This window comes from Winogradskyella helgolandensis, assembly GCF_013404085.1.
Lineage (GTDB): Bacteria > Bacteroidota > Bacteroidia > Flavobacteriales > Flavobacteriaceae > Winogradskyella > Winogradskyella helgolandensis.
The window spans coordinates 3,299,805-3,415,147 of sequence record NZ_JABFHO010000001.1 but is presented as its reverse complement, the minus strand read 5'-3'; the positions used below and the strand labels follow the sequence as shown (position 1 = coordinate 3,415,147).

Here is a 115,343-nt window from a genome sequence, read left to right as displayed (position 1 = left end):
AAAAAACTAGATATTGATTATGTTTTCGCTAATCAACTTGAAATTAAAGATGGTGCTCTAACAGGTGGTTATCTTGGTGACATTGTAGATGGTAATAAAAAAGCTGAATATCTTCAACAGTTAGCAGAAGAAATGGGAATTGATATCAGTCAAACCATTGCTGTTGGTGATGGAGCTAATGACTTACAAATGCTTAATCTTGCTGGTTTAGGTATTGCGTTTCACGCAAAACCGAAAGTAAAAGATAACGCACAAAGTTCTATTTCTAGTATTGGATTAGATGGTGTATTGTATTTGTTGGGTTATCATGATCGTCAGATTGATTTATTATCTTAAACTTAATGATGTAAAGTAGATTTCATAGTTTATAAATCTATCTTAAAGTCTTTATACTTCTTCCTAAATATGCTAATTTGGCACAATATTCGTTATGAATGATGTGTTCAACCTATAAACGAAAAATGATTGCTAATGCGTAACCTTGCCCTTATTTTTATATGTACTTGTTTTCAATTTAATTTTGGGCAAGACCTTTTCAAAAATCCATTGCTATCTAAAGATCCCATTCAACAACAGAAATGGGTAGATAGTTTGTACACGTCTATGACTATTGAAGAAAAAATAGGTCAGTTATTTATGGTTCAGGTCTTTTCAGATAAAGGAAAAGCACATGAGGATGGAATTGCTAAACTGATAAACAATCAGCATATTGGAGGCTTAATATATTCTAACGGAGGACCAGTTCGTCAAGCGAAATTAAATAACGAATTACAAGCCGCTTCTAAAATTCCATTGTTAATAGGTATGGATGCAGAATGGGGTTTGAGTATGCGATTAGATTCTACTTACGCGTTTCCATGGAATATGACTCTTGGTGCGATTACCGATAATGAATTGGTAGAACAAGCCGGACGACAAATAGGAGAGCATTGTAAACGCTTAGGTGTGCATTTTAATTTTGCACCAGCCGTAGATATTAATACCAATCCTAAAAACCCTATCATTGGAAACCGCTCTTTCGGTGAGGATAGAGACAATGTTACAGAAAAAGGTTTGGCCTTTATGAAAGGTATGCAAAGTGCTGGAACATTAGCAAACGCAAAACATTTTCCAGGTCATGGAGATACTGAAGAGGATTCTCATTTAAAATTACCTACTATCAATTTTAGTGCAAAACGTATTGATTCAATTGAACTATATCCATATAGAAAGCTCATTAAACAAGGTTTAGCGAGTGTTATGGTAGCACATTTAAACGTGCCGAGTTTAGAATCGCGACGCGATTTTCCATCGTCTTTATCTAAACACATCGTTACCGATATTTTAAAAGATAGCTTAGGGTTTAATGGTTTAATTTTTACTGATGCCTTAACCATGAAAGGTGCAGCAGATTATGTGGAAAAAGGTGTAGATGGTTCAAGAGTAAAAAGTTTAATTCAAGGAGGCGAAATTGATTTAATGGCATTTTTAGCAGGAAATGATGTGATGCTAATGTCTGAAGATCCGGAAAAAGGCATTGCTAAATTTGTTGAAGCATTTAATAATGGGACTATAACTGAAGAACGTTTAGCACATTCAGTAAAGAAAATATTGATGGCTAAATACAAAGTTGGTTTAAATAATTATTCACCAATCGGAATTTACAATTTAGTGGAGGATCTAAACAGGTTAAAAGACGATTTACTCTATGAGGAACTCATGGAAAATGCCATTACAGTAGTTAAAAACACCAATGAGATATTACCGCTTAGAGATTTAGAAACTAAGAAAATTGCTTATGTATCTTTAGGTGATGACGATGGTTCTGCATTTTTAGATGAACTAAAAAAGTACACCAAAGTCCACGAGATTAAAGGCGTTAAACTCGATGAGATAATTACAAAACTTCAAAATTATAATACGGTTGTTGTTGGTTATCATAAATCTAATGCCAATCCATGGAAAAGCTTTGAATTTTCACAAAAGGAAATGGCATGGTTGTATGAAATTGCAAGAACCAATACTATTATTTTAGATGTTTTTGCGAGACCTTATGCTTTAAATGATTTACTGTCTGTTGAAAATATTGACGGGATTGTAATGAGTTATCAAAACAGTAAAATAGCTCAAGAAAAATCGGCTCAGCTTATCTTTGGCGCCATTGCAGCAAAAGGTAAATTACCCGTTAGTACAGGTCAATTTTTTCCTGTCGGAACTGGTGAAGCGTATAATTCTTTATTGAGTTTGAGTTATGGTTTGCCAGAACGTGTTGGTATGGACTCGCATCTTTTAAGTCGAATAGATTCTGTTGCTAATCGTGCTGTAGATGGTAAAATGACACCAGGAATTCAATTAATAGTAGCTCGGAAAGGTAAAGTGATTTACAATAAGAATTTTGGCTATCATACCTATGCGAAAAAAGAAAAAGTGAATTTTGATGATTTATATGATGTCGCTTCATTGACAAAAATATTAGCAACACTTCCTGTACTTATGGAATTGGAAGAACAAGGTTCGTTATCCTTAGATGATAAATTAAGTAATCTAATCCCTGAGTATAAAAACACGAATAAGAAAAATGTGACGCTAAAAAAAATGCTGTCGCATTATGCGCAACTCAAGCCATGGATTCCATTTTATTATGCCACTCTAGATTCGGTTACTAAAAAACCAAATCCACGATATTACAGAAATATACGTTCAGAGGGTTTTACAGTAGAAGTAACTAACACACTCTTTATGCGTGATGATTACCAAGATTCTATTCAAAAAGTCATTCGTGATAGTGATTTATTATCAAGCTTAAGATACCGTTATAGCGATTTACCTTATTATATTCTTAAAGGGTATCTCGAAGATTTTTATGATAAACCACTAAGCGAAATCACCGAAGATCGTTTTTATAAATCTTTAGGTGCGAATTACACCACGTATAATCCAAGAAAGAAATTCAGCTTAAAAAAAATAATACCTACTGAAATTGATGATTACTATCGTTTTAAAGAAGTACATGGGTATGTACATGATATGGGAGCAGCTATGCAAGGTGGAGTTGGAGGCCATGCTGGTATTTTTAGTAATGCTAATGATGTTGCCAAAATAATGCAGATGTACCTTCAAAAAGGGTTTTATGGAGGTAAACGCTATCTTAAAAGTGAAACTATTGATAAGTTTAATTACTGTTATTACTGTGCAAAGAATAACAGACGAGGCATAGGCTTTGACAAACCACAATTAGGAGAAGAAGGTCCAACTTGTGGGTGTTTATCTATGACGAGTTTTGGACATTCTGGTTTTACAGGTACCTATGCTTGGGCAGATCCTGAAGAAGAAATTGTATATGTATTTTTAGCTAATAGAACGTATCCAGAAGCGGGAAAAAATCTATTGCTAAGAGAAAATATTAGAACTGATATTCAGCGCTTAATTTATGAGGCAATTATAGATTAAATTTTAAAGTTGTAAGTTTTTAAATCCATTTTAGACTATTAATTAAATTTTAATGTCTGGTTGAGTATAGTCGAAATATTAATGTCATACGGCAGCGCTCAAAGAGACATCATTGATATAATATAAACATGAAAATAGGAATAGTTTGTTACCCAACATTTGGAGGCAGTGGAGTTGTAGCTACAGAATTAGGCATAGAGCTTTCAAAACGTGGTCACGAGATTCATTTTATAACGTATAGTCAGCCTGTACGATTAGAATTGTTGAGTAATAATGTTCATTTTCATGAAGTACACGTACCAGAATATCCATTATTTCTTTACCAACCATACGAGTTAGCATTATCGAGTAAATTGGTAGATATGGTAAAGTTGTATGGTATAGAGTTATTGCACGTGCATTATGCCATTCCTCACGCTTATGCAGCGTATATGGCGCAGCAAATGTTAAAAGACGAAGGTATTTTTGTTCCTATTGTAACCACCTTGCATGGTACAGATATTACCTTAGTTGGTAGTCATCCTTTTTATAAGCCTGCAGTAACGTTTAGTATCAATAAATCTAACGCAGTAACATCTGTTTCAGAAAGCTTGAAGAGCGATACCATGCGTTTATTTAATATAAAAAGAGAAATTCATGTCGTACCAAATTTTATAGATTTAGAAAAGCACGCTCATAGTTTTACCGATTGCCAGCGTGGCATGATGGCAGAGGATGATGAACGCATTATAACACATATAAGTAATTTTAGACCTGTAAAACGTATTTCCGATGTGATTAAAGTGTTTTATAATATCCAAAAGGAATTACCAGCGAAATTAATGATGGTAGGTGAAGGACCAGAAAAGGAAGCTGCAGAAATGTTAGTTGAAGAACTAGGTATTACTGATCGTGTCATTTTCTTTGGGAATAGTAATGAAATAGATCGAATTTTATGCTTTAGTGATTTGTTTCTTTTACCGTCACAAACCGAGAGTTTTGGTTTGGCAGCGTTAGAAGCTATGGCTAGTGGAGTACCTGTTATTTCAACAAATACAGGTGGATTATCGGAAGTTAATGAAGATGGTTTCTCAGGATACTTGAGTGATGTAGCTTCTATTAATGATATGTCTGAAAATGCTATAAAAATACTATTAGATATTGATACTTTAAATCAGTTTAAAGCCAATGCAAAAATTCAATCTCAAAAATTTGACCTGCACAATATTGTACCAATGTATGAGGCTATATATGAGGAAACCCTTAAGGAATTTTTAGTGCACTAAGTTATTTTAAGACCTAGTTTTTTTATTTTCTTCAGTATTCAGTATTCAGTATTCAGTATTCAGTGTTCAGTGTTCAGTATTCAGTATTCGGTATTCGGTATTTTAGGTTGGGTTGTTAACCGTATTTTAAATATTTCTGCGTAATTTTTTAGAACTTCTAACAATCTAACAATCTAACAATCTAACAATCTAACAATCTAACAATCTAACAATCTAACAATCTAACAATCTAACAATCTAACAATCTAACAATCTAACAATCTAACTACCACATCTCACTAACTTCTTGTTTTATGAAAGCAAGGGCTGCATTACTAGGTGCTGGTTTATCCATAAGATCGGTTAAAACGACTTCGCGAAGTTTATTTGCGGTATCAGTTTGTTCTTGTAGAGTGGCTTTTCTAATCAACTGAATAGTCGCATTTTTAGCCGCTTGTGTTATGGACCAACATTGATCACTAACGTAGATTTGTTGAGATAAATTATGTTCGAATTCTTGCTCTATTGTTGCAATAAGTAAACTTTCGTAATCCTCTTTATTAGAAGATGTTGGATTCACTCTTGTAAGAAGTTTTGAAGGTGCAATTCGCTCTAAGAAAAGTGACATGCGTTCGTAGGCTTGCAAGCGTAATGGAAAACTTTCTTTTTGCAAATCCTTCTGCAATAAAAATCGCCTTCTGCTATTTTCATTCTCTACATGCTGCTTAAAAAAATAGTAGGCAACTAAACCTACAATAGCAGCAGGAGCAATGTTAAAAAGTAATTCGATAATGTTGTCAATATCCATAGCATAAATTTAGAATACAAACTTAAAACCTTTCAATCTATTGTACAAACAAAACAGGTAATTGAATGAACACTATGTTTAATGGAATGAAGTCGCGTTTACAGCTAATGGTTGGGTCTCGTTTATGTCTTTCAGGTTAATTTGCCTTAGCTATTGATTTTATTTTTTATAAAATACATACAGTGCCAAATAGTCTATAACCTGCTTAACATAATGATACTGCTAATTAGTAATTCTATACGAAATAATACTGTATTTATTGGTTATACAACTAGGGAATTAACGAAACACTAATTATATAGATGTATCCAGAACTATTCAAATTCTCGTTGTCAGATTTTATGACTGGCCTATTTAACATAGGGCAAGTAACGGTGTATAGTTATGCAACTTTAATTGTACTCGGTACTCTAATTGCCGCGTTATATACCAAATGGAGTGCGAAAAGGGAATTAGGCATAAGTAATTTACCTAATAGCTTTTTCTATATGATATTCATTGCAGGTTTTATCGGAGGAAAATTGTTTTTCTATCTACAAGATCCCTTATTGTACATTAAAAATCAGAGCCTATTGTTAAATAATTTCTCTGGTGGTTTTGTGTTTTATGGTTCATTTGTAATCATTATACCTTACGTTATTTGGTTTTTGAAAAAACAAAACTTCCCCATTCTACCAATGCTAGATATTTTAGCTATTACTACAACAATAGTGCATAGCATAGGACGCCTAGGTTGTTTTTTAGCGGGTTGCTGTTTTGGTTCTCCAACAGATAGCAGCTTTGGATTGGTGTTTCCAACAACACATACTATATCGGTTCATCCTACACAATTATATGAAGTTACGCTGTTAGTGGCCATCATGTGTATTCTTTTTATAATCAAAAATCATCAACAATTTAAAGGCCAATTATTTCTAATTTACTTAATGCTTTATGCCTTTGGAAGAGGAGTTCTAGAACTCTTTAGAGGCGATGATAGAGGCTATATTATAGAAAATACACTTTCGCATGCACAATTTATAGCGCTTTGTTTTATTGCTATTGCGGGCTATTTCTATTATAAATTTCACAACCAAATTAATATAAGATCAACTAATACTTAAGATTATGAGAACCCATGTGTTAAAAACAATTTTGCCAACGTTGTTACTACTAGTAGCTGTATTTATTATTGGTTCAGGCTGTACAGGTGAACCTCAAGACTACTCCTATCATTGGTATCCTGACTTAGACCAAGATGGTTTTGGTGATAATTCCGTAAGTCCAACTATTCAGCACGATCAACCATTAAATTATACGAAGGATAATCACTCCGATTGTGATGATACCAACGCTGATATAAATCCAGATGCCATAGAAATACCTGATAATATTATTGATGAGAACTGTAATGGGGCATTCGGAATTACTTTTTATAAGGACTCAGATAATGACGGTTTTGGTGATCCAGAATCAGGTTCTATTTTCGAAATTGAACTAGGAGCTGATGCTCCAAACGGTATGGTTTATAATAATGCAGATTGTGATGATACTAATGATATGATTAACCCCTTAGCAGATGAAATTGTAGGCAATGATATAGACGATAACTGTAATGGCGAGATTGATATTGATGATATTAGATATATTGACGCTGATGGAGATGGCTATGGCTCAAGTGAACAATCTCCTGCAGAAGGTGTGTTTAATAGCTTAGATTGTGATGATACTAATCCTCTTATTCATCCTTATGCTAAGGAAAATAAAGAGAATGGAATTGATGATGATTGCGACGGTACGGTGGATGAAATCGTCTAAAAAAATAAAATTTTAAAAATAATAAGAATTAGAGGGTAACAATTTATCGATTGACTTGATATAACCTCGAACGTCAGTTTTCAAAGCGTTAACTGAATTATAAAAAACAAAAATATAAGAATTATGAAATCAATTTTAAAAACCATTTTATTACTAGCCATTACACTTACTCTATTTAACTGTGACAACGATGATGACAATGCGCCAAACATAAGTGTTTGTAGTTATGAAGGACTTACCGCAGAATTACAAGGGGTCCTAACGTTAATACCAGCATCGGACTTGGTTACGGATTATTTTCCAAATAATTATGGACCAGGTGTTGGAGCGTATGAAGTGAATCAAATTAGCAATATGGGCGGTACGTTCGTTGTAACAAGAGCTGTTACTAATGGTGCTGTAGATTCAAATCCAGAAATTAGAATCAATGATACAAATTATTCTGGTGTGGTGACTTGTCAAAGAGCAGGAAGTGCTGTAGGGGATGAGATTCGATTAGATATTGTACTAGCCTCAGGTGAAGAGGTAGAATTATGTGTTGTAATTGATTATGTAGCCCCTTAAAAAGCTAATTATGAAATCATTAAAAAAAACCGTATTGATGTCGGTTATAATACTGACTTTTTTTAACTGCGACAATAATGATGATGCGACGTCAGCAGCTTCAACAGATGGATTTACAATAAACTCAACATTTCACGAATCTGTAAATGCATACGTCACTATAGATCAATTAGACAGCAATGCAGATGGTAATCCGGATCATTACAACTTTATGTTTACTGATGGAAGAATCACAGATTCTTTTGGAGATGTAGGTCTTGGTTATGCGTATGCCTATTCGGTTAATACAACTTCAAAATTGGCTTTAATAAAAATATCCGTAGATGATAATGCAAGTTTATCTACGAGTTTAATTTCTACTGGTAATACGTATATTGGTTCTAGCTTAAGTACTGGTGTACCTAATTACTCAGCAGATTCTTTAATAGCTTATGACGGAGTTGTTTCCTCTTCTTTCGGAACAGAAAATGGAATTAATTATGGTCACCTTCCAGAAACAAGTGGAGTTTGGTATACTGTAGGAACTATAGGACCGACGGTGATCATAAATGCAATAAACATTGATACAAATGTGCCATCAAATAGCACAATCGATGTAGACTATACTTTTTTAGCTTCAGATGGCACTTCTATTACTGGTCATTACGAGGGAACTTTAGGAATAATATTAGATTAAAACAATTACTATGAAATCATTTTTTAAATCGATGCTTTTAATGGCATTAGTGCTCTTGAGTTTTAGCTGTAGTAGTGACGACGATACAATTATACCAACCTTAAATACGAGTGAGTATTTTAAATATTCAATAAATAATGGTCCTGACCGTATTTTTGATGCTTACGCTAGAGGACGGTATGAGCCAAATCCCAATTCTACGTTTGAGAAATTTTATTTTAGAGCAGGTGCGGCAACGGCAGATGGTGCGACTGTTATTGTTGATGCCGATTTTACGTTTCAAGATTTTACATCATTCACTAATACGACTAATTTTAATTGGGGAGTATCGGATGGTCTAACGGCTAATTTTTATTTCACAGAATTAACTCCTGGTCATACGTTTTTGTCTAGTTGGACGGTCATGCCAAGTAATCCTATTGTGTGCACAATTACCGTGCACCCAGTGAATGTAGGAGACTATATAGAATTTACTTTTCAAGGTGATTTTTTACTTGCGACGGATAATTCTATTCAAGGATCGATAGTAGGAGAGGGTAGAGTTTTAAGAGAATAAGTGATTCAAATAAATAATAAAAATTATGAAACGCGCATGTTAAAATTATTAATAACAAAGATCTGATTAATAACGAACAGCATGTGACCTTCGAAAAAAATAAACACATGAAAACAAATATAAAAACGATAGTATCAACATTAGTCGTATTATTGGCTTTTAGTTGTAGTGATAATAGCTCTTCAAGCGGTTCTGGAAGCACCATAAATGCGGAGTATGCCTATATCACAGATGGTACAGATTTAAAAATTATTGATATTACGGTACCAACCGCACCAACTTTAGTAAATAGTATTGCGGTAAATACCTCTTACTTTGTAAGTGTATCTCCGGATGTGGCATATGTTGCTCAATATGATGTTACTGAACCTTATTTAAGTATCATAGATATTAGTAATGTAGCATTGCCAAGTATTCAGGCAGAGATTCAAAAAAATAATACACTTGCTTTTAGTTTATTAAGTGATATGTATACGGTTAACAATGTGGCTTATTTAACAGATGTTTATAGAGGTTTACATGTTGTAGATATCGCTAGTTTTAATTTTACTAGTCAATTAAATTCTGGTGGAGATGCTATGAGCCTCACAAAGGTTCAAAATGAATTATTTGTCATAGATCAAGCCAACGGTTTACATTCTTACGATGTTACAACACCAGGAACTCCTGCGGCAACAGGAACAACAAATACCACAGATGTTGATACGGCTTCTTATGGTGATGCTCCTTTTGGTCAATATCATTCTTGGGTTGAAACCGATGGAACTTACCTTTTTGTTGCTAATACAATAGATAAGAAAATAAAACAATTCGATGCTGCGACGCTTACGTTAGTTAACGAGGTTAATATAGAAGGATATCCTACAGCTTTCGCAATTCATAATGGTAATGCTTATGTAACCATGAAAGCTAGTGCAAATGCTCCTCTGCAAAATAGTTCTGATAGTGTTAGAATGTATGATTTGGCTACACTTTCCTTACAAGATATGAAAATATTATCGAGATCAAGTGGTGTAGCATTACATGGAAATTACGCTTATGTAACAGATGCAAATGGACTTCATATTTATGATATCAGTGGTAATGATTTTGTATTAGAATCTTCTTTAGGAACTGGTTTCGGAAATTTTATAGCATTAGGTCAATAAAAACAAACAAACGTTACATAGAGCTTGATTGCTAAGTTTATAATGTAAAACAGAAATTGTATTTCGACTAAAAAAATAATTAAAGATTAAATTTACAGTTATATTTAGCCTTCATACAACTAAGAAATAAAGACAAACAATTTTATTGAAACATAACAAACTCTATATCACAATTTATTTTCTTCTGATATGGAGTTTTTCATTCGCACAACAATATACCAATTATGCGACAAGGGACGGTTTGCCTAGTAATCACGTCTATACTATTATGCAAGATGCTAAAGGCTTTATGTGGTTTTTAACCGATAAAGGCATGGTGAGATATAATGGTAAAACATTTAAAACCTTTACTACAAAACAAGGTTTACCTAATAATGATGTTTGGGATGCTTTTCCCACGCCAGATGGTAAAATTTGGTACATGTCTAAATCAACTCATTTAGGATATATAGAGAATGATAGTGTGTTATCATTTCCTAATGAAAATGAAGAAGAAACCATAAACCCTATATACTCAATTCAGCTAAATAATGAAGTTTATCCGGCAGGACCCAAAAAGATTTATAAGTTAAAAAATAACGTATGGAGAAGTTTTGAAATTCAAATAGAAAATAAAACAAGAGAAGATTATACCACTGTTTTTAATGATAAGGTGGCTTATTTAGGCATGAGGTTAGAAGATGAAATCCTAAATGTTTATGATAACCAAAATCATATTTTAAGTAAAAGCTCTACTAAAGGTATTATTAATCAAAATAGTTCTCGAGGTCAGATAAGTGATAGCTTATTTTTTTGGGCTTCGGAAAAAACTTATAGTATTTTAAATCTAAAAACATATGCTTTAAAAAGTTTTAAATTTATAGATGAAGTTGGTATAGAAACTTTAAAATACCCTAGAATTAATTTAATTGGAAATTCAATTCAAATCTCAGGAGATCGCTTTGTAGGCACACTGAATAGGGATCTACATATCTCAAATCCTTTTTTCTTTCCGCCAGAGTTAAATGCACATTTTGGTTTTATAGACCAACAGAATACGGTATGGCTAGCTACGTTTACTAACGGAGTTTATAAATTATCTTACATAAAGCAAAACATAGTTTACCGCTTTAATAATGAAAAAGTTCAAAACTTAAATTATATAAATAACGAGTTGTTTGCAAGTGTTTATAATAAAGGATTCTTCAAATACAATCCTATAAATAAAACCTTTGATCCCTATATCGCTTCTGACGATTATAATTTTGGCGGAGTTTACATTGATAGCCTTAAGCGCACGTATTTCTTAAAACATTCAGGCATTATTTCCGAAGGAGAACAAAAAAGAGTAGACATCAACTTTAATGAAAATGCAAAATCATCACGACATATTAACTCGTTTGTAAAGAAACTGACTTTTTTTAAGTCCAATTTATATGGTATTTATTCTTTTGGAATTTTTAAAATAAATGCTGAGAGCTTTAATATAGAAAAAGATATCATTCTAAAAGGAGCTAATGATTTCTTAGTTTTTAATTCCCGATTGATCATAGCCACCAATAATGGCTTAAAGGAATTAGAAAGCGATACTATAAAAAAAATAGAGTTCGACGATGGAATTTTTAATAAACCATTACTCAGTATTAAAGCATTATCGGAATCAGATATTTTAATTAATACCGATGGTTTTGGGAGCTATATTTCGGATTTAAGAACGATGAAGCCTTTAGAATATTCTGAATTTTTAATCGTTCAAGATGCATTTATTCAAGACAACGCGATTTGGTTAGCAACTAATTCTGGAGTGTTGCATTATACCAGGATCAACAACGAATACAAATTAGTTAGAACGTATAATAGTAACGATGGTTTACCAAATAACAATGTTAATACCGTTAGTGTTGTCAAAGAAGACTTAATTGTTGGGACTAATAATGGATTGGCCATTGTGCCAATTAATCAGACAAAAAAGGATTTATTAATTGATGTCTTCATCACTGAAGCCACATATAATGAACAATCCATTACCAAAGGTCATACTGCATTTCATTATGACAATAACAATGCGGTAAATTTTAAATTTGAAACTATCGATTATTCCGAAGATAGGCTTAAAAATGAAGGGTATTTCTATAAGTTAGAACCCTTGCAAACCGATTGGGTTCATACCACAATTAATTCCGTAAATTATAATAATCTTCAGCCAGGAAATTATGTGTTTCAGGTATATAATAAGTCCATTTCAAAGGATATAAGTTTCAAAGTTAAAGCCTTGTGGTGGCAAACGTTTTGGTTTAAACTCATAGTAGTATTAATCGGTATTTTTCTTATTGTTTTAATATCGAGATTCATTGTTAAAAAATCTGAATTCAAAAAGAATCAAAAAATATTTGAAGATAAACGTCTAATAGAGCTTCAGCTAAAAGCCTTACGCTCACAGATGAATCCACATTTTGTGTTCAATTCCTTAGCGGCAATTCAATTTTATATTAACGAAAATGATTTTGAAGCATCAGAAAGGTATCTGGTGAAATTCTCTAAACTTATCAGACAGTTTTTCGAACTCTCTAAAGAAAACGAGATCTCTTTAGCTTCAGAAATAAGCTTACTTCAAAGTTATTTAGAAATAGAAAAACTGCGTTTTAAGGAGAAACTAAGTTTTAAAATTAATGTTGATGACGGTTTATTTGTGGAAGATATAAAAGTGCCGACAATGATTTTACAACCTATTATTGAAAATGCCATCAATCATGGTTTATTTAATAAGGAAGACAAGGGGACAGTTACCGTTAATTTTAAAAAAGGAGATGAGGGTAGTTTAATTGTAGAAATTATAGATGATGGAGTAGGATTTGTAAATACAGCTAAGGGACAACGACAAGGGGTGAAGTCATCGAGTGTTTTAAAAGACCGATTGCATTTTCTGAATAATTCTAAAAAATGGAATATCTCGTATTCAGAGCAAGAACTTTATCCAGATCAATACGAAAAGGGGAATAAATCCATATTTATAATGCAAAAATTATGATTGAAAATCTTACCGCGGTAATTGTCGATGATGAAATTTCGAATATTAAAGGCCTGCATAAAAAAATTAAAAATTTATTTCCAGATATTCACGTTGTAGGTAGTTACCAAAAACCAGAATTGGCTATAGCAGCCATAAAAGAGTTAAAGCCGCAATTGGTCTTTTTAGACATACAAATGCCAAGAATAAATGGTTTTGAATTGTTAGAAGCTGTTGAGGTGATTGATTTTCAGGTCATATTTGTAACAGCATACAGCGAATATGCGATACAAGCATTTAAGCAAAACGCGATTGACTATATTCTAAAGCCGATTGACGACATAGAATTAAAGTTTGCCGTTGAGAAAGCGATTAAAAGCGTGGAAGCTCAAGATAATGTAGAACTAAATTCAAAGTTGTTAAAGTTAATTTCAACTACAGTTACAGACAATAATAAGCTGATTGTTCCTACCGTTAAGGGCTTATCCTTTATTCCCCAAGATGAAGTTTTACATATTGAAGGCTATGAAGGTTATACTAAAATCCATTTAGAAGATAATTCTACTTTAATGAGTTCTTATAACTTAGGGAAGTTTGAAAAAGTGGTGTCCTCTAATTTTTTTAAATGCCATAAATCGCATATCGTAAATCTCAATAAGGTGAGACATTTTGAAAACGAAGGGTATTTGGTATTAGAAAATAAACAACGTATTCCAATTTCTAGAGCTAATAAAAAAGCGTTTCTAGAGCTATTTAATTAAGTAGACTTACGAGCAAAATAAGATAGAAGCGCAATGCAATTTCAAGCCATTAGCAATTAAAATTTCAATTTAATTTAAAAAATAGGGTAACAAATCGAAGCTTGTTTTGATATAAGGGTGATAATAAATTAACAACACTCTTAACTCAAAACAATATGAAAACAAGACAAGCAATTTCAAAAATTTCACTAGCGTTAGTTCTAGTGTTTAGCGTTCTATTTACATCCTGTGAAAAAGAGGAAGGTTTCAACGACACATCTTCTGACAGTGACCACAATGACATAGGCGTTATAGATCAAGGCGCAAGTATTCAAAGGGACTTTATGGGTAAAATAATAGATGAATCTTCTATGCCTTTAAGTGATGTAAGCGTCGTAATAGGAAGCAAGGTAGCGACAACGGATGCCAATGGTATTTTTATGATTAAAAATGCTTCTGTTAATGAAAGGCAAGCTTATGTAACGGCAGAAAAAGCAGGTTTTATTATAGGCTTAAAAACGGTAGTGCCTACAGAGGGTATAAGTAATGTGCGTATTATGCTTGTTGCTAAAAACCTAACAGGTTCTGTGTCTTCAGGAACAAATAGTGAAGTGTCTCTAGGTAACGGTGCTAAAGTAAAGTTCGATGGTGCTTTTAAAGATGAAGATGGAAATGCGTACTCTGGTAATGTTGATGTGTATATGTATCATTTAGACCCTGCGCATGCTAATGTATATGATGTAATGCCTGGAAATTTGCAAGCTATAAACAATGACGATGATGAGCAATTACTAGAAACGTATGGTATGTTAAACGTGGAGTTAAAAGGTGATTCTGGTCAGAAATTAAATATAGCAGATGGTCATTTGGCTGAAATACATATGCCATTAGATCCTGCACAAAGTGGAGTAGCACCTTCAACAATTCCATTATGGCATTTTGATGAGGTCAATGGGTATTGGGTAGAAGATGGTGAAGCCGATTTAATTGGTGGTGTATATATTGGAGACGTTTCTCATTTTTCTTGGTGGAATTGTGATGCCCCTTTTCCAACGGTATCGTTTTGTTTAAATGTTGTAGATGATGTAAACGTACCAATTTCTAATGTAAAAGTATCATTAGGAAGAGCAGGAGAGGTCTATCCTAGATATGGGTTCTCAAATGCAAATGGTGAAATTTGTGGATTAATTCCAACAAACGAAACCATAACGCTCACGGCATATGATCAGTGTGGAGCAGTCGTGTTTTCAACACTTATTGGCCCATTTTCAACGGATACTAATTATGGCGACATTGTACTTTCAGGTACTGTAACCGAAGTCATATCAGGTAACTTAGTAAACTGTAGTAATGCTAATGTTACGGACGGTTATGTGAATTTAACTTACGGAAATCAGGAGGCATTGGCTGAAGTTACTAGTGGAGCTTTTGCAATGAATATTATTAAATGTGCTTCCATAAATACGTTTTCTTTAGAAGGAGTAGATTACGATGCATTTCAATCAACAACCGTTTTACCTTTCAATTTAAGCACGCCTAATGTTGGTAGTATTATGGCTTGTAGTACGGTAACGGAGTTTATTTCTGTGCAAGTAGATAGTGATCCTGCAGAGTATCTTTTAATGGGGCTCTATGCGTATCAAGAAGGACCAGTAGGCGGCATGTTTATAGTGTCTGGTCAATCCGAAGATGGTTCAATTGGAGTAGGTGGTGATACAACCACACCAGGTACCTATACAACTCCAGACTTTTGGGTACAATCGTCTATGTTAGATATGGATTATAATGCACCAGATACGCTGCAATTTACTATATCAAATTTTGGACCGATAGGAGGTTATGTCGATATGACTATAACTGGGACCTATACGGATACGAGCGGTGCCGTAAGAAACTTAGCAATCACTATTCATGTGCTAAGAGATAGTTAATAGAAAAAGAAGAATAATACCTAAAGAGCCATTTCATAGTTTGAAATGGCTCTTTTTGAGTTAACATAAATAGGGTATTGGTTAATGGTTTTAAAAGCGTTTAGGTAGATTCATCCATAATATTTCAGGACTGAATAAAATGACAAAACCAAAACATAAAAAAGCGATCATTGTAATAGCTATTATAGTAATCGTTACTGTGCTACTATCATTCTTAGCAAATAGTTTTATTGAACAAAAAATAGGTGAGGAGCTTCAAAATGTTTCCGAATCCACTAAAATCGAGTATACAACTATTTATGCTAATATATGGACAGGTCATGTTGAGGTGAAATCCCCAACAATCCTTGTCTCAGGAGAAACAACTAACAAAACCATTTTAGACGCAAAACTTAAATCTATAGAAATCAATGATGTTGGCTATTGGGATTTACTTTTTAATGATAAAATAACGATTGAATCCCTTGTAATCGATGAGTTGGTAGCAAAATACAAACATAACTCAGTGGTGAAGAATGAGGATTACCAAAGTAGTTTTCTAGATAAGATCAAACAAATTATTCATGCCGAAAAAATCGCAATTACTAAGGCCGATGTATTAATAACGAATTATGAAAGTGATTCTATAATTTTGAGTATTCCTAACTTAAATTTCGAAGTTCTCGACTTACAAATAGATCCTAAAGCATCAACAGCAAACAAGAAAATTACATATAATAATTTTGAATTAAAGGCTGAAAATCTAAAATGGGCAACCAATACCTATGATGATATCTTGGCTGATGCCATACAAATCACCAACAATAGAGCTACATTTAAAGCCTTCAAATTAAAAACTAAATATTCTAAATCAGAATATTCAAAAATTCTCACTAAAGAACGCGACCATTTTAACTTAAACATAGAAGAGATACTGGTTTCAGATATGGATTTTGGACTCAATAGTTCTGAAGACTTTTATTTCAATTCCAAAAAAGTGAATTTAACCGCACCTAAAGCCGAAATATATAGAGATAAATTGGTAGCAGATGATTTGTCGTATAAACCATTATATGGAACATCTCTTAGAGATTTAAACTTCAATTTGGGGATTAATACGGTTGAAATAACTGATGGAAGTCTTTCATATTTAGAAAAAGTAAATGTAGATGAAGAAGCTGGTCGTTTAGATTTTAACAACCTAAATGCTACATTTACTAATTTAGGAAACACATTTGGAAATGATGATACGGCTATTGAAATACAATCAACCTTTATGGAGGATTCACCTTTAAAAGTAAATTGGAATTTTAAAGTTGCTGACACTACAGATCAATTTGTCTTCAAAGCTGATTTAGGTTTTTTCAATGCAGCTCAAATGGATCAGTTTACAAAACCTAATCTTAATGTGGATTTAAATGGTGAATTAAAACAAACCTACTTTACAATTAGTGGTAACCCACAAAATTCTCGTATAGATTTAAAAATGAAATATGATGATTTTGAAGTGTCAATCCTAAAAAAAGACGGTAGAGAAAAGAATAAATTTTTATCGGGTTTAGTCAATCTATTTGTTTCTGAAGATAGTGAGGATGATAAAAAGAATTTCCGTTATGGCCAATCCGAAAATGTAGAACGAGAAACTAACAAATCTGTATTTAACTTTACATGGTTAAATATAAAAGCGGCCTTACTTTCTGCCATGGCAGGCGATGGAGACAAGAAGAAAGATTAATAACTATTCAAATAATCTAATGTCAATTGCGTAAATGCTTTTACTCCGAGTAACATACTACTATCATCAATTTTAAAATCTGGAGTATGATGTGGAAATGATTCAGTTGTACTAGGTGTCATACCTCCTAAGAAAAAATATACGCCAGGAACTACTTCTTGGAAATAAGAAAAGTCTTCGCCGCCAGTTGTTGCCTTTATTATAGAAACATTAGAGTCGCCTGCTGCTTTTTGTAAAGAAGGTAATACCTGTGCTGTTAAGTCAGGATCATTAAATGTGATAGACGTAAAATTTTGAAATGTAATAGAAGCCTCACCACCATAAGCTTTGGCGATCGTCTGCACCATTTCCGTCATGCGTTTTTCAATGTGAACACGCATTTTTGGATCTAAAGTTCTAACAGTTCCAATCATTTCTGCTGATTCCGGAATGATATTAAAACGTGTACCAGACGTAATTTTACCAACAGTAATTACCGCAGCTTCGTTAGTTAGATCCGATTCTCTACTAATAATTGTTTGCAAACCATCTATTATTTTTGCCGAAATCAAAATCGGGTCCACTCCTGACCAAGGTTGAGAGCCATGCGTTTGTTTCCCCTTTACATCAATTACAAAGCGCTCTACAGCAGCCATAATGCCACCCGTTTTATAAGTTATAGAACCAACAGGAGTTCCAGAGTCAATATGAAGACCAAATATAGCATCTACTTTAGGGTTTTCTAAAACCCCTTCTTTGATCATTAATTTTGCTCCACCTTCTTCGCCTGGTGGAGGGCCTTCTTCTGCAGGTTGAAAAATAAATTTGATTGTCCCTTTTATTTTGTCCTTATGTTTTGATAACACTTCAGCCGTAGCCATTAAAATTGAAATGTGCGTATCATGCCCACAAGCATGCATCACTCCGGTTTCCGTATTTAAAAATGTAGTTTTCACTTCAGATTTAAACGTTAAATCGTTTCGTTCTGTAACAGGTAGTGCATCGATGTCTGCTCGCAAAGCAATAACTTTTCCCGGTTGGTCTCCTTTTAAAAGCGCCACAACTCCCGTTTTCGCAATCCCAGTTTCAACGTCTAATCCTAAAGATTTTAAATGTTCTGCTATTTTTTCAGCCGTTTTAAATTCTCTATTTGATAATTCTGGATGCTCATGGAAATGATGTCTCCAAGCTATCATTTTGTTTTCAATAGCATTGATATCGCTTTCAATGGAATTTTGAGCATTAGAAAATAGTGATAAAAACGTGAGGAGTACGGCTAATTGTTTCATGTTAAAAAGATTTCCACTAATATATTGAAATTTAATCAACTAGAATTCTTAATAGTTTGTTTATAATTTATAGTGTTTCTATGCGGAAAACTATGGTACTATCCGTAATTTTACTGATTCAAAAATTTATAGCTTGGAAAAGTATCTCAGTCAGCTTAATGAAGCACAATTAGAACCCACTGTTCAGATCAATGGCCCAATGATAATCATTGCAGGTGCAGGTTCTGGTAAAACTCGTGTACTTACTTATCGTATTGCTTATTTAATGAGTAAAGGCATTGATTCTTTCAATATTTTGGCATTAACCTTTACGAATAAGGCTGCCAAAGAAATGAAAGGAAGAATTGCAGATATTGTTGGTGATGAAGCCAAGAACCTTTGGATGGGGACATTTCACTCTGTTTTTGCTAAGATTTTACGTTTTGAAGGTCATCATTTAGGCTACCCAAGTAACTTTACGATTTACGATACTCAAGATTCGCAAAAATTAATGGGTGCCATTATTAGAGAAATGGGACTCGATAAAGATATTTATAAAACTAAGCAGGTTTATAGTCGAATTTCATCTTATAAAAACAGTCTCGTTACAGTAAAAGCCTACTTTAAAAATCCAGAATTAATGGAAGCTGATGCTATGGCAAGGCGACCAAAAATGGGTGAAATTTATAAAGAATATGTAGATCGCTGTTTTAAAGCAGGAGCTATGGATTTTGATGATTTATTGTTGAGAACCAACGAATTATTAACACGTTTTCCGAATGTGTTAGCGCAGTATCAAGATAAGTTTCGTTATATTTTGGTAGATGAGTACCAGGATACTAACCATTCGCAATATTTAATTGTTCGTGCTTTAGCAGATCGTTTTCAAAATATCTGTGTGGTAGGTGACGATGCACAAAGTATATATGCTTTCCGTGGTGCAAATATTAATAACATTTTGAATTTCCAAAAGGATTATGATGGTGTTAAAATGTTTCGATTAGAACAGAATTACCGCTCAACAAAAAATATTGTTGGTGCGGCAAACTCAGTTATCGAACATAATAAAACTAAGATTGATAAAATAGTTTGGACAGCTAATATAGAGGGAGAAAAAGTAATTGTTCATCGTGCAATGACAGATGCTGATGAAGGTCGTTATGTCGCAAGTACCATTTGGGAAACTAAAATGAATAACCAGCTTAGTAATAGTGAATTTGCTGTATTATATCGTACTAATGCACAATCTAGAGCTATTGAAGATGCCCTAAGAAAACGAGATTTACCATATAGAATTTATGGAGGTTTGTCATTTTACCAAAGAAAAGAAATTAAGGATGTTACGGCTTATTTACGTTTAATTCTGAATTCTGCGGATGAAGAGGCATTAAAACGTATTATAAATTATCCTGCTAGAGGTATTGGCCAAACCACAATAGATAGGTTAGTCGTAGCAGCAAATGCAACAGGTAAAACCATTTATGATGTCATAAAAGATATTGATTCCGTGTCTATAAACATTAATAACGGAACAAAAAATAAGCTTCGTGATTTTATAATGCTTATAGAGAGTTATAAAGTGATGAATCAGACTGCAAATGCATTTGATTTATCCGAACATGTTTCTAAAACAAGTGGATTAATTAGAGAACTCGGAAAAGACGGAACACCAGAAGGTGTAATTAAATTAGACAACGTACAAGAGTTACTTAATGGTATAAAAGATTTTGTAGAAGGGCAAATTGAGTTGGCAGATGCAGGAGATTCTTTAGCTGAATTTTTAGAAGATGTGGCTTTGGCAACAGATTTAGATGGAGATAAAGGTGATCCAGATCATGTGGCTTTAATGAGTATTCACATGGCAAAAGGCTTAGAATTTGGACATGTATTTATTGTGGGAATGGAAGAAGATTTGTTTCCAAGTGCCATGAGTATGAATACTAGAAGTGAACTTGAAGAAGAACGTCGATTATTTTACGTAGCTTTGACACGAGCAGAAAAACAAGCCTATTTAACCTATACACTATCGCGTTACCGTTGGGGAAAGCTGATAGATGCAGAGCCAAGTCGTTTTATTGAAGAAATAGATGATGAGTTTATAGATATCGTTACCCCTTTAAAAGAAAGCCATAATCCAATGTTAGATGCGTCTATATTTGGAGATATTGAACCTAATAGAGTAAGGTTCGCAAAACCGAAAACAGCAAAACTTCAGAAAAAAGAATCTATGAAGACCACGAAGAAACCTGAGAAATTTATTATCAGCACGCCAAAAAAATTGAAACGCGTAAAACATGCGAAAGTTAGTGATGCTTCTAATATTGTAGACTCTAAACTTACCGTAGGTAATACTGTAAACCACCAACGTTTTGGTCGTGGACAAGTTATTAAATTAGAAGGAACTGGAGCGGACGCTAAAGCTGAGATTAAATTTCAGAATGGTGATACTAAAAACTTACTCTTACGTTTTGCTAAGCTCGAAATCTTAAGAACAAAGCAAGACTAAAGATGCGTTTCGATAAACGTTTTTAGTTTTATAGTGGTATCCAATAAATTTAGCCCATCCCAACCATGCCCTTCGTTAGGGTATAAGGTGAATTGGTGGGTAACATTTAACTCCTCAAGTTTATCTCGCATTGCAGTACCTTGAGTTGTTGGAATTAAAGGATCTTCTCCTCCATAGAATAAAATAGTAGGAGGAGAGCTAGACGTTGCTCTATGGTAAGGACTGACCTCTTCTAGAAAATCGGTAGAAGCATTAATTCCATAACTATCTAAAATCTCTTGAAGCTCTAGATTCGTGTTATTTAAGTAAGCAGGATCCGTAAAGTTTGTTGGACCAACAATACTAGCTACCATGTCAACTTTATTTTCTGTATCAAAAGCATAACTCCATAATAAGGATAAATGTGCGCCAGCACTAGCACCTACAAAACCTAAATTATCAGAAACGGTATAGTATGATTGATTGGTCTTTAAATAATTAATTACACTTGTTATATCATTAATTTGCATCGGATAAGGTGGGTTGTTTTCATCTGCCAATCTGTAATTAATATTTATAACAGCATAATTAGGCATTTGATCTTTTATAAAATTCTTAATTTCGTTCATGTCTCCTTTATCTCCAGAAGTCCAGCCTCCTCCATGAACCAAAACAATCGTTTTTGTATCCGTAGTTCGGTTCGCAGGTAAGTACAAATCAAAAACTTGATCGTCATCATTACCATAAGAGATATTAAGTGCTTCGTAAGATTCTGTCGTGTTTAAAGGGGCTAAGCCATCATCATCAGAAGGTTCAGAAGAGCAAGACGTTACTATTGAAAATGACAACAAAAAGATGAATACAAGTTTTAAATGGTTCATATTGAAAAAAATATAGTTACTTTGTATAACGTATTTGAAAGATACATATTATGGCGGAGTTTATTAAAATATATCCTGAAAACCCAAATGCTAGGGAAATTCAAAAAGTAGTTAAAGTATTGAAAAATGGTGGATTAGTAATTTATCCAACAGATACGGTTTATGGCTTAGGTTGTGATATTACCAACATGAAAGCATTAGAGCGTATTGCTCAAATTAAAGGTGTAAAGCTAGAAAAGTCTAATTTCTCATTTGTATGTGAGGATTTAAGTAATCTAAGCGATTACGTAAAACAAATTGATACAACTACTTTTAAAATTTTGAAGCGTGCCTTACCTGGACCCTACACTTTTATTCTCCCAGGATCTAAAAACTTACCAAATCCTTTCAAAAAACGAAAAACAGTAGGTATCAGAGTACCAGATAATTCCATTGCATTGGCTATAGTGGCAGCATTGGGAAATCCTATTGTTTCAACATCTATAAGAGACGACGATGACGTTTTAGAATATACCACAGACCCAGAGTTAATTCATGAAAAATGGGATAAATTAGTGGATTTAGTAATTGATGGTGGCTATGGTGATAATGAAGCATCAACTATTATAGATTTATCTGTAGATCCACCAGAGGTTATTAGGGAAGGTAAAGGTGGTTTAGAAATTTTTTAGACCGTGTTTACTTTTTTTGCCTATAAATTTCTTCAAGGTATAGAATATAACCAACCCAATAATTAGTATTCTTTATATAAAAGGAGCATAATTAAGTTGTACAATTCCTTTTATGTTTTTCTCACTTAAAAATACATTTAAGCGTGTTTATTTGCTTTTCATAGAGTTTTTATGTATTTTTACCGACAAATTAATTTATACCCTTAAGATTTTGAATACAAAAGTAAAAATTTACACAGCTCTTTCGTTATTATTATCAACTTACAGTTTCTCTCAAACAGGACCAGGAGGAGTCACAACGGATAACGAAATATGGCTAAAGGCCGAAAATAGTACTTATACAGATGCTGGTACAACTGAAGGTGCTAATGATTCTGCGATACAACAGTGGAATGATGCATCCGGAAACGGTAACAACGCCTTACAGAGTTCATTTGCTCTTAGACCTAGATTAAAAACGAACGCTATAAATGGCTATTCAGCGTTATATTTTGATGGTAACGATGATAGAATCTTAGCAACTGGTATAGGACAAAACGGTCAAGTAAGTTTATTTGTTGTGCTGCAAGCAACATCTTTTGATAGTAACACTAGAGGTATTATTCAAGCAGGACCATCGGGAACGGCATTCTCAGATGCTATAAATGATAAATCTATTGGAATGTGGGCTACAAATGGAAATATATGGGGAAGAGGTATACAATCTAATGTAACTGTAAAATCATTTAGTAAGACAGGAGGAATAAAGTTACTTGGTAATACTCCGTATATTATTACGCAAGATTATAATGGTACCGATATAATTCAGTATGTGAATGCAACAGATTCTGAAACACTCGGATATGATGGAACTCTACAAAACTTTAGTGATTTCGGAATTGGTAGACAATCTACTACAAGTTTTAAAGGAGACATAGCTGAAGTTATTTTATACAAAAGATCACTTAATCTAGCAGAAACAACAATTGTTGAAAATTATTTATCAGCAAAATATGGTACAGCTTTAGACGGCATTAAAGATTTTTATGTACAAGATAATACTGGTAATGGAGATTTTGACCACAATGTAGCAGGTATTGGTCAAGCATCAGATGGTTCTAATCATTCAGCTTCTAGAGGAACAGGAATTGTTAGTATCAGTACTGCTTCAGATTTAAATGATAGCGAGTATTTGTTTTGGGGAGAAGATACTAAAGACCCAGCATATGATTTTGCATTTAATTCAAACAACAATTCTCAAGAGTTAACGTCAAAGTGGCGCGTTAGTAAAGTAGGTGATTTAGGTACAGTAACAGTAGAGTTTGACATTTCAACTATTACTGCAGCCACAGAAGGCTGTGAAGGCTTACAATTAGTAGTAGCTAATAATGATACTTTTGCTACATCAACAGCTTATAATTTATCAGTTTCAGGAACTACAGCAACAGCAACAGGTGTTTCTTTTGCTGACGACGATTATTTTACGTTAAGTTTCATTTCTGATATTGTTTGGGATGGTACGGATTACTTTAAAGGTTTAGCTGTTACCGACGCTCCAGATACAGGAGATGCTTGTTATCGATTTTTGGTGAAATCAGGTGAGAATGCAGTTCTTAGTGCAAATGCAACTGTGCAATCAGTATTGGTAGAAGCAGGAGGAAGCTTAACTATTGATTCTGGAGTTACTTTATCAGTTACCGATGCGGTGAATTTAACATCTGTTTCTGATAGTTATTCAAGCTTAATTTTAAATGGTAATATTTCTGGTACAATAAATTACGAACGCCATGTGAATATGTTAGGTACAGCTTCAGGTGCTGGAAATGATTTAATTGCAGCACCATTAAGTGGACTTAACTTTGATACTTTTATCGCTTTGGGTTCTCCAACAAACGCATCTAAACTAGCAACTAACGGAACACATTATGCTTTTGGTCCCTATAATAACGCTTCAGGTACTACCGCTTATGAAATTTTTGAAGTAGCTGCTACCACAGCTTTAGAATCAGGAAAAGGATATAGAGCTGCAACTACAACTAGCGACCAAGTATTAACTTTTACAGGAAATGTCGTTACAGGTAATGTTAATACTGCTATTAGTAGTCCTGTTGGTGGAAATGAATGGAATTTAGTTGGTAATCCTTACCCAAGTTATCTTAGTGCTTCTGAGTTTTTAACTGCCAATGCGGCCGCTTTAGATGATGATGCTGAAGCCATTTATGCTTATAATAGCGGGACATATACAGGAAGTGAAGCTACCACTGGTAATTTTACTATTATAAATGCAGCGACTACTGAAACATTAAATATTGCACCTGGTCAAGGATTTTTGGTTGCCTCTAAAAACGCTTCTGGTAATGTGGTTTTTAATAACGGAACATCTAGTACTACAGATATGAGAACATTGACTGGTTCTGATGATTACATTGTAGGTAGATCTCCATCTATGAGTTACAATCTTAAATTAGATCTTGTAGGTTCTGATACGTACAGAACAAGTTTCTACTTTAATGAGGATTCTAGCTTAGGATTAGATCCTGGTTATGATGCTAAAGTGTTTGGTGCAGCACCTGCATTTGCACTTTATTCTCAGTTAGTAGAAAGTAATGAAAACGTTAATTTTGCACTTCAATCTTTAAATACTTCAAATATAAGTGATGTTACTATTCCACTTGGTGTGAATGCTAACCAAGGTGAGCAAATTTCGTTTACTATTTCACAATCTACATTACCAAACACTGTAGAAGTATATTTAGAGGATACGGTTAATAACACCACAACATTGTTAAATTCAGGGGATTATGTATTAACGCCAAATGCAAACTTAAATGGTATTGGTCGTTTCTATCTACGTTTAAGTAATAGTACATTATCTACAAATGTAAATACTTTAGATGCATTAACTATTTACACAAATACAGCCGATAAAACAATTGTTGTTGCAGGTCAGTTAGCAGACGCAACAAAGGCTACGATTTATGATTTACAAGGTCGTATTGTTATTTCGAAAAACTTAATTACCTCTAGTAGATCTCAAGCTATTGATGTGAGTGGATTAAGTACAGGTGTGTATGTTGTAGAGTTGAATAATAATACTCAAAATAAAACACAAAAAGTTATATTGAAATAAGCATGGTAAACGCCATGAATTAAAAGTAACTAAAAGAGTGAAAGCGATGATTTAAATATTAAGCTTTCACTCTTATTGGTTTCTTCACACTATAGAATAAAATCAAACCAATAATTCCTGTTACAAAAAAGCCTATAAAAAGTGGCAATACTGAAGTTTTAATAAAACTACCAATAAAGTTAGCTATAGGGACAGCCATAACGGTAGAAATAAATCCGTTTAATGCGGCTCCAACACCAGCAATATGTCCCATGGGTTCCATAGCTAAGGCTCTATAGTTTCCAAATAAGAAGGCTACACTCGCAAATTGTAACATTAAAAACACCATCAAAACTTCTATTGGTGGATTGATGCCTGACCAAAACGTAATAACAAAAATCAGAGAATTAACGACAAATACAATTAAGGCTATATGGACTAAATTCCACATGCCAAATCGTATAACAATCGCACTATTTAAGAATGTTGATAGTCCAATAGTGACAGCTAAACTGGCAAAAATGTAAGGAAATAAATCTCCTAATTGATACTGCACTTGAAAGATTTGTTGTGATGTACTTAAATACACCATAAAAGAGCCTGTAACAAGTCCTGAAAGTAACGTGTAAATAACAGCAGATTTTATTCTGAAAAAAGTAATAGCGCCAGATTTAAAATTTGCGAGCCGAAACGTTTTTTTGTATTTCTCATGTAATGTTTCTGGTTGTCGTTTCCAAAACCAAAATATTATTAACGATCCAAAAGCTAAGTTTACCGTAAAAATGGAGTGCCATCCAAAGTGATTTAACAAAAACTGACCTAACATTGGAGCAATTACAGGCACTAAAATAAAGGTCATGGTGACAACGGATAAAATTTTTGCCATATGATCTCCACTGTAAGAATCTCTAACAATAGCAGTACTCATTGTTCTTGGAGATGACAAACCAATACCTTGTAAAACCCGACCAAAAAGCATCATTTCAAAACTCCGTGTTGTGATACAAATAATGGAAGCTATAATAAAGACACCAAAACCAAAATACACCATAGGCTTACGTCCAAAACTATCGGATAAGGGGCCAAAAATGAGCTGCCCAAAACCTAAACCTAAAAATATCGTTGTAATTAATTTTTGATTTTCGGTTTCGTTGACACTATTTAAGTAATCTCCAATTTTAGGTAAAGCAGGCAGAACGGCATCAATCGATAATGCTACTATAGACATTAACGCTGCCATTAATACTACAAATTCTAGTTGAGATCGTTTTTGATTTTGCATTGGGCAAAAGTAAGGCAATTATTACCTATTTTTGAATTGATGTTATTCTTATATCAGATATTAATATTCAATAATTACATAGTATGCTAACAGACGCATTAATAAAGTTATTCAAAAGAGATCTTAATCAAGTGATTGAAGAAATTAGACTGTATAAGCATGAATCTAATCTTTGGAAGATAGAAGGAGCAGTAACCAATTCTGCAGGAAGTTTATGTACTCATCTTATTGGAAACCTGAATCATTTTATAGGAGCAATTATTGGTAATTCAGGCTATGTAAGACGGCGTGATTTAGAACTTTCATTAAGAGATGTTCCAAAACAGGAATTAATTCAACAGCTGGAAGATACTTTACGTATTGTAGAAAGTACTATAAAAAGTTTAACTCTTAAGGATTTAGAAAGTGAATATAAGCTTCATGTTTTTGGAGCACCTATGACTACTGAATATTTCTTAGTTCATTTAAGCTCGCACTTAGCCTATCATTTGGGACAAATAAATTATCACAGACGATTGCTAGATAAATAGAATACTACTCTTAATTACAAAGGAATATTCCCATGCTTGCGATTAGGTTTCACAACATCCTTATTTTCAAGCATGCTAAACGCTTTAATTAATTTGCGTCGAGTGTTTTCAGGTAGAATAACATCATCTACAAAACCACGTTCGGCAGCACTATAAGGGTTGGCAAACAATCTAGCATATTCCGCTTCTTTTTCTTTCAATTTAGCATTTTTATCGTCTGCTTGAGAAATTTCACGTTTAAAGATAATTTCAGCTGCTCCTTTTGCTCCCATAACGGCAATTTCGGCATTTGGCCAAGCGAAGTTCATGTCAGCTCCAATATGTTTAGAATTCATTACATCATAAGCTCCTCCATAGGCTTTTCTTGTGATTACTGTAATTCTAGGCACTGTTGCTTCGCTAAACGCATATAGTAATTTGGCACCATTAACGATAATACCATTCCATTCTTGGTCAGTTCCTGGTAAGAATCCTGGTACATCTTCTAATACTAATAAAGGTATATTAAAGCAATCACAGAAACGTACAAAACGCGCTGCTTTCTTAGAACTATTAACGTCTAAAACTCCAGCTAAAAACATTGGTTGATTAGCAACAATACCAATACTTTTTCCACCTAAACGCGCAAAACCGACGATGATATTTTCGGCATAATCTTTATGGATTTCATAAAAGGAGTCTTCATCAATAATACCTTTTATAACATCATGCATGTCATAAGGTTTATTTGGATTCTCTGGAACAATTGAAGATAACACATCTCTAACTTCGTCTTTAAGTTCAAAAGGAATATCGTCTGCTTTTTCCTTATTGCTCTGTGGTAAATAGCTCAATAGTTGTTTAATGTCCTCTAAACATTCCACATCATTAGACGCCGTTTTATGAGCCACACCAGATTTAGATGAATGCACACTGGCTCCACCTAATTCCTCACTTGTTACTTCTTCATTAGTAACCGTTTTTACAACATTTGGACCAGTAACAAACATATAACTTGTATCTTGAACCATAAGCGTAAAGTCCGTCATAGCAGGCGAATAAACGGCTCCACCAGCACAAGGTCCCATAATAGCAGAAATCTGCGGAATTACTCCAGAAGATTGGACGTTTCTATAAAAAATATCAGCATAACCACCCAATGAACGCACGCCTTCTTGGATTCGCGCTCCACCAGAATCGTTAAGACCAATAAGTGGTGCGCCTACATTAACGGCCATGTCCATTATTTTACATATTTTTTCCGCATGGGTTTCGGATAATGAACCACCGAAAACCGTAAAATCTTGAGCAAATACATATATCAATTTGCCATTTACGGTGCCATAACCTGTCACAACACCATCACCATAAAATTGCAGATCAGCCATACCAAAATCTTTAGTTCTATGAGTCACTAAGGCACCAATTTCTTCAAAAGAACCTTCGTCGAGTAGGTACATAACGCGTTCTCTTGCGGTTAGTTTTTTATTTTCGTGTTGTTTGTATATTCTAGGTTGTCCTCCTCCTAATTTGGCTAAAGCTAATTTATCGTTAAGAATTTTGATCTTGTCTTCCATGCTTATTATTTTTTCTCGCGAAAGCGCAAAGGCGCAAAAGTTGTATATGATGTTGTTAAGTTGTTTGTCGTTTAGTGGACTTTAATAATTGAAAATTCTGTAAACTAAGATTGTGATTGAAAACTAATTTGGTACTTTTAATAGTTTCTGCTCCATTAAAAAATGTTTCAAAGCAATTTTTGCAGCAATTTCAGCTTCTAACATTTCCTGATCTTCTAAAAGACTTTGAGAAAAATGTTTTTTTACAAAATGGGTATCAAAATTTCCGCTTCTAAAGGCTTCATGCTCAAAAACAAAGCGTCCAAATGGTAAGGTAGTTTCAACTCCTTTTATATGATAATTGTCTATAGCTTTTATCATGAGTTCAATCGCTTCTTCACGTGTTTTACCATAAGTAATTAATTTCGAAAGCATTGGGTCGTAATAAATTGGGATGTCCATGCCTTGTTCAAAACCATTATCAACCCTTATGTTTTCTCCTTCGGGTAGTGTGTATACTTCAAGATTTCCAACACTTGGTAGGAAATCATTCATAGGATCTTCAGCATAAACACGAAGTTCTAATGCATGACCATTGATTTTTAAATCCTCTTGCTTTAGATCTAATTTTTCACCTCTCGCCACCTTTATTTGAAGTTCAACTAAATCGACTCCAGCAATCCATTCGGAAACAGGATGTTCAACTTGAAGTCTGGTATTCATTTCAAGGAAATAGAAATTAAGGTTTTCGTCTAAAAGGAATTCAACGGTTCCAGCTCCGATATAATCACACGACCGTGCGACATTAATAGCAGCTTGTCCCATTTTCTCTCTTAATTCTGGAGTTAAGGCAACAGAAGGTGCTTCTTCAACTACTTTTTGATGGCGACGTTGAATGGAGCACTCGCGTTCAAACAAATGAATAACATGGCCATGCATATCAGCCATAATTTGAATTTCGATATGTCTTGGTGAAGCCACATATTTTTCAATAAATACGGAACCATCACCAAAAGCATTTTTAGCTTCACTGATTGCTCTGTCCATTTGCGATTCAAATTCAGCTTCGTTTTCAACAATACGCATGCCTTTTCCACCTCCTCCAGCAGAAGCTTTTATCAGAATAGGAAAACCAATACCTTTCGCTATCTTTTTAGCTTCAGGAATGTCTGTAATGGCCTCGTCTGTACCCGGAACCATTGGAATATCATAAGCTTTTACGGTTTCTTTCGCCGCTAATTTGCTTCCCATTACTCGAATAGCTTTTGAACGTGGTCCAATGAATAGGATATTATTCGCTTCACATAATTCGGCAAAATCAGCATTCTCACTTAAGAAACCATAGCCAGGATGAATGGCATCAACATTGAGCTCTTTTGAAACTTCAATAATTTTATCACCTCGTAAATAAGATTCATTTGAAGGTGCTGGACCAATACAAACTGCTTGGTCTGCATGTTTAACATGTGGTGAATTTCGGTCTGCTTCAGAAAATACTGCAACGGTTTTAATACCCATTTTCTTTGCGGTTCGCATGACTCTTATGGCAATTTCTCCTCGGTTTGCTACTAGTAGTTTTTTCATCTTAAAGGCCTGCGAAAGCAGGTGTCTTTTTTAATTATACTTATTTATCTAAAGGTGCTCGATACATTCTAACTAAATAGTCAGAACACTCGAACTGATGATTGGTTTATTCAAACTCAATTAAAAGTGAATTCTTATCCACGGTTTGTCCTTGTTTTACCTGAATGGACTTTATCACACCATGACGTGGTGACTTAAGAACATTTTCCATTTTCATGGCTTCTAAAATCATTAAAGCATCATTATCTTGTACCTCTTGGCCTACTTTTACGTTGATTTCCAGAATTAAACCAGGCATTGGTGCTTTTATGTTATTGACTTGTTTTGACGCTCCAATTTCAAAACCTAATTCTTCAATTTGCAGATCTAAAGCATCATATATATCCACTTCATAAGTGCTATTGTTTACTTTAATAGTATATAGTTTATTATTGAAATCAGCAGATATGATTTCAGCTGTTATAGGCGTATGATTTTGAAGAATATGGTATTGATTATGGGCTGTTTCTACAGTGTCTAGTTGTTGACTATCTTCATTTGAGACATTAAAAATATAGGAAGTATTAACTTTGATTTTGTACATGAAATTGCGTTTTTTAGGTGATTTATATTAATATATCACTAAATCCACTGCAAAATATGAAATTTATCAGGTTTCTTATGTTATAATTATGAATATTATAAAGATTTAAAGTATGAATTTTCCTGATGTCGTTTTATTGCTTTTCGTGATAATACGATTCCAATAATTAAAGACACAAAAGCACCAATGGAAATTCCAGGAATAAAATTAATAAACAAGAAGAAGTCATAGGCTCCGTGAAACAAAACGGCTAATAATAATCCTGCTATGTTAAGTAGAACTCTGTTATTTGAGAATTTAGCTTTGCCCATGAAATAACCCATAAGTATTCCGAAGGTCGCATGAGCAGGAACGGCTGTAAATGCTCTAAGTATCGCCGTTTGATATCCACCATCAATCACATACATTATGTTTTCAGTACACGCAAATCCCATAGAAACCATAACAGCATAGATGATACCGTCATAAGGTTCGTTAAACGCTTTTTTGGGTTGTGCATAATATTTTACAATTACATATTTACTGAATTCTTCAGATAAGGCAACCACTATAAAGGCTTGTATAAACTGTTGACCAACACTAAATTGATCCGTAATGGGTATAAGTCGTCCTGTGAAAAAGTATAATACAAAAACAATAAAAACACTAATGATAGCTCCAAAAAGAAAGCTTTTAATCAAAAGGCCTCTTGGTTCTTTTTCGTGTTTATCTTGAACGTAAATATATAGAAGAACGGCACAGATAGGAGCGATGGCTAATACGAGTAGATTCATAAATCAAAAATAATTAAAAAAGCAATAAAAGTTGCTTTCTGCTTTTTGTGTCTAAAAAAACATACACTATGTTAGTTATAAAGTGACTTGTTAAAACAGCAATAGCAGCACCTGTAACATGCCAAATAGGAATTAGTAAGTAACATAAAATCACATTAGAAACGCAACCAATAATGAATCTGTATACGTTTTTCTGAAGATCGTTTGTATTGATTAGGTGTTTTTCGTAAATCATTCCTATAAACACAAAAAGGGGAGCCCAACAGAATATTAATAAAGGAGTTTTAGCTTCGGCAAAGCTCTCTGTAAAATAAGTGCTTAAAATAATAGTCCCGAAGAGTGTATATAGGACACCGATGATTATGGCCAAAGTGCACATAATTTTTAGTAGCCTTCTTATTTTTTTGATATAAAGTGGCCTGTTATTTTGAAAGGATTCTGCAAGAGAGGGGTATAGTGCATTGATGATAGAAAATCCGATGTTCCAACTCAAAGCGATCACTAAAAATTGAACGGTAGCAAAGATGCCATTGGCATGATCTCCTAGAAAATATTTTAAAAACAGCTCGTCAATTGTGATATAAAACATAATTAAACTGTTCGAAATTATCAAAGGAAAAGACATCTTTAGCAATGATTTTCCTAAAGGCCAAGAAAAGGTCCATTGTTGAAAAGAAAACTGCTTTTTATACTTTAAAATGAGCGTGTAAATTAAACCTTGAATAAAAAAATCGAGGATTATAAGTTTGGCAAAATAATAGACATCTAGCTGATGTTTAACACCATAATATTGCAACGACACAATAATAATTAAGCTCGTTATTTTACTCAGGAATATAATTTTTGTCTGTTTTTTTGCTAGTAAATAATATTCAAAAACATCAGTAAGCTTAAAAAGATAACTAATGGTTATGATATAATACAATCCTTTTAAAGGACTACTTTCGGAGACGTTAAAATAGATAAGTACTCCCATTATAATAATAATCCAACTTATAAGGCGAAGGTAAAACGCAGTCGCTAATATTTGCTGACTTCGTTTGGGATGAAATACAATTTCTCTGATACAAATACTAGATAGACCTAAAAAAAACAATGGAGTCAACATCCCCAAAACGGATTCCACAAATTTGAGTTTTCCTATATCCACAGTACCTAACAGGCTAAAAATTTGAGGAACAATTAAAACACCTGTAATAAGTTGTATAAGTTTTTCTAAAGTAAACCATTTGGTCGCAATAAAATCTTTTTTACTAAAAACCGATGTCATGTAGTATATTTAGGTGTTCAAAGATATAAAAACCAATTCCTTTTAGTCATTTCAAAGTTTATTATTACATTCGTTTTTCAATCCATTAGATGACTCCAGAGTTTCTTCGTCGCTATTATATATTACGCATTATTTCAAACCCTAAAGTTTATGGTATTGAAAAAAATGGGTTTATCCCTTTGGAAGATTTACAAAGGTCTTTAGATCAGTTGCGTGCCGATAATATGGACGATCCGCTTTACGATAAACTGAATCTACACAGTCAAAAAACCATTAAGCGTGATCTGGATAAAATTAAATCCTATTCCCAAGTTATTATTTTACACAAGCGGAATTACGGCTATTATATAGAAGGTTATGACATTAGCGATGCCTTAAAAGAAATTTACGAGAAAACAGAACTTTATCTCTTACATCATCATGCTCATGCATGGAAAACGTATGTAACCACAGCACGTAGTTCGTTGAGTTCGCAAGTGGATCTGGTACCTCTAATTCATGCTATAGAGCAACATTTGTTAATTGAAATAACCTATCATGGTTGGTATGATGATAGTTTTAAAACCATAAGTGGCTTTTTTCAGGCGCTGCACATTAAGGAAATTAATAAAGCTTGGTATTTAATGGCGTATAATGAGCGCTATGGCATTTATGCCTTTTGTTTAGATAATAGAATAAAGAGTTTATCTATAAGCAAGCAAAAAGTTAAAGAACCCGTAGTTTTTAGCTCTGAAGACTATTTTAAAAATGTTATTGGCATTTTAAAATCAGACATCAATGCGGAATGGATTCATATACAAGTAGCCAATCACCATTTTAAGTATTTAGAAAATAATCCATTACATCACTCTCAACAAATTGTAACACGTCCTAAAGAACTAGACACGCACAATTTAGACTACAAAAACTCTAATATTTGGGGAGAAATAAAAGTGTATGTGGAACCTAATTACGAGTTTTTAATGGAAATCTTAAAGTACAACCTTTGGGTTAAGGTGGTGAGTCCATTACATGTAAAAGCTTATGTAAAGCATCATTTGGAGTTGATGCTAAACTATTATAAATAAAATCTTATCTTCTAGAGTTGCTTGTCTTGTTGTTTTTTAGGACATACTGAATTTAATTAATTATCGAATCTTAAAGACTTGTATTGAAACGAACACATTTTGTCTATTTCATAAATAGATTTGTATATTATTAAATACAATCTAGGTATGGCAACATATAAATGTCTTAAGTGTGGCATTCATAAAAATGACACATTAAACTCTCAATTAAATACTAGTCTTACTTGTGATGTTTCGGATAATAATACTGAAACTATGTTCCATAATTGGACTAAGATTTCAGAGGAAGATTGGGACTTTAATTAACTTGTTAAAAAAAAATCAATTGCCAAACCCAACCCGCCCATACCACCGCACTGAAATATACCTGCTTTTCACCAACGTAAAAGCACAAATGCATCAACAAGCTTTAACTAGAGGTGGAGATGGTGTAGCGCTTTACACAGATTGCTATACCGGTGAAACGTTGCGTGGTGGCGATAGATATGATTACGAACACATCCGCTCATCAGAAAGTATATTTATGATGTATAGAGATCGTTTAACTAATACAGAAATTGCAGAAGTAGTTAATTGTCCAGAAAATGTCGCAGTGACATTAAGAACGATTAATCAATCGAAAGGAAAAATGAGAATGGAGGCTTGGATGGCTAATTCTACTAATATTTCAAATCACAACATAAATGCGACTATAGCTAAAAGCGCTATTTCTAATGCTGATTTAGGAATACAGAATAAGGTAGAAGAAATATTGTCTCGCAGGTAAAATTATGTTTTTAAACAAAGAGATCTTTCTAATATTGATAAAAAACTAATTCGCCTAAAATATGAAACAGACATGTTTTGACTATTTCAGGTTTACTTTTGAAAAAGCTAATATTTAGGGGGTTTTCTTTTGAAAATTGAATTCTAAGTTTATAAAATATTTACGATTTGAAGCCATTAAATACGATGTAGGGATCGCTATTTAAATATTGATTAATAGGTTTCAGCCGTAATTAGCTGAAAAAAGCCTCAACCGAATAGGTTGGGGTTTTTATTTTAATAGGATTATTAATTATTTCAGCTTAAGTAATTTGTTCTTTATGGCCTTATGTACTTTAAGGTAATAGTCATAATTACTCGCAACAAAATGCATATTAGTTTTACTGTTTTTTAATAGAGATTCAAAGTCATCAAGTGTTACTAATTTTAGTGCTTCAACTTCTGATTCTTGTTTGACTAAGGTGTTTAATGGCACTGTCAATTCAGCGCTATAAACTTGATGAAATTCATTATCTTGAATTTTACCATCGGCATAACGCGTTTCATGAAGAAATGTCCCGATTTTATCAAGATGTTGTGGTTCCAGCTTTAAACCAATTTCCTCTTCAGTTTCTCGTAAAGCCGCTTCAATAAAAGTTTCACCAGCATCAATGTGTCCAGCTACAGAAACATCCCAAAGTAAAGGGTAAATAACTTTTTTGTGAGAGCGTTGTTGTAAAAGAATTTCACCTTTAGTGGTGTACAACCATAAATGAATAGTGTTATGGTACAACCCTTTAGCATGTGCTTCTGATTTTAAAGCGGTTTTCCCTGTAGGTTGACCTTGTTTTGTAACAATATCTAGTAGTTCGTCCATAGTTGTAAGAAGACCTCAGAGGTTTTGGAAATCTTTGAGGTCTTGAAAATTATTATTTTGCTAAATCTAGCTTAGCTAGTTATTTAAAATAACTAAACGTTTCTCCGTCTTCTATTTTCAATAATGTTTCATAAATTAACTTAATCACATTTTCTACATCGTCTCTATGTACCATTTCTACTGTGGTGTGCATGTAACGTAAAGGCAATGATATCAGTGCAGAAGCGACACCACCATTGCTATAAGCAAAAGCATCAGTATCAGTTCCTGTTGCTCTAGAAAGTGCAGCACGTTGAAAAGGTATTTTATTGGCTTCAGCAGTATCTGTAATTAAATCTCTTAATTTTTGTTGAACAGCTGGAGCGTAAGCGATAACTGGACCTTTTCCGATTTCAGCATAACCTTGTGTTTTTTGCTCAATCATTGGAGTCGTTGTATCGTGCGTTACATCTGTAACAATGGCAACATTAGGCTTAATAGTTTGTGTAATCATTTCAGCACCACGTAAACCTATTTCTTCTTGTACAGAATTGGTAATATAAAGTCCGAATGGTAATGTCTTTTTATTTTCTTTCAATAAACGCGCAACTTCAGCAATCATAAAACCACCCATTCTATTATCTAAAGCTCTGCAAACAAATTTGTCTTTGTTTAGAATATGAAATTCATCTGGATACGTAATTACACACCCCACATGAACACCCATTTTTTCAACTTCTTCTTTGTCTTTTGCTCCGATATCAATGGTAATATTATCTGGTTTTGGAGCTTGTTCTTTAGCTTTACTTCTGGTATGAATTGCTGGCCAACCAAAAACACCTTTAACGATACCATTTTTGGTGTGGATATTTACAATTTTACTCGGAGCAATTTGATGATCACTTCCTCCGTTTCTAATCACGTAGATTAATCCGTTATCCGATATATAATTGACATACCAAGAGATTTCATCAGCGTGTCCTTCAATAACAACTTTGTATTTTGCCTTCGGATTGATAACTCCAACCGCAGAACCATAGGTATCCGTGATAAATTCATCTACATATGGTTTAAGGTAATCCATCCAGATTTTCTGTCCTTCCCATTCATAACCCGTAGGAGAGGCATTATTTAAATATTTTTCGAGGAAATCGATTGATTTTTTATTGAGAATGCTTTTTGAAGCCATAATAACTATTTTGAATTTCTGTAAAAATAAAAGGATTTCCTAAGCTTTTAATGTCTTTTGAAAAAATTTTGTAACAAATTCGTCTATTTTTACACTAATTCATCAACGAACCTTAAACTTAAATTCAAAATCATGAAACATTCATCCTGAAAATTTGATGATCCTTCGAATTATTAATTAGGATGTTCCATGTAACCTTAAAAAATAAATAAAAATAAACTCATGAAGCTAGTTATAACCAACCTTACTAAAACATATAAAAATGGTGTTAAAGCCATTGATAATCTTAACCTTGAAATCGGAACAGGAATGTTTGGGCTTTTAGGACCAAACGGAGCTGGTAAGTCCTCATTAATGCGAACAATCTCTACATTGCAAAGTCCGGATTCTGGGTCTATAATGTTTGGTGATATCAACGTCTTAGAAGATAAAATGGCATTACGAAAAGTATTAGGTTATTTACCACAGTCATTTGGAGTGTATCCAAAAATGTCAGCAGAAGCATTATTAGATTATTTTGCGACTTTAAAAGGTATCAGTTCAAAAACGGACCGACAGGCCATCGTAAAAGAAGTTTTGGATATTACCAATTTATATGATGTACGTAAAAAACATGTGGCTGGTTATTCTGGTGGTATGAAACAGCGTTTTGGTATTGCACAATTGTTATTAAATAATCCAAAATTAATTATCGTAGATGAACCAACCGCAGGATTAGATCCCGCAGAACGTCATCGATTTTTAAATGTTCTAAGAGAAGTAGGTACCAATTGTACAGTAATTTTTTCAACCCATATTGTTGAAGATGTAAAGGAACTTTGTAACGATATGGCAATTTTAAATGGTGGACGCATTTTAAAACAAGCCACACCATCTCAGGCAAGAGCAGAATTACAAGGTCGTATTTGGACGAAAGTTATAGATAGAGATGATTTAGAAGCGCACGAAGCACAATACAATTTATTGTCTTCTAATTATAATGAAGATAATTCACTTAATATTCGTGTTTTTAATGATTCGCAACCCAATGAGGACTTTAAATCTGTTGAAGCACAATTAGACGATGTGTACTTTATAGCACTAAAGCAAGACGAACCAGTAAGTGCCGTTTAATTTTTTAATCTAAAAAGTACATCTATGTTTTCTACAATATTTTTTTATGAATTAAAGTACTGGTTAAAACGACCTGCGACTTATATTTATATGGCGATTTTCTTTATGTTATCTTTATTTATGGCTGCAACAACAGCGGGTATATTTGATAGTATTACAGCCACAACGAGTTCTGCAAGGATTGTGAATTCTCCAATCGGAATTTCTAACCTTTTTAATGGGCTTACTATTTTAATTTTCTTTCTATTTCCGTCTATTATAGGAGCTTCTATTAATAGAGATTTTAAAAGTGAAATGCATTCTATTTTATATTCGTATCCATTTACAAAAGCCAATTATTTATTTGCTAAATTCTTTAGTGCTATAGTGGTTGTAACGCTTATTGTTTTAATGATTGGAGTCGGAATGTTCATTGGTTTTAGATTACCTGGCACTAATTCTGATTTGATAATAGCCTTTGATTTTAAGTCGTATTTTGATGCGTATTGGCTATTTATTTTGCCTAATATTTTATTGTTTGGAGCTATTGTTTTTGCCGTAGTAACCTTTACTCGAAATATTGCCGCAGGCTTCATAACAGTGATACTATTATTGTTTGTTCAAGGAGTCACAGAAAGTTTATTGTCCGATCCAGATAGTCGCTACTTAGCAGCCTTATTAGATCCTTTCGGAGCCTCAGCTTCTAGTTATTACACACAATATTGGACAGCTTATGAACAAAACGAATTACATATTCCGATTAAAGAAGTGATTCTGTATAACCGATTAATATGGTTAGGTGTAGCAAGTTTAGTGTTTGGTTTAGTCTATAAGTTTTTTACGTTCAGCCAAAATGCGATGTCATTTTCACTTTTCAAAAAAGTAAAAGGAGAGCGTTCTATAAAACGTAATTTTGGTGGTATTACTAAAATAAATTTACCAAAAGTATCCTATGATTATTCTTTTATTCAGAACTTAAAAGCAACCTGGAAAATTTCGAATGTAGAATTTAAATACATCGTTAAAAGTTGGCCATTTATAAGTATTGTTTTAGTTGGATTAATAATTGTTTTTATTGCTTTAGCAGACGTAGGTAATCCATACGGAACATCAACGTATCCTAGAACTTGGCTCATGTTACGAGGTGGTAGTGCATTTGTGTTTGCTATTAATATTTGTACATTTTTATATGCAGGTATGTTGGTGAACAGAAGCAAAATTGCTAATGTTAATGGCTTAGAAGATGTGACTCCAATACCAAATTGGTCCTTATTCTTATCTAAGTTTATTGCGATAGTTAAAATGCAAATATTGTTGCTTACTGTTATTATGGTTTCAGGTATTTTGTTTCAATTGTATAAAGGGTATTTTGATATTGAACTTGGTTTATATATAAAAGAACTATACGGTTTAAAACTAATTAATTATGTGGTTTGGGCTTTCTTAGCATTATCGATTCAAACATTAATTAGAAATCCATACTTAGGTCTGTTTGTGCTTTTAGTGATTTCTATAGCTATCCCATTTTTAAGTTTGGCAGGTGTAGAACAAGCCGTATTCAAATACAACGAAGGCCCTGGGTTTGGGTTCAATGATATGAATGGTTACGGAGATTCATTGGCCAATTATTTAACTTATAAATTTTATTGGGTACTTGGAGGCTTAGTTCTAATGCTTATTGCTGCTCTGTTTTGGGTACGTGGTTTACCGCATTCATTTAGAGAGCGTTTATCGATTGCTATAGCAAGATTTACAGCACCAATTGCCATTACGTTTGTAGTGCTTTTAGGAGGTTTTTTAACAATGGGTTACACTATTTATAACGCTACAAATATTAATAACGACCGTTATTCTTCTAAAGAAATAGAAGAAATGACTGTGGATTGGGAAAAAACCTATAAGAAATACGAAAACTATGCGCAACCTCGGATTGTTTCTGTTAAAGTAAACATGGATTTATTTATAGATGATCGTAATTTTGAATCGTCTGGTGAGTACGCCATGATTAACAAAACAGATACGGCAATCGATAGTATTTTCTTAAATCATAATGATTATCCAAGTACGTTTAAATTTAATCGTGAAAACACCTTGGTTTCAGAAGATACGCTTTACAATTTTGATATTTATAGGTTGAAACAACCATTGATGCCAGGTGACTCCATGACGTTAAACTTCACGGTAAAAAATAAACCTAATACGTTTCTCGTTTCTAATTCACCTATTATTGAAAACGGAACATTCATTAATAATATGGTATTGTTTCCAAGTTTAGGATATAACGGAGGAGAGCTTACAGATGATAAAACACGCGAAAAATATGATCTACCTCCAAACGCGTTAAAACCGTTGCCTTCAGATTCCACAGCATTAGGAAACACTTATATTTCTAAGGATAGTGATTGGATCGATTTTGAAGCGACAGTGAGTACTAGTGAAGATCAAATTGCAATTGCTCCAGGTTATCTTCAAAAGGAATGGGTAGAGGATGGAAGACGCTATTTTCATTATAAAATGGATAGTAAAATCTTGAATTTTTACGCCTTCAATTCCGCAAAGTATGAAGTGAAAAAAGATAAATGGAACGACGTTAGTCTCGAAATATATTATCATAAAGGACATGAATATAATCTGGAACGCATGATGGATGGCATGAAAGCCTCATTAGAATATAACAGCGAGAATTTTAGTCCATATCAACACAGACAATTGCGTATTGTAGAATTCCCAAGTGGTGGTTTTGCTCAGTCATTTCCAAATACCATTCCTTTTGGTGGAGATACTGGTTTTATTGCTGATATAGATGATAGTGAAGATGGCGGAATTGATTATACGTATGCCGTTACAGTTCATGAGGTAGCACATCAATGGTGGGCACACCAAGTAATTGGAGCTGATGTTTTAGGAGCTACCATGTTGTCAGAAAGCTTATCGGAATATGTGTCTTTAAAGGTTCTTGAAAAAGAATTAGGAATGTCACAAATGCGTAAATTCTTGAAAAAAGCTTTAGACGATTATTTATTGAGAAGAACGTTTGAGCGAAAACGTGAAAATGCACTAATGTATAACGATGGCCAAGGTTATATTCATTATCAGAAAGGGTCATTGGTATTATATGCACTTAGCGATTATATTGGGGAAGATGTTTTAAATGGAGCCTTAAAAACCTATATTGAAAAAGTGAAGTTTCAAGAGCCACCTTATACAACGTCTATTGATATGGTGAATCATTTTAAAGCGGTAACTCCAGATAGTTTACAGTATGTCATTAAAGATATGTTTGAAACCATTACGGTTTATGACAATAAAATTAAAAGTGCGACGTCTACCGAATTAGATAACGGTAAGTATAAAGTAGATATAGAATTTGAAGTTAGTAAATACAGAAATGACGACAAAGGAAAACAAATATTTTCGGAAGTCGGAAGAGATTCTATTTCATATTTGCCAGAAGGAAAAACAAAACCGATTATATCGCTTCAACTTAAAGATTATATTGATATCGGAATTTTTACAGAGAAAGATGTAGATGGAACAATGAAAGAAGAGCAACTCTATCTTAAGAAGCATAAAGTTACCGCTATTGATAATAAAATAACCATTATTGTTGATGAGAAACCGGCTGAAGTTGGTGTTGATCCTTACAATAAATTAATTGATAGAAATTCTGGTGACAACCGTCAGAAGTTATAATTAGTTTCACTATTTACATTTAAGACCTTTCAGATATAATTAATTTGAAAGGTCTTTTTTATTGAAATATGTTTTTCTATGTATATCAGCGAAATCTGCGCGAAATAAACATAATATTAATAAGAAATTATGGTTATAGACTTTAAATATTATTAATTTTGAATTTGGTTAAAATCACGATTTTGGAATGGTTTTAGCACTAAAGAATTTCATGAGATATATCGTTTACATAGCATTGTTATTTTCATTTGCGTTAACTGCGCAAGAAGATCCTGTAAAACAAGATTCTACAGAAGTGCATTATATGTATATTGAAGGAGATTCTATTCCTGTAACTTCTGTAGAATTAAGAGAAGTTTTAGTACTACCTAATTTAAAATTTGAAGATCGAGAAGCTAGAATTCGTTATATTATTCTAAGACGAAAAACGTTGAAAGTGTATCCGTATGCTAAGTTGGCAGCAGAACGTTTAGAGGCTTTACAAGAACGCCTGGATGGCTTAGAACGTAAACGTGATAAAAAACGTTATGCTAAGATTATTCAGAATTACATTGAAGAAGAATTTTCGGCAGAACTGAAGAAACTCACAAAAACTGAAGGTCAGATTTTAGTAAAGCTCATTCACAGGCAAACGGGAAAAACAACGTTTGAGCTCATTAAAGAATTACGCAGTGGCTGGCGCGCCTTTTGGTTTAACAGTACGGCAAGTTTATTTGATATTTCATTGAAAAAAGAATTTAGCCCAATAAATGAAGAGGAAGATTATTTAATTGAAGATATTCTACAACGAGCATTTCAAAGTGAGCGATTAAAACGACAAGAGCCAGCTTTTGAAATTGATTTTTATGACAGCCTCAATAAATGGACTAAAAAAGCTAAAGAACCTAGTAATTCTAAAAGTTAAATTATGCGCGTTCAAACAAAATTAGAGGAACAATTAAATGCTTGGACACATGGTTTCGGAGCGCTCTTAGGTATCGTAGCTTTAGTTTTACTCATTATAAATACAGATGGAGAAAAGCCTTGGAGTTTATTTAGTGTAATCGTTTATGGAGCTTCCATCATAACCTTATTTTTAGCATCAACATTTTACCATGCGGTAAAAGGGGAGAAGCGCAAACATTATTTTAGAATTGTGGATCATGTGAGCATCTATTTGCTTATTGCTGGTACATACACTCCAGTTTTATTAATTCTACTGACAGATAGTTTAGGGTGGCCATTGTTTTGGACCGTTTGGGGAATTGCTGCTTTTGGAGTGATTCTAAAACTCTTTTTTACAGGACGTTTTGAAGTGTTTTCAACTCTGTTATATTTGGTAATGGGTTGGTTAATTGTTTTCGATTTTACTAACGCCTCTGAAGCTCTTGGACCCAATGGAATTTTGTGGTTATTTGCAGGTGGTTTGTTTTATACGGTCGGTATTATTTTCTATGCCATTCATAGAATTCCTTACAATCACGTCATTTGGCATTTATTTGTATTAGCTGGTGCGATTTGTCATTTTTTTATGGTTTATCTTCATGTCATTTAAAACCATTTTAGTTATTATAATGATTCAATGACAGCATCTATTTCATTATGAATTCTATCTAACTCATCGTTGTAATTATCGGAATCATAAGTGATTAATTTTTTAAATAGCTCAAAGGCTTCTAGTCTTAATTCTGAATATTTAAGTAGTTTTTTATTCTGCTCTAAGAATTCTAGTGGTAAATCTTCAATGGCATTAGTTCTTTTAATGATGGCTATATTATCTTTCCATTTAGGAATGGCTATAGTATTAATTTCATTTAAAAGAGAGAGGTCGTCTTCGGTGCTAAAATGCTCGTAAAACACTAATGATTCTTCTTCATTTATTGTGAATTGCTCTAGTTCAGCATCATAGGCATCATATACTTTATCAGGAATTAAAAAGATAGATGAAAAAATAATTGCCATTAGAACAACTAGTGAAATTAGACCAAGGCCTGCTGCTTTCCAACCTGAGTAAAATGCGTTATTATGTGCTTCATGTGTATCTAGTATTGTACCGTGAATTTTATTTACGATAAGGTAGATAATTCCTGTGTAAACTGCTGGAATTACCATGTTAGGAACTTTATCCATTATAGCTTCTGGAATAAGAAAAAGGGTTCCAAAGAGTGCTACTGTTGCTATAATTGAAATGATTAATGCTGTTTTTCCTTTGTCATTTTCATTTAAAGCTTTGTAGTTTTCTTTAATTAAATAACCTGCTGCCATCGGACCACCAATAAACGTAGCGATTCCTATAGATTGTTGCGAATAAAATTTTAAGTCTTTGGTCGTATTGTTTGGTTCAGTCATTTTTGGGGTTTAAGGTTTTAAAAGTAACTTATTTAGAATTATTATTTGTCCAAGATGGTAATGTGTATGTTCAATGAGACCTAAAATATTACACGCATAAGTACCATATTTTTTATCTGTAAATGGAGTGTCTAAAGTAGTGTTTGGTAATTCTGATAGTAACTCAGTTAAGCGTTCAGCCTCATTCCACATGGTTTTTTGAAGTGTTTCCCATTCGTTTTGTGATGAAATATTTGGGTGCTTATAACTTTCGCTATCGTTTCCAATAAGTCGGCCGTCTTCAAAAACTCTAAGTTGCACTTTGGTGAAATAATGAATATGATAGGTGAGCGCCAAGATGGTATTAAAACCTTCTATGTTCTTAATTGCCGTTTCCCAAGTTATGTTAGAAACGGTATCTCTAACATTGACCTCCGTCCAATTGCCACCAAAATAAACTTGATGAATATGTTTGGCGAGTTGTTTTGAGGTTGGCATTTTTTTATATTAGTGATTTAGTGAATTCAAATTTATAAAAAATGTGTTGGCTGTTGTTAGTTCTTGCTTTTTCTTGAACTAGCTCCTGCTTTTATCTTTTCTTCAAGCACAAGAATAACGGTCTTTTTTAAATCGTCATAATCAAAATCCTCTTCAAATCCATATCTAAATGTAGAATGTGTTCCATTTTTGTCCATACCAAGGACGTACTTTGAGCCTCCAAGTTCTATTGAGATTGGCGAATTTTCAGTTTGAATGGTAAATTCAGTTTCACCTTTATCATTAGTAATGTAGAATATATGTTTATAATACAATTCTCCTTCTTTCTCTTCAAATCGTTCGTAAGCATATATTAATTTTCCATTCCATTCAAATTGATCAAAACAAAACATACTTTTTAAAGTGTCTGTTAATTTGCCTTTATCATAAGCTACATATAACTGTTCTTTAAGTGGTTCTGCTTTTTTGTAGTCTTTTTGACCATAGTAAACTTGAATTAATTTAGCATAAGTCCCATAATCGTTCGGAACCCTTTCAAGTAATTCTTTATAGGCAATTTCAGACTTTGTATACTCTTTTTTTAGAAACTCATATAAGCCAATGTTATAAAGTGCAATGATGTACGAATCAGATTCATTGGAAATCATGTCTTTCGATTTGTAAAAAGCGTCTAATGCTTTATCAGGCTGATTCAGTTCTGCATAGATTTGAGGAATCATTGTAAACGGTCTTTCCATAGGTTTGTGCTTTTCGGTTGCAGTGGTATAAGCTGAAAGCGCTTGGTCTAATTTATCTTGACTAATAAATGCATCACCTAAACCGCTATAATAATTAGAGTCATTAGAATTTAACGCAATAGCTTTATTAAAGGATGAGATAGCGTTATCGAACTGCCCCATATAATTATAGGTCATTCCTTTTATAAAATAAGCATCTGGATCAGTGCTGTCTTTTTGGATGGATAAATCCATTAATTTTAGCACATTATCATCATCTGCTTTCATATAATACGCCATACCAATGTAATAAATGGCTTTGGCTGAATAGTCATTTGCTTTATCAGCGTGTTCGCTAATGATATTATCGTATTGTTCTTCATTTAAAGCGACTTCTAATTCAGTTGTAATTTGATCTTGAGCATAATTGCTTAAACTGAAAAGGCAAATAAGTAAGGTGAGTATAATTTTTTTCATAATTCTACGTAATGATATGGTCTTTTTTTTAGCTGAGTTATGAATGCATTTATACATCATTCCCATAAATAAGATCAATAAAATCGGACTTTTCTAACGTACCAAAATAATCTTCAATAGAAACGTCTTTTAGGATTTTATTGATTTCATTTTTGTCATAAGGAACATTAATAAGTAAAGTTTCAAGATCAGAAACCGGTTGTCTTCCAAAGAAATCACCAAAAACTTTAAAATCTGAAATATGGCCTTTTTCAACAAAAATACGAAGGTCAATTTCACCTATAGGAAAACGTTTGCTGCGTTGGATGTTGAATTTAGGGGAACGTCCAAAATTCCACTCCCATAAATCATATTTTTTAGCTTTTAAATCATGAACAGCTTTCCATTCTGCTTCCGTTAATTTATAGGTTTCAAAAGGTTCACTGGCTTCATATAAACCAACGAGAAGTTGCTTTTTAAAGTCAGCCATTGAAATAGGTGTTTTTAAGAAATCACTGATATTTGCTACACGACTTCGTACCGATTTATGACCTTTAGATTGTATTTTACTCATTTTTACCTGAAGCGCTTTAGCTACTTCACTCATGTCTGTATCAAATAATAACGTGCCATGACTAATCATTCGTTTTCCGGTAGAAAATTGAGCAGTTCCAGAGATCTTTTTTTCTTCAACCAAAATATCATTTCGTCCTTTTAGTTCTGCAGAAACTCCCATGTCATTTAATACTCTAATAACGGGAGCTGTAAACTTTTTAAAGTTACTGATGCTTTTACCATCATGATTTGTGATAAAACTAAAATTTAAATTTCCTAAATCGTGATACACAGCGCCACCACCAGAAACGCGCCTCACCACATGGATATTATTAGCGTCAATATACTCTTGATTAATTTCTTCTAAGGTATTCTGGTTACGTCCTATAATAATAGAAGGTTCGTTGATGTAAAATAATAGGTAGTCGGTAGACGCATCAAAATGTCTTAAAATATACTCTTCTAACGCTAAGTTTAATTTTGGGTTGGTCTGTCCTTCGTTATCAATAAAAATCATAAGGTTTAACTAATTTTGTCCTAAACAAAGATAATAATTTGAAATGGCTGACTTGTGAAGGATTCGTTTTATTTAAACGTGTTGTGGTTTTGTAACTTGAAGCGCTATTGTGATAAATACTATTGCCAAATAAGGATTATTATTTGATGTCTTTAATTACGAATAGAAATCCGTTTTTATACCACAGAATTTAATTTTTCAAACCATTTAAAACTCAACATATTAAATTTATTCCTTTTTAATTAAAGTGTCTACTTTCGCGAAAATATTTATAATCCCTAAGATAAGACCAGTTATAATGCCAACAAAAAGTCCTTTTGCAAATGTTTTCAAAATAGTAGAACTGTTGTAAAGTTCTAAATCAAACAAATCACGAACAATTACAAATATGGCCATTGGAATACTAAGCATCAAAGCTCTTTTAAAATAATATAAGCTGTTTTTTTTCATTGGTTTTGTTTTTAGTTACGGTATCACATTATTTTGAAAGTAGGTGAGAACAAGATATTAATTATATAAGGTGTTTTTACCTCATTATTTTTTCTTTTCCAATTCTTTCAATTTATCTTTAGAAAGAGAATCTATATTTAAGGAAACTGATTTTTTATAATTTTCAATAGCCTTTTCTTTATTTTCAATAGCTAGATAAAAATCTCCAAGTGAATGATAAGCGTTAAAACTTTCAGGATAATTCTTCACATTAAGATTAAAAAATTGTTCCGAATTCTCAAATTCTTTTTTACTCATCAACCAATAACCTAGCATATTTGATAATTCTTCTTCTGGTTTTATCTCTCTACCAAACTCTCTTGATAATTTCTTGTAGTGATTTTCAACTTTTTTTAAAGTCACACTTTTAGGATGAACAAAATCAAGCTTTAAGAGATAGAATTCGAAAATAAACCGCAAAGCATCATATACGGCAATTAATGGGACAGAACCGTGGTGGTCGTCTTTATAATATTCTCCTTTAAACGATATATTTTTTTCAGTGTCATTCTTCAAGTAATCATTAAGTTCTAAGATAGCACGTATATGCCTTGTTCCGGCAGTGGTATCTTTTTTTACAGTTACTGTATCCATATCTTCACTCATAGTATTTGCAATTCCTAGAAAAAGATTTTTGCTACTATACTTTCCGTCGAGAGACGTTTTCTTAATTTTTCTTAACAAATTTTTATTATCCCACGACATTGATGGGTCAATTGCAACATAAGAATTAAATAAATAGGGTTTTTCTATTAATGTATTCATTACAGTAAGACCTCCAAATGAATGACCAATAAAGGTGCGATATAAATCTGTAGGATAATTAGATTCCATATAAGGAATTAGCTCTTTTTCAATAAATAGCATAAAATTCTCACCTCCACCTGAATTAGCAATCATATTACTGTCTGTAGAAGAGTCGGGTTTTCCCTTTGTAGGTGTCAAATCTCTTGTTCTATTTGTATTAAGAATTCCAACCACAATCATTTTTGGAAAAACTGAACCTCCACCTAAAGAACTTAATTGTTGAATCATTCCAACGACTGCGTGAAAATGAGTATCTCCATCTAGAAGATAAACAACAGGGTAATTTTTCTTTTCTATTAATCCATCTGAATATTCTTTCGGGATATGAACCCAAATATTTCTCTGTTCTTTTAATATTTTTGAATTTAAGCTATCCGTTTTGCCGATAATAATATCATTATTATTCTGTCCATTCGCAGTAAATAGAGTTAAACATAGAAAGTAAATTAAATGTAGTTTTTTCATTTGTTAGTTCGTTTGTTTTAATGAGGTAAACGTGTTAAATACTTATAGATATACATTTTATCTCATACTGTTTTCTCGATAGGAAGAGTTTTTGACTCTACAATCATTTTAAAACGAGTTTAATTCTAATTAAACCTAGATCCACTTAATACCACAACCCATGCTAGGCTTTTGATCTGGGTTTACAGCTTCTTTATTAACTAAAGCTGTCATGGCGGCTCTTAGGTCTTCTCCAGTTATAGGGTTTCCATTTCCTGGTCTAGAATCATCTAATTGACCTGTGTAAACTAATTTTAAATTGGAATCAAATAAGAAGAAATCTGGTGTACAAGCAGCATCATATGCTTTGGCAACCTCTTGAGTTTGGTCGTACAAATACGGAAAAATATAATCGTTATCTATGGCGTTTTTAGCCATTAGTTCTGGCCGATCTTGTGGATAATTTTCAGCATCATTGCTCGAAATGGCTATACAATTAATGCCTTTTGAAACATAATCTTTAGCCAATTGCGATAATTCTGTGCTGACATGAATTACAAAAGGGCAGTGGTTACAAATAAACATCACCAATGTGCCTGTGATACCTTTTAGTTCGCTGAGTGATTTTTTTGTATTATCTAAAGTATCTATGATATTAAAATCTGGTGCTTTGGTGCCCAAAGGCAGCATATTAGATTCGGTTCTGGCCATTATATAATGTCTATTTTATTCGTTAATTTTACTAAATGGAAAAGATAATAACATTTGAAGACTTTACAAAGGTAGATTTACGAATTGGGACAATTATAGAAGTAAACGATTTTCCAAATGCTCATAGGCCTGCGTATCAGTTGTCAATAGATTTTGGAGCATTAGGGGTAAAAAAGTCGTCTGCTCAAATAACAACACAATACCAAAAAGATGGTTTGTTGAGTCGTCAAATTGTAGCTGTGGTTAATTTTCCTAAAAAGCAAATAGCCAATTTTATGAGCGAATGTTTGGTTGTAGGTGCTGTAAAAGAAAATGACGTGTTTCTTCTGCATCCAGAAACTAAGGTTAAAAATGGTTCTCAGGTGTCTTAAGTTTTTTTAATTTCAAAGTTTTAAAGTCTTGAAATTTTAGATTTTAAAAATAAAAATATAAGAGGTCAGGAAAATATTATTTTCAACAACCAACAACCAACAACCAACTACATCTCTTCTCTAAAGAAAATAGCATTCATTAACAGCTTATTAGTACCATACCAAAAGGCTCTAAAATTAGTATTGTCTGTAAAGCCTATAATTTTTCCTCTACCGATTTTTCCGATTTTAAAAGGCACGGTTTTACTAATACTATCTAAATTTTGTCCTGAAATATAACCACTTAACAATGGGTTTTTAGAGTACTGAATAGGATTGTTATAACTGTTTTTGTCTTCATTTATGAATAAAGTCGAATTTCTAAACAACGCCAATTTATCATTTTTATAACCAAAACTAATAGGATGGGAGCGGTCTAATTCGGTTTCAAAAATAGCACCACCAATCACTTGTGCACCTCTAAAATCACTACGTTCTTCGTAGCTAATGTTTTTTGCTTTGAGTTTACTTTTCTTAAAATCAATGGTCATTATTTTTTTGGAGTTCAACCATTTTAAAGCATTTTTATAAGCGACTAAAGTGCCTCCATTTGAAATCCACGATTGCAATTTCTTAGTGCTGCTTTCGCTTAATCCAGAATTAGAATTCACCATGATAATAGTATTATACCGGCTTAAATCTGCTCTGCTAATGCTTTTCGTATCTAGTTTGGTAGCTATAATATCGTATCGTGTATCAAATAAATGCCAGATTTCTCCAGCGTCATAAGAGGTCATCCCATCACCAACTAAAAGGGCGATTTTTGGTAATTCTAGGTTGCTAAAATTTCGACTTCCCAAATCAATACCGTCGTTTAAACCTGTTGAAACTGTAGTAATTGTAATATGACTTTCTTGTGCTGTTTCATTTAAAAAATTATATATTTCAGTAGTGGTTAAATTTTGATTTTTAGCTGGAATCATAATCGTTCCATAGTCGTAAGATTTACCATTAGCTTTAAAACGTTTCATAGCAACCTTGGCTCTTAAACCTTTCTTTAAAATTGCATTTAATAATTTTGGTGAGTAATACTCGTGCCATTCAAATAAATAAGCGTATTCACTTTTTGAACTGACACCTCCTTGGTGTTGTTTTAAATCGGTGACTTCATTTCCTGCTTTGGCAGTCGTGGTTTCTGTATAATCTAAGTTGAACGCTAAGGGAAATGTCCATGCTGAAATGTCATAAAATAAGCTATCTTCAAACGTGGTTCGTTTTTCGAACATGGCATTGATTAAACGTGTATTCTTTTGATTCTTTGGAACCACATAACTATAACCTTTCTTATAGTTTTTTCCGTCCTTAGTAAAATCTGATTTTAAATGGTGAAACGAAATGCGATGACGTTTCAATATTTCTGCTAAGTGATAGGTTTTAGCGGCATCTTTTTCATCTCCAAAAACAATAGCATTTTTACCTTCTTTAGAAGCCTCAGTTCTTGCATTTTTGAAGAAGCTATGTTGATACTCTAAAATGTCTTTCCGCATGCTATTGGCAGCTTCAAGTGTAGAAAAAGCAGCTGTATATTGATTTTTAATCGTGAATGGAAAGGTTAACAACCCATTCTCACTTTCTTGTACATGGCCACGAGAACTTGCCTGTTCAAACAAAATCCCAATGCCTCCGTTAATATCTGGAAATGTTGATCCTTTTCCGTAGTAGAAGTCATCAAAACTTTCTTCAGAATAATATAAAGAGCCTATTTTGTCTAAAGCCTTCGCGTGATAGGTCGCTATACCTTTAGTTAAATCTTGATTTAATTGCGGAGTTAAAGGATGTGTACGCGACGGAATACCAGGTTGAAAAAAGAAACTGGCATTGGTTCCCATTTCATGATGATCTGTTAAAATATTTGGTAACCAATTATGATAGGTTTCTATGCGTGCTCTAGATTCTGGAAGTTGCACAGGTAGCCAATCTCTATTCATATCAAACCAATAATGATTGGTACGTCCACCAGGCCAAATTTCACTGTATTCTCTATCGTTAGGATCTGGATTTAGATGAATATTTTTGTTTGTATTTGCCCAATAGGCGAAGCGTTGTAAACCATCTGGATTTAAAGAAGGATCAAACAAAATTACCGTGTTTTTTAATAAATCATCAATTTCTGAACCTTCAGCTGCTGCCAAATAATAGGCGACTAATAAAGCAGCATTAGATCCACTTGGTTCATTACCATGGATTGAAAACCCTTGGTAAACTACAATGGGTCTGTTTTCTATGTTTGCCGAATTGGATTCGGTAGCTTCAATATGAGCAAATTGAATGGCCTCTAAATTTTTATGATTTTCTGATGATGTTATGGTAAGTAGAAGAAGTGGTCTGTCTTCAAAAGTTTTACCTCTGTCTTCTATTGTTATTCTATCTGAGGCATTTGCTAAAGCCTTCATGTATTCTACCAATTTGTCGTGTGTAACATGCCACTCACCAACGTTATGTCCGATAACACTTTGTGGTGTTGGTATGATTGGATTTAATTGTATATTTTGTGGTAAGTAATAGGATAATTCCGTTTGCGATTGTGAAAAAATTGTGGTGGTTGTAAGAATTAGGAGTAGAAGAATGCGTTGCATAGGAATAAGCTTGGTTAGTGCTTAAAAATAGAAAAACCCTGACAATTATTGCCAAGGTTTGTTATAATTTAACAGATGCAGTTTTTTAGATATCGTCGAAACTAATATCTGTAAAGCTATCAATGCTCTTCGTATCTTCTGGTGTTTTTGCTTCTTGAGCTACAAAATCATCTTCACGTTTAAAGTCTTTTTGGTGACGTTCGCTAATGACTTCCTGACCTTTTTCATTAATGATATAATCGGTCATTTCAGCTAAAATTTCTTTAAACTCAGTAAAATCTTCTTTATAAAGATAAATTTTATGTTTTTTATAATGAAAAGATCCATCATCGTTAGTGAATTTTTTACTTTCCGTAACCGTTAAATAATAATCACCAGCTTTTGTAGCTCTCACATCAAAGAAATAGGTTCTTCTTCCTGCACGCAATACTTTGGAATATATTTCTTCCTTATCCATCATTTCATAATCACTCATAACTCAATCTATTTTTTTAATTTCAATCCAAAAATCTAAAAAAAAAGTAACGTAAACAACAAATAATTACATTTCTTTTTCGGAGAGTTGTTTCTTGTATAATTCGTTGTAGTAGCTGTCTGTATTTATAAGGCTTTTGTGGTTTCCAGACTCTATGACTTTTCCGTCGTCTAAAACAATAATGTGATCTGCATTTTTAGCCGAAGACACACGATGACTCACAATAATCGTTGTTTTATCTTTAGTAAGCTTTACTAAATTCTTAAGTATTTTTTCTTCCGTTTCAGTATCTACAGCAGACAAACAATCATCAAATAATAAAATCTCTGGTTTTTTAATAATAGCTCTGGCTATCGATACACGCTGCTTTTGTCCTCCAGATAATGTTAATCCACGTTCTCCTAAAATAGTATCATAGCCTTTGCTGAAACCAATAATGTTTTTATGAACTTTAGCATTTTGTGCAGCTTCTATGACTTCATCATCTGTAGCATCTTCCTTTCCAAATTTTATGTTGTTTTTTATACTATCTGAAAACAAGAAGGCATCTTGTGGTACATATCCAATACTTTCTCTTAAGCTGAAAAGATTCAACTCAGAAATAACGGTGTTATCAATTAAAATAGAGCCTTTATCAATATCATATAAGCGACCTATTAAATCTAATATGGTCGATTTTCCTGAGCCTGTTTTTCCGAGAATCACTAAAGTTTCTCCTGATTTTAATTTGAAACTGACATCTTTCAAAGCTTCAATATTAGTGTCAGGGTATACAAAGGACACATTTTTAAATTCGATATCTCCTTTAATTGTGGAGCGTTCGGTTGCTGTATTTTTTATATCTGGTTCCGTATTTAAAAATTCGTTAATACGCTCTTGTGATGCTTCAGCTTGTTGTATCAATGAGGTTACCCAGCCTATAGTTGCCACTGGCCAAGTTAACATATTAACGTAAATAATGAACTCTGCGATGGTTCCTATTTGTTCAATTTCTCCATTCATATATTGCATACCTCCAACATAAATTACAATAAGGTTACTGACTCCAATTAGTAATACCATCATTGGAAAAAACAAGGCTTGTACTTTAGTTAGATTGATTTGTTTCTGACGGTTTTCTGCAGATAGTTTCTCAAATTCGACATTTGTTCTCGGCTCAATACCATAAGATTTTATAACCGAAATACCACTAAATGTTTCTTGCGAATAAGTAGAAAGTGTAGATAAGGATTGCTGAACAATAGTACTTCGTTTATTAATTAAACGACTTAATTTATAAATAGCAACAGACAAAAAGGGTAGTGGGAGTAAGGTATATAATGTTAATGAAGGAGATCGGTCTACCATATAAATTATAGCCACTGCAAATAAAGTGATGGTATTAATAGTGTACATAATGGCAGGACCAACATACATTCTTACTTTACCAACATCTTCACTAATACGGTTCATTAAATCACCAGTTCTATTGGCTTTATAAAATTTTAAAGAGAGAACTTGGTAATGTTGATAAATTTCATTTTTAAGATCAAATTCTACATAACGAGAAACATTAATAATGGTTTGACGCATTAAAAAAGTAAAGATTCCGGCTACTACAGCGGCTCCAACGAGATATAGAATGTTTATTATTAACTCACTTCTGAAAATTTCTTCAGAGATGTTTCCATCTAATCGGTCAGAAACAATATTAATAGAGGCACCAACTAAACGTGGTGTAAAGAGCGCAAATATCTTAGAGATGATGGTGATAAAGATGCCTATAATAATACGATACCTGTATTTATAGAAATATTTATTGAGATGTTTTAATGCTTTCATTATGTACTTTAGTAGGTCAAAGGTATTGTGACAATCGTATTTAATAGTTAATATTTTGCTAATCCTTTATTTATAATTTACTTTTGCGAGTTGTTTTTAGAAAATCTTAAAACACCCTAAAATTTAATGAACATGACTTCAGAAATTATATCTTCAAAGGAACTTAATAAAATGGATCCGGTTTTCGGACAGCAGTCTTTTGACGATCATGAGCAAATTGTTTTTTGCAACGACAAAGATACTGGTTTAAAAGCTATAATTGGTATTCACAACACAGTTTTAGGACCAGCATTAGGTGGTACAAGAATGTGGAATTACGCTAACGAATGGGAAGCACTTAATGATGTATTGCGTTTATCTCGTGGTATGACATTTAAATCTGCAATCACGGGTTTAAACCTTGGTGGAGGTAAAGCGGTAATAATTGGTGATGCTAAAACACAAAAAACACCAGAATTAATGAGACGCTTTGGTGAGTTTGTACATTCATTAAGCGGACGCTATATTACGGCAGAAGATGTTGGGATGACTACCGAAGATATGGATACCGTAAGAGAAGTAACTCCTTATGTAACCGGTATTTCAGAAAGCAAAGGTGGAGCAGGTAATCCATCACCAATCACTGCTTATGGTGTATTTATGGGAATGAAAGCTGCTGCAAAATTTAAGTATGGATCAGATATCTTAGAAGGTAAAAATGTGTATGTCCAAGGTATTGGAAATGTTGGTGAAGCCCTTGTAGAACATTTAGTTAACGAAGGTGCTAATGTTACTATTGCAGATATTAGTCAAGATCGTTTAGAAGAAGTCCGCACTAAATACGGAGTTACGATTTATGGTGGTAATGATATTTATAGTGAAGACATGGATATTTACGCACCATGTGCATTAGGAGCCACCATAAATGACAGTACTATTTATAAGTTGAAGGCCAAAATAATTGCAGGAGCTGCCAATAATCAATTAGCAGAAGAGCAAAGTCATGGTTTAATTTTACAAGAAAGAGGTATTGTTTATGCTCCTGATTTTTTAATTAATGCAGGTGGAATTATTAATGTTTACGCCGAATTAGAAAATTACGACAGACAAGAGATAATGCGTAAAACGGAGAATATCTATAACACTACACTCGAAATTTTAGATAACGCTAAAGTGAATAATTTAACAACAAATAATGCTGCTCTAAATATTGCTAGAGAGCGTATTGAAACACGTAAACGAGAAAACTCAAAATAGTCTTAATTATTTTCTGTTATAAAAATTAAATAATAGTATTTTTGCAAGGTGAATCTTAAATAGGTTCACCTTTTTTAATAATCAAATACTAAAAGTGAGTTCTTACACATGCTAAACCGAAGACACATCAGAATTAAAGCTATGCAATCTATGTATGCTTTTAAAGGGACCGAAAGTGATGACTTAATAAAAGAACAAAAGTTTTTGTTACACAGTTTGGATAGCATGTATGACTTATACTTGTCGATTTTAGCTTTGCTCACTGAACTACACAAAAAGAGCAAGAATCATAACGAAAAAATACAAAATAAACTTGTAAAGTCAGATGCTGATAATAATTTAGACTTTAAGTTTCAAGAAAATCAACTGTTACACCTTGTTAGCAGTAATAAGATGTTGCAAGAAGCGATTGCAAACCGTAAGTTGAATTATTGGGATTTAGATTTCGAATACGTAGATATTCTCTTTAAAGCCATCTTAAAAAGTGATATCTATGAAAGTTACACTGCCGATTCTGAAACGAACTTTAAAAAAGATAAAAGTTTTGTGATCGATGTGTTTACAGAGATTATAGCTCCTAACGAAAAACTTTATGACTTTTTTGAAGATAAGAAATTAACTTGGGTAGATGATTTACCAGTGGTTAATACTGCCATGTTAAAAGTACTACGAAAGTTGAAGTTAACGTCTCCAGAAACTGCTCTGTTACCAGATTTGTATAAAGATGATGACGATAAAGAATTTGCAATAGAATTATTTAAAAAGACCTTTTTAAATAGCTCTAAGTTTGCTGAAGAAATAAGCAAAAAAACGACGAATTGGGATTCTGAACGTTTAGCGAGTTTAGACGGTGTATTATTAAAAATGGCACTTTGCGAATTTCAAAAATTCCCATCTATTCCTCATAAAGTCACTATTAACGAATATCTTGAAATTGCCAAAGAATACTCTACTCCAAAAAGTAGTTTATTTATCAATGGTATATTAGATAAAATAGTAAAGGAATATCAATCTGAAAATATCCACCTTAAAACGGGAAGAGGTTTAATGTAGACTTCAATAAAAGAGCAATTCTAATTGGGTATTACGCTTAGTAGATGTTAAAATTGTTTCTTATTTAAAGTTAATTATTTAAACCAAAATTGTTTTGAAAGCTATTTCTTACAAATATTTGTTAAGAAGTACGTAAAAATTTTAATTCGTTGAAATAATTATTAACTTCGCGAATCGATTATAAATTTTAATAAAAAAAATAAGGTAATGAAAAAAGTAATTTTAGGACTTAGTGCATTATGTATGGTGGCTTTTACATCTTGTAAAGACGATGCTGCAAGTAAAATTAAAACTGAAAATATCGCAGCAGCAGCTGATAGAGATGCAAATGCTGGTGATTTTGCGGTTTTAACTTTAGATAAAACAGAGCATGATTTTGGTACCATCGCTAATGGAACTCCTGTTGAAACAATATTCAAGTATACAAATACAGGAAATTCTATGTTAGTAGTTAGTGATATCAAAAGTACTTGTGGATGTACAGTACCTACAAACTATACTAAAGAAGTTCAGCCAGGTGAAACAGGTGAATTTACGGTAAAGTTTAACGGAAAAGGTAACGGTAAAACAACGAAGTCTTTAACAATGATAACTAATACTGAAAAAGGACAATTACCAGTTAAGATTACTGCTTATATTGAGGCTGATCCAAATGCTGCTGCTAAACAAGCTGTAAAACCAGCTGGTACTGCTAACATTAATCCTTTAGCTACAGATAATGGAGCCGCTGCTGCACCAAGAAAGTATTCTACTCAACCAGGTCACGAAGGACATAACCACGATTAATAATTATTACTGATATATACTAAATGGACGCAATAGGATCATTTTTACCGTTTATCGCAATTTTCGCAGTGATGTATTTCTTTATGATTGCGCCACAGATGAAACGTGCTAAACAAGAAAAAAAGTTTGCCAGCGAGTTAACTCGTGGTACTCGTGTTATTACTAAAAGTGGTATGCACGGAAAAGTTGTAGAATTAATGGATAAAGATAATAGTTGTATTATTGAAACATTAGCAGGTAAAATTAAATTTGACCGCTCTGCAATTTCTATGGAAATGAGTAATAAATTAAATGCTCCAGCTGTTGTAAAATAAGCCGGTTAGTATTATAAATTATAAAAGACTGTTCATGTATTTGAACAGTCTTTTTTTTGTTTAAAACTATTAAAATATCAGCAAACAACCATCCACTAACAGTTTCTGTATTTATCATGTAACCCAATGCCACTGTTAATCATAGATTTAATTTTATCTAAGCGTGCTTGTTTTGTAGTTTCTCTTTTGGCATCTGCAATGTACTTACAATAGTCGCGTTGTTTAGCCACAGTAAGTGATTTAAAAGATAATTTTAGACCGTCATCAGTTTTTAAAACTTCTTTTAATTCAACAGGAATTATCACAACTTTTGTATCTCGTTGTGGCTTTAGTTCGCGTCCTAATCGTTTATTGTCTATCGCTTCTTTTACGTATAATAAAACAGCTTCTTTGTTGATATCTGCGTTAATTTCAAAACGCATTTGTCGCATGGCTTTTGTTTTTTCCTCTTGAGCATTGTGAAGCAAGTGTTGCTCATCTTTTAAAAATACACCTTGATGAAACCAAATGCAAAAATGATTTTTAAACGCTGCAATACCTAAAACATTTTTACCATTTAGGACATATGTTGGCATACTCCACTTAATGGTTTCTACTAATTCTGTGGAATTAATGATACGTCTCAAAACACTAAGTGCATCAGAGAAATGATGATTAACTTCAAGGTATTCTTCTACTGAGGTTACTTTTTTCATTTGAATTAATCAGTTTCCAAAAAGGCGTTTAAAGAATCCTTTTTTACTTTTTTTAATCCCCCAAATTAACTCTTTTGGATGGCGTTTTATATCACTATTTGGTCCAAACTTTCCCCATGCAAATCCTGTTTTATTTTTAGCATTTCTTAAATCTGCTATAACCCAATCATTATCTTCCAATTGGTTTAAAAATGAGAAATAAGATGTATTAGCCTTTTCAAAATCGATTTTATCAACGAACAGACCATTATTTTCCCAAATGTCATAGACGATGTTATCATGAATGTCATTCAGGTAATTCTGTGCTGGCGACTCGTGGAATTCTAATAAACTACTTAAAAACCCATTTAAATCATCAGCGTATCTTATAAAAACAGCAGGATCATGACAAGCATAGTAAACATGTCCAAGTGATCCATCATTTGAAATATCTAAAACCCAATGATTACCAAATCCATCATGTCCGAGAGTCACAGAATGAGGGCATAACTCAGTAAATCCAAATTGCCCTATTGATGAAAAATCAATGTCATCTAAACCATAATCTTCCCAGCCACGCGTCTCTTTTAAAATTTCAATGAGTTCATTGTCAATTGTGTTATTGGGAAATAAGAGCTTTAATTTTTCAATATCTTCTGTTGTTAATCCAGGTTTAAAATCTAAAGTGTAGTTCTCTCCATCTTCATCTGTAAAAGCTGATGACTTTAGTTTTTTAATGATTTCTATATTTTTCATGATTAGACGCTGATATTTAGTGTCAGTATTTCCTATTATTTGATGCTACGTAAAATCTTTTCCATCTTCCGTCCTTTTGCTAATTCATCAACCAATTTATCTAAATATCGTACTTCTCGTGTTAATTTAGTTTCAATATTTTCAATTCTGTAGCCACAAATTACACCTTTAATGAGATGTGCACTAGGATGTAATTTCGCTTTTTTAAAAAAGGTTTCGAAAGTAACTTTATCTGCAATGAGTAACTGAAGTTTTGCATCATCAAAACCGGTTAACCAAGTAATGACTTGGTGTAATTCTGCTTTTGTTCTACCTTTCTTTTCTACTTTAGTAATATAATGAGGATAAACAGATGCAAATGTCATTTTGATAATGCGTTCATCATGTTCTGGTGTTGTAGTCATAATGGATGTATTGTAATTAAAGCTAAAGACTTTTAATTCTTAAATTTAAGAATAAAAAAATAAGCAGTAAACTAAAATATATAGTTTACTGCTTACTAAAAAGGTTAACAGAGATAAAGACTATTTCTGTTGAGCCGTTAACTCTGCAATCTTACAAATAACCTCTACAGCTTTTTGCATACTTTCTACGGGCACATACTCATAGCGTCCATGAAAATTATGACCACCTGCAAAAATGTTTGGGCAAGGTAACCCCATATAAGAGAGTTGAGAACCATCAGTTCCACCACGTATTGCTTTAATTAATGGAGTAATTCCAACTTCTTTCATGGCTTTTTCTGCAATATCTACAATATGCATTACAGGTTCCACTTTTTCTTTCATGTTGAAGTACTGATCTTTTATTTCAATCTGAAAAACTTCACGTTGATATTTGGTGTTTAAATCTAAAACAACCTTTTCTAATAGCGCTTTTCGAGCTTCAAATTTGTCCTTGTCATGATCTCTAATAATATATTGCAATGTCGTTTCTTCAACATCACCTTCTATATTATGCAAATGGAAAAATCCTTCGTAACCTTCAGTACATTCTGGTGTTTCTAATCGTGGTAAAATATTAATAAATTCAGAAGCATAATACATTGAATTTATCATTTTTCCTTTGGCATAACCAGGATGAACAATTTTACCTTTTACTTTAATCTTAGCTCCCGCAGCATTAAAATTTTCATATTCTAACTCACCAACTTGACTACCATCCATGGTGTAAGCCCAATCGGCACCAAATTTTTCAACATCAAATTTATGTGCTCCTCTTCCAATTTCTTCATCTGGCGTGAATCCAATTCGTATTGTTCCATGCTTAATTTCAGGATGATTAATTAGGTATTCCATGGCTGTTACAATTTCTGTAATACCAGCTTTATCATCGGCTCCTAAAAGGGTCGTGCCATCAGTTGTTATTAAGGTCTGACCTTTATAAAGTAATAAATCTTCAAAATAATCTGGTGACAGAATAATATTCTCTTCAGCATTTAGAACAATGTCTTTTCCATCATAATCGTTAACAATTTGAGGTTTCACATGAGCACCGGTAAAATCTGGTGACGTATCAAAATGTGATACGAATCCTATAACAGGAACATTATGAGATACATTACTCGGTAAGGTTGCCATGATATATGCATTCTCATCTATAGTTACATCACTTAGACCTATCGCTTTAAGTTCTTCAACTAATTTATTAGCCAAGTCCCATTGTTTTTTGGTGCTCGGTGTGCTTTGCGATTCTTGATCTGATTCCGTATCAATTATAACGTAACTTATAAAACGATCTATTATATGCTGCATAAAATTATTTGTTTGAAAAATTATAGTTTAAAAGTTATAACTGGAAGTTTAGAATGGTTAACCACATCTTCAGAAATACTACCAGAGAAATAATGGTTTAAGCCTTTTCTTCCATGGGTAATCATAGATAACGCATCTGATTTATTTCTTTTTGCGAAACTTATTATACCATCTTCAACAGAATGATCTGAAATACGAGCAATATTAACATCGGTTTCATTTAATTTTGCAAGCTGTAAAAAGGTTTCAATTCTTTCATCAATTTCATCCGTACTTAAAAATGATAAGTTTGGAGAATTGATATGTAACAAGGTTGTTTTATTTCCTAATTCAGCTAAAATTTTTAAAGCCTTTTTTACAGAAGGAACACTATCGCCAGCAAAATCAGTAGCTAATACAATGTGCTCAAAATTAGAAGTTTTTGGCTTAGACTTCACTACTAAAACGGGTGTGTTACTATAACGCACTACTTTCTCAGTGTTAGAACCTGTAAAAACCCCATCGTGATCGCTATGTCCTCTAGAGCCCATAACAATTAGGTCAGCACTTACCTCAGTTGCAACTTCTGCAACTTCTTTTAATACTTTATGATATTTAACCATTGGATTTACTTCCAATCCTTCAAGGTACGGTTGATCTAAAAATGTTTCAAATTTTTTGTTGGCAACCATGAGCATAAATGCATTTTCTTGACCTCTTTCACTACTAGAAGCTGAGAAAATAGATTCAGACATCTCTAACATATGCATAACAATTAACTCAGAGTCATGTTGTTTTGCTAATGCAGCGGCTGTTTCTAAAGCATATTCAGAATGTTTAGAAAAATCGACAGGGACTATAATTTTTTTCATGATATTTTATTTTTGATTAGTGATTCAAAGTTAGTAAAATTCTTAAGCATAAATAATGATATATAACAGTTTCTACTAAAATTAATGGCTTATAGCATGGTTTAATTTAAATTAGAGTTCCTTATTTTTGCAATGTAAAACCGTTTTCATGTACAAAGCTTTAGTCAGACCCATTTTATTTCTTTTTGATCCTGAAAAAGTACATTATTTTACCTTTTCTTTAATTCGGAATTTATCTAAATTTCCCGGAGTTAAAAGCCTTTTTAAATCGCTTTATGTTATTGAAGACAAACGTTTAGAACGTGAGTTGTTTGGATTAAAGTTTAAAAATCCAGTGGGTTTAGCAGCAGGTTTTGATAAAAATGCCGTGTTATATAACGAATTGGCCAACTTTGGATTTGGCTTTATTGAAATAGGGACGGTGACACCAATAGCTCAAGAAGGAAATCCTAAAAAGCGATTATTTAGATTGAAGGATGACCAAGGCATTATTAACCGCATGGGTTTTAATAATGAAGGCTTACAAGCTGCAATTTCACAACTGAAGAAAAATAAAGGACAACTGATTATTGGCGGAAATATTGGGAAAAATACCCAAACACTTCCTGAAAATTACACCAAGGATTATCTTGAATGTTTTAATGCTTTGCATCCGTATGTGGACTATTTTGTTCTTAATGTGAGCTGTCCAAATGTGGGAAGTCATGCAAAACTAAATGACAAAGATTATTTGTTAGAATTAATCTCTACGGTACAGAAAGCGAATAAAACTTTTGAAAAACAAAGACCAATTCTTTTAAAAATTGCGCCAGATTTAAACGACGTGCAATTAGATGAAATCATAGAATTAATTGCTGAAACAAATCTCGATGGTGTTATTGCTAGTAACACCTCTATTGATAGAACAGGCTTAAAAGCAACTGATGCCAGATTAACGGAAATTGGAAATGGTGGTTTGAGCGGACAACCAATTAAAACGAAATCGACAAAAGTCATAAAATATTTAGCAGATAAAAGCAATAAAGCATTTCCGATTATTGGAGTAGGTGGTATACATTCCGCAAAAGATGCTTTAGAAAAATTAGAAGCAGGAGCAGATTTGGTTCAGGTGTATACAGGTTTTATTTATGAAGGGCCTGCATTAATCAAGCAGATTAATAAGGCCTTGTTAAATTAAATTATTCTAATTAATTATAAGCCTTTTGTTGCTTGTATTTCCTGAAGTATTTTCTAATCGTACAATGTAAACTCCTTTATTTAAATCTGAAATATCTACAGTAAGATTGTCTTTGGTATCGGAGTTATCAATTTGCTTAACTTTTTTTCCTAAGATATCATAAAAGACAACTGTATTTAGTAAACTCGAATTGGTGATATTCACTTTAGCAGTATTATTTGGATTAGGGAATAATTGAATCACTTCATTTTTATTAAAATCATCCGTACTTAATGAGATAGCGATTAGTGTTATAGTTAAAGTTCCTATTTTTTCCGAATTAAAAGGGTAGCCTTCTACACCTGCCACATTGGTAATAACACCACTAGGCTCTGTAGCTATATTGTCTCCAGAATAATTATATCCTTCCTTTGTTCCAGCATCATAAGGATATAAATCAATTGTAAATGTCTCTTTCCAATTGTTTGTATTGGTATCCCATAAATTAAGATTACTCACAGCAATCATCCAATCTGGACTTGGGGCAATCATAGACGTTAATGTTAGCAAAGGATACTCTATGGACATAACGACGTCCACTAAGCTGGCAGATGATATGGCTGCATAATCATCAAAAGATACAGAAAGCCATTGTTCTGCATCACCAGCATTTATTGCCGTTTGCACTTCTGTATTAAAAATAACATTATCTCCTAACTCAGCAACATCTTTAATACCAGGCGAAGCTGAACCACCTATATCTATAAATGTAACACTGCTGTTATGATTAGTGCCTACTAAATCAGACCAGTGTGCATTACTCGGTAAGGGACCATGATCATTAGAATTCCACGTACTCGTAAATTCAATATCGTAACTTGCAAAAGACTGAGCATTAAAACTATTTGAAAAAATAATTATAAAAAAGGAAAGAAATGCGAGTGTAGTTTTTTTCATAACAAATTTTTAAGTGTCTTGAAGTTTAGTTCGATTTTATTCATAAAACTAACATATTTTTTTGTTTTAACTTACTTTCGAAAAAATTTAGATATTGAATTACGATATTCTCATATCATTCGCATTAGCGACATCTGCATTAGCCATTTCGCCAGGACCAGATAATATTTATGTTTTAGTACAAAGTATTTCGAACGGAAAATCTTATGGTTTAGCTACAGTTTGCGGATTAATTACAGGTTGTATTATTCATACCACATTACTTGCGTTTGGTGTTTCTGCGATAATAGCAGCCAATGAAAACTTATTCTTTGGTATTAAACTTTTAGGATCAATTTACTTATTGTATTTAGCATATAAAGTTTTTAAGTCTGCTAGTCAGCTAGATTTAGATTCCAATATTGCACCCAAAAAAAGCCTGAAGCAATTATTCGTACAAGGTTTTTTTATGAATGTGCTTAATCCCAAAGTGACTATTTTCTTTTTAGCTTTTTTTCCTGGGTTTTTGTTTAGCGATTCTATGAGTACCGTGATTCAGTTTTATATTTTGGGAGGTATTTTTATGTTGGTGTCTTTTGTGATTTTTTCATCAATTGCCTTGTTAGCAGGTCAAATTAAAACCTACACATTAAAACATAAAAATTCTGGATTAGTATTAAAATGGCTTCAGATTGTGGTATTTGTTGGGATTGCGGTATTTATTTTAATTTAATAGCATGGTAAGATTCAAGTTTCTTCCTAGGTTTTCTTTCATCATTTTCTTTTGCTTTATTCTATTTACGGTAATAGGAACGCTAACACATGAGATTGGTCATATTGCTGTTGCTAAATATTTAGGTTATGAAACAACCCTAAGCTATGGAAGTATGAGTTACTCTCAAGATTTTTCACAAGATGAAGATGTACAGGAAATTAAGGAAATTTCAGAACCATATATAAATATTGATTACGAAGAATGGCCAGAAGACGTAAAACTAAAGTTAGAAGCTTTAGAAAAAATAGTGATGGAACGATATCCTCATAATGAAACCTATAAGTTACATGAGTTATTAATAACTATAGGAGGTCCTGTTCAAACGTTACTTACAAGTTTTATAGGCTTATTAATTTTATTTTTAAGACGAAAAAAATGGAAAGAACAATTTAAAGTTGTGGATTGGTTAGCTGTTGTTATGTCATTATTTTCACTTCGTGAAGTGTTCAATTTTGTTCAAGTCTCTTATTATTCATTATTTAATTCTGAATCAAATTTTCATGCAGATGAATATAGAATATCAAGATATATGGGTTATAATGAGTGGATTATTCCAACGATTACCTTGTTGATTGGACTTCTAATTTCTTGTTATGTTATTTTCAAAATCATTCCTATTAAATATCGATTTACGTTTATACTATCTGGATTAATTGGTGGAATTTTAGGTTTTGCAATGTGGTTTGGTTTTTTAGGGGAAGTACTAGTCAATTTATAAAAAAAAACGGCAGAAACTAAACCTCATATCCATATTGATAAATTCAATTTCGAATTCAATTTCAGTTTCAATTAATGTATATTTGAACCAATGAATAAAGCCGTTAAAATAATAGAGTGTCCTAGAGATGCTATGCAAGGCATCAAGGATTTTATTCCTACAGAAAAGAAGGTGCAATACATTCAGTCATTGCTACGTGTAGGTTTTGATACTATTGATTTTGGTAGTTTTGTGTCAGCTAAAGCGATTCCGCAAATGGTTGATACCGCTGAAGTTCTAGCGCAATTAGACCTAAGTAAAACTGAAAGTAAATTGCTCGCAATTATAGCAAATACACGAGGAGCAGTTGATGCTTCGGTGCATTCTGAAATTGATTATTTAGGATTTCCATTTTCAATTTCTGAAAACTTTCAGATGCGTAATACACATAAAACAATAGCTCAATCTGTGGTTACATTGTCTGAAATTTTAGAAGTCGCAGACAAAAGCAGTAAGCAAGTTGTGGTTTACATTTCTATGGGCTTTGGTAATCCGTATGGAGATCCGTGGAATGTGGATATTGTTGGTGAGTGGACAGAACGTTTATCTAAAATGGGAGTTAAAATTTTATCATTAAGTGATACTATTGGAAGTTCAGATCCAGAGAATATTAACTATTTATTTTCAAATTTAATTCCCGAATATTTAAATATAGAATTTGGTGCACATTTACATACCACACCAACATCTTGGTTCGAAAAAATTGACGCCGCTTATAAAGCCGGTTGCCGACGTTTTGATGGTGCTATTCAAGGTTTTGGAGGTTGTCCAATGGCTACGGACGACCTAACAGGTAATATGCCTACTGAAAAAATGTTCTCCTATTTCACACAAAAAAAAGCTCATGACTTAAATGCCATGAGCTTTGAGAGTGCTTATAATGAAGCGACTAAGATATTTTCAGTGTATCATTAAGGTTTAATCTTCTAGCAATTCATATTGAAATTGAGGGTAACCTCTTTCGCCTGTTTCACTTTCAACTGCCGTAAATCTTAACTTATAATAGTTATCATCAGTGTCTTTTACAACGTAGTAACGATCTTCTCTTACGGATGTTTCACCTGTCATATAATCTACACTTCTCCAACCGCTACCAACTACAGCACGATCGTTATATATGAAATTAGCTTCATTTATATCTGTTAAGGTAAAATTAGTATAGTTTGGAGTTGCATCATCTTCAATAGTTATTTGATATAAACCAACACCACTAAGTGTATTGTGTAATGTATAATCGGAGTATGTTAATCCTGCAGCTATAGTTCCTTGCAAACCGTAATAAGAAAAGACACCACCAAAATCAATATCCCAATGATCAGCTTCTGGTTCTACACTAACAATTTGCCCATCCGTTAAACTTACCGCGGTAATGTTGTAGCTGTTATCTTTTGTTACAGTGATTTCAGAATAATCAGTAGTGTTGCTTAGTTGTGCATATTGAATAGTGTAACTATTTCCAGTTGTTAAAACTCTAACTTTCATAAAACCCCTAGAGTCTCCCGTGGTGTTTATAGTACCATTATTTTCAGTAGGAATGGTGTTACCTAAATTTACAATGTATACGTTATTATCACTATCCGTAGTAGAAATTTCATCAAATGCAGTACCGGCTAATTCACCTTCTTTACTATCGGTAAAAGAAATACCAGCATCTAAATCTCCGTATTGATAATAACCCACAGGTAGTCCTTGCATTAACTCAGCAACTGTAGAAACCGTCACTGTGGTTGACGTAAAAGTTTGGTCTAGCGCGTTTAAAGTTACAGGAGATGTTAACGTTGTTGTTTCTGTAACTGTAGTGATATCTGTAATACCTTCTAGTTCTACTGCAGAAACTAATAAGGTGCTGTTAAGATATACTCTATTTTGAGAACCGTTATATACAGCTATTTCCCAAGAGTCGCGACGAGATGAAATTTGAGTACCAGTACTTAAATCGACGTACACGCGATTAGCCTGATTAAACCCTCCAACTTCAGGGTCTATAATTCCACCTGTAGAAGGAGGTGTAACTGGTGTTATAGTTCCATTATCATCACTGCTGCAACCTATAAAAAGAGCAGCACCTATAAATAATATTAATGTTAAAAATTTGTTTGTCATAATAGTTAGTGTTAAAAATTTAAGTTATATAATAGTTTTAAAAAATAGGATCGGCCGTTACCGATAAGTCGCGATGTTGATGTTGAACCCGTATGACTTCCAGCAGAAGTAGTAGAGTTTATATTTACAACATCAAATATGTTTCTAGCTCCAAGTGTGGCCTCGATATGAGGTGTGATTTTAGTTCGGATGGAAGCGTTTAACCAAGTAAAAGATTCTGTTACGCCAGTAAAAGTATTACCATCACTGTCACTAAAAAGACCTTCGGTTTCACCTGTGTATTTCAATTGGGCAGAAACAGTAGTATTCCAGTTTGGTAGTTGGTAAGCCAAAGACGTTTGAAGATTAAAACTCCACAAATAATCAGAGTCATTATATTCATATTCTTGGATGTCATTTTTAACTCCGAGATAAGTACCTCCAAGACCAACATTCCAGTTTTTGTAGATAAAACTATTATCTAAGGTAAACCCTAATCTTGAGCTATAATCTATGTTATCTTGTGTAAATAATGTTCTTCCATCATTATCTTCAGTGGTAATACTAGAAATAGCGTCTTTTAAATAGATATGAAAAAAGTTGAAGTTGGTATTTAAATACCCTTCTTTAGTAATTTTGAAGTTGTCTTTTAAATTAACAAAAACAGAAACTCCATCTTCAGGTTGTAAATCTTCGTTTCCTTGTACGTTGTGATTCGCATCTACAAAATAGAAGAAAAGTTCTTCAAAATTAGGTGCCCTATAGGCTGAGCCTACTACAGCTTTTAATTTTAATTTTTCTGAAAAGTTATAATTAGAAGATAAAGACCATATTAAATGATTATCAAATTGAGAACTATGCGTAAATCTCGCCCCTGGATTTATGGCTAGTTTTTTAGAAGGTTGAAATTCAGCTATACCAAATACTTCGTAGTTAGTGATGGTATTTTCTACCACATTATTAGAATAAGCGCCAGAAGCATTAGCATCAAAACCAGATTGATTCGTAAACTCATAACCCAATTGTAAATCAAAAAAACGGGATTGTGATACAATGTTATTTACAAAAGCTTTAGAGTACCAAACCTCACTAGATTGGCTTAACGCATCCGTTTCTACAGATTGTGTTTGTTGTTCAAATATGTTGTAAACAAATTCTTTATAGTTTCGTTTTTGATTTTGATACGACAACGAAAAATTATATTTAGTTGCCCCTTTTAAAGGACCTGAAACATTTATATTATTTACCCATCTATCTGTTTTGTAATTCTCATCTAATGCTGTTGGGTTAAGGGTTCCGTTTTGATATCTTCCGTTTACATTATGATTATATATGTCTAAATCCTCATTAAAGTATTGTAATTTATAAAATACATTGTGTTTACCTAAGTCTAAATTAGCATTTGCAGATGCTGTAATTTGTTCTTTAGGATTCCATTCTGTACCACGTAAACTATCATTTACAACAATGTTATCTTGAATATTCACATAATTTTGACCTTTATATCCATTATAATAACCTGCAAAATCATTTCGAGATACACCAAAGGAGTATGATAATTTTTCATTGACTTGATTCGTAGCTCTAAAATTTTGAATATGTCTGCCTTCATCAAAAAATTCAAATTCATTTCCTACAGTTTCCTCTTGTAAGGACACTTGTAATTGCCAACCTTCTTCTTTTAAACCTCGTTTCGTTATTATATTTATTACACCAGCAACAGCATTATCTCCATATAATACTCCCATAGAACCTTCTACGATTTCTACACGTTCAATATCATCAATATTTATTTGAGAGATATCTATATTATTTCCTAGACCATTATCGCTTACTATAGGAATGCCATCGATTAGAATTTTTACATATTGTCCATCGAGACCAAATAAGCTAACTGTTGAGCGACCAGAAGAAGCATCTGGGTTTACCGTAATATTTAAGCTGTTAAATAAGATGTCTGCTAAATTAGAGCCTGCCACGTTATCAATATCAGCCCTCTTAATAGTGCTTACTGTAAATAGCTTTTTACTTACAGACATGACGTTACTTTCGCCAACGACAACGACTTCCTTTAATTTTTCAGTTGTAATACTGTCCTTTTCTTTTCCTTGAGCTCCTAAGATGGAACTTAAAAAAAGCAAAAAATAAATTAGATTTTTATTTTTAATTAGACTCATTCTATATAAATTTGTCGCAAATATAGAATCTTATTTTAATTCATTCTAAATAAGAATAGTTTTTTTCAATTTTTTTCAAACTCAATAATAAAATCTAAAAGATGAAGAAATTCGTTCCAGTATTATCTATTATTCTTGCATTCTCTTTAAGTGTTAATGCTCAAGAGAAGAAAACACAAGACAAAGAAGCCATTAAAGAAATGTGCGGTTGTTTTGAAGTCACGTTTAATTTTACAGAGACTTTTAATTACAGTAATGATTCTCTTTATAGACCTTCTGAAACTAAGGTAGATAAAGGGTTAGAATATGCATTGGCTATTGAAGATGAGGATAATAAAATTTCTATTCAACACTTACTACAAGTAGGAAGACCAGATGATCCGATGATTATTAAACATTGGAGACAAGATTGGTTGTTTCAAAACCAAGACTTCTATATGTACAATGGTGATAATAATTGGAGATATGAAAAAAAATCTAAGGATGATGTAAAAGGACAATGGACACAGAAAGTATTTCAGGTCGATGACAGTCCACGTTACGAAGGTTCTGGAACTTGGGTTCATGTAGATGGAAAAAACTATTGGGAAAATACGACAACAGCACCATTACCAAGACGTGAATACACAAAACGTAGCGATTACAACATCACTTTAAGAGGTAACCGCCATGAAATTACTAACTTTGGCTGGGTACATGACCAAGACAATGAAAAAGTAGTACGTGTAGCAGGTTCTGAAGATGTAATTTTGGCTAAAGAAAAAGGCTATAACACCTATAAAAGAGTTGATGAAAGCAGATGTCAGGCTTCAATAGATTGGTGGAAAACACAAGAAAGAAAATGGAAATTGGTGAGATCTAAATGGGATGATGTATATGGAAGAGATAAAGACCTAACATTAGAAGAAAAAGTGGATAATAAAGTGTTATTTAAATACTTATTAGATGATGAAATCACTGCAGAAAAAGAAATTAATAGTATTATTGAATCTTTTGTAAAATAAGATTAAAAACAAACATTTATATATGAAAACAATTAAGACCGTAGTAGTATTACTTCTTGTCATATTGGCATTACCTGCTTTTGCCCAGAAGAAGAATGAAAACATCTTTTTAAATCGTGATTATTGGGGAACAAAACCAAGTGTAGAAACGGTTAAAGCAAAGATAAAAGAAGGGAATAATCCTTCAGAATCAAACGGAGCTAGTTTTGATGCTGTTGTTTTTGCAACGTTACAAGACACGCCATTAGAAACCATTAAATTTCTTTTAGCTCAAAAAGGTAATGATGTAAACAAACTAACTCACGATGGTAGAACATACATTTTTTGGGCAGCATATCAAGGTAACGATGAATTAGTTAATTACCTTTTGAAAACAGGAGCTAAAACAGATATTACTGATGATAAAGGAAACTCTATCATTAATTTTGCAGCTTCAGCAGGGCAACAAAACACTAAGGTTTATGACCTTATTTTACAGAAAGGATTAAACTTAAAAACAGATTTAACACCAGATGGTGCAAATGCTTTACTATTAGCAGCACCAAGCGATAAAGATTTTAAGCTTGTATCTTATTTTCAATCTAAAGGATTAAATATTAAAAGTGTTGATAAAAATGGAGACGGAATATTTAATTATACGACGAAAACCGGTCATTTAGAAGCTTTAAAATCTCTTGTTAAAAAAGGATTAATAGGTACAGATCAGGCTTTTATTTTTGCAGCTAATGGTGCAAGAAGATCATCTAATGGAATAGAGGTTTATGAGTATTTAGAAAGTATTGGTTTAAATCCAAATACAACAAATAAAGAAGGAGTATCACCATTACATATCTTAGCGTCAAGAAGTAAGGATGTAAAAATAATTAAGTATTTACTTGAAAAAGGATTAGATGTTAACCAAAAAGATCACAAAGGAAATACACCTTTTATTAATGCCGCTTCAGGTAATAATTTAGAAGTTGTAAAGGTATTGGCTTCAGGTTTAAAAGATATAAACGATACTAATAGAAAAGGGCAAACGGCTTTAAGTTTGGCTGTGGCTGGCAACGATGTAGATGTTGTGGCATTCTTAATTGCAAATAAAGCTAAAACAAATTTGTTAGATGCAGACGGAAATAATTTAGGCTACTACCTTATTGATTCTTATTCAGAAAGAAACAAAAAGCAATTTTACAGTAAAAAAGAGTTTTTGAATAAGAGTAAAGTAGATTTAACTACTACTCAAAAAAATGGAAACACATGGTTTCATTTAGCTGCCGAAAAAAATAGTTTGGAGTTGTTAAAAATAGCATTAGAGATGAAACAAGATATCAATGCTAAAAATAATGAAGGCAATACAGCATTGCATTTAGCGGCTCTAAAAGCTAAAGATGACAGTGTTTTAAAATTTCTATTAAAAAATGGTGCTAAGAAAGATATTGTAACAGATTTCGAAGAATCTGCTTACGACTTAGCTAAAGAGAACGAGTTGTTAGCTAAGAATAACGTTTCAGTTGAATTTTTAAAGTAATATAATTTTAAATATGAAGAATATAAAACTTATAATTTTAGTCTTTACTATGGCTTTTGGCTTGGTATCTTTTAATACCTTATCTGAATCTTCAAAGTATAAATGTATGATTCAAATGACGAATTATACAGGTGAAGGCGCCTATATTGTAATTTCATTATTAAACCCAGAAGGTGAATATGTAGAAACCCTTAATGTTATTGGAGATGATGACGAATGGTATAATACCATTGAGTCTTGGTGGGATTTTTACGGTAAAAAGCGAAACGATATCGATGCTATTACAGGAGCAACGGTAAGTGGAGGTCAGCGTACAATAAATGTCATTGAAATAGATGACGACAAATTAGACAAAGGTTATAAACTTCGTTTTGAATCTGCAGTTGAAGATCAAGAATATTACGAAAGTGATGTCGAATTAGAGTTAACTTCTGAAAGTGTGAAATCTAAAGTTGAAGGCAAAGGATTTATCCGTTACATACGTATGATGCCTCAATAAAAGCAATGCAAATGACCCTTTCTATTTGGAGATTTAGTCACCTTATGTTGGCTTTGGTGTCTTCTCTTTTTATTGTTTTAGCTTCCGTAACTGGTACTATTTTGGCTTTCGAGCCTATTTCTAATCAGTTGGAATCTTATCAAATTAATGAGGACACAACTTTAGCCACAACGATAGAAAGTTTAACTAATAGTTATGACGAAATTATTACCATCTCAACGGATGAAAATGATTTTGTCATAGCGTCGGTTATTACAAAGGAAGGTGATAGTGAAACCTTTTACATCAACCCAGAAACAGGGGAGAAGTTAGGTGAGCTTATTGAAAAATCAACACTTTTTAAGTTTACCACTAATTTACACCGTTCTTTATTTCTAAAATCTACAGGACGTTTTATTGTAGGTTTGGTATCCTTCTTTTTAATCTTAATGGCTATTACAGGTTTGGTATTAATAGCCAAAAGACAAGGCGGAATTCGTCGGTTTTTCTCTAAAATAGTTAACGAGAATTTTGAACAATATTATCATGTAGAATTAGGACGTTGGTTTCTAATTCCTGTGATCATTGTAGCCTTAACAGGTGTTTATTTATCATTAGAAAAGTTTTCCCTTTTACCAGAATCAAATATTACGCATACTTACCCTAAAGATGTATCTGAGGATATTGATAAAATACCATTTTCAGATTTCGAAGTTTTTAAGTCTACACTAATTTCTGAAGTTAAAAATTTAGAATTTCCTTTTTCTGATGATGTAGAAGATTACTTTTTTATCACATTAAAAGATAGAGAACTTTTAGTCAATCAGTTTTCTGGCGAAATTGTAAGCGAACAAACGTATCCTTTGGTTCATATGTTATCGCAATGGAGTTTGTTTCTGCATACAGGCCAAGGCACTATTTTATGGTCTATTGTTTTAGCATTGGTTGGTGTTGTCTTGTTATTCTTTATTTATTCTGGTTTTGCTATGACTTTAAAACGTCAGAAATCGAAAGTGAAAATTAAGAATAAATTTAAAAAAGAAGACGCAGAATATATTGTTCTAGTAGGTTCAGAAACAGGAAGTACATTTCGTTTTGCAACCTTATTTCACAAAGCTTTATTAGCGGGAGGAAAGAAAGCTTATATCACCGAATTAAATCAATATACAACATATCATAAAGCAAAAGAACTCATCATTTTTACAGCAACTTACGGAGAAGGAGATGCACCAATTAATGCGACTAAATTTGAAAAGTTATTGGGAACAATTGAAAATTCTAAGCTAAATTATTCAGTAGTAGGTTTTGGTTCTTTATTATATCCTGAATATTGCAAATACGCAGAAGAAGTAGATAATTTACTAAATGCACATTCAAATTTTAATCGAAAATTAGAATTAATAAAAATCAATAATCAATCTTTTGAAGCCTTTAAAAATTGGATTTTAAAATGGAATACCGTTTCTAATCAAAATCTAATTATCACACAACCGACAGAAAAATTAAATTCAAAATATACACGGACGTTTAAAGTGGTAAAACGAACGGAGTTAAATATAGATGATACTTTCTTGTTGCAGTTAAGGCCATTAAAGAAGATTAAATTTCAGTCGGGTGATTTACTAGCATTTAAGCCTAATGAAGATGAAGCTGCCAGAGAATATTCAATTGCCAAAGTAGAAGGAGATATTCTTTTGAGTATTAAAAAACATGACAAAGGACTGTGTTCTACCTATTTCAGCACACTAAATACCGCTGATACTATTACAGCAACGATAAGTGAAAATAAAGAATTTCATTTACCTACTAAAACAAAAGATGTCATTTTAATAGCCAACGGAACTGGTATTGCACCATTTCTTGGGATGATTCACGACAATAAAAAACAGAAAAATATACACTTGTTTTGGGGAGGACGAACCAAGACATCTTTAGAGTTGTATGCTGGTTTATTAGAAGAAGCAAAAAAGCAAGATAAACTATACCAATTGCAAACAGCATTTTCTCAAGAACAAGCAGAGAAAATTTACGTCCAAGATCTTTTACTTCAAAATGAAGAATTTATTGCAAAACATTTTCAGCAAAATGGAGTAGTCATGATTTGTGGGGCTATAGCCATGCAGAGTCGTGTTTTAGAAGTCTTAAATAATATTACCACAGAACAACTCAACAAACCATTAAGTGCGTTTGAAAGTAACGGGCAAATTAAAATGGATTGTTATTAAAAAAGAGAACTTATGTGTCATAATATAAAAGTTTTATCAAAAGTTAGTAATGGTGAATTGTCTATATGTAAAGGCTGTAATATTTATCATTTAGAGTTTAATAATATCTACTTTGAATTCACAGAAGAACAATACCATCGATTTAAAACTTATTTATTAGCGATAGAAGAAGATTATTGGGAAGAGATGTATGCTGATGCAAAAGTGAAACGAAAAATTCCTATTCCATCTATTCAAGAGAATTTGGTTTTAATGTTTAATAAGCAAGAAATACTAGAACTTAAAGCACTTTTTTGTCTTAGAGGTAATGTTTATGAAAATGAAATAACCTTAATTGATATTGATTATACTTTTATTTTGAACTAATAAGGTGTCAATTTTCATGCTAACTACAAGAGAATTTGTGCTTAACAATAAAATAATCTTCAAAACCTCATATAAGCGTACTTGGTTGATATTAAATCCTTACCTTTGTGCGCAATTATATCTTAATTGCCATGACAGCACACGAAAATAAAATTGTTGGAGAAGGTCTTACTTACGATGACGTACTCTTAGTTCCAGCATTCTCAGAAATACTTCCTAGAGAAGTTAGTATCAAAACAAAATTCACACGAAACATTACCATTAACATTCCTGTTATTTCAGCAGCAATGGATACGGTTACGGAAAGTAAAATGGCGATTGCCATGGCGCAAGAAGGTGGAATAGGAGTGTTACATAAAAACATGACTATTGCACAGCAAGCCGATAAGGTAAGGCGTGTAAAACGTGCAGAAAGCGGAATGATTATAGATCCTGTTACCTTACCAATGACGGCAACTGTTTTTGATGCAAAATCAAATATGGCAGAACATAGCATTGGAGGAATTCCTATTGTAGATGAAGAAGGAAAATTAAAAGGAATTGTTACTAATAGAGATTTACGTTTTGAACACGAAGGAACAAAACCAATTATTGAAGTAATGACCAAAGAAAATTTGGTAACTGCTGCTGTTGGTACGTCTTTAAAAGATGCAGAACAAATCTTACAACAAAACAAGATTGAAAAATTATTGATTGTTGATGATAATTTTAATCTAAAAGGACTTATTACTTTTAGAGATATTACTAAAGTCACTCAAAAACCAAATGCGAATAAAGATTCTTTTGGTAGATTAAGAGTTGCTGCAGCTATTGGTGTTACAGCAGATGCTGTAGAACGCGCTTCAGCTTTGGTAGCTGCAGGTGTAGATGCTGTAATTATAGATACGGCTCATGGACACACTAAAGGTGTGGTGATGGTATTGAAAGACATAAAAAAGAAATTCCCAAAGCTCGATGTTATTGTTGGAAATATAGCAACAGGTGCTGCTGCTAAATATTTAGTAGAAGCTGGAGCAGATGCTGTAAAAGTAGGAATTGGACCAGGTTCAATATGTACAACTAGAGTAGTGGCAGGTGTTGGTTTTCCTCAGTTTTCGGCGGTGTTAGAAGTTGCTGCAGCGATTAAAGGTTCTGGTGTTCCTGTCATTGCAGATGGAGGTATTCGTTATACAGGTGATATTCCTAAAGCGATTGCAGCTGGTGCAGATACGGTAATGCTAGGTTCGCTTTTAGCAGGAACAAAAGAAAGTCCTGGTGATACGATTATCTACGAAGGAAGAAAATTCAAATCTTACAGAGGGATGGGTTCTGTTGAAGCCATGAAACAAGGAAGTAAGGATCGTTATTTTCAAGATGTTGAAGATGATATTAAAAAATTAGTACCTGAGGGAATTGTTGGTCGTGTGCCATATAAAGGTGAATTGGTTGAAAGTATTCATCAATTTATTGGAGGCCTTAGAGCAGGAATGGGGTATTGTGGTGCTAAAGATATCGAGACGTTGAAAGAAACGGGACGCTTTGTGAAAATCACAAGTTCAGGGATTAATGAAAGTCACCCTCATGATGTAACGATTACTAATGAGTCGCCTAATTATTCAAGATAACTAAATTCCTGCGAAAGCAGAAATCTATATAAAAAACAAAAACAGCATCTTTTAAGATGCTGTTTTTTTGTTACTATAATAATCTAGGGGTTGTTTTAAATTTCTTTTTATCAGAAATTATTCTAGTCCTTTTTTTTCAGGGTTCCAGAAAGGTTTTGTTTTTATTCGTTTGGTGTCCCAATGCAATTCTTTCCTGAAAAAATGATTTAAAGCGATACATGTTCTGCTATCGCCAGCAATATAAGCTATCATTTTGCCCTTTAAAGTAGGAATAATTTCTTTTAATTGAACAATGATTTCATGGTATGGAAATTCAGGTAATTCATAAAAGTTAAAAGGAAAGCGTCCATCAATATCAGAAAAGAAATCGCTTTTATCAGAATTATAGATGACACTAACTATTTGCTTATCCTTGCCAATATTTCGGTTAATCATGTATAAATGAGAAAGGGCAGAAAGGTCTCCTATCATAATATAGCTATCGGCTGAATCATCTGCAGTAAAATTACCTTTCTTCCATTTGTAATGAACGATATCGCCTTCTTTACAATCTTTTGTCCATTGCGAGCCTACACCATTACTATGAGTAGCAATTGCTAAATCTAATGTGCCTTTTTCTTTATCAATATCCCAAATGCTATAGCTTCTTATTTTGTCTTTCATTGACAGTTCTTCTTTGCCAATACCTACAGCCATTCTTAAGAACGCACCAGGTGTAAACGTTGCTTTACGAATGCTGTCTCCTTGAAGACGAATTCTAAAAGCGCTCTTAGAAAGTGTAACCTTTTCTATAATAGTAGCTTCCTCTAAGACTACCGTTTTTAATATATTTTCTAAAATGCTCAATGGTCTTAAATTTAGTTTTGAACGTGTTTTTGATGGTAAGTTTCTATTAGTTTTAATGCCGGTTTATGTGCTCTACCAGTAGCTTTTTCATAATCAGAAGGCACATCATTGGCACCATTTTTAATGCCTTCGTAAATTCCGGCTATGATTGTACCTAGAAAATCACCTAGTTCTGCTATTCTATCCGCTTTATAAGCTTCTACAGAAACAGCATTATAAACTAATTTTGTGTCGTAAACCTGATTAATAAAGTCTGCAAGTTGCTTTTGCGTAATCGCTTCACCTACTAAATTATAGATGTTACCATTATGTTTTTCTTCTAATAACATTTTAGCATAGGCAAATCCCAATTCTTCACGACTCGTATAAGTACATTTTCCTTGATCTGCAGAATTTCTTATCTCACCTTCTTTTATATAGGTATCTAAATATTCTAAATCGGGTTCAATATAAATACCATTTCTACCAATAACCCAATGTAAACCGGAATTACGGATGTCTTCTTCCGTTTGACGATTACTTTGCACCACAGGACTAAAAGCATTGTTTTCTTCAGCACCCACAATACTCGTATAGACTATTTTTTGAACGCCGTTTTGTTTGGCTGCTTCAATGACATTTCGGTGTTGTTGTATTCTTTTCTTTGGATCATCCATACCAGAAACTAATAATACAGTGTCTACTCCTTTTAAAGCGGCATTGAAATCTTCACGACTGTTGTAATCTCCTTTTCTGACTTCTACGCCTAAGTGTTCTGCTTTTTCTGTGGTTCTTGCTATGGCTATAACATTTTCTTTTTTAGTGGCTTTTAAAAGCGCTTTTACAATGGCAGATCCTAAATGTCCGCTTGCTGATGTTACTGCAATTTTCATAATTAATGTTTTATGAATGTTTCGATTTTAAAGCCTCTAACTCTTTTTCAAGTTGTTCTACTTTTGTTTTAAACTTTTCAAGCGCTTTCTTCATTTGGCCAACATTTTTTAAAGCCTCTTCATCTTGTACTGCTTGATAGGTGGTTTCTCCTTCTTTTTCTTTTATTTTAGAATAACTGCCACATGTAGGGCATTTTGCAATGTCGCTCATAATATTTATTTATTACAAAGTTCTGAAAAGTACTAAAGTGGCAAAAGGTAAATGATCTGTTAAAAATGGTAAATATGAAACCTAAATCTAAAGTGTAGATTTAAATTTCTTAGGCGAGAGACCTGTATGTTTTTTGAAAAACTTGGTGAAATTAGTGACTTCATCAAAACCATTTTGATAAGCGACTTCTTTAAGACTTATAGTACTACTAAAGATTACACGCTTAATTTCTAAGATGACGTAGTTGTCAATAAAATGCTTTGCTGTATTTAATGTGGTTGCTCTAACTATGGTGTTGAGATGTTTTGTAGATATATTTAGTAGTTGAGCGTAATCTTTGACGTTCCGTGTTTTTATATAATGTTCTTCTACCAAATTCTTGAAATTGATAAAAACACTTTGGTGTGTTTTATTGAACGTTTCATCTGAGACTTTATGAGCTTCACGCTCTAATTTTAATAAAAATAGCTCTAATATTTTAGCAATTATTTCCTTTTGGGCGTAAGTGTATTTGCTTTGAATTTCTTCAGTTATCCGTGCTAAAAAAAAGTCGGTTAAAGTGCTGTTTTCAACTAATGGATCTGAGATATGATAGTTGTATAAATGCGAAATAAATTCGACCGAAGATTTTGAGAAATATTTTAAAATAAAATCCTCTGTAAATACCACTAGATACCCATCGTATTGAAAATGATCTTGAAAAGCATGAACCTGACCTTTCGCAATTTTAAGTACAGAGCCTTTTTGGATGTTGTAAGTCTTTAAATCGATTTGATGTTCACCTTTGCCTTCTGTGACAATCAATAAGGCAAAAAAGGAAATTCGGTGTGGCTGATATGGATTGTGATTAGGATCTTTTTTAATTCTTGAGAATAATTCGTCTAATGAAATACATTCAATATCTGTAGCTCCTTCGCTACTTTTAAAAGCTACATTTGGGAAATGATTCAATGATGACTTGATTTATAATTTTTGAATAAAAATAACAATAAATACTGAATGTATTAGGAATTGAAAATTAGGGAATTTTGTTCTTAGTCTCAATATATTTATACCTTTAAAGCTAGTTGTAGGTAATATCGCTTAACCAACAAACTTAATTACTAATCATTAAACAACGGAAAAACTATACCTCTTTTAAAGAAGCTTATATGCAAGAGAGCCATAATATTTGCACCGATTTTTATAGATGATTTAGCCGAGGCAATTGTTGCACATTGTAGTTATACAAATATAAATGGAGTAGATTTAACTTATGCCAAAAATTTGGGTTTGGGAGGACTCAAAGGCAATGAAGTATTTACAGACGCAAATAATCTTACAGAAACAGAACAATTAGAAGCACAAACTTTATTAGCTTATGAAAAATTTAATGACACTAGTAATGCAAAAGGAAAAAAAACTTGCAATTAAAAGTATCTGTATTTTACTTTTACTTTACTTTCCGACAATATCATCACAACAAGATGATGTAAGCAGTATTATTGAGCAATCTATAGAAAAATTTAAGTATAAAAAAGACTCAATGGTATGCTCAATGAAAAGTATAGATATTACGAATATGAAATCAGAATTAAAACATTACTATGATTTTAGGACTAAAAATAGACCGTTTTATACATTTTTCGCTATTGATAGCATTACAGGCGAAGATTATATAGATAGTATTCCGAGTGAAAATTCAATTAAATATTGGAAAAAAAAGTACGGAGCTTTAGATAGTTTATTTACCGCAAAAGAAGTAAACCATATAATAGATGTAGAACTTTCAGAAAGTAAAGATTATGTTTTTAATAGTAAACAGCAAAGTATGGTATGGTGTAAAGATTGCGAATGTACAAACAGAATATCTAAACCATTTTTTAATACGAATAGAGATGTAGTGCTAGTATTGCATAGAATAAATAATAGTTATATTTCAAATCATAAGATTGCTTATATCTATCGAAAATCAGATGGAGAATGGCTTTTGTACAGCACAATAAACACTTTTGGAAGTGGATTATAAAAAATACTGACTACAGCAATATATAAGAAATAGCAGTTAAGAGCTAAACCAAAGGTTTGGTTCTTAACTGCTATCTTTGTTTACAATCTGAAAAATAATTACATTTTACCTGCTACTTTTCATATACGGAGACGTTGAAAAATAAAAACAGCATCAAAATGATGCTGTTTTTTTATAATTGTTATTTTAAGGAACCTTAAGCCTTACTAGCTTTTACAGGACATCCTATAGCTTTTGTGAAATTAGGACTTGGTTTTTCACCTTTTTCTAAAGCCTCAATAGCATCTTTAACGTAGTTTACTTTGACGTCTTCTGGTGATTTTGAATTGTCATCAATAGTACCAATGTACTGTACTTTACGATCTGCATCTAATAAGAAAACGTGAGGTGTTCTTACAGCACCATATTGTGGATATATTTTTTGCCCTTCATCAACTAAGTAAGGAAATGTAAATCCTTTGTCTTCTGAACGTTTTTGCATTGCTGCGTAACCTTCTTTTTCATTAGTTGGACTGTTAGGATTAATAGCGATAACAGGATAACCTTTAGGTGCATATTCGTTATTTAATGCAATTAAACGGTCTTCATATAACACTGAAAATGGACACTCATTACAGGTAAAGGTTACTATATAACCTTTTGCATTTTCAATACTAGCTAACGATACCATAGAACCATCAACATTTTTTAAATTAAAATCAGTTGCAACATCACCAATCGCGTAGCCACCAATTTCTTCTAATGTTCTAGTTTGTTCTGGTAGACCTCCTTTTGGTGGTCCTTTGCGGTCACCTCCATGTGGTGGTCCTTTTCTATCACCATCATGAGGAGGACGTTCACCTTTATGTTTTTGGTTTTCAGCAGTAGCATCTCCTGTTTTATTTTCTTCATTTTTACAAGATACAAGTACACTTGCAGATAAACCAATAATGGCTATTAGGACACTGATTCTTTTCATGATTTTTTAATTAAGTTTTTTTATTTGGTTTTCTAAGTCTTCTAAATTTTCAAACGAGCGTTCATAAAATAAACGTTCGTTTTTGTTAAACATAATTGTAAATGGGATTGCACCAGACCAGTTAGGATCTATTTTATCTATCCACGCGTTAGCATCTGCATCATCCAATAGTACAACTTTTTGGGTTATGTTTTTTTCCTTTAAAAAAGGCTTAAGCTTTGTTTCAATATCTTTTGGGAAATCTAAGCTTACTAAAATGACTTCGACTTGGGGATTTTGAGCAGCGAATTGCTCAATGTATGGTAGCTCTTTGACACAAGGTGCACACCACATTGCCCAAAAATTAATGAGATAGGTTTTATCAGATTCCGTGTAAATTAAGGGTTCAAATTGATTAAAATTGTAAACAGGAATGTCTTGATTCACATTCTTCTTCTCCTCAGATGTAACGGTTTTTTCTGTGCTAGTATTATTGCAACTTGTTAAAGTAATAAGCGCAAAAATGATACACAGTGTTGATTTGAGTAGATTTATTATGTTTGTGTTCAAAATAATGGTTTGTATTAGCTTTAGTTAGACTAAAGGATGTACTAAAGGTTTAATTAGATTTTGTTTTTTCTAATTAGACCAAACCGCATAACCTTCGCGTCGCAATTCTAAGGTAATTTGTGATTCTGCTTTTAATGCTTCGGCTCTTGTAAAAAAAGGATCGATATGATTAAAAAGACTTGGGCGTAAATAGGTGCCATATTTCTCAACAATATTTGAAGATATTTTATGACCCTTTTTGTTACGATGTCCTGTTTTGTGTTGGAGAAAACGTTCTTTTGGAGTTTTACTTGTCATGCCAACATACAAACATTCTAAAACACCATTAAATTGTGGATTTGCATTTCTAAACTTCGCGTTTTCGGTATAAACGCGTTTAGAAAGTTCTATGACGTATATAGTATATAAGGTTTTTGACATTTAAGCTAAGCATTCTAGAAAACCCTTATGAGTATTATTTTAAACTAGCATCTATTAAAAATAATACGAGTTAAAGCTCAATTTTATTTTTCAAAATCGCTTTGAGATAAATTATTATTAAATTTTATATTCGTCCAACTCACCTTTATCCATGGTAAATCACTCTCTTCAGCAGACCAGTTAGAACGTTTGTACTGACGCTTTGTAGGAATTAATAAATCATCAATTTTTTCGTACTGAAGTTTCATAAGAGATGGGTTGTCCATTTTTCCAAAATCGGCAACTGTAAATAAAAACTGATCGACTAAGTTGGTTTCTTTATTGATATATAATTGATAAATGTCTGTAGGTTTATCATCTTTACTTGTAAAACTTACTTTTACAACATTATAGATTTTATTATCAATGGTTTTCTCTTCAATAAATTCATAATTTAAACCTGGATCTAACATTTTTTGAAACATTGTAAACCAATAGAAGTTTGTAGGTCTATTAAAAGCGGCTCTTTTTATATAGGCTTCATTGTCTGAAAAAGTGCCTTCGTGCTTTAACCAATACGTTTTACCATCGTAACCTTGTTCAATTAATCCTGTTAAATTTGCTAATGTTCTCTCATGTTTGCTATATGCACCATAAGATAATTCACCATCAAAAATATATTTCTCTGTAGAAGTATCTGTTTTCCCATCTGGAGTTTGGTAGGTGTAGGTATAAATAACATCTTTCTTTTTACTTAATTGATCATAGTTTCCAACTTTTTGAACCATATTATATACAATCTCATGACCTTTGTTTTGAAATACTTGTGCTATTTCTGTAGTAGATTTAGACTCCTTTTCTTTTACAAGTTTCGGATTGTCATTTTTACAAGACACTACTAAACTTGTCAATAGGATACTGAATATAATAGGAAACTTCATTTTTTGTAATTTAGATTTAGTTGATAATACGATAGAATTTGGTGTTAACTTAATAAGAAACCTTTCAGTTCATTGTAAGAATTTATTTTTATAGATACACCTTCATTATCCATTACAGCTTCTATTTGAGAAGGTAAAGCCACGCTTTCTTTAATAACGTCTTCCACAACATCTAAAAACTTTGTTGGATGGGCTGTTTCCATAAATACCACATGAGCATCATTTTCTTTTAAGTAGTCTTTGGCACCTAAATACCCAACAGCTCCATGAGGATCTGCAACATAACTATAGTCATTATACAATTCTAAAAGGGCAGCTTTTGTTTCTTCGTCTGTATAACTATATGAAGATAAATTTGCTTTTAAAGCGTCAAAATCATTGTTATGTAATTCCTGAATTCTTATAAAATTACTTGGATTCCCAACATCCATAGCGTTACTAATAGTTTGTACTGACGGTTTTGGGTTGTAGGTTTGAGAAATCATATAATTCACAACGGTATCGTTGGCATTATTTGCTGCAATGAAATGCTTAATTGGTAAGCCTAATTTTTGAGCAACCATACCGGCACAAATATTACCAAAATTACCGCTAGGAACAGAAAAAGCAATGTCTTTATGTTTCGATTTTAATTGCTTGTAAGCAAACATATAATAAAAGAGTTGCGGTAGCCAACGTGCAATATTTATTGAATTTGCAGACGTTAATTGCATTTTATCCGTTAGCTCTTTATCCATAAAAGCCTGCTTTACCATATCTTGACAATCATCAAAAACGCCATCGACTTCTAAAGCGGTAATGTTTTGTCCAAGTGTCGTTAATTGCTTTTCTTGTATGTCACTCACTTTTCCACTAGGATAAAGAATAACAACATCTACTCCTTTAACACCTAAAAAACCATTAGCAACAGCTCCTCCTGTATCACCAGAAGTGGCTACTAAGACGGTAACATCATTAGTATTGGTTTTGTTAAAATAGCCTAAACATCGCGCCATAAAACGTGCTCCAACATCTTTAAATGCCATGGTTGGTCCATGAAACAATTCAAGCGTTGAAATATTTTCATTGATTTCAACTACCGGAAAATCGAAGTTTAGCGTTTCTTCAACAATAGTTTTTAAAATGTCTTCTGGAATTTCAGGAAGGATGAATTGTTTAATGGCTTCAAAAGCAATTTCTGCATTAGATTTATCTTCAATGGTTTCAAAAAATGAAGGATCTAATGGTGTTATTGATTCAGGAAAATATAAACCTTTATCTGGTGCAAGTCCTCTGACTACTGCGTCAGCGAAGGTTGTGTTTGGTGCTTTTTTATTTAGAGAATAGTAATTCATAATATTTTTATTCTAAATTAATATAAGCTTCAATTAAGTAGACTGTTTAGAGAAAATTCTTTGTGAATCTTCGTGCCTTCTCTGTAAAGCTTTGTGTTATAATTTTAGTATTAAGTCTTCTGTCATTTTATTACAAAACCCGAATCCCTTCAACATTAATTTTAGAAACATAAGTTTCAAACAGTATACTTGTAGTTGAATATACGTTTCGTATTGCTTTTTCGACATCTTTTGCTGTTGCTTCACTTTTACTCAACATAAAAATAGAAGGTCCTGAGCCAGAAATAGCACAACCCAAAGCTCCAGCTTCTAATGCTGCTTTTTTAACGTCATCAAAATGCGGAATCAACTGTTTTCGGTACGGTTCAATTACCACATCAATTAATGACTTTTTTATTAAATCGTAATCCGAAGTATGAAGTGCATGAACCAAACTGCCCACATTTGCCCATTGGGCAATAGCATTGCTTAACGGAATTTCTTTGGGTAAAATAGCTCTAGATTCAGACGTTTTAATTTCAATCTGCGGATGAATTAATGTAGCGAATACATCTGGTGGAGTAGGTAACTCTAAAATTTGCAAAGGACAGGCACTTTTAACCAATGTAAATCCACCAAAAATAGCTGGAGCTAAATTATCTGCGTGTTCACATTTACTAGCTAAGGCTTCGCCTTTCATGGCAAAATTGGTTAATTCTGTTTTGTTTAATGGATAACCCAATAAGGCATTCATCCCAAAAACACTTCCAGCTGCACTAGCAGAGCTACTCCCAATACCACTTCCTGGTTTAATCTTTTTATAGATTTCTATTTCAAAACCACAATCGGGTTTTAAAGCGTTATACATCGCTAAAGCCGAAACTCCGGCTACATTATTTTCAGCTTCAAACGGTAAGTCGTAACCTTCAATTTTTGTAATTCTAATACCTTTTTCTTCTGTTTTTCTGATGACCATTTCGTCTCCAATAGTATCTAAACAAAAGCCAAGTACATCAAATCCACAAGCTACATTAGCTACTGTTGCTGGCGAAAATATTTTGATTTCGTTACTCATATCTAATTATTAGCAATTCTTATGATATCGGCAAATAAACCTGAAGCCGTAACATCAGCACCAGCACCAGCACCTTTAATTATTAAAGGTTGTTCTGGGTAACGCTGCGTGTAAAACATGACGATATTATCTTTTCCTTTAAGGTTATAAAATGGATGACCTTCAGGTATTTCTTGAAGTCCAACTTTTGCCTTTCCATCATTAAATTCTGCAACAAATTTTAGTTGGCAGTTATTATCTTGTGCAGACTTGAATAATCCTTGATAGTAGTCTTCATCTTCAATTAAAGTTTTGAAAAAGTCATCAACCGTATCTGAATTAGAGGCATTTTCAGTTAAGAAACTGTCACTTTCTAGCTGCGATAATTCAATAGCATGACCACTTTCTCGTGCTAAGATTAAAATCTTACGAGCCACATCAATACCGCTTAAATCTATTCTAGGATCTGGTTCTGTGTAGCCTTCTTCTTGTGCTTGTTTTACAACATCGTAAAAGGTGGTTTCAGTATTAAAATTATTGAATATAAAATTAAGACTACCTGACAAAACGGCTTGGATAGTGTTTACTTTATCTCCTGAAGCTATTAAATTACTTAGCGTATCTAAGACAGGTAAACCTGCACCAACATTGGTTTCAAACAAAAATGAGGTATTGTATTGCCTTGATAATGCTTTTAATTCTGTGTAATATTCAATATTTCCTGAACAGGCAATTTTGTTACAAGCTACAACGGAAATACTTTGTTTTAAATAGTCACTATAAATATTAGAAACGGCTTCGTTAGCTGTGATATCTACAAAAACAGAGTTTCTTAAATTTAAGCTTTTTGCATGTTCAAAAAAGCCATCTAAACTTGACTTTTCTCCATTTTCAAGTTCTTGTTTCCAATTTTTTAAATTGATGCCTTCGTCATTAACAATCATGGTTCTAGAATTAGATAAACCAGCAATTCTTAAGCTTATTTTGAAGTTCTCTTTCAAATATGCTTTTTGTTGCTTTATCTGTTCTATTAGTCGCTCGCCAACATTACCAACACCAGTTATGAAGAGGTTGATTTGTTTAGTCTTGATTTCAAAAAACTGCTCATGTAAACTATTTAATGCTTTTTTTACATCGTTTTTATGAATAACAGCAGAAATATTACGTTCCGAAGCACCTTGAGCAATAGCTCTAATATTCACATTGTTTTTACCAAGGGTACTAAACATCTTCCCACTTATACCTTGATGATTTTTCATTTTATCACCAATGACTGCGATAATAGATAAGTTAGTCTCTAGAACAATCGGATCAATTTTCTGAAGTGAAATTTCATATTCAAAAACAGCATCAATCGCTATTTTTGCGCGTTGTGCATCGCTATCTGAAATTCCGAAACAAATAGTATGCTCTGAAGATGATTGTGTAATTAAAATGATATTAATTTTTTCTTGAGCTAGGGTTTCAAATAAACGCTTACTAAAACCAGGAACTCCAACCATACCGTTACCTTGTAAAGTGAGTAACGCTACTTTATCAATATTACTAATACCTTTTACAGGAGAATTTCCGTTAGGTGTTATATTTTGAGTAATGGTAGTACCAATAGCTTCAGGATCTAATGTGTTTTTAATCACAATTGGAATCTTCTTTTTAAGCACAGGCATTACTGTTGGTGGATATAAAACTTTAGCGCCAAAATGCGATAATTCAACAGCTTCTTGATATGATAACTCTACAATAGGAGAGGCTTGTTTTACTAATTTTGGGTTGGTTGTAAACATGCCACTAACATCTGTCCATATTTGTAATTCATCGGCATCCATTGCAGCTGCGATAATGGCAGCGGTATAATCTGAACCACCACGACCAAGCGTTGTAATTTCATCATTTATAGATTTTGAAACAAAACCTGGAAACAATACAATAGCACTGTCATTAGAATTAAAAAACGATTGAATATTAGTGTTTGTAATATCAAAATTTACCGTAGCATTATTAAAGTTTGAATCTGTAACAATTAAATCTTGCGAGTTCTTTAAAGCCGCATCTATTGTTCTAGATTTTAATGTGTGATAAATAAGGGTAGATGATAAGTCTTCTCCAAAACTTAATAATTTATCTTTTGTTTTAGGCGATAATTCATTAATTAGATAAATACCATCTAATAGACTTTTTAAGTCATTTAACTTTTCGGTCATTAAATCATACAAATCATCCTGTTGTTTTTGCAGTGATTTATCGTTATCAGGATTTAAAAATAAACCTTCAATAATAGAATTATGTATAGACCAAATGGTATCATATTTCTGTTTATAATCTAAATCTTTACTGCAAGCCAAGTTTCCTGCTTCTAATAGTTTATCTGTAATACCACCAACTGCAGACACTACAACAGCAATATTAGTTGTTTGAGATTGTTGGTTTAAAATAGAAATGACTTTATTTATGTTTTCGGCTGAACCTACTGATGTTCCTCCAAATTTGAGAACTTTCATATAAAATATATTTTAAGAGAATAAAAATGTCTGTGTAGACAATAAGGGACGGAGATCATATTATAAATTACCCCAAAGGGTAATACGTGTTGAAATAAAAAACATAGACATACACATAGACTGTGAAATGGAAATCGTTGATATGTTAATTTTTTTGTTCATTACATTTCAAATGTATTATTTTTATAACAATAAAAAAACAATTCGTTTCTTTTTAGGGATTTGTTAAAAATAGCGCTTCTTATTATTAAAAATGAAACAAAACTTGTCATTTACAAAATCTTTTAAAACAATATGAGAGGCATTCATAATAAAAAGTTCTAAGTTGAAGGAGCGTCAAATTATGAGTATAAAAATTCTCTTTACTAAACAATAGATAACATTACATGAAATTATTTTCAAAAGAACAAATTTACGAAGGTGATAAGTTAACTACAGAACGCCAGAATATTTCCTCTACAGACTTAATGGAACGTGCGGGAACACAAATTTTTAATTGGATGCATACTCGCATGCAAGGGGCACAAGTACCAATTCACGTGTTTTGTGGTATCGGTAATAATGGTGGTGACGGACTTGTTTTAGCAAGGCATTTAATTACGCATGGCTATAATGTGGTTACCTATATTGTGAATTGTAGTGATAAGCGTTCTAAAGATTTTTTAATCAATTACGATCGTATTAAAAATGTGACTAAAAAATGGCCAACGATGTTGAGCTGTAAGGAAGATTTTACAGAGATTGAAATTGGTGTAGATGACATTATTGTAGATGCTATTTTTGGCATTGGCTTAAATAGACCTCCAAATGATTGGGTAAAAGCTTTATTCCAAAAATTTAAAGCTTCCAAAGCGTTTACGTTGTCTATTGATATGCCTTCTGGTTTATATACAGATAAAGCTGTAGAGGATGAAGATGCTGTCATATATGCAGGTTATACTTTGAGTTTTCAATCTCCGAAGTTGGCATTCTTTTTACCCGAAACTGAAAAATATACAATACAGTGGGAAGTTTTGGATATTGGAATAGATCGTGATTATTTAATGCAAACTGAAACAGAAGTTGAATTGATTTCTAAACTTGAAGTATTACCAATTTATAAACCTCGAAAAAAGTTTGCGCATAAAGGTGATTTTGGGCATGTAATGATTTTAGGCGGAAGTTATGGAAAAATAGGTGCTGTTAATTTGGCAAGTAGAGCGGCTTTAAGTGCTGGTGCAGGATTGGTTACTGCGTATATCCCTAAATGCGGTTATCACAGTTTACAAACCGCTATACCAGAAGTTATGGTGATTACAGATGATAATGAAACTCATATTTCAAATATTAATTTCGAATTAAAACCAACTGTAATTGGAGTTGGAGTAGGACTTGGTACTTCTGAAGAAACAGCAAAAACATTTGAGGCCTTTCTAAAGAAAAATAAAGTGCCTTTAGTTATTGATGCAGATGGTTTAAATATAATATCTCAACATAAAACGCTTTTAAAATTACTACCTAAGCAAACAGTATTAACACCTCATCCTAAGGAATTAGAGCGTTTAATAGGGAAGTGGTCTAGCGATTTTGAAAAATTGGAAAAAGTAAAAGCGTTTACTAATAAATATGATTTAATCGTTTTAATAAAAGGAGCGCATTCAATCACTGTGAATAAAAATAAGCTTTACATAAATACCACCGGAAATCCAGGTATGGCAACAGGGGGAAGTGGTGATGTGTTAACAGGGGTAATTTCTGGTTTAATAGCTCAAGGTTATACACCGTTTGCAGCTACTATTTTTGGAGTTTATTTACATGGTAAATCTGCCGATATTTCTATAGAAGATTATGGTTATCAAAGTTTAATTGCGAGTCATATAATTGAAACTTTAGGAGAGGCTTATCTCGATTTATTCAAACAACCAGAGCAACCAAAAGAAGAAAAGCAACAAAATCAATAATAAAAAAAGCCTGTTTAAATTTATTAAACAGGCTTTTTAATACAATGTATTTTAAAATTAGATATTCAACTCGTTGAATAAATCTATTAAAACAGTATTTGATGGTCTTGGAGCATCTGCACTCACAATATTTCCATTAGGATCTATTAATATGAATCTTGGAATTCCACTAACTTTATAATCTTGTATAAACTGAGACATAAAACCATTATCAGCAATTAACTGGATACCACCTAATTCCTTTTCACTTACCATTTTTCTCCATCCTTTATAAGCTTCAGCAGGATCTCCTTTATAACCTCGACCTTCATCAACAGAAATACTTACAAATTCAATATTTTTTCCTTCATATTGCTTTTCAATTTTTTTAAGCGAAGGTATTTCCTTAATACAAGGACCACACCAAGTTGCCCATAAATCTATGTATACATATTTACCTTTTAAATCAGAAAGTGATATTTTTCCACCAGCATAATTTTCGTAGTTCTCAAAAATAGGAGATGGAGACCCTTTTGGGAAGGCATTAAGTCTAGCTTGCTTACTTTCCATAAATTTAGAAAGTTGTTCTACAGTCATATTGATGTTATTGTCCATAATAGCAACATGAGTAGAATCTACATCAGCATATTTAATTTTTAAATCTTCGTAGGAAGACTTATAACCTTTAATAGCCTCTTCTACTTGACTCATATCACCTGTAGCAACAAGATCTTCGGTAAAGTGATTTTTAGAAATTAAAAATGATTGAACAGTAAAATTGTTTAAATCAGAATCATCACCTTCAAAAACAACAGAATCTATAAAGGCATTATAATCAGTTTCAAAAGAAGAGACATTATCATTTTTTAAGTAAATTTGACCATATTCTTTTCCGTGTTGAAAGTTGTAATCTCCAGCTTCAACTTTTAGTGTGTCACTAAATGTACCATCATCATTTAAGGTAATTATTTTTTCGTAAGCTCCTGGCTTAAATATTTTTAGTGTTTTACTTTCATCAGGGTTTGCAATTTTTCCAGAAAGTGTAACATAATCTTTAGGTTCTCCTTTACATGCAAATAAAGTAGCTGCAACGCAAAGTAATAATAATCGTTTCATAACTCGTTTTTTTGTTTGATAGCAAAAATAAACATTATTGGTAAGGCCTATTTTAAAATTATTATAAAATTTGATTTAATTTTTTTAAAACAAAAAGCCTTCTAATGAAGGCTTTTGAATAGTTTAAACTGCTATTTTATTTAAATATTTAATGCATCAAATAATTCTATAAGTTTTGTGTCAGATGGTCTTGGTGCATCTGCACTAACAATAGCACCATCAGGATCAATTAATAAAAATCTAGGAATACTATTAATTGCATAGGCTCCAATAAATTGAGATTTTCCGTTATTATCAGCAATCAGTTGTATGCCTCCTAATTCTTTGTCATTTACCATTTTAATCCAATTTTCATGTGCACTTTCTACATCAATTGATAAGCTAACAAAAGCGATGTTTTTTCCATGGTATTTTTTCTCAATGGCCTTAAGTGCTGGAATTTCAGCAATACATGGTCCACACCAAGTTGCCCAAACATCTATGTAAACATACTGACCTTTAAGGTCATCTAAAGATGTTGTGCCACCCTTATGATTTTCATAATTCACAAACTTAGGAGATGGCATCCCTTTAGATAGCTTCTGTATTTTATTATAATCCTTGGTTAAATTTTCTTTGAATTCTTCATCTGATGATAATGCCATAATCCCATCATAGTAAGCTTTATTATCCTCGTTATTTGGAGCTATTTTGCGTTTAAGCATACTCATTAAATCAACTTTTAATTCTGGAAAAGCTTCCTTATTAATAAAGTCAAATATTTCAGTTGGACTTTCAGTTTTATCAATTTTTTGAGAGAAATGACTTTGTACTAAGTTTTTGTAATTATCTATATTTATGTAATCGTTTTGATTACTATAATCTATGTCAGCAAGTGGTTTCAAAAATTCAGGAGAAGGTTCAAAGGCTTCATTTTTTGAATAATATCTATGTCCAGCAGTATAATTTTGAATGAAACTTAAATAATCATATTTTATGTTTTTTTCTTCTTTGGTTATAAATTCAATATCTAAATCCTTTTGACTTTTTAAAAGTTCTAGTTTAGAATTTTTAATGTCGTTAATTGCAGAAAGAAATTCTGTTTCTTCACTCGAATATAATTTTGCTACATCAATATTGGCATTTTCATTCGCCATATATTTTGCGGCTAAATAATTACTGTGTTGAGAACCTGAACCAGTGTAAGCTATGGTTTCGTCAAACATTTCTGTGTCAAGTGTAACATTTATATTATCTGTTGGAGAAAGATACATTGCTGAAGTTTCACGACCATGACTAAAATTGTAAAAACCAGCATCAACTTTTAGAGTATCGGTAAAACTTCCGTCTTTATCTAAAGTTATGTCTTTGACTTTTTCACGCCCCTTTAATATGGTAACTTTTTGATCTACCGGGTTTTTTATTTTACCGGAAAATAAGGTGTAATCTACTTTTGTTTCTTCGTTGCATGCCAATAATAGTACGGCTACAAAAAAGGCTATTAATCTTTTCATAGTGTTGTTTTGTTTAGCATCAAAAATACATAATCTAAGATTACGATTAGAATTGAATGAAATATTAATTATTGTATGGTAAAACCCAAAATAATCCTCAATTTTGAAGTCTTATAAAATACTTTTCATGGATAACTATCATATCATTTCTTCTGATGCTTTAGATATTGTTACGATCTACAATATTTTTTATAAAAACAAAAAGCTAAAACTTTCGGAAGCATCTGCCAATAATATACAGAAATGTAAAACCTATTTGGATGAAAAATTAGCTAATGAAAAAAAACCAATGTATGGTATTAATACAGGATTTGGTTCACTTTATAATGTGAAAATTTCTGATACGGACTTAAGTCAATTGCAAGAAAATTTGGTAATGTCTCACGCTTGTGGTACTGGTGATCGTGTGCCAGAGTCTATCGTAAAAGTGATGTTGCTTTTAAAAATACAGTCACTTAGTTATGGTCATAGTGGAGTTCAGTTAGCTACAGTAGAACGATTAATTGAATTTTTTAACAATGATATATTTCCGTTTGTCTTTACTCAAGGTTCTTTAGGTGCTTCAGGTGATTTGGCACCTTTAGCACATTTGGCATTACCTTTATTAGGAAAAGGTAAAGTAGTACACAACAATAAGGAATATGATGCTGCTATACTTTTAGAAGAATTTAATTGGAAACCCATTACACTTGAAGCAAAAGAAGGTTTAGCCTTATTAAATGGTACTCAGTTTATGAGTGCGTATGGAGTGTATTTGTTATTAATGTCTCATAAAACATCCTATTTGGCTGATATTATCGCTAGTATTTCGTTAGATGCTTTTGATGGTCGTTTAGATCCTTTTCATGATTTGGTACATGCTGTAAGACCACATCCTGGGCAACGTAAAGTGGCAAGACGTTTTAATGAATTTCTAAAAGGAAGTGAGCTTATTACTCGCGAAAAAGAACATGTGCAAGATCCCTATTCTTTTAGATGTATTCCACAAGTACATGGAGCAACAAAGGATACTTTAGATTTTGTTGAAAAAGTGATTTTAACTGAAATTAACTCGGTTACTGATAATCCTAATATTTTTCATGAAGAAGATTTAATTATTTCAGGTGGAAATTTTCATGGTCAACCGTTGGCTTTAGCATTAGATTATTTGAAGATTGCTATGGCTGAAATTGGAAATATATCTGAACGTCGCGTATTTCAACTTGTATCTGGTTTAAGAGGATTGCCTGCATTTTTAGTGGATAATCCAGGGTTGAATTCAGGATTTATGATTCCACAATACACAGCAGCAAGTATTGTTAGTGCAAATAAACAAATGGCATCTCCGGCAAGTATAGATAGTATTGTGTCTAGTAACGGACAAGAAGATCATGTAAGTATGGGAGCCAATGCAGCAACCCAAGCCTATACTTTAGTAAAGAATGTAGAGCGTGTTATTGCAATTGAGTTGATGAATGCGTCCCAAGCTTTAGAATTTAGGAGACCTTTAAAAACGTCACCATTATTAGAATCGTTTTTAGAACAATACCGAAAAGTGGTACCATTTATTAAGGTAGATGAAGTATTACATGATTCTATAGAAGCTTCTATTCAATTTTTAAAGGATGTAGATATTGAAATTGAAGAGTTATTTTTAAATCATTATGATTTGAAGTAAATTTAATTATTAGAAATTGTAAATATTACCAAAAAAAATCAGTTCCAATGAAACAGATTAAATACGCATTAGTAATTTTTATTAGTCTATTGGTTTTGAATTCTTGCTCAAATGATGATGATGTGGTGTCTTGTCCTCAAACCGAAAATGCCACAATGAAAATTAATGGTGAACTGATGGATTTCCAAATTTTTGGTAGAGGGATCGATTTGGATAACGACGGATCTGGTCATACTTTAAGTCTGTATTTGTCTCGTGGTGTTTATTCTCCGCAACAAGATACATATGCTATTACGTTAAAACTTCCTTTTAAAAAAACAGGCACTAATATAATAGAAGAATTTAATTATTTACGTGTTCAAAATGCAAGCTCGTCGGAAGGAGATTTTGTTCAGGCTGAATTACAAAGTAGCGTAACAGTAAATAAAAATACTTGTTTTAGTGTTACATTTTCTGGGAGTGCTACAATTAATGGAAATGAGGTTGTTATAACAGATGGAGTTATCAATCATACTTACAATGATCCGTTTGATTAAAGCGTAAATAATAATTTAGATTTATTTAACTCCAATGAACTTATCAGTTCTAGCTACAGTGTCCTCGATTTTTTTAATCTCAAATGGTTTTTTAAAAACCATTTTTTTTTCTATTTGAGTCTTAGTCTTTGCTTGGTAATTACTTGTAACTACAGAAAAGCCATTTAAGGATTCAATTTGAGGAATTTTGTAATCAATTTCTGGATTTACGGAATAAGAATTTACTCTAAGTGTAATATAAGCGAAAGGCTTGTCGGAATAATAAGTGTTGATGATTTTTAAGAACATACCGATGTGCTGATGAGAAAGTATAATACCTTCTTTAACAGTGACAATAACATAATGGTCATAAATTGTAATATCACAAAAATCGAAAGTTAGGGTTTCGTTTATGATTATGTGTAGATTTAAAACTATTAGATAAAAAAAAACTCTTCCATAAAGAAAGAGTTTTTTTTATATTAAAATCATTACTAATTATGACTCCGTAGTTTTGCTAGAAGATTTAATTTTTATACTTAAAACATCATTTTCTTCATCTAAATCCATTGAGATGGTATCGCCTTCGTGAATTTTAGAATTAATGATTTCTTCAGCTAGTGCATCTTCAACATATTTCTGAATCGCTCTGTTAAGAGGTCTCGCTCCATATTGTTTATCGAAGCCTTTTTCAGCAATGTATCCTTTGGCTTTGTCTGTTAACTTAAGTTCGTAACCTAAGTCTTTGAGTCTGTCTATAAGCTTAGCCATTTCAATATCAATAATTTTACCGATATCTTCTTTTTCTAAAGCATTAAAGACTATAACATCGTCTATTCTGTTTAAAAATTCTGGTGCAAATGCTTTTTTAAGGGCATTTTCAATCACCGCTTTGGCATGGTCCGATTCTTGCGCAACTGCTGCAGCAGTGCCAAAACCAACTCCGCTTCCAAAATCTTTTAATTTACGAGCTCCAATATTAGACGTCATAATAATGATAGTATTTCTAAAATCAATTTTACGACCTAAACTGTCTGTTAAATACCCATCGTCTAAAACTTGCAATAGCATATTAAAAACATCTGGATGTGCTTTTTCAATTTCATCTAAAAGTACCACTGCATAAGGTTTGCGTCGTATTTTTTCTGTTAATTGGCCTCCTTCCTCATATCCAACATACCCTGGAGGTGCACCAACTAATCGTGAAATCGCAAATTTTTCCATGTATTCACTCATGTCAATTCGCACTAAAGAATCATCACTATCAAATAACTCACGCGCTAATACTTTTGCTAATTGTGTTTTACCAACACCAGTTTGCCCTAAAAATATAAATGAACCAATTGGTTTATTTGGATCTTTAAGTCCAGCTCTATTTCGTTGAATCGCTTTAACAACCTTTGCAACAGCTTGATCTTGACCAATAACTTTCCCTTTTATTAATTCAGGTAGCTGTGATAGCTTAGTTATTTCTTTTTGCGCAATTTTATTTACCGGGATTCCTGTCATCATAGACACAACATCTGCTACATTATCTTCTGTAACAATTTCACGATGTTGTTTGGTTTCTTCTTCCCATTTTTCTTGGGCAGTTGCTAGTTCTTTTTCTAATCGTTTTTCATCATCTCTAAGCTTTGCAGCTTCTTCATATTTCTGTTTTTTAACAACGCTATTCTTAGTTTCCTTAACTTCTTCAAGTTTCTTTTCTAATTCAAGAATTTGTTTTGGGACATCTATATTTGTAATATGAACACGAGAACCGGCTTCATCTAAAGCATCAATAGCTTTATCTGGAAGAAAACGTTCCGTCATATAACGGCTCGTTAATTTTACACACGCTTCAATCGCTTCATCTGTATAATTAACATTGTGATGTTCTTCATATTTACCTTTAATATTATTAAGAATTTCTATAGTTTCTTCAATAGAAGTTGGTTCAACAATGACCTTTTGAAAACGACGTTCTAAGGCACCATCTTTTTCAATATACTGTCTGTATTCATCTAAAGTTGTTGCACCAATACATTGTATTTCACCTCTAGCTAAAGCGGGTTTAAACATGTTAGAAGCATCTAAACTTCCGGTGGCTCCACCAGCACCAACAATGGTATGAATTTCATCTATAAAAAGAATAATGTCGTCATTCTTTTCAAGCTCGTTCATAACGGCTTTCATACGTTCTTCAAACTGACCTCTATACTTTGTGCCTGCTACTAAACTTGCTAAATCTAAAGTTACCACGCGCTTATTAAATAAGGTACGAGATACTTTACGTTTTACAATTCGCAAGGCAAGACCTTCTGCTATGGCAGATTTACCAACACCAGGTTCTCCTATTAATAAAGGATTGTTTTTCTTTCTTCGACTTAAAATTTGAGAAACACGTTGTATTTCTTTTTCTCTTCCTACAACAGGATCTAATTTATCCTCTTCTGCAAGAACTGTTAAGTCCCTTCCAAAATTATCTAATACAGGTGTTTTTGACTTTTTATTCGTTTTGCTCGCTTGTCCACCAAATGGATTTTGCTTTGCTTCCTCTTCATCATTCATGCTATCATCAGAAAACGATTCTGCTTTTGGAGTGTCTAAATAATCATCTTCGCTAGTTATCATAGATTTAAATTCTTCTTTAACGTTATCATAATCTACTTTAAGCTTATTTAAAAGCTTAGTTGTAGGGTCATTTTCATTTCTTAAAATGCACAATAATAAATGTGCTGTATTAATAGATGTACTTTGAAACAATTTAGCTTCTAAAAAAGTTGTTTTCAAAGCACGTTCTGCTTGCCTTGTTAGGTGTAAGTTCTTTTTATCGTTAGATGTGGTTGTTATATTTGGGTTAGCAGGACTCAATATCTCTACTTTGCGTCTTAAGTGATTTAGATCAACGTCTAAAGCACTTAATATATCTATAGCTTTACCATTGCCATCTCTTAATAAACCAAGCATTAAATGCTCAGTTCCAATAAAATCATGACCTAATCGCAAGGCTTCCTCTTTGCTATAAGCAATCACATCTTTAACTCTTGGGGAAAAATTATCATCCATACTATATTCCTTTCTGCTTTAAAAATAATAAAAACATATTGAGTATAAGGCAAAAACTATACCTTAATTATATGTTGTAAACGAAGAGAGTAAAAAAGTGTTTTAAATCAAAGGAAATTAGCAGATACTTATTAACGAAAAAGATATTAAATATTGTTAATAAAAATTCCCAAAAAATGCATAGTTTTTATCTGTAAACAGTAGGATTTTGGTTATCTTAGCGCGTTACGAAAACTTAGGAAAAAACTAATTAAAATTATATATGGCAGAAGGAGAAAAACTCATTCCAATTAACATTGAAGATGAAATGAAATCGGCTTACATTGATTACTCAATGTCGGTCATTGTGTCACGTGCGTTACCAGATGTAAGAGATGGTTTAAAACCAGTTCATAGACGTGTACTTTACGGTATGCATGAACTTGGAATTAGAGCGAATTCGGCACATAAGAAATCAGCGAGAATAGTTGGTGAAGTTTTAGGAAAGTATCATCCACATGGAGATACCTCAGTTTATGATGCAATGGTACGTATGGCTCAAGAATGGAGTTTACGTTACATGTTAGTTGATGGACAGGGTAACTTTGGGTCTGTAGATGGTGATAGTCCTGCAGCAATGCGTTATACAGAAGCAAGAATGCGTAAGATATCTGAAGATATGTTGGCAGATATTGACAAAGAAACTGTAGATCATAAATTAAATTTTGATGACACGCTTCAAGAACCAACGGTTCTTCCAACGCGTATTCCGGGTCTTTTAGTAAATGGAGCATCTGGTATTGCCGTTGGTATGGCAACCAATATGCCTCCACATAACTTAACCGAAGTCGTTAATGGAACAATTGCTTATATCGATAATAACGATATTGAAATTGATGAATTAATTCAACATATAAAAGCACCTGATTTTCCAACAGGTGGAACCATTTATGGTTATGATGGCGTTAAGGAAGCTTTTCATACTGGTCGTGGACGTATTGTAATGCGTGCAAAAGCGATAATTGAAGAAGTGCAAGGTAGAGAGTGTGTTATTGTTACAGAGATTCCTTATCAGGTTAACAAGGCAGACATGATTAAGAAAACTGCTGACTTAGTTAACGATAAAAAGCTAGAAGGCATTGCTACCATTAGAGATGAATCGGATAGAAATGGTATGCGAATTGTTTACGTTATAAAACGTGATGCTATTCCTAATATCGTCCTTAATAAGTTATTTAAATATACGGCTTTACAAACGTCGTTTAGTGTGAATAATATTGCACTAGTTAATGGTCGTCCGCAATTATTAAACCTAAAAGAATTAATCCACTATTTCGTTGAGCATAGACATGATGTTGTTGTAAGACGTACCACTTACGAATTACGTAAGGCTGAAGAACGTGCACATATCTTAGAAGGTTTAATTATTGCTTCGGATAATATTGATGAAGTAATTAAAATTATCCGTGCATCATCTAATGCAGATGAGGCTCGTAATAATTTAATTGAGCGTTTTAAATTATCAGAGATTCAGGCAAAAGCTATTGTTGAAATGCGTTTGCGTCAGTTAACAGGTTTAGAACAAGATAAATTACGTTCTGAATATGACGAGATCATGAAAACCATTATTGACCTTAAAGATATCTTAGACAAGAAAGAACGTCGTATGGATATTATTAAAGGAGAGCTTGAAGTTGTTAGAGATAAATATGGAGATGAGCGTCGTTCAATAATAGAGTATGCAGGTGGAGATGTAAGTATTGAAGACATGATACCAGACGCACAAGTTGTCATTACTATTTCACATGCAGGTTATATTAAGAGAACTTTACTTTCAGAATATAAAACACAACATAGAGGTGGAGTTGGACAAAAGGCATCAACAACACGTAATGAAGATTTCTTAGAACATTTATTTGTAGGGACTAACCACCAATATATGTTATTCTTTACGCAAAAAGGAAAATGTTTCTGGATGCGCGTTTACGAAATCCCAGAAGGCTCTAAAACATCTAAAGGTAGAGCTATTCAGAATTTAATAAATATTGAACAAGATGATAAAGTAATGGCTTTTATCTGTACTCAAGATTTAAAAGATGAAGAGTACATTAATAATCATTATGTCATTATGGCAACTAAACAAGGTCAGGTTAAGAAAACTTCTTTAGAACAATATTCTAGACCAAGATCTAACGGTATTAATGCTATTACTATTAAGGAGGATGATGTTTTATTAGAAGCGAAGTTAACAACAGGTGAAAGCCAAGTGATGTTAGCCTTAAAATCTGGTAAAGCTATTCGTTTTGAAGAAGCCAAAACAAGACCAATGGGTAGAAATGCTTCGGGTGTTCGTGGTATTAGACTTCAAGATGAAAAGACAGATGAAGTTATCGGAATGATTGCTGTAGATGACATGGAAAGTAACATCTTAGTGGTTTCTGAAAATGGTTATGGAAAACGTTCAAGTTTAGAGGATTATAGAATTACCAATAGAGGAGGGAAAGGTGTAAAAACCATTTCTATTACGGAAAAGACCGGTAATTTAGTCTCTATTAAAAATGTAACCGATGAAGATGATTTAATGATTATTAATAAATCTGGAATAGCTATTAGAATGGCAGTAGCTGATTTACGAGTAATGGGTAGAGCAACACAAGGTGTAAAACTTATTAACTTAAAAGGAAACGATTCTATTGCAGCTGTTGCAAAAGTAATGAAAGATGAAGAGGAGGAAGCCATAATAGATATAGATGCTGAAGTATTGGACAATGAAGACTCTATTGATGATGGCACGGCTATTGATAATAATGACACAGAAAGCGAATAATTAACAACAAAAACGATTTAATACAAGATGAAAAAATTACTGACATTAGTGCTAGTTTTAGCAATTACGTCATTGTCTTTTGCGCAAAAAAATGAGATAAAGGCAATAGAGAAAGCACTTAAAAATTCAAATTTTGCTGATGCTAAATCAGCGACCGTAGCAGCTGAAGCTTTAATGGGGAGTATGGACGACAAGTCTAAAGCTAAATTTTATTTATTAAAAGCAAAGGCATTGTATGCTAATGGTGCTGGGACAGATGCTAATATCGATGAGGCTATAACAAGTTTAGATAACTTGAAAGATTTAGAATCTAAAATGGGTAAATTAAAATATACTCAAGAAGCTAATGAAATGACTACTGGTATGGTTAATACTTTTTTAACCAAAGCAAATGAGGCTTTTACTAATAAAAATTATAAAGTTGCAGCAAAACGCTTTGAGAAAGTGTACAGAATGTCTCCAAAAGATACATTATACTTATACTATGCAGCTTCATCTGCAGTTACAGTACCTGATTATGATTCAGCCTTAGATTATTACCTTCAACTTAAAAATATGGGTTATAATGGTGCAGAGATGAATTATTACGCAACTAACGTTGAAACAGGAACTGAAGAAAACTTTTCAGATAAAGCATCAAGAGATTTTTCAGTTAAGGCTAAGTTACATAAAGATCCTAGAGACCAGAAAAGTGAGTCGAAAACGGCTGAAATTGTAAAAAACATTGCTTTAATATATGTGTCTCAAGGTGAGAATGAAAAAGCTTTAGGAGCTATGGCAGATGCTAGAGCTGAAAATCCTGATGATATAGGATTATTATTATCAGAAGCTAATGTTTATCTTAAAATGGGTAACAGAGAACGTTTTAAAGATTTAATGGAAGAAGCAACTAAAAAAGATCCTAATAATGCAGAGTTACAATATAACTTGGGCGTATTAGCGGCAGAAGGAGGAAACTCTGAAGCAGCAATTAAATATTATGAAAAAGCAGTTGCAATTAACCCAAATTATGTTGATGCTTATACAAATATAGCTGTTGTTATTTTAGATGGTGAAGCCAAAATTGTTGAAGAAATGAATGGTTTAGGAACTAGTAAAGCTGATAATCTAAAGTATGATGAATTAAAAGAAGAACGTACTCAAGTTTATCAGAAAGCGATTCCTTATTTAGAGAAAGCTCTAGAGTTGAAAAACACAAATGTTGATGCAGCGAGAACTCTAATGAACATTTATAGTGCTTTAGGAGAAACAGATAAGTTTAAAATGATGAAAGCTAAAGTTGAAGCGATGGAAGCTTCTGCTAATGGCAAATAATCTTATTATTTAATAAAAAAAAAAGCGACTCTCAAAAAGGGTCGCTTTTTTTATACTATTTTTTTAATGACTCTCAGTTTATGAGTATGTACATTCTTATCAATATTATAAATACCACTGTGGTCTAAGCGATCAATTCTTACTTTACCATGTGCATGGATAATATAGTTATCTTCCATTATAATTCCAACATGTGTAATATGACCTTCGGCATTATCAAAAAATGCTAAATCACCAGGTTCACTTTCTTCTATAAAGCTTAAGGCTTCACCTTGTGTTGCTTGCTCAGAAGCATCTCTTAATAGTTTATAACCATTAATTTTATAGACCATCTGTGTAAATCCAGAACAGTCAATTCCGAATGGTGTTTTTCCTCCCCATAAATAGGGAGCATTCAAAAATAAAAATGCAGATTTTATAATATTTCCCTTATCACTTTTTGAGGTTACTGCAGTACCATCAAAATTATGGTGCAATAAGTCTAAGCCATTCAAATCCGATCCAACAGGTATTGGATATAAATTGTTGGATGTATCGGAAACAAACTCAATCAAATCTTTAGATAAATTAATATCAGATTGATTTAAATCATTATAATTAAATTCTTCAATTTCAAGATATTGTTTATTATCAATCCAACCTTCATACTTATCAAAAGCAAAACGAATACGACTCCATTTTTTACGTTGTTCAAGCACTTTAAAGTAGTCACCATACAAGGCTTGCGTTACCATTTCACTGGTATCGCTAGGTTCTAATCGTATAGGTACAATGCCAAGATTGCAAATGCCGTATTGCATAGGGTTTCGTTAAGCGCGTTCTATTACAAAAGCTGAAGCACCACCACCACCATTACATATAGCAGCTGCACCTAATTTAGCGTTGTTTTGATGTAAGACGTTAATTAGCGTCACAAGAATTCTAGCACCAGAACAACCTAATGGATGTCCTAAAGAAACAGCACCTCCATTTACATTTACGATGTTATCTTCTAATCCTAAAATTTTCATATTAGCTAAACCAACAATAGAAAAAGCTTCATTAAACTCAAAAAAGTCAACATCTTTTATATCAATATTCGCTTTTGCTAATGCTTTTGGTAATGCTTTTGAAGGGGCAGTAGTAAACCAATTTGGTTCATGTGCAGCATCTGCATAACCTTTTACGATAGCTATTGGTTTTAACCCTAATTCCTCAGCTTTTTCTCTGCTCATTAAAACTAAAGCTGCAGCTCCATCGTTAATTGTAGAAGCATTTGCCGCGGTTACCGTTCCGTCTTTTGTAAAAGCAGGACGTAAAGCAGGAATTTTATCCATTCTCACATTCGAGTATTCTTCATCTCTGTCAACAATAACAGGTTCTCCTCGACGTTGAGGAACTTCAACAGAAATCACCTCTTCGTTAAATTTACCTGCATCCCAAGCCGCTTTAGAGCGTTCGTAAGATTGAATAGCATAAGCATCTTGATCTTCTCTAGAAAACTCATATTCAGTAGCACAGTCATCTGCACAAACTCCCATTGCGTTATTGTCATAAGCGTCAACTAATCCATCTTTCTGCATACCGTCTACAAGAGTTCCAGGTCCAAATTTTGTTCCTGTACGTGCATGAAAATAATGAGGAATTAAGCTCATGTTTTCCATTCCACCAGCGACAACAATATCTGCATCTCCTAACTGTATGGCTTGTGCAGCTTGCATTACAGCTTTCATTCCAGAAGCACAAACTTTATTAATTGTAGTACAAGGAATGGTATTAGGTAATCCAGCATAAATGGCTGCTTGCCTTGCAGGTGCTTGTCCTGATCCAGCTGGCACAACATTTCCCATAATAACTTCATCTACCAAATCTGGTTTCAGGTTAATTTTATCTAAAGCTCCTTTAATTGCTGCAGCGCCTAAACGAGGTGCTGGTACAGTAGATAAGCTTCCTAAAAAACTTCCAATAGGTGTTCTAACTGCTGAAACGATAACGACTTCCTTATTCATTGTAAATATGTTTGATGTTATTTGATGCGAAATTAAACATTTTTTAAGAGATTTGAGAATGTATTAATGATATTAGACGTCTAAAATTCTAATATTTATTACATTTGATTGTATATGAATGTATTCTATAATAAGTGGTATAAGAATCACGCATTGGTCTATAAGATTTTGTTGTTCATTGTAACAACATTATTTATAGTATATCTATTTCCCAAGACAGGAAAGTTTAGATACTCGTTTGAAAAAGGGAAACCTTGGCAATCGGAGAATTTATATGCTCCTTTTAATTTTGCTATCAAAAAATCTACGGCTGAAATTGATTCAGAGAAAAATGAAATTAAAAGCAGAAGCCTTGTTTATTTTGAAATCAATAGAGACGTAGAAGCAGAGGTGTTATCTGATTATTTAACGAGGTTTAATCAGGTTTTTAAGGACTCTACTAATTTTAGCATTGAAAATTCTGATCTCTATAAAAAAGGAAAAACTATAGTCAGTAGTCTGTACAATTCTGGCATATTAGATTCAGATTACAATTATGCTGATGATAGACCTGTAAAGCTTGCAACTGCCAATAAGGTTGAAAAAGAAATTCAATACGGTAGTTTATTTGAGTTGAGTAATTTACGCGAGCGTGTAGAGTCAGATATGGGTAATACAATGCCTGTAGATGTAAAAAAACGCATGGTATCTCTTTTTTTCGATGTCATAAAACCAAATATTAAGCTTAATGCGAGCTTAACTGAAAAAGCATTAGAAGAAGAATTATCTAGAATTTCACTTACAAGAGGCAGAGTAGAGAAGGACCAACTTATTATTTCTAAAGGACAAGTTATTGAGGAAGCTCAATACGATATTTTAAGTTCGTTAAAATCGGAATATGAGTCTCAAGTTTGGAATTCAACCAATTATAATTGGGTGCTCATTGCTTATACATTGTTAGTTGCTTTAGCACTTCTTATGTTGCTGTTATTTCTTAGTAAATACAGAAAAGAGGTCTATTTAAATAATACGAAAGTGACGTTTATATTTTTCAATATAGCGTTAATGATATTGTTGAGTACTTTGGTGATCAACTTTAATTCGCAGTATATATATGTTGTGCCATTATGTATTTTACCACTAGTTTTAAAAGCCTTTTTTGATGCTAGGTTAGGATTGTTTACGCATGTACTTACTGTATTACTTTTAGGTTTTGTAGTCCCTAATAGTTATGAATATATGTTTCTACAGATTATTGCGGGTATGGTGACGATATTAACCGTTTCAGAATTGTATAAACGTGCTAACATCTTCATTTCAGTAGGTCAAATAACGTTTATTTACATTATTGCTTACTTTGCCTTTTTTGTGATTCATGAAGGACAACTAACAGGTTTAAAAATTGAGATTTTTGGAATGTTTATCCTCTGTGGTTTAGCAACGCTTTTTGTACAACCTTTAATTTATATCTATGAAAAAATCTTTGGATTAGTATCTGACGTGTCACTTTTGGAACTGTCTGATACCAATACTAAGTTATTGAAAGAATTATCCAATAGAGCACCAGGAACATTTCATCATTCGTTAAATGTGGCCAATTTAGCAGAAGCATCGGCTAACGAAATTGGAGCAAATGCTATGCTAGTCAGGGTAGGCGCTTTATATCATGATATTGGTAAGATGAATAATCCAACGTATTTCACCGAAAATCAGAGCACAGGCATTAATCCACACGATGAATTATCTAATAAAGAAAGTGCTAAAATTATTATAGACCATGTATTAAACGGCATTGAAACTGCTAAAAAATATAACTTACCAGATCGGGTAATAGATTTTATAAGAACGCATCATGGTACAAGTCTAGTTTACTATTTCTACATGAAAGAAAAGGCAGCGAATGAAAATGTTGATATTAAAGATTTTACTTATCCTGGTCCAACACCATTTAGTAAAGAAACAGCTATACTTATGATGTGTGATAGTGTGGAAGCCGCATCTAAGAGTTTAAAAGAACCAACAAGTACTAAGATTAATGATTTTGTAGAAAACATCATTAACAAACAAATGGAAAGTGGTCAGTTTCTAAATGCTGATATTACGTTTAAAGAAATTCAATCGCTTAAAAAAGTATTGAAGTTTAAGTTGGCTAATATTTATCATTTGAGGATTGAGTATCCTGAGTAAATAGAAATAAGATCTCATTATTTTAAGTAAGAATTTGTCCGTATTTTTTAATTATTATCATTTCCTCCAATTGATACACTTTAACTTCACTTGTTATATGTTGTTACGGATTATCTATTATTTAGCGTATAAATAAACAAAGTTACCAATTGCGACGATTCCTGTAAGACAGCCTAAAATTAAATTCATCTTATTGGCTATGGTTGTTAGTTTATGTTCAATTCTACTCGCAATAATAGCATATAATGCATATAGAGAAAATGAACCCAAGGTAGAACCAATTGAAAAGTACAAACTATTTAATAAAGAGTATTCAAAATAGTTTAAACTTATCAATAAAGAAATTGAAGTAAAATAAAATGGAATTGCAATAGTATTCAACAGAGACAAACCTATACCACTGAAATATGCTTTTGATTTTTTAATTTTAAATTTCTTTTTTTTGTTTTTCGGATTGAAATGTATTCTAAAAAAATTAAGCGATAAGAGTATAAGAATTCCTGTTCCTATTTTTTGTATAAGTGTAATGTATTCTGAATTCTTCATTAAAATATCAGAAAAATATGCTCCTATATTTGCTTGAAAAAATAAAACGGTAGCAAAACCACCAATGAGATAAAAAGCAGATACTTTACCACTTTTTAAACTGTATTTAACAACTGTTAGATTTAAATAACTTGGTGTAATACTGCCTAAAGCAGCTACTAAAAATCCTAATACAAGGCATAATAAAAAGTTCATTTCATTTTTTGTAGCAATAAACAATTTAATTAGTCTTAATACTATTCCTTTTAAGCATTAGATTAGCTCAAATAGTAAATAATATCAAAGTTTATAAGAAATCAGTTTAGAGGAAAGGGAAAATTATATTGATTCATTTTTTTTGATATACTACGATTTTTAATTTAAAACAAAAGCCTTACTTTTTTTAGTAAGGCTTTCAATGATCACACCATTGTATAAACTATAGGCAGAACTTATAATTATCTTCTTAAAAAGAAATATTCAATATTATTTATAAATTAGTATTATATGTCCATTAAAAAATCAGGACAATAAACAGGTATAATAAAAAACACAAATACCAAAAACATTAATGCCCAAAAGACCCACATTAATAGGGGAAACGTAATAAGTTCTTCTTTTGATTCTGGTGGACGTACAGAATGTGCAATCAATCCCTGAACACCAAAACTAAACAGTAAAAAGATAAGACTGGCGATAATAATCAATACACTATTTGCGAATGACGTTTTTGCAATAAAGAGAAACAAACCTAATACAATTGCAATTATAATTACTATTCTAAATAATCTTCTAGACATTAGTTCTAAATTTTTAAGTTGATGTATTATTCTAAATGAAATATTCCATAATTTTTCGCATTAAAACTTAGCAAAGGAATCTTACCATAAGATTCCATTCGTTTTATTAAATCCCGATGAAACACTTTTGAAGAAAAATTATTACTGTGGCGCTCAAGCATTACCATGAGATCTGCATTAGACGCTCCGAAATATATTTTTAATTCCTTAAAGGCATTGTTTGAATATAAAATGTCCAACTCCAAATTAGAGTAATCAATATGTTTTTGGATTTTATCTTCATAACCTTTCTTTTCTTCCTTATTTATAGTGTCATCTAATGGCGAAATATGAAGAATCTTAATTTTTGCATTGAATGGTTTTACTATTTCGACTAACTTATTAATAGCTCCAAAATCCTCTTCTTCAAAGTCTGTAGCATATACTACCGTGTCAATTTCTGTTTTTACAGAGTCACTAGGAATTGTTAATACAGGACATGGTGCTTTTTCAACAAGGTGTTTGGCTGTGCTACCCATAATAATTTCGCGTAGTGCACAAAGTCCTTTAATTCCAATAACAATTAATAGAGCATCAATTTTATTGGCTTTTTCAATAATACCATTAACAACAGATTTGTTCTCAATTGCTTCTATATCTAGAGTCGTTGTATCCTCTTGTAAAATGCTTTTACAAAATGCACTAAGTTGTGAATTATGCTTTTTAAAAGCATCTTTTTCAATATTAGGAAAAGCAGGTTCAGGCTTTAAGTCTATGTGATCTAAAAGCGTTGGATAATCAAAAACATGAATCACTAATAATTTAGCTTTCAGTTTTTTGCTCATGTTGTAAGCATATTTTAACGCTAATTCAGAGTTTTTGGAATAATCGGTGGCATAAAGAATCGTTTTCATGAGATGATGGTCATTTCAATTATAACTCAAAATTACAAATGCATGGTTAGTTGGTAAATGACCTAAGTCATTTCACTAATAAAACTTCATAGATACCTTTACTGTATAAGTTTTATAGTTATGAATGATTTTAGAAATAGACCCGCAGACAATTATATTAGTAAAGCCACTTGGAAGCAATTATTTGTGTTAACCGAACATTGGAAATCTGATCTTCTTTTTTATAATGATGATTTAAAATTTTTGCATCATTTGATAGATAAATATTTTATGTGGATTTCCAAAAAAGAAAATATCGAATTGGTTCAAGAAATTGAAGTTAGTTTGATTAAAATGGATAAAAAAACGACTTTATTAATGGAAAGAATAGATAAGCACCTGCATCATCTCGCTGAGTTAATTGATGATCCTTTTGTATTTGTAGCAGACACCTTTAGAAAGGAGCACCAATTACTTGAAGACGATCTCGTTCAATTTTTGAAAGACTTTAGAAAAAACCGTAAAGACGTTTTTAAAATTACAGAACATTTGATAGAAGGGGAAGAACTAGTGCGCAAGCTTCATAGTGTTTATAAAAAATAATGCCATTTAAATCCGTAAAAAAATATTATGAAAAATCTCAATAACATTTTAAATCAGATAACGCAACTCACCACTCATATAGAAACCAATTACCCTGAGTTGTATCGTTCCTTAGAAGAAAATCCTATGACTTTACCAGTTAGCGAACATCCTCACATGGATAAATATGTAATGCAAGACTATTTGGAAAGTTTGAAACAATTATTAGAACATTATTTAGAAGAAGAAAGGATAAAACATTCACTTTAATATTATGGGAGAAATAGCTACATCACGCAGGCAAATCACATTGTTCTATAGTTCAAAGTCTATAAGAGCTAAACAAACATTAGCTTATGCTAAAGCTGAAGGATTAGTGATACAAGAAATAGATATTTTAAAAATAAAACTTACAGGGACTCAAATTGTAGAACTTGCAGATCGGTTAAAAATAGAAGTAGCAGACTTGATTAACCAAGAGCATCCAGCTTACACTTCACATTTTGAGCATCATAATTTTTCAACAGACGATTGGATAAAAATGATACAACACAATCCAGAAATAATGAAACAACCAATTGCAATGCGAGGCGATGTTACAATTTTAGTTGAAACGCCTACGGATATTATTAAGATTTAAATTGCTAGTTTTTGTTCTGTCCCTTTCTATTATATTTTTTTTAAGCTCATCTCTTTATTATTAACTTCCATAAAGTATACAAAGAATGAAAAATAATATACTTATCACGCTTTTAATATTTACGCTCCTTCTAGGATGTAAATCACAACAGATCGAAAATGATTACAGTGCGTTAAGCTTAAAAACAACAAATATTCCTATTCGGGAATATGCCATTCAATCTGTTTTATGGCAACAAAATGCAGCGGAATATCGCGCATTGGCATATCAAACTTTTAACCTGGCTCAAATGCAGTTGAATCATATAATGGCTAATAAAATAGATTCTAAAAAACCTTTAGCTATTGTAACAGATATTGACGAAGCCATTTTAGATAATAGTCCTTACAATGGCAAACAAATAGAATTAGATGAAAATTTTAACTCGTTAAGATGGACAGAATGGGTAAAGAAAGAACAAGCAAAAGCAATACCAGGAGCACTTACTTTTTTTAAGTATGCAAAAAGCAAAGGTGTTGAGGTATTTTATATTTCTAATCGTTCTGAAAATCAAAAAAAAGAAACCGTTCAAAACCTACAAATAATGGGATTTCCTTTTGCTGATGACGCACATGTTCTATTAAAAGATACAATTAATACTAAAGAGCCTAGACGTTCCCAAGTAAAACAAACGCACCAAATTGTTTTATTGCTTGGCGATAATTTATCTGATTTTTCTGAAGTATTTGACGGCCATTGTACGTTAGAAAGAAACGCAAGTGTAGACAGTCTAAAAGCTGTTTTTGGAAATAAGTTTATTGTATTACCAAATCCTATTTATGGAGATTGGGAAACTAACGGTATTTTAGAAGGTAAACAAAATTGGACCAATTTTCAGAAAGATTCTATTCGTCATCAAAAATTGAAATCTTATTAATGTAGTTCTTCTATAATGACGTGGGTCATTTTAAATATGCTATTAAAATACAACCTTTGATATATAATTTTAAAAAAACAATATCATGAAAACAGAAGTTTTATACAACGATAATATGCATTTTGAGCATGTAAGTTGGAAAAGAGAACTTGCCTTTTGGGAAGATGAATTAAAATCATTCAATAACAGATTAAGTGAGCTTGTAACACGATGGACAGATAAAGATTTACTTGCAAAATTAGAACATTATCAAAATGAATTTGTGCTACATGGAGGTGTCATAGAAGATTTACAAGAAATTATTGAAGAACATGAAACACGAATTGCAGGACAAGATATTGAAGGAGAAGATGCACTAGACACACAACTTGCTAAACAACATGTTGAGTTCAGAACTAAAATGGAAAATCAAAGACATATTTACGCCGAACTTAAAAAAGAATTTTTCAGATTTCTAGAAAAATATATGTAAACAAACAGAACGTATGTTAGGTCTTAACTTTTCAAAGAAAAAGGAAATTAAAAGATATAATAAGCTTTTAAGTGTGCTAACGAAGTATGGCTTTGAGGATATTATGGCGAGTAGTCAGCTCAAAAAAATTATACCTAACATATATATTAAAAAACATCCAGAGACACAGAAAAACCTTTCGTTTTCAAAATATGAACGTATACGTTTAGTCCTAGAGGAATTAGGGCCAACTTATATTAAACTCGGTCAGGTTTTTAGTAATAGAGAAGACCTGTTACCTCCTGATTTAATTAAGGAACTCGCAAAATTGCAAGATCATGTTGCTACGTTAAAAAATTTCAGCGTCAGTGATGTGGTTGAAAAAGAATTGGATATTCAAATAACTGAGCATTTTCAATTTATAGATTCTAATCCATTAGCGGCTGCATCCCTTGCACAAGTTCACAAGGCAAGATTAATAACAGGCGAAGATGTTGTGCTTAAAATTCAACGTCCGAATATTAAAGATACAATTGGAGCCGATATTTTAATAATGAAGCAATTGGCTAAGGGTTTGCAAAAGTATAGCAACCAAGCAAAAGCCTTGCAACCTTTACAAATTGTAGCATCTTTTGAAAAGAGTATTAAAGAAGAACTTCAATTTTTAAGAGAAGTAGAAAACATGGAGCGCTTTGCCAAAAATTTTGAAGGCAATGAGGCAATCTATGTCCCAAAGGTATATCGAAACCTATGTACAGATCAACTTATTTGCATGCAATTTATTGATGGTATTAAGGTTTCGGAAATCGAGATGCTTCAATCTTTAAATATAGATACTGTTGCTGTTGCAAAAGTTGGAGTAGATTTATACTTACAACAAATATTAGAAAACGGTTTTTTTCATGCAGATCCACATCCAGGAAATATTTTTGTAATACCAGAAACAGAACAAATTTGTTTTATTGATTTTGGTATGATGGGTAGTATTATGCCAAATGATAAAGAGGCTCTAATTGATCTTTTGCAGCAATTTTTGTATAAGGATGTTAAGAAAATAATAGTCTTAATAGAAAAGATTGCTGTAAAGGTTGAGGTTACAGATTATAAAAAGTTAGAATATGATTTATATGAACTCATAGAGAGTGTCAACAATACAACGCTAGAGCATATAAAAATAAGTGTAACTCTTAACCAATTTAAAACGGTTATATTCGAAAATAAAATAACCCTTCCACATTATTTGTACATGCTAATTAGAGCACTAATTCTAATTGAAGGTGTGGGGCTTAGGTTAGATCCTTCTTTTAATATTACAGATAATTTACAGCCTTTTATTTCTAAACTCACCCGAAAGCGTTATAATATTAAGCACTTATTTAAAAAGAACCTAAATCGTTTTCAAGATTTTAATGCACTAGTAGATACGCTTCCAGAAGATATCAACAGCATTCTAAAGAAAGTAAAAGAAGGAAAGCTGGTTATCGTCCATGAGCATCGAGGGCTCGAATCTTTTAAAAACGCAACAAGTAAAGCTGTTAACCGCTTGGTTTTTGCCGTCATAATTGCGGCTTTATCCATTGGATCTTCAATTTTGGTTATAGCAAAAATGCCACCTTTAATAAATGGAGTTCCATTATTAGGAGCTATTGGGTTTTTATTATCAGCCGTATTGGGCTTTTATATCATCTTCTCTATATTTAAAAATGATCACTTTTAAAGGTTCTACCAAATGCAAATTCATGAAGACATTAGCGAGCTTATTGGTACCTACATTTTTGGAGTACTCATAAGTATGGGTATTGGGCTTATTATAGGTCTAGAAAGAGAATACGATAAACTTAAAGAAGAAAAAGGATTTGCAGGTATACGAACTTTCCCTATAGTAGCAATCCTTGGTTTTACCTTAGCTAATCTTGTTCACCTATTCACACCTTGGTTATTAATTATAGGTTTTGGAATGTTAATTTTATTTTTGGCAATAATGCATTCTTCTCAAAATCAACAAGAATATGGTCAAGGTTTAACTACTAATTTAGCACTCATCGCAACTTTTGTTTTAGGTATTATGGTTTCTGCAGGATATAATAGAGAAGCCGTTGCCACAGCAGTCATTATAGTAACACTGTTATCACTTAAAACACGCTTTATAACAATTATAAACAATATTACTTCCGACGAGCTTTTTGCATTCATAAAATTCGCTATTATTGCTTTATTGATTCTACCTTTTCTACCAGACAAAACATATGGTGCAGATAACTTATTAAACCCTTTTGAAATAGGTTCTATTATTGTCATCGTATCTTTTCTAAATTTTATAGGCTACTTTTTAGTGAAATTTGTGGGTTCCAAAAAAGGTATCATTCTTACGGCCATCCTTGGCGGACTTATATCTAGTACTGCCGTAGCCTGGAATTATGCATCTAGAAGTAAAGAATCTCCAGAACTTTCTAAAAAATACAGTGCAGGTATCATAATTGCTTCTGCTATAATGTTTCCGAGACTGGCGATTTTAGCATATATATTTAATATCGAAATTTTAAAATACATAGCGCTACCTTTTGGACTATTAACATTGGTCTGTGTGATAGCGACCTTACTATTAATGAGAAAGGACGACAACAAACCTGCTACTAATATTAAATTAGGTAATCCTTTAAATATGCTAAACGCTATTGGATTTGGATTCTTGTATGTTCTTATTCTTTTCTCCGTTTTTTATAGTAATCGGTATTTTGGAGAGAGCGGTTTGTATTATTCAGCACTTATTGCTGGTTTGGCAGATACTGATGCCATTACCATAAGTATGTTAAAGTTTGCTTTGGATGGAGAGAAGCTTAAACTCGCATCATCAGTTATTATTGCTGCTACTATAAGTAATATGTTAGTAAAGTTTGGTATTACTTATTTAAAAGGCTCAAAAATGACTAGTAAATTTGTCGGTTATGCTTTTGGAAGTGTCATTATAATAGGTATTGTTTATATCCTTATAAGTAGAACTTAGTTGCCATCTTGTCAAAATTTGTTAATGATTACTATTGAAATTGTTAGTGGTCGTACTTAGAATTCATATTGAATATAATTAAAACGTTGTAATTTTTAGCGCTTCCTTTTAGTGAAACTTTTGGAATTTCATTTTCAAACAAACTCAAATGACTACTCACAAATAAAAATTTTATTTTTTCCTTCGTGCTGACCCAAGTCAGTGTGTTGCTTTTTAGATCTCTTTAATTTTGAACTATTAATATTGAATTATGCTCAAATAATAAGACTAAGAAACAAAGTTTAACATTATAAGATATGAAAACTAAATCAGAATTTTTAAGTGAAGCTATGGTTAAGTTACTTAACTATAGAGTAGAACAAGAAGAGTATTCTTCAAGATTATACTTGGCCATGTCAACATGGTTAAATGATAAAGGATTTGTAGGATCTGCGAAGCTATTT

The 115,343-nt window shown here is 32.6% G+C and carries 104 protein-coding genes (2 of these 104 cut by a window edge); 55 read left to right on the top strand and 49 right to left on the bottom strand.

What is annotated here, in order from left to right:
* The 3 genes from serB to bshA form a co-directional block, all read left to right on the top strand.
* Positions 1-336: the 3' end of a phosphoserine phosphatase SerB gene (gene serB, locus HM992_RS14415; protein WP_317167554.1), read on the top strand. 888 nt of this gene lie to the left of the window's left edge; 336 of the gene's 1,224 nt are visible here — the last part of the coding sequence; its start codon lies off the left edge, out of view; it ends in the stop codon at positions 334-336.
* 135 nt (positions 337-471) lie between these two features.
* Positions 472-3,429 carry a glycoside hydrolase family 3 N-terminal domain-containing protein gene (locus tag HM992_RS14410; RefSeq protein WP_179320176.1) on the top strand — a complete coding sequence of 986 codons (2,958 nt, stop codon included), beginning with the start codon at positions 472-474 and terminating at the stop codon, positions 3,427-3,429.
* A 128-nt stretch (positions 3,430-3,557) separates the two neighbouring features.
* Positions 3,558-4,694 (top strand): N-acetyl-alpha-D-glucosaminyl L-malate synthase BshA, encoded by a 1,137-nt coding sequence (bshA, locus tag HM992_RS14405; RefSeq protein ID WP_178985666.1) that lies wholly within the window; start codon positions 3,558-3,560, stop codon positions 4,692-4,694.
* Positions 4,695-4,959: 265 nt separating this feature from the next.
* Here bshA and HM992_RS14400 read toward each other — a convergent pair whose 3' ends face one another.
* Entirely contained in the window at positions 4,960-5,481 is a 522-nt protein-coding gene (locus HM992_RS14400; RefSeq protein WP_179320175.1) for a DUF7935 family protein, read from the bottom strand.
* 341 nt (positions 5,482-5,822) lie between these two features.
* Here HM992_RS14400 and HM992_RS14395 point away from each other — a divergent pair, with 341 nt between their 5' ends.
* From HM992_RS14395 to HM992_RS14350, 10 genes are all read left to right on the top strand, one after another.
* The gene (locus HM992_RS14395) at positions 5,823-6,584 is read left to right on the top strand and encodes a prolipoprotein diacylglyceryl transferase (RefSeq protein WP_229720503.1); all 762 of its coding nucleotides are present in this window, start codon (positions 5,823-5,825) and stop codon (positions 6,582-6,584) included.
* A gap of 4 nt (positions 6,585-6,588) precedes the next feature.
* Positions 6,589-7,278, top strand: a complete 690-nt coding sequence (locus HM992_RS14390) for a putative metal-binding motif-containing protein (protein ID WP_179320173.1) — start codon at positions 6,589-6,591, stop codon at positions 7,276-7,278.
* Between the two features lie 123 nt (positions 7,279-7,401).
* Complete coding sequence (locus tag HM992_RS14385; protein ID WP_179320172.1) at positions 7,402-7,842, top strand: hypothetical protein; 441 nt, start codon at positions 7,402-7,404, stop codon at positions 7,840-7,842.
* 10 nt (positions 7,843-7,852) lie between these two features.
* Entirely contained in the window at positions 7,853-8,518 is a 666-nt protein-coding gene (locus HM992_RS14380) for a hypothetical protein (RefSeq protein ID WP_179320171.1), read from the top strand.
* A gap of 10 nt (positions 8,519-8,528) precedes the next feature.
* Entirely contained in the window at positions 8,529-9,074 is a 546-nt protein-coding gene (locus HM992_RS14375; protein WP_179320170.1) for a hypothetical protein, read from the top strand.
* 107 nt (positions 9,075-9,181) lie between these two features.
* Positions 9,182-10,222 carry an LVIVD repeat-containing protein gene (locus HM992_RS14370; RefSeq protein ID WP_179320169.1) on the top strand — a complete coding sequence of 347 codons (1,041 nt, stop codon included), beginning with the start codon at positions 9,182-9,184 and terminating at the stop codon, positions 10,220-10,222.
* A gap of 145 nt (positions 10,223-10,367) precedes the next feature.
* Positions 10,368-13,229 carry a sensor histidine kinase gene (locus HM992_RS14365; protein ID WP_179320168.1) on the top strand — a complete coding sequence of 954 codons (2,862 nt, stop codon included), beginning with the start codon at positions 10,368-10,370 and terminating at the stop codon, positions 13,227-13,229.
* Positions 13,226-13,969, top strand: coding sequence for a LytR/AlgR family response regulator transcription factor (locus HM992_RS14360; RefSeq protein WP_195806628.1), 744 nt, complete (start codon positions 13,226-13,228; stop codon positions 13,967-13,969). The genes HM992_RS14365 and HM992_RS14360 overlap by 4 nt, the downstream gene beginning before the upstream one ends.
* A 155-nt stretch (positions 13,970-14,124) precedes the next feature.
* Positions 14,125-15,879 carry a hypothetical protein gene (locus tag HM992_RS14355; RefSeq protein ID WP_179320167.1) on the top strand — a complete coding sequence of 585 codons (1,755 nt, stop codon included), beginning with the start codon at positions 14,125-14,127 and terminating at the stop codon, positions 15,877-15,879.
* Positions 15,880-16,018: 139 nt separating this feature from the next.
* Complete coding sequence (locus HM992_RS14350) at positions 16,019-17,593, top strand: hypothetical protein (protein WP_179320166.1); 1,575 nt, start codon at positions 16,019-16,021, stop codon at positions 17,591-17,593.
* Here HM992_RS14350 and HM992_RS14345 read toward each other — a convergent pair.
* Complete coding sequence (locus HM992_RS14345; protein ID WP_179320165.1) at positions 17,590-18,861, bottom strand: amidohydrolase; 1,272 nt, start codon at positions 18,859-18,861, stop codon at positions 17,590-17,592. The two genes, HM992_RS14350 and HM992_RS14345, sit on opposite strands and share 4 nt — an antisense overlap.
* Positions 18,862-18,994: 133 nt before the next feature.
* Between HM992_RS14345 and HM992_RS14340 the strand changes: the two genes are divergently transcribed.
* The gene (locus tag HM992_RS14340) at positions 18,995-21,346 is read left to right on the top strand and encodes an ATP-dependent helicase (RefSeq protein ID WP_179320164.1); all 2,352 of its coding nucleotides are present in this window, start codon (positions 18,995-18,997) and stop codon (positions 21,344-21,346) included.
* On the opposite strand, the gene HM992_RS14335 is transcribed toward HM992_RS14340, so the two are convergent.
* Complete coding sequence (locus HM992_RS14335) at positions 21,343-22,206, bottom strand: alpha/beta hydrolase (protein WP_179320163.1); 864 nt, start codon at positions 22,204-22,206, stop codon at positions 21,343-21,345. The genes HM992_RS14340 and HM992_RS14335 overlap by 4 nt on opposite strands.
* A gap of 50 nt (positions 22,207-22,256) precedes the next feature.
* Between HM992_RS14335 and HM992_RS14330 the strand changes: the two genes are divergently transcribed.
* Complete coding sequence (locus tag HM992_RS14330) at positions 22,257-22,877, top strand: L-threonylcarbamoyladenylate synthase (protein WP_179320162.1); 621 nt, start codon at positions 22,257-22,259, stop codon at positions 22,875-22,877.
* Between the two features lie 211 nt (positions 22,878-23,088).
* On the top strand, positions 23,089-25,986 hold the full coding sequence (locus HM992_RS14325; protein ID WP_179320161.1) for a T9SS type A sorting domain-containing protein: 2,898 nt from the start codon (positions 23,089-23,091) through the stop codon (positions 25,984-25,986).
* A 58-nt stretch (positions 25,987-26,044) separates the two neighbouring features.
* Here the strand turns inward: HM992_RS14325 and HM992_RS14320 are convergent, their stop codons facing one another.
* The gene (locus HM992_RS14320; protein WP_179320160.1) at positions 26,045-27,247 is read right to left on the bottom strand and encodes a multidrug effflux MFS transporter; all 1,203 of its coding nucleotides are present in this window, start codon (positions 27,245-27,247) and stop codon (positions 26,045-26,047) included.
* Positions 27,248-27,330: 83 nt separating this feature from the next.
* On the opposite strand from HM992_RS14320, the gene HM992_RS14315 reads away from it, so the two are divergent.
* Positions 27,331-27,777, top strand: a complete 447-nt coding sequence (locus HM992_RS14315) for a DinB family protein (protein WP_179320159.1) — start codon at positions 27,331-27,333, stop codon at positions 27,775-27,777.
* A gap of 14 nt (positions 27,778-27,791) precedes the next feature.
* On the opposite strand, the gene HM992_RS14310 is transcribed toward HM992_RS14315, so the two are convergent.
* The 5 genes from HM992_RS14310 to HM992_RS14290 all read right to left on the bottom strand — a co-directional run bounded on the left by HM992_RS14310 (position 27,792) and on the right by HM992_RS14290 (position 33,522).
* On the bottom strand, positions 27,792-29,333 hold the full coding sequence (locus tag HM992_RS14310; RefSeq protein ID WP_179320158.1) for an acyl-CoA carboxylase subunit beta: 1,542 nt from the start codon (positions 29,331-29,333) through the stop codon (positions 27,792-27,794).
* A gap of 123 nt (positions 29,334-29,456) precedes the next feature.
* Positions 29,457-30,896, bottom strand: coding sequence for an acetyl-CoA carboxylase biotin carboxylase subunit (gene accC / locus HM992_RS14305; protein ID WP_179320157.1), 1,440 nt, complete (start codon positions 30,894-30,896; stop codon positions 29,457-29,459).
* Positions 30,897-31,002: 106 nt separating this feature from the next.
* Positions 31,003-31,479, bottom strand: a complete 477-nt coding sequence (locus HM992_RS14300) for an acetyl-CoA carboxylase biotin carboxyl carrier protein subunit (RefSeq protein WP_179320156.1) — start codon at positions 31,477-31,479, stop codon at positions 31,003-31,005.
* 95 nt (positions 31,480-31,574) lie between these two features.
* Positions 31,575-32,252, bottom strand: coding sequence for a PrsW family intramembrane metalloprotease (locus HM992_RS14295; protein ID WP_179320155.1), 678 nt, complete (start codon positions 32,250-32,252; stop codon positions 31,575-31,577).
* A gap of 13 nt (positions 32,253-32,265) precedes the next feature.
* Complete coding sequence (locus HM992_RS14290) at positions 32,266-33,522, bottom strand: flippase (RefSeq protein WP_179320154.1); 1,257 nt, start codon at positions 33,520-33,522, stop codon at positions 32,266-32,268.
* Between the two features lie 89 nt (positions 33,523-33,611).
* Between HM992_RS14290 and HM992_RS14285 the strand changes: the two genes are divergently transcribed.
* The 3 genes from HM992_RS14285 (at position 33,612) to HM992_RS14275 (ending at position 35,355) form a co-directional block, all read left to right on the top strand.
* A complete protein-coding gene (locus tag HM992_RS14285) occupies positions 33,612-34,589 on the top strand; it encodes a helix-turn-helix transcriptional regulator (protein WP_179320153.1) in 978 nt (325 codons plus the stop codon).
* A 147-nt stretch (positions 34,590-34,736) separates the two neighbouring features.
* A complete protein-coding gene (locus HM992_RS14280; protein WP_179318028.1) occupies positions 34,737-34,895 on the top strand; it encodes a hypothetical protein in 159 nt (52 codons plus the stop codon).
* Between the two features lie 88 nt (positions 34,896-34,983).
* Positions 34,984-35,355, top strand: coding sequence for a hypothetical protein (locus HM992_RS14275; protein ID WP_229720502.1), 372 nt, complete (start codon positions 34,984-34,986; stop codon positions 35,353-35,355).
* A 291-nt stretch (positions 35,356-35,646) separates the two neighbouring features.
* Here HM992_RS14275 and HM992_RS14270 read toward each other — a convergent pair whose 3' ends face one another.
* Together HM992_RS14270 and HM992_RS14265 are read right to left on the bottom strand one after the other, a co-directional pair.
* The gene (locus HM992_RS14270) at positions 35,647-36,210 is read right to left on the bottom strand and encodes an NUDIX hydrolase (RefSeq protein WP_179320152.1); all 564 of its coding nucleotides are present in this window, start codon (positions 36,208-36,210) and stop codon (positions 35,647-35,649) included.
* Between the two features lie 79 nt (positions 36,211-36,289).
* Positions 36,290-37,378, bottom strand: coding sequence for a M42 family metallopeptidase (locus HM992_RS14265; protein WP_179320151.1), 1,089 nt, complete (start codon positions 37,376-37,378; stop codon positions 36,290-36,292).
* Between the two features lie 222 nt (positions 37,379-37,600).
* Here HM992_RS14265 and HM992_RS14260 point away from each other — a divergent pair, with 222 nt between their 5' ends.
* The 4 genes from HM992_RS14260 (at position 37,601) to trhA (ending at position 43,697) form a co-directional block, all read left to right on the top strand.
* Complete coding sequence (locus HM992_RS14260) at positions 37,601-38,491, top strand: ABC transporter ATP-binding protein (protein ID WP_178985634.1); 891 nt, start codon at positions 37,601-37,603, stop codon at positions 38,489-38,491.
* A 24-nt stretch (positions 38,492-38,515) separates the two neighbouring features.
* Positions 38,516-42,163 carry an ABC transporter permease/M1 family aminopeptidase gene (locus tag HM992_RS14255; RefSeq protein WP_179320150.1) on the top strand — a complete coding sequence of 1,216 codons (3,648 nt, stop codon included), beginning with the start codon at positions 38,516-38,518 and terminating at the stop codon, positions 42,161-42,163.
* 211 nt (positions 42,164-42,374) lie between these two features.
* Entirely contained in the window at positions 42,375-43,067 is a 693-nt protein-coding gene (locus HM992_RS14250; RefSeq protein WP_179320149.1) for a DUF4294 domain-containing protein, read from the top strand.
* Between the two features lie 3 nt (positions 43,068-43,070).
* Positions 43,071-43,697, top strand: coding sequence for a PAQR family membrane homeostasis protein TrhA (trhA, locus tag HM992_RS14245; protein ID WP_178985631.1), 627 nt, complete (start codon positions 43,071-43,073; stop codon positions 43,695-43,697).
* A gap of 14 nt (positions 43,698-43,711) precedes the next feature.
* Here the strand turns inward: trhA and HM992_RS14240 are convergent, their stop codons facing one another.
* The 7 genes from HM992_RS14240 to HM992_RS14210 form a co-directional block, all read right to left on the bottom strand.
* Positions 43,712-44,491 (bottom strand): hypothetical protein, encoded by a 780-nt coding sequence (locus HM992_RS14240; RefSeq protein WP_179320148.1) that lies wholly within the window; start codon positions 44,489-44,491, stop codon positions 43,712-43,714.
* A gap of 9 nt (positions 44,492-44,500) precedes the next feature.
* Entirely contained in the window at positions 44,501-44,968 is a 468-nt protein-coding gene (locus HM992_RS14235) for a DinB family protein (protein ID WP_179320147.1), read from the bottom strand.
* A gap of 56 nt (positions 44,969-45,024) precedes the next feature.
* Positions 45,025-46,161, bottom strand: a complete 1,137-nt coding sequence (locus HM992_RS14230; RefSeq protein WP_179320146.1) for a tetratricopeptide repeat protein — start codon at positions 46,159-46,161, stop codon at positions 45,025-45,027.
* A gap of 49 nt (positions 46,162-46,210) precedes the next feature.
* Positions 46,211-47,212 (bottom strand): lipoate--protein ligase, encoded by a 1,002-nt coding sequence (locus HM992_RS14225; protein WP_179320145.1) that lies wholly within the window; start codon positions 47,210-47,212, stop codon positions 46,211-46,213.
* Positions 47,213-47,440: 228 nt separating this feature from the next.
* Complete coding sequence (locus HM992_RS14220; protein WP_179320144.1) at positions 47,441-47,662, bottom strand: hypothetical protein; 222 nt, start codon at positions 47,660-47,662, stop codon at positions 47,441-47,443.
* 84 nt (positions 47,663-47,746) lie between these two features.
* Positions 47,747-48,973: an alpha/beta hydrolase-fold protein gene (locus tag HM992_RS14215; protein WP_179320143.1), complete on the bottom strand. Its 1,227-nt coding sequence runs from the start codon at positions 48,971-48,973 to the stop codon at positions 47,747-47,749.
* Positions 48,974-49,108: 135 nt separating this feature from the next.
* Complete coding sequence (locus HM992_RS14210; protein ID WP_179320142.1) at positions 49,109-49,663, bottom strand: thioredoxin family protein; 555 nt, start codon at positions 49,661-49,663, stop codon at positions 49,109-49,111.
* Between the two features lie 35 nt (positions 49,664-49,698).
* Between HM992_RS14210 and HM992_RS14205 the strand changes: the two genes are divergently transcribed.
* Positions 49,699-50,034 (top strand): tRNA-binding protein, encoded by a 336-nt coding sequence (locus tag HM992_RS14205; protein WP_179320141.1) that lies wholly within the window; start codon positions 49,699-49,701, stop codon positions 50,032-50,034.
* A gap of 107 nt (positions 50,035-50,141) precedes the next feature.
* Here the strand turns inward: HM992_RS14205 and HM992_RS14200 are convergent, their stop codons facing one another.
* From HM992_RS14200 to HM992_RS14190, 3 genes are all read right to left on the bottom strand, one after another.
* Complete coding sequence (locus HM992_RS14200) at positions 50,142-52,649, bottom strand: M14 family metallopeptidase (protein WP_179320140.1); 2,508 nt, start codon at positions 52,647-52,649, stop codon at positions 50,142-50,144.
* Positions 52,650-52,734: 85 nt separating this feature from the next.
* Positions 52,735-53,124, bottom strand: a complete 390-nt coding sequence (locus HM992_RS14195) for a PUR family DNA/RNA-binding protein (RefSeq protein ID WP_178985621.1) — start codon at positions 53,122-53,124, stop codon at positions 52,735-52,737.
* Between the two features lie 66 nt (positions 53,125-53,190).
* Complete coding sequence (locus HM992_RS14190) at positions 53,191-54,945, bottom strand: ABC transporter ATP-binding protein (protein ID WP_178985620.1); 1,755 nt, start codon at positions 54,943-54,945, stop codon at positions 53,191-53,193.
* Between the two features lie 132 nt (positions 54,946-55,077).
* Between HM992_RS14190 and HM992_RS14185 the strand changes: the two genes are divergently transcribed.
* The 4 genes from HM992_RS14185 to yajC all read left to right on the top strand — a co-directional run bounded on the left by HM992_RS14185 (position 55,078) and on the right by yajC (position 58,334).
* Positions 55,078-56,181, top strand: a complete 1,104-nt coding sequence (locus tag HM992_RS14185; protein ID WP_178985619.1) for a Glu/Leu/Phe/Val family dehydrogenase — start codon at positions 55,078-55,080, stop codon at positions 56,179-56,181.
* 108 nt (positions 56,182-56,289) lie between these two features.
* Complete coding sequence (gene nusB / locus HM992_RS14180; RefSeq protein ID WP_229720501.1) at positions 56,290-57,234, top strand: transcription antitermination factor NusB; 945 nt, start codon at positions 56,290-56,292, stop codon at positions 57,232-57,234.
* 207 nt (positions 57,235-57,441) lie between these two features.
* Positions 57,442-58,020: a DUF1573 domain-containing protein gene (locus HM992_RS14175; protein ID WP_178985618.1), complete on the top strand. Its 579-nt coding sequence runs from the start codon at positions 57,442-57,444 to the stop codon at positions 58,018-58,020.
* A 23-nt stretch (positions 58,021-58,043) separates the two neighbouring features.
* Positions 58,044-58,334 (top strand): preprotein translocase subunit YajC, encoded by a 291-nt coding sequence (gene yajC / locus HM992_RS14170; RefSeq protein ID WP_178985617.1) that lies wholly within the window; start codon positions 58,044-58,046, stop codon positions 58,332-58,334.
* 95 nt (positions 58,335-58,429) lie between these two features.
* Here the strand turns inward: yajC and HM992_RS14165 are convergent, their stop codons facing one another.
* The 5 genes from HM992_RS14165 to HM992_RS14145 all read right to left on the bottom strand — a co-directional run bounded on the left by HM992_RS14165 (position 58,430) and on the right by HM992_RS14145 (position 62,369).
* Positions 58,430-59,029, bottom strand: a complete 600-nt coding sequence (locus HM992_RS14165; protein WP_179320139.1) for a YdeI/OmpD-associated family protein — start codon at positions 59,027-59,029, stop codon at positions 58,430-58,432.
* A gap of 9 nt (positions 59,030-59,038) precedes the next feature.
* Complete coding sequence (locus HM992_RS14160; RefSeq protein ID WP_179320138.1) at positions 59,039-59,764, bottom strand: SMI1/KNR4 family protein; 726 nt, start codon at positions 59,762-59,764, stop codon at positions 59,039-59,041.
* Positions 59,765-59,799: 35 nt separating this feature from the next.
* A complete protein-coding gene (locus HM992_RS14155) occupies positions 59,800-60,168 on the bottom strand; it encodes a DUF2200 domain-containing protein (RefSeq protein WP_179320137.1) in 369 nt (122 codons plus the stop codon).
* A 120-nt stretch (positions 60,169-60,288) separates the two neighbouring features.
* Positions 60,289-61,518, bottom strand: a complete 1,230-nt coding sequence (gene pepT, locus HM992_RS14150) for a peptidase T (protein ID WP_179320136.1) — start codon at positions 61,516-61,518, stop codon at positions 60,289-60,291.
* A 20-nt stretch (positions 61,519-61,538) separates the two neighbouring features.
* Positions 61,539-62,369, bottom strand: a complete 831-nt coding sequence (locus HM992_RS14145) for a universal stress protein (RefSeq protein WP_178985613.1) — start codon at positions 62,367-62,369, stop codon at positions 61,539-61,541.
* 148 nt (positions 62,370-62,517) lie between these two features.
* Here HM992_RS14145 and HM992_RS14140 point away from each other — a divergent pair, with 148 nt between their 5' ends.
* Positions 62,518-63,546, top strand: a complete 1,029-nt coding sequence (locus HM992_RS14140; RefSeq protein ID WP_179320135.1) for a quinone-dependent dihydroorotate dehydrogenase — start codon at positions 62,518-62,520, stop codon at positions 63,544-63,546.
* A gap of 6 nt (positions 63,547-63,552) precedes the next feature.
* Here HM992_RS14140 and HM992_RS14135 read toward each other — a convergent pair whose 3' ends face one another.
* The gene (locus tag HM992_RS14135; protein ID WP_179320134.1) at positions 63,553-64,482 is read right to left on the bottom strand and encodes a T9SS type A sorting domain-containing protein; all 930 of its coding nucleotides are present in this window, start codon (positions 64,480-64,482) and stop codon (positions 63,553-63,555) included.
* Positions 64,483-64,576: 94 nt separating this feature from the next.
* On the opposite strand from HM992_RS14135, the gene HM992_RS14130 reads away from it, so the two are divergent.
* The 3 genes from HM992_RS14130 (at position 64,577) to HM992_RS14120 (ending at position 66,908) form a co-directional block, all read left to right on the top strand.
* Entirely contained in the window at positions 64,577-65,194 is a 618-nt protein-coding gene (locus HM992_RS14130) for a LysE family translocator (RefSeq protein ID WP_179320133.1), read from the top strand.
* A 4-nt stretch (positions 65,195-65,198) separates the two neighbouring features.
* Complete coding sequence (locus tag HM992_RS14125; RefSeq protein WP_179320132.1) at positions 65,199-65,954, top strand: hypothetical protein; 756 nt, start codon at positions 65,199-65,201, stop codon at positions 65,952-65,954.
* Between the two features lie 90 nt (positions 65,955-66,044).
* Positions 66,045-66,908: a beta/alpha barrel domain-containing protein gene (locus HM992_RS14120; protein ID WP_179320131.1), complete on the top strand. Its 864-nt coding sequence runs from the start codon at positions 66,045-66,047 to the stop codon at positions 66,906-66,908.
* Positions 66,909-66,911: 3 nt separating this feature from the next.
* On the opposite strand, the gene HM992_RS14115 is transcribed toward HM992_RS14120, so the two are convergent.
* Both HM992_RS14115 and HM992_RS14110 read right to left on the bottom strand, forming a co-directional pair.
* Positions 66,912-68,096 carry an HmuY family protein gene (locus tag HM992_RS14115; protein ID WP_179320130.1) on the bottom strand — a complete coding sequence of 395 codons (1,185 nt, stop codon included), beginning with the start codon at positions 68,094-68,096 and terminating at the stop codon, positions 66,912-66,914.
* 11 nt (positions 68,097-68,107) lie between these two features.
* Positions 68,108-70,252: a TonB-dependent receptor plug domain-containing protein gene (locus HM992_RS14110; protein ID WP_179320129.1), complete on the bottom strand. Its 2,145-nt coding sequence runs from the start codon at positions 70,250-70,252 to the stop codon at positions 68,108-68,110.
* A gap of 101 nt (positions 70,253-70,353) precedes the next feature.
* Here HM992_RS14110 and HM992_RS14105 point away from each other — a divergent pair, with 101 nt between their 5' ends.
* The 6 genes from HM992_RS14105 (at position 70,354) to guaB (ending at position 77,439) form a co-directional block, all read left to right on the top strand.
* Complete coding sequence (locus HM992_RS14105) at positions 70,354-71,256, top strand: DUF6607 family protein (RefSeq protein WP_179320128.1); 903 nt, start codon at positions 70,354-70,356, stop codon at positions 71,254-71,256.
* Between the two features lie 22 nt (positions 71,257-71,278).
* The gene (locus tag HM992_RS14100; RefSeq protein ID WP_179320127.1) at positions 71,279-72,766 is read left to right on the top strand and encodes an ankyrin repeat domain-containing protein; all 1,488 of its coding nucleotides are present in this window, start codon (positions 71,279-71,281) and stop codon (positions 72,764-72,766) included.
* A 13-nt stretch (positions 72,767-72,779) separates the two neighbouring features.
* Positions 72,780-73,265 carry a DUF2271 domain-containing protein gene (locus HM992_RS14095; RefSeq protein ID WP_179320126.1) on the top strand — a complete coding sequence of 162 codons (486 nt, stop codon included), beginning with the start codon at positions 72,780-72,782 and terminating at the stop codon, positions 73,263-73,265.
* A gap of 11 nt (positions 73,266-73,276) precedes the next feature.
* Entirely contained in the window at positions 73,277-75,469 is a 2,193-nt protein-coding gene (locus HM992_RS14090) for a PepSY domain-containing protein (protein ID WP_179320125.1), read from the top strand.
* 12 nt (positions 75,470-75,481) lie between these two features.
* Positions 75,482-75,835, top strand: coding sequence for a DUF6686 family protein (locus tag HM992_RS14085; protein WP_179320124.1), 354 nt, complete (start codon positions 75,482-75,484; stop codon positions 75,833-75,835).
* 131 nt (positions 75,836-75,966) lie between these two features.
* Complete coding sequence (guaB, locus tag HM992_RS14080; RefSeq protein WP_179321095.1) at positions 75,967-77,439, top strand: IMP dehydrogenase; 1,473 nt, start codon at positions 75,967-75,969, stop codon at positions 77,437-77,439.
* A 117-nt stretch (positions 77,440-77,556) separates the two neighbouring features.
* On the opposite strand, the gene HM992_RS14075 is transcribed toward guaB, so the two are convergent.
* The 4 genes from HM992_RS14075 to HM992_RS14060 form a co-directional block, all read right to left on the bottom strand.
* A complete protein-coding gene (locus HM992_RS14075; protein WP_179320123.1) occupies positions 77,557-78,285 on the bottom strand; it encodes a siderophore-interacting protein in 729 nt (242 codons plus the stop codon).
* Between the two features lie 11 nt (positions 78,286-78,296).
* Positions 78,297-79,157, bottom strand: coding sequence for an SDR family oxidoreductase (locus tag HM992_RS14070; protein ID WP_179320122.1), 861 nt, complete (start codon positions 79,155-79,157; stop codon positions 78,297-78,299).
* 10 nt (positions 79,158-79,167) lie between these two features.
* The gene (locus HM992_RS14065) at positions 79,168-79,368 is read right to left on the bottom strand and encodes a hypothetical protein (protein ID WP_179320121.1); all 201 of its coding nucleotides are present in this window, start codon (positions 79,366-79,368) and stop codon (positions 79,168-79,170) included.
* 87 nt (positions 79,369-79,455) lie between these two features.
* Complete coding sequence (locus HM992_RS14060; protein WP_179320120.1) at positions 79,456-80,319, bottom strand: helix-turn-helix domain-containing protein; 864 nt, start codon at positions 80,317-80,319, stop codon at positions 79,456-79,458.
* Positions 80,320-80,640: 321 nt separating this feature from the next.
* Between HM992_RS14060 and HM992_RS14055 the strand changes: the two genes are divergently transcribed.
* Together HM992_RS14055 and HM992_RS14050 are read left to right on the top strand one after the other, a co-directional pair.
* On the top strand, positions 80,641-80,781 hold the full coding sequence (locus HM992_RS14055; protein WP_179320119.1) for a hypothetical protein: 141 nt from the start codon (positions 80,641-80,643) through the stop codon (positions 80,779-80,781).
* The gene (locus tag HM992_RS14050) at positions 80,753-81,376 is read left to right on the top strand and encodes a hypothetical protein (RefSeq protein ID WP_179320118.1); all 624 of its coding nucleotides are present in this window, start codon (positions 80,753-80,755) and stop codon (positions 81,374-81,376) included. Before HM992_RS14055 ends, HM992_RS14050 begins: the two co-directional genes overlap by 29 nt.
* Before the next feature lie 196 nt (positions 81,377-81,572).
* Here the strand turns inward: HM992_RS14050 and HM992_RS14045 are convergent, their stop codons facing one another.
* The 7 genes from HM992_RS14045 to thrA form a co-directional block, all read right to left on the bottom strand.
* Positions 81,573-82,334, bottom strand: a complete 762-nt coding sequence (locus HM992_RS14045; protein ID WP_179320117.1) for a thioredoxin family protein — start codon at positions 82,332-82,334, stop codon at positions 81,573-81,575.
* A 6-nt stretch (positions 82,335-82,340) separates the two neighbouring features.
* Positions 82,341-82,883: a TlpA family protein disulfide reductase gene (locus HM992_RS14040; RefSeq protein ID WP_229720500.1), complete on the bottom strand. Its 543-nt coding sequence runs from the start codon at positions 82,881-82,883 to the stop codon at positions 82,341-82,343.
* A 69-nt stretch (positions 82,884-82,952) separates the two neighbouring features.
* A complete protein-coding gene (locus HM992_RS14035) occupies positions 82,953-83,303 on the bottom strand; it encodes a GIY-YIG nuclease family protein (protein WP_179320116.1) in 351 nt (116 codons plus the stop codon).
* An 83-nt stretch (positions 83,304-83,386) separates the two neighbouring features.
* Complete coding sequence (locus HM992_RS14030) at positions 83,387-84,223, bottom strand: DUF6503 family protein (protein WP_179320115.1); 837 nt, start codon at positions 84,221-84,223, stop codon at positions 83,387-83,389.
* 44 nt (positions 84,224-84,267) lie between these two features.
* Entirely contained in the window at positions 84,268-85,557 is a 1,290-nt protein-coding gene (gene thrC, locus HM992_RS14025) for a threonine synthase (RefSeq protein WP_179320114.1), read from the bottom strand.
* Between the two features lie 130 nt (positions 85,558-85,687).
* Positions 85,688-86,611: a homoserine kinase gene (locus HM992_RS14020; protein WP_179320113.1), complete on the bottom strand. Its 924-nt coding sequence runs from the start codon at positions 86,609-86,611 to the stop codon at positions 85,688-85,690.
* Between the two features lie 2 nt (positions 86,612-86,613).
* A complete protein-coding gene (gene thrA / locus HM992_RS14015; RefSeq protein WP_179320112.1) occupies positions 86,614-89,088 on the bottom strand; it encodes a bifunctional aspartate kinase/homoserine dehydrogenase I in 2,475 nt (824 codons plus the stop codon).
* A 386-nt stretch (positions 89,089-89,474) separates the two neighbouring features.
* Between thrA and HM992_RS14010 the strand changes: the two genes are divergently transcribed.
* Positions 89,475-91,028: an NAD(P)H-hydrate dehydratase gene (locus HM992_RS14010; protein ID WP_179320111.1), complete on the top strand. Its 1,554-nt coding sequence runs from the start codon at positions 89,475-89,477 to the stop codon at positions 91,026-91,028.
* 57 nt (positions 91,029-91,085) lie between these two features.
* Here the strand turns inward: HM992_RS14010 and HM992_RS14005 are convergent, their stop codons facing one another.
* Both HM992_RS14005 and HM992_RS14000 read right to left on the bottom strand, forming a co-directional pair.
* Positions 91,086-92,123, bottom strand: a complete 1,038-nt coding sequence (locus HM992_RS14005; protein WP_179320110.1) for a TlpA disulfide reductase family protein — start codon at positions 92,121-92,123, stop codon at positions 91,086-91,088.
* Between the two features lie 140 nt (positions 92,124-92,263).
* A complete protein-coding gene (locus HM992_RS14000) occupies positions 92,264-93,616 on the bottom strand; it encodes a TlpA family protein disulfide reductase (protein WP_179320109.1) in 1,353 nt (450 codons plus the stop codon).
* A 127-nt stretch (positions 93,617-93,743) separates the two neighbouring features.
* On the opposite strand from HM992_RS14000, the gene hutH reads away from it, so the two are divergent.
* Together hutH and HM992_RS13990 are read left to right on the top strand one after the other, a co-directional pair.
* A complete protein-coding gene (hutH, locus tag HM992_RS13995) occupies positions 93,744-95,273 on the top strand; it encodes a histidine ammonia-lyase (RefSeq protein WP_178985587.1) in 1,530 nt (509 codons plus the stop codon).
* Between the two features lie 47 nt (positions 95,274-95,320).
* A complete protein-coding gene (locus HM992_RS13990; RefSeq protein ID WP_179320108.1) occupies positions 95,321-95,809 on the top strand; it encodes a hypothetical protein in 489 nt (162 codons plus the stop codon).
* 21 nt (positions 95,810-95,830) lie between these two features.
* Here the strand turns inward: HM992_RS13990 and HM992_RS13985 are convergent, their stop codons facing one another.
* Both HM992_RS13985 and HM992_RS13980 read right to left on the bottom strand, forming a co-directional pair.
* The gene (locus tag HM992_RS13985) at positions 95,831-96,097 is read right to left on the bottom strand and encodes a hypothetical protein (RefSeq protein ID WP_195806626.1); all 267 of its coding nucleotides are present in this window, start codon (positions 96,095-96,097) and stop codon (positions 95,831-95,833) included.
* Between the two features lie 189 nt (positions 96,098-96,286).
* Positions 96,287-98,836 carry an ATP-dependent Clp protease ATP-binding subunit gene (locus tag HM992_RS13980; protein ID WP_178985585.1) on the bottom strand — a complete coding sequence of 850 codons (2,550 nt, stop codon included), beginning with the start codon at positions 98,834-98,836 and terminating at the stop codon, positions 96,287-96,289.
* Positions 98,837-99,098: 262 nt separating this feature from the next.
* On the opposite strand from HM992_RS13980, the gene gyrA reads away from it, so the two are divergent.
* Complete coding sequence (gyrA, locus tag HM992_RS13975; protein ID WP_179320107.1) at positions 99,099-101,642, top strand: DNA gyrase subunit A; 2,544 nt, start codon at positions 99,099-99,101, stop codon at positions 101,640-101,642.
* Between the two features lie 27 nt (positions 101,643-101,669).
* Entirely contained in the window at positions 101,670-102,956 is a 1,287-nt protein-coding gene (locus HM992_RS13970; RefSeq protein ID WP_178985583.1) for a tetratricopeptide repeat protein, read from the top strand.
* Between the two features lie 50 nt (positions 102,957-103,006).
* On the opposite strand, the gene HM992_RS13965 is transcribed toward HM992_RS13970, so the two are convergent.
* Both HM992_RS13965 and HM992_RS13960 read right to left on the bottom strand, forming a co-directional pair.
* Positions 103,007-103,756, bottom strand: a complete 750-nt coding sequence (locus HM992_RS13965) for a C40 family peptidase (protein WP_179320106.1) — start codon at positions 103,754-103,756, stop codon at positions 103,007-103,009.
* A gap of 9 nt (positions 103,757-103,765) precedes the next feature.
* Positions 103,766-104,944 (bottom strand): acetyl-CoA C-acyltransferase, encoded by a 1,179-nt coding sequence (locus HM992_RS13960; RefSeq protein ID WP_179320105.1) that lies wholly within the window; start codon positions 104,942-104,944, stop codon positions 103,766-103,768.
* Positions 104,945-105,058: 114 nt separating this feature from the next.
* Between HM992_RS13960 and HM992_RS13955 the strand changes: the two genes are divergently transcribed.
* The gene (locus tag HM992_RS13955; protein ID WP_179320104.1) at positions 105,059-107,110 is read left to right on the top strand and encodes an HD family phosphohydrolase; all 2,052 of its coding nucleotides are present in this window, start codon (positions 105,059-105,061) and stop codon (positions 107,108-107,110) included.
* A 117-nt stretch (positions 107,111-107,227) separates the two neighbouring features.
* Here the strand turns inward: HM992_RS13955 and HM992_RS13950 are convergent, their stop codons facing one another.
* The 3 genes from HM992_RS13950 to HM992_RS13940 all read right to left on the bottom strand — a co-directional run bounded on the left by HM992_RS13950 (position 107,228) and on the right by HM992_RS13940 (position 109,328).
* On the bottom strand, positions 107,228-107,851 hold the full coding sequence (locus tag HM992_RS13950; protein WP_179320103.1) for a LysE family transporter: 624 nt from the start codon (positions 107,849-107,851) through the stop codon (positions 107,228-107,230).
* Positions 107,852-108,138: 287 nt separating this feature from the next.
* Positions 108,139-108,435 (bottom strand): hypothetical protein, encoded by a 297-nt coding sequence (locus tag HM992_RS13945; protein ID WP_178985578.1) that lies wholly within the window; start codon positions 108,433-108,435, stop codon positions 108,139-108,141.
* 26 nt (positions 108,436-108,461) lie between these two features.
* Entirely contained in the window at positions 108,462-109,328 is an 867-nt protein-coding gene (locus HM992_RS13940) for a universal stress protein (protein WP_179320102.1), read from the bottom strand.
* Positions 109,329-109,448: 120 nt separating this feature from the next.
* Here HM992_RS13940 and HM992_RS13935 point away from each other — a divergent pair, with 120 nt between their 5' ends.
* The 8 genes from HM992_RS13935 to HM992_RS13900 all read left to right on the top strand — a co-directional run.
* Positions 109,449-109,910 carry a hypothetical protein gene (locus tag HM992_RS13935; RefSeq protein WP_178985575.1) on the top strand — a complete coding sequence of 154 codons (462 nt, stop codon included), beginning with the start codon at positions 109,449-109,451 and terminating at the stop codon, positions 109,908-109,910.
* A 27-nt stretch (positions 109,911-109,937) separates the two neighbouring features.
* Positions 109,938-110,159 (top strand): hypothetical protein, encoded by a 222-nt coding sequence (locus HM992_RS13930; protein ID WP_178986936.1) that lies wholly within the window; start codon positions 109,938-109,940, stop codon positions 110,157-110,159.
* A 4-nt stretch (positions 110,160-110,163) separates the two neighbouring features.
* Positions 110,164-110,529 carry an arsenate reductase family protein gene (locus HM992_RS13925; RefSeq protein WP_179320101.1) on the top strand — a complete coding sequence of 122 codons (366 nt, stop codon included), beginning with the start codon at positions 110,164-110,166 and terminating at the stop codon, positions 110,527-110,529.
* 85 nt (positions 110,530-110,614) lie between these two features.
* A complete protein-coding gene (locus HM992_RS13920; protein ID WP_179320100.1) occupies positions 110,615-111,445 on the top strand; it encodes a 5'-nucleotidase, lipoprotein e(P4) family in 831 nt (276 codons plus the stop codon).
* An 85-nt stretch (positions 111,446-111,530) separates the two neighbouring features.
* Entirely contained in the window at positions 111,531-111,917 is a 387-nt protein-coding gene (locus HM992_RS13915) for a hypothetical protein (RefSeq protein WP_178985572.1), read from the top strand.
* Between the two features lie 13 nt (positions 111,918-111,930).
* The gene (locus HM992_RS13910) at positions 111,931-113,613 is read left to right on the top strand and encodes an ABC1 kinase family protein (RefSeq protein ID WP_179320099.1); all 1,683 of its coding nucleotides are present in this window, start codon (positions 111,931-111,933) and stop codon (positions 113,611-113,613) included.
* A gap of 12 nt (positions 113,614-113,625) precedes the next feature.
* Positions 113,626-114,900, top strand: a complete 1,275-nt coding sequence (locus tag HM992_RS13905) for an MgtC/SapB family protein (protein ID WP_179320098.1) — start codon at positions 113,626-113,628, stop codon at positions 114,898-114,900.
* Between the two features lie 296 nt (positions 114,901-115,196).
* Positions 115,197-115,343, top strand: partial view of a ferritin gene (locus tag HM992_RS13900; protein ID WP_179320097.1) — the start only. 363 nt of this gene lie beyond the right edge of the window; 147 of the gene's 510 nt are visible here — the first part of the coding sequence; its start codon is at positions 115,197-115,199; its stop codon lies off the right edge, out of view.

Coding starts and splice junctions, on each gene's coding strand:
- nusB (WP_229720501.1), top strand. CDS start 56,290: ATGCTAAACCGAAGACACATCAGAATTAAAGCTATGCAATCTATGTAT.
- HM992_RS13965 (WP_179320106.1), bottom strand. CDS start 103,756: ATGCAATACGGCATTTGCAATCTTGGCATTGTACCTATACGATTAGAA.
- HM992_RS14355 (WP_179320167.1), top strand. CDS start 14,125: ATGAAAACAAGACAAGCAATTTCAAAAATTTCACTAGCGTTAGTTCTA.
- HM992_RS13930 (WP_178986936.1), top strand. CDS start 109,938: ATGAAAAATCTCAATAACATTTTAAATCAGATAACGCAACTCACCACT.
- HM992_RS14275 (WP_229720502.1), top strand. CDS start 34,984: ATGCATCAACAAGCTTTAACTAGAGGTGGAGATGGTGTAGCGCTTTAC.
- HM992_RS14160 (WP_179320138.1), bottom strand. CDS start 59,764: ATGAAAAATATAGAAATCATTAAAAAACTAAAGTCATCAGCTTTTACA.
- HM992_RS13985 (WP_195806626.1), bottom strand. CDS start 96,097: ATGTTCTTAAAAATCATCAACACTTATTATTCCGACAAGCCTTTCGCT.
- HM992_RS14010 (WP_179320111.1), top strand. CDS start 89,475: ATGAAATTATTTTCAAAAGAACAAATTTACGAAGGTGATAAGTTAACT.
- HM992_RS14035 (WP_179320116.1), bottom strand. CDS start 83,303: ATGTCAAAAACCTTATATACTATATACGTCATAGAACTTTCTAAACGC.
- HM992_RS14240 (WP_179320148.1), bottom strand. CDS start 44,491: ATGACTGAACCAAACAATACGACCAAAGACTTAAAATTTTATTCGCAA.
- HM992_RS14065 (WP_179320121.1), bottom strand. CDS start 79,368: ATGAGCGACATTGCAAAATGCCCTACATGTGGCAGTTATTCTAAAATA.
- HM992_RS14190 (WP_178985620.1), bottom strand. CDS start 54,945: ATGAAAGCATTAAAACATCTCAATAAATATTTCTATAAATACAGGTAT.
- HM992_RS14330 (WP_179320162.1), top strand. CDS start 22,257: ATGGCGGAGTTTATTAAAATATATCCTGAAAACCCAAATGCTAGGGAA.
- HM992_RS14380 (WP_179320171.1), top strand. CDS start 7,853: ATGAAATCATTAAAAAAAACCGTATTGATGTCGGTTATAATACTGACT.
- HM992_RS14215 (WP_179320143.1), bottom strand. CDS start 48,973: ATGAAAAAACTACATTTAATTTACTTTCTATGTTTAACTCTATTTACT.
- HM992_RS13990 (WP_179320108.1), top strand. CDS start 95,321: ATGAAACAGATTAAATACGCATTAGTAATTTTTATTAGTCTATTGGTT.
- HM992_RS14095 (WP_179320126.1), top strand. CDS start 72,780: ATGAAGAATATAAAACTTATAATTTTAGTCTTTACTATGGCTTTTGGC.
- accC (WP_179320157.1), bottom strand. CDS start 30,896: ATGAAAAAACTACTAGTAGCAAACCGAGGAGAAATTGCCATAAGAGTC.
- HM992_RS14220 (WP_179320144.1), bottom strand. CDS start 47,662: ATGAAAAAAAACAGCTTATATTATTTTAAAAGAGCTTTGATGCTTAGT.
- HM992_RS14200 (WP_179320140.1), bottom strand. CDS start 52,649: ATGCAACGCATTCTTCTACTCCTAATTCTTACAACCACCACAATTTTT.
- HM992_RS14135 (WP_179320134.1), bottom strand. CDS start 64,482: ATGAAAAAAACTACACTCGCATTTCTTTCCTTTTTTATAATTATTTTT.
- HM992_RS14280 (WP_179318028.1), top strand. CDS start 34,737: ATGGCAACATATAAATGTCTTAAGTGTGGCATTCATAAAAATGACACA.
- HM992_RS14285 (WP_179320153.1), top strand. CDS start 33,612: ATGACTCCAGAGTTTCTTCGTCGCTATTATATATTACGCATTATTTCA.
- HM992_RS14235 (WP_179320147.1), bottom strand. CDS start 44,968: ATGCCAACCTCAAAACAACTCGCCAAACATATTCATCAAGTTTATTTT.
- HM992_RS14370 (WP_179320169.1), top strand. CDS start 9,182: ATGAAAACAAATATAAAAACGATAGTATCAACATTAGTCGTATTATTG.
- HM992_RS13980 (WP_178985585.1), bottom strand. CDS start 98,836: ATGGATGATAATTTTTCCCCAAGAGTTAAAGATGTGATTGCTTATAGC.
- HM992_RS14265 (WP_179320151.1), bottom strand. CDS start 37,378: ATGGCTTCAAAAAGCATTCTCAATAAAAAATCAATCGATTTCCTCGAA.
- HM992_RS14205 (WP_179320141.1), top strand. CDS start 49,699: ATGGAAAAGATAATAACATTTGAAGACTTTACAAAGGTAGATTTACGA.
- HM992_RS14290 (WP_179320154.1), bottom strand. CDS start 33,522: ATGACATCGGTTTTTAGTAAAAAAGATTTTATTGCGACCAAATGGTTT.
- HM992_RS14300 (WP_179320156.1), bottom strand. CDS start 31,479: ATGTACAAAATCAAAGTTAATACTTCCTATATTTTTAATGTCTCAAAT.
- HM992_RS14105 (WP_179320128.1), top strand. CDS start 70,354: ATGAAGAAATTCGTTCCAGTATTATCTATTATTCTTGCATTCTCTTTA.
- HM992_RS14050 (WP_179320118.1), top strand. CDS start 80,753: ATGCAAAAGGAAAAAAAACTTGCAATTAAAAGTATCTGTATTTTACTT.
- HM992_RS14185 (WP_178985619.1), top strand. CDS start 55,078: ATGACTTCAGAAATTATATCTTCAAAGGAACTTAATAAAATGGATCCG.
- HM992_RS14350 (WP_179320166.1), top strand. CDS start 16,019: ATGACAAAACCAAAACATAAAAAAGCGATCATTGTAATAGCTATTATA.
- HM992_RS14210 (WP_179320142.1), bottom strand. CDS start 49,663: ATGGCCAGAACCGAATCTAATATGCTGCCTTTGGGCACCAAAGCACCA.
- pepT (WP_179320136.1), bottom strand. CDS start 61,518: ATGCAGCATATAATAGATCGTTTTATAAGTTACGTTATAATTGATACG.
- HM992_RS14005 (WP_179320110.1), bottom strand. CDS start 92,123: ATGAAACGATTATTATTACTTTGCGTTGCAGCTACTTTATTTGCATGT.
- HM992_RS13940 (WP_179320102.1), bottom strand. CDS start 109,328: ATGAAAACGATTCTTTATGCCACCGATTATTCCAAAAACTCTGAATTA.
- HM992_RS14360 (WP_195806628.1), top strand. CDS start 13,226: ATGATTGAAAATCTTACCGCGGTAATTGTCGATGATGAAATTTCGAAT.
- HM992_RS14045 (WP_179320117.1), bottom strand. CDS start 82,334: ATGAAAAGAATCAGTGTCCTAATAGCCATTATTGGTTTATCTGCAAGT.
- hutH (WP_178985587.1), top strand. CDS start 93,744: ATGGATAACTATCATATCATTTCTTCTGATGCTTTAGATATTGTTACG.
- HM992_RS14110 (WP_179320129.1), bottom strand. CDS start 70,252: ATGAGTCTAATTAAAAATAAAAATCTAATTTATTTTTTGCTTTTTTTA.
- HM992_RS14100 (WP_179320127.1), top strand. CDS start 71,279: ATGAAAACAATTAAGACCGTAGTAGTATTACTTCTTGTCATATTGGCA.
- HM992_RS13925 (WP_179320101.1), top strand. CDS start 110,164: ATGGGAGAAATAGCTACATCACGCAGGCAAATCACATTGTTCTATAGT.
- HM992_RS14120 (WP_179320131.1), top strand. CDS start 66,045: ATGAATAAAGCCGTTAAAATAATAGAGTGTCCTAGAGATGCTATGCAA.
- HM992_RS14090 (WP_179320125.1), top strand. CDS start 73,277: ATGACCCTTTCTATTTGGAGATTTAGTCACCTTATGTTGGCTTTGGTG.
- HM992_RS14070 (WP_179320122.1), bottom strand. CDS start 79,157: ATGAAAATTGCAGTAACATCAGCAAGCGGACATTTAGGATCTGCCATT.
- trhA (WP_178985631.1), top strand. CDS start 43,071: ATGCGCGTTCAAACAAAATTAGAGGAACAATTAAATGCTTGGACACAT.
- HM992_RS14270 (WP_179320152.1), bottom strand. CDS start 36,210: ATGGACGAACTACTAGATATTGTTACAAAACAAGGTCAACCTACAGGG.
- HM992_RS14250 (WP_179320149.1), top strand. CDS start 42,375: ATGAGATATATCGTTTACATAGCATTGTTATTTTCATTTGCGTTAACT.
- HM992_RS13970 (WP_178985583.1), top strand. CDS start 101,670: ATGAAAAAATTACTGACATTAGTGCTAGTTTTAGCAATTACGTCATTG.
- HM992_RS14260 (WP_178985634.1), top strand. CDS start 37,601: ATGAAGCTAGTTATAACCAACCTTACTAAAACATATAAAAATGGTGTT.
- HM992_RS14195 (WP_178985621.1), bottom strand. CDS start 53,124: ATGAGTGATTATGAAATGATGGATAAGGAAGAAATATATTCCAAAGTA.
- HM992_RS14345 (WP_179320165.1), bottom strand. CDS start 18,861: ATGAAACAATTAGCCGTACTCCTCACGTTTTTATCACTATTTTCTAAT.
- HM992_RS14155 (WP_179320137.1), bottom strand. CDS start 60,168: ATGACTACAACACCAGAACATGATGAACGCATTATCAAAATGACATTT.
- HM992_RS14385 (WP_179320172.1), top strand. CDS start 7,402: ATGAAATCAATTTTAAAAACCATTTTATTACTAGCCATTACACTTACT.
- HM992_RS14230 (WP_179320146.1), bottom strand. CDS start 46,161: ATGAAAAAAATTATACTCACCTTACTTATTTGCCTTTTCAGTTTAAGC.
- HM992_RS13910 (WP_179320099.1), top strand. CDS start 111,931: ATGTTAGGTCTTAACTTTTCAAAGAAAAAGGAAATTAAAAGATATAAT.
- HM992_RS14000 (WP_179320109.1), bottom strand. CDS start 93,616: ATGAAAAGATTAATAGCCTTTTTTGTAGCCGTACTATTATTGGCATGC.
- HM992_RS14165 (WP_179320139.1), bottom strand. CDS start 59,029: ATGAAAAAAGTAACCTCAGTAGAAGAATACCTTGAAGTTAATCATCAT.
- HM992_RS14390 (WP_179320173.1), top strand. CDS start 6,589: ATGAGAACCCATGTGTTAAAAACAATTTTGCCAACGTTGTTACTACTA.
- guaB (WP_179321095.1), top strand. CDS start 75,967: ATGACAGCACACGAAAATAAAATTGTTGGAGAAGGTCTTACTTACGAT.
- HM992_RS13935 (WP_178985575.1), top strand. CDS start 109,449: ATGAATGATTTTAGAAATAGACCCGCAGACAATTATATTAGTAAAGCC.
- HM992_RS14140 (WP_179320135.1), top strand. CDS start 62,518: ATGTACAAAGCTTTAGTCAGACCCATTTTATTTCTTTTTGATCCTGAA.
- thrC (WP_179320114.1), bottom strand. CDS start 85,557: ATGAATTACTATTCTCTAAATAAAAAAGCACCAAACACAACCTTCGCT.
- HM992_RS14320 (WP_179320160.1), bottom strand. CDS start 27,247: ATGCAAAATCAAAAACGATCTCAACTAGAATTTGTAGTATTAATGGCA.
- HM992_RS14410 (WP_179320176.1), top strand. CDS start 472: ATGCGTAACCTTGCCCTTATTTTTATATGTACTTGTTTTCAATTTAAT.
- HM992_RS14400 (WP_179320175.1), bottom strand. CDS start 5,481: ATGGATATTGACAACATTATCGAATTACTTTTTAACATTGCTCCTGCT.
- gyrA (WP_179320107.1), top strand. CDS start 99,099: ATGGCAGAAGGAGAAAAACTCATTCCAATTAACATTGAAGATGAAATG.
- HM992_RS14395 (WP_229720503.1), top strand. CDS start 5,823: ATGACTGGCCTATTTAACATAGGGCAAGTAACGGTGTATAGTTATGCA.
- HM992_RS14310 (WP_179320158.1), bottom strand. CDS start 29,333: ATGGAAGACAAGATCAAAATTCTTAACGATAAATTAGCTTTAGCCAAA.
- HM992_RS14030 (WP_179320115.1), bottom strand. CDS start 84,223: ATGAAGTTTCCTATTATATTCAGTATCCTATTGACAAGTTTAGTAGTG.
- HM992_RS14375 (WP_179320170.1), top strand. CDS start 8,529: ATGAAATCATTTTTTAAATCGATGCTTTTAATGGCATTAGTGCTCTTG.
- HM992_RS14175 (WP_178985618.1), top strand. CDS start 57,442: ATGAAAAAAGTAATTTTAGGACTTAGTGCATTATGTATGGTGGCTTTT.
- HM992_RS13920 (WP_179320100.1), top strand. CDS start 110,615: ATGAAAAATAATATACTTATCACGCTTTTAATATTTACGCTCCTTCTA.
- HM992_RS13945 (WP_178985578.1), bottom strand. CDS start 108,435: ATGTCTAGAAGATTATTTAGAATAGTAATTATAATTGCAATTGTATTA.
- yajC (WP_178985617.1), top strand. CDS start 58,044: ATGGACGCAATAGGATCATTTTTACCGTTTATCGCAATTTTCGCAGTG.
- HM992_RS14115 (WP_179320130.1), bottom strand. CDS start 68,096: ATGACAAACAAATTTTTAACATTAATATTATTTATAGGTGCTGCTCTT.
- HM992_RS14020 (WP_179320113.1), bottom strand. CDS start 86,611: ATGAGTAACGAAATCAAAATATTTTCGCCAGCAACAGTAGCTAATGTA.
- HM992_RS14125 (WP_179320132.1), top strand. CDS start 65,199: ATGGTAAGATTCAAGTTTCTTCCTAGGTTTTCTTTCATCATTTTCTTT.
- HM992_RS14335 (WP_179320163.1), bottom strand. CDS start 22,206: ATGAACCATTTAAAACTTGTATTCATCTTTTTGTTGTCATTTTCAATA.
- HM992_RS13950 (WP_179320103.1), bottom strand. CDS start 107,851: ATGAACTTTTTATTATGCCTTGTATTAGGATTTTTAGTAGCTGCTTTA.
- HM992_RS13960 (WP_179320105.1), bottom strand. CDS start 104,944: ATGAATAAGGAAGTCGTTATCGTTTCAGCAGTTAGAACACCTATTGGA.
- HM992_RS14145 (WP_178985613.1), bottom strand. CDS start 62,369: ATGAAAAAAATTATAGTCCCTGTCGATTTTTCTAAACATTCTGAATAT.
- HM992_RS14225 (WP_179320145.1), bottom strand. CDS start 47,212: ATGATTTTTATTGATAACGAAGGACAGACCAACCCAAAATTAAACTTA.
- HM992_RS14295 (WP_179320155.1), bottom strand. CDS start 32,252: ATGAATCTACTCGTATTAGCCATCGCTCCTATCTGTGCCGTTCTTCTA.
- HM992_RS14315 (WP_179320159.1), top strand. CDS start 27,331: ATGCTAACAGACGCATTAATAAAGTTATTCAAAAGAGATCTTAATCAA.
- thrA (WP_179320112.1), bottom strand. CDS start 89,088: ATGAAAGTTCTCAAATTTGGAGGAACATCAGTAGGTTCAGCCGAAAAC.
- HM992_RS13905 (WP_179320098.1), top strand. CDS start 113,626: ATGCAAATTCATGAAGACATTAGCGAGCTTATTGGTACCTACATTTTT.
- bshA (WP_178985666.1), top strand. CDS start 3,558: ATGAAAATAGGAATAGTTTGTTACCCAACATTTGGAGGCAGTGGAGTT.
- HM992_RS13915 (WP_178985572.1), top strand. CDS start 111,531: ATGAAAACAGAAGTTTTATACAACGATAATATGCATTTTGAGCATGTA.
- HM992_RS14255 (WP_179320150.1), top strand. CDS start 38,516: ATGTTTTCTACAATATTTTTTTATGAATTAAAGTACTGGTTAAAACGA.
- HM992_RS14085 (WP_179320124.1), top strand. CDS start 75,482: ATGTGTCATAATATAAAAGTTTTATCAAAAGTTAGTAATGGTGAATTG.
- HM992_RS13955 (WP_179320104.1), top strand. CDS start 105,059: ATGAATGTATTCTATAATAAGTGGTATAAGAATCACGCATTGGTCTAT.